Source organism: Streptomyces sp. NPDC054866, from assembly GCF_053610745.1.
Map to the genome: position 1 here is coordinate 621482 of NZ_JBSGZA010000001.1, position 112098 is coordinate 733579.

Genomic DNA, 112098 nt, shown 5'->3' on the forward strand with positions numbered 1-112098 from the left:
GCTTCGGGCGTTACGGCAATCGTGGGCGCACCCAGAGCTCTTGGGCACAAGTCGGCCATCTCGGCTCTCGTCATCGATGAGCAGGGACGCACAGCGGCGGTCTGCGACAAGCAGCACCTCGAAGCCCACGAAAGGGAAGTCTTCGAGCCGGGAACGGCGGGGTGCTGCACCATAGTGGTGGATGGCTGGTGCCTGGCCCTCGGTATCTGCTACGACGCGAGCTTCCCGGAGCATGCTCGTGCGGCCGCGCTCGCGGGGGCGGACGCCTATCTCTGTGGTGGCGCGTTCGTCCAGGGTGACTCCGACCACCGCCGCTCGGTCTACTTCCCGGCACGAGCCCTGGAGAACACCTTCTACGTCTTGTTCGCCAACTTCTCGGGGCAGCAGGGTCCCTGGGAATTCTGTGGGGGAAGCGCGATCTACGGCCCCAACGGCCGTCTCCTCGCGGAGGCGGGCAGCCAGGGGTCCACGCTTGCCATTGCAGATCTCGACGATGCAGATCTGGATGCCGTACGTAAGCAGCTGACGATGTTGCAAGACGTCGCCGAGGCGTCTGGAAAGGATCTCAGCGGGTCGAGTAAACGTGACCAGGGTCCTCGTTCGACGGCATGCGTGATGTGACGCGGGCATGGAGCGAATCCACACCGTGGGTGACATGGAGCCGGACGACGAGATGTCTTGAGCAGTGGCCGGAGATGCCCGCGACGGTGATCGCCGAGAGGATCGGATGGGACCGGGGCCTGACCGTTCTGGAAGAGTGGATCCGTGAACTGCGGCCGGCCTGGCTGTCAGGGTCGGTCATGAGTGGATGTGGAGTCACCTCATCGTCCACTCGTGCAGGGCAGGTCTAGTGCCGGTTCGGAGGAAGATTTCCGGAAGTGGTCGGGTCATGCGGTTGTGCTGGGGGCAGTGGGACGGCTGCGTAGCACCGTTCCGGACGGGGGTCTGACTCATGACATCTTTGACCGAAGTGTCTTGTCACAGGCGTGTCGGCTGCCGTTGCGGGATGGTGCCTGCTGTCACCGAGCCACAGGGTGTGTCCCAATAGGGGCCTTGCCGTCCAGTCGGCGCCATCACGGTTCAGACCACCCGGCCAGCCCGGTGCCAGCCACCCAGCAATCACGACGCGGGAGGCGGACCATCATGACGACCAGACAGCGCGGGACTTTGTCCACCAGTGCGGATCCCGCCCGCTCGGGGCGAGGCCGACTTGGGGGTGGATACGCACGGCGAGGTCCACGTCGCCGCGCTGGTCGGCCCGTTGGGCCAGGTCCTGGGCACCAAGTCCTTTCCGGCCACGGCGGTCGGATACTGTCGGCTCCTCGCCTGGGCCCGCAAGCGGGGGACGGTGCGCCGGGCTGGTGTGGAGGGCACCGGTACTTTCGGAGCGGGCCTGTCGCGCTATCTGCTGGCGCAGCAGGTCGTGGTGTTCGAGGTGAACCGGCCCGGCCGTACGGCCCGCCGTCTGCTGGGGAAGTCGGATCCGCTCGACGCGCAGGCCGCAGATTGCCAAGGACTCCGCGGTCAGGGCCCGCACCCGGACGATCAACCAGCTCAAGGCCGTCCTGGTCGTAGCCGACCCGGACCTGCGGGAACGACTGTCCAGCCTGGGCAACCGGGAGCTGTTCCGCACCTGCGCCCGCCTGAGCCTGGATCAGGGGGATGCCGGGGACGGCGTGGCCCAGGCCACCCGGATCAGCTTGAGCATGCTGGCCCAGCGCATCGAACACCTCACCGGGCAGATCGATGACCTCAATCAGCGCCTGACCCGGCTCGTCGAAGGTCACGCCCCGCAGCTGCTCGCACCGGTGGGTGTCGGCCCGGACAGCGCCGTCACGCTCCTGATGACCATGGGGGACAATCCCGAGCGCGTGCAAACCGAGGCATCGTTTGCAGCCCTGTGCGGAGTCAGCCCCGTCGAGTACTCCTCGGGCCGCCGGAGCTCGCGCCGGCTCAACCACGGCGGCGACCGGAAGGCGAACGCCGCCCTGCACCGCATCGTGTTCACTAGGCTGCGCCACGACCCGCGCACGCAGGCGTACTACGAACGCCGCACCCGGGAGGGCAAGACCCGGCGTGAAATCATCAGGTGCCTCAAGGGGTATGCCGCCCGCGAGGTATTCAACCTGGTCAAAACGGTATCCAGCGACCCCCTGTTATAGGGGCGTCCGTGACAGATGAGAGGCTCAGGCGAGTGAGTGAGACACCGAAGAGCACCCTGCAATACCGCTTTGACGGGCCGGAAGACGCCCCGGTCCTCATCCTGGGCCCCTCCCTCGGTACCACATGGCACATGTGGGACCGGCAGGTGCCCGAGCTGGTCAAGCAGTGGCGCGTGTTCCGGTTCGACATGCCCGGACACGGGGGCGCCCCCGCGCACCCCTGTGGCTCGGTCGGCGAGCTCTCTCAGCGGCTTCTCGCCACGCTCGACGAAGTCGGCGTGCAGCGCTTCGGCTACGCGGGCTGCGCGTTCGGCGGCGCGATCGGTGCCGAGCTCGCCCTGCGGCACCCGCAGCGCGTCGCCTCCCTGGCGCTGATCTCCGCGTCGCCGCGCTTCGGCAGCGCCGACGAGTTCCGTCAGCGCGGGGTGATAGTGCGGAGCAATGGCCTCGACCCCATCGCCCGTACCTCCCCCGAGCGCTGGTTCACGCCCGGCTTCGCCGCCGCGCAGCCCGCGATCACCGACTGGGCCGTACAGATGGTGCGTACGACCGACCCGGGCTGCTACATCGCCGCCTGCGAGGCACTCGCCGCCTTCGACGTGCGTGCCGAGCTGGGGCGAATAGGGGTGCCCACGCTCGTTCTGGTCGGGTCCGAGGACCAGGTCACCGGGCAGGGCGAGGCCCGCACCCTCGTCGCCGGCATCCCGGACTCCCGCCTCGCCGTGGTGCCGGGGGCCTCCCACCTCGCTCCCGTCGAGCAGCCCGCCGCCGTCACCGACCTTCTCGTACGTCACTTCTCCACCGCTTGGCCGCTCGCGCACGACGCCACCGGGTCGCACGCGGCGATCAGCGCCCCGCCGGTCAAGCCGATCCTCGCCCCGTCGTCGCCCGTCTTCCCCGTGGCCGAGATCGGGCCCATGGAGCAGCCCGAGGCCGTGGGCGGCGGACGCCCCGACCCGTACGAAGCGGGGATCAAGGTCCGCCGCGAGGTGCTCGGCGACGCGCACGTCGACCGCACGCTCGCCGAGGCCGACGACTTCTCCACGGACTACCAGGAGCTCATCACGCGCTACGCGTGGGGCGAGGTCTGGAACCGGCCCGGCCTCGACCGGCGCTCCCGCAGCTGCGTCACCCTCACCGCGCTCGTCGCGGGCGGCCACCTCGACGAGCTGGCCTTCCACACCCGCGCGGCCCTGCGCAACGGCCTCACCCCGCAGGAGATCAAGGAAGTGCTGCTCCAGGCGGCCGTCTACTGCGGCGTGCCCGCGGCGAACTCCGCCTTCAAGGTCGCCCAGGCCGTGATCCGTGAGGAAACCACCCCCGAGGCGTAACGCGTAGCAGGATGGGGACATGACGACTGCCGCGAAGCGCATCAAGCTCACGAAGAAGACGCACGCCTGTGTCCGCCTGGAGCGGGACGGCCGGAGTCTCGTCATCGACCCGGGTGGCTTCAGCGAGGAGGACGCGGCGCTCGGCGCCGACGCGATCCTCGTCACGCACGAGCACCCCGACCACTTCAACGAGGACCGGCTGCGCGCGGGCCTCGACGCCAATCCCGCCGCGGAGATCTGGACCCTGCGCTCCGTCGCGGAGAAGATCTCGGCGGCCTTCCCGGGGCGGGTGCACACCGTCGGGCACGGCGACACCTTCGAGGCCGCCGGGTTCGCCGTGCAGGTGCACGGCGAGCTGCACGCCGTGATCCATCCGGACATCCCGCGGATCACCAATGTCGGATATCTGGTGGACGGCTCGGTCTTCCACCCGGGAGACGCGCTGACCGTGCCCGAGCAGCCGGTGGACACGCTGATGCTGCCGGTGATGGCGCCCTGGAACAAGATCTCCGAGGTCATCGACTACGTACGCGAGGTCAAGCCCCAGCGTGCCTACGACATCCACGACGCGCTGCTCACGGACCTGGCCCGGCCGATCTACGACGCGCAGATCGGATCGCTCGGCGGCGCCGAGCACCTGCGGCTCACGCCGGGGGAGTCCGCGGAGCTGTGACCGGGCGGGCCGGGGACTGTCAGTGGCGCCCGGTAGGTTGTGAAGCATGCGCATTGCCACCTGGAACGTGAACTCGATCACCGCTCGGCTGCCCAGGCTGCTCGCCTGGCTGGAGAGCAGCGGTACGGATGTGCTGTGCATCCAGGAGACCAAGACCACCGCGGAGCAGTTCCCCGCCGCCGAGCTGCGCGAGCTCGGCTACGAGTCGGTGGTGAACGCGACCGGCAGGTGGAACGGCGTCGCGCTGGTCTCCCGCGTGGGCCTGGACGACGTGACGACCGGGCTGCCCGGCGGTCCTGACTACGACGGGATCCAGGAGCCGCGCGCCATCTCCGCCACCTGCGGCCCCGCCCGGGTCTGGTCGGTGTATGTGCCGAACGGCCGCGAGGTGGACCACGCGCACTACGCGTACAAGTTGCAGTGGTTCGAGGCGCTGAAGGCCGCGGTCGCCGCCGATGCGGCGGGCGACCGTCCGTTCGCGGTCCTCGGGGACTTCAACGTCGCCCCGACCGACGCGGACGTCTGGGACCCCGCCCTGTTCGAGGGCGCCACGCACGTGACCCCCGCCGAGCGTGCGGCGCTCGCCGCGCTGCGGGAGGCGGGCCTCTCGGACGTCGTGCCGCGGCCCTTGAAGTACGACCACCCGTTCACGTACTGGGACTACCGCCAGCTCGGCTTCCCCAAGAACAAGGGGATGCGCATCGACCTGGTGTACGGGAACAAGGCGTTCACGAAGGCCGTGACGGACTCGTACGTGGACCGTGAGGAGCGCAAGGGCAAGGGCGCCTCCGATCACGCACCGGTCGTGGTGGACCTCGACGTGTGACGTGATGCGGTGAGCAGCGAGCGGTGAGCGGTGCAGCCGGGAGAGTTCCCTCCCGGCTGCACCGGCGGAACCGGCCGCACCCGCCGCCCGTCCCCTACGGCTCAAGCACCCGCAGATCCACCGACTCCGCGATCGCGGCGAGCCCCGCGTCCCCGGGATGCAGATGGTCTCCGCTGTCATACGCGGCCAGCATCCGCGCCGGATTCACCGGGTCCCGCAGCACCGCGTCGAAGTCGAGGACGGCGTCGAAGTCGTCGCCGCCCCGCAGATAGGCGTTTACCTTCATCCGCTCCGCGTCCGCCGCCGCCGTGCACAGCGACTCGCCCTGGCAGGGCGCGATCGTCGCGGCCACCACGCGCAGACCCCGCGCATGCGCGCGCTCGGCGATCTCCCGCATCCCGGCGACGACTTGATCCGCCGACGCGCCCCACCGCACGTCATTGACACCCTCGAAGACGACGACCGTACGGGCCGACGTCTGGGCGAACACGTCACGGTCCAGGCGGTGCAGCGCGCTCACGCCACCCGTGTCGGTGGAGACACCGTCGCCGGGGTAGCGGTCCGTGATCACGCGATTCGCCGAGATCCCCTGGTTCAGTACTCCAAAGCGCGGCACCTCATCCTGCTGGAGCAGCCGCGTCGCAAGGACATTGGGCCAGCGGTGGTTCGCGTCCTGCGTCGACTTCACGCCGTCCGTGATGGAGTCACCGAGCAGCACCACGGAGCCGGGTCCACCGCCCACGTCGACCCCCGTGAGCAGCGGCCACGTAGAGATCATCGACGTGTACGCCGCCGGGGAGCCGTCGGCCGCGTGGTCGCCGGGGCCGCTCACGTACGAGCGCTGGATGGCCTGGCTGTGGACGGGCGCGGTCGTCACCGTTTCCGGGAGGTGAAAGCTCACCAGGAGGTTGGTGTCCTCGGGCATGTCGAAGTCGAGGGGATCGCTGAACGCCTGTGCCCCCGCGGGGATTTGGGTGCCCGCCTCGCCCCGGAACGAGAGCCGCTCCGGCTCGCCCCGCGCCCCGGCACCGGCCTCCTGCACCGCCACCGTCGCGCTCCCGATCCGTACCGGCGCCGAGGCGAAGGTGTTGTCGAGCCGGATCCGCACCCGAGGCCCGCCCGTGCTGGTGTGGACGACGAGCCGCACGGTCCGGTCGGCCCACGGACCCACCGCCGTGTACCCGGCCGTCGACGTCGACCAGCTGCCGGTCCACCCCTTGGCCGGCTGCCGCACGGAGAGCGAGAAGACGTGCAGATCCGGCGCGCCCGGGTCCTTCGGCAGGGTCACCGAAGCGACCTCGCGCCCGCGCGCCAGCGGCACGGTCACGACGTACAGCCGTGCCTTCTCGGCGAGTTGGCCGCCCGGAGTGTTCACGTGCGGCAGCGCGACCGCCTTCGTGGCGAGCGGGCCCGAGCGCCAGTCCGGTGCCGTCAGGCGGTACGTCCCCTTCGAACCGTCCCGGTAGCGCACCGTGCCCGTGCCGCTCGCCTCGCCGCCCGTGCCCGCGACCAGGAACGCCAGGGCGTCCCCGCGCCCACGCACCCGTACGGACTGCCCGTCGGCGCGGACGTTGTCCGCCTCGCCCGCGGCCGTGCGGGGCAGGGTGAGCCGCGCCCCGTCCACCGCGAGCGAGCGGCCGGGGGTCCAGCCCGCCGCGTCGAGGTCCCGCGCCGACAGCGAGCCGCCCGAGCCGTCGAAGTCCGCGTCGCCGGGACGGGCGTCGTCACTGACCCCCCTGTTGTCGAAGAGCCGCTCCAAGGGGAGCGGCTCGGGTCTGTGCGGGGCGGCTTGCGCCGTCGCCACGGGGACGACGCCGGTGAGTACCGCGAGTACGGCTGCCGCACCCCATGAACGCCGGCCTGGACGTTGGAGCATGAAGACCCCCATGGCTGTAGCTGACGCGACGACAGGTGCGCCATGAAGCTAAGGAGGTCAGGGAGAAGCGTCAATGAGGTGCGCGTGAACACGACCCGAACTCGCCGGGATGCCACGTACCGGCAGTTCGCCGACGCGTCGGAGGCACTCGCATGATTCCGTGATCAACTGACGCAAGTTACATTCATTGGACCGGCGAGCAGAGGCACCCTCACGGAGAGGCCGATCATGAACATCTCCTTCTTCGGCAGGTGGCGCAGGCAGCAGTCCGCCGAACGGGGCCCAGGACTCGCCTCGGCGTTCGACGAGGATCCGGCCGGTGTGGCCGAACTGCTCTCCGAATGCGAGCTGCTGCGCTCCCAGGCGGCCACCGCAGGGCTCGAACTCGACGACTCCCCGGCCTCGTTGACCGCGCTCGACCAGCTCCTGCCGCGCTGGCGCGACGACCCCGAACTGCTGCCGTGGCTCGGCAACGACGCGGGTCTGTACCTCGGTTCGGTCATCGTCCGCAGGGTGCCCGGCGCCACCTGGCACGTCTGGCCCGGCGGCAGCCCCGTCGTGCGGCTCTCCTCGGGGCGTGAGATCCAGGTGGTGGAGGCGGGGCTCGACTGGGCGGTGACGGGTGCTCCCGAGCTGTCCCAGGTCTACGCGGAGGCGTCGGAGTCGTAGTCGCGGGATGACGTAAGTGCAAATACGGTTAATGCCCATAAGTGCGTGTCGTCCAGTAAGTCCCGTTTTCGCGTAGATAGTTTGCGCGGACCGACACCGCCGAGAGTGGGCAGGGCAGGGCATGGCCGTCGATCCGCTGATCGAGCTGCGTGATGTGAACAAGTACTACGGGGAGCTGCATGTCCTCCAGGACATCAACCTCACCGTCGGCAAGGGGGAGGTGGTCGTGGTCATCGGCCCGTCAGGGTCGGGGAAATCAACACTCTGCAGGACGATCAACCGTCTGGAGACGATCCAGTCGGGAGACATCGCCCTGGACGGACAGCCACTTCCGGAAGAGGGCAAGGCGCTGGCCTCGCTCCGTGCCGACGTAGGCATGGTGTTCCAGTCCTTCAACCTCTTCGCACACAAGACCGTGCTGCAGAACGTCTCCCTCGCGCCGGTCAAGGTGCGGGGCAGGAAGAAGGACGACGCCACGCGGCGCTCCCGCGAGCTCCTGGAACGGGTGGGCCTCTCGACGCAGGCCGACAAGTACCCGGCACAGCTGTCGGGCGGCCAGCAGCAGCGCGTGGCCATCGCACGCGCGCTCGCCATGGAGCCCAAGGTGATGCTCTTCGACGAGCCGACATCGGCCCTCGACCCCGAGATGATCAATGAAGTGCTCGAGGTCATGCAGGGACTCGCCCGCGACGGCATGACCATGGTCGTCGTCACCCACGAGATGGGCTTCGCCCGTTCGGCCGCCAACCGCGTCGTCTTCATGGACGCCGGCCGCATCGTCGAGGACCGGGCCCCCGAGGACTTCTTCAGCAACCCGGAGAGCGACCGCGCCAAGGACTTCCTCTCCAAGATCCTCAAGCACTGACGGGGGCCAGGCATGATGCGTACGACACGTCTGCTCGCGGCGCTCGTCCTCGCCGCCTGCGCCGCGACCGCCTGCGGCAAGGAGGGCAGCCCCCCGGTGAAGGGGCCGCAGCCCGACGAACTGCCCAAGTACCAGGTGGCCACGGGGTTCACGCTGCCGGACTCCGGCACCTGGAAGAAGGCCAAGAGGCGCGGCCACCTCGTCGTCGGGGCCAAGGAGGACCAGCCCTTCCTCGGCGAGAAGAACCCCGCCACCGGGGCGTACACGGGATTCGACATCGAGATCGCCAAGATGGTCTCGGCCTCGCTCGGCTTCGACCCGAAGTCGATCCGCTTCAGGACCATCGCGTCGGCGAACCGCGAGACCGCCCTGCAGAACGGGCAGATCGACTACTACGTCGGCACCTACACCATCAACGACCTCCGCAAGAAGCTCGTCGGCTTCGCCGGCCCCTACTACATGGCAGGACAGGGGCTCCTCGTGCGCACCGACGAGGACGACATCAACGGACCGCGGGACCTGGCCGGCAAGCGGGTCTGCTCGGCCGCCGGGTCGACCCCCTACCAGCGCATCCAGAAGGACTACCCGAAGGCGACGCTCGTCGCGTACGACACCTACTCGGTCTGCGTCGACAACCTGCTGACCTATCAGGTCGACGCCGTCACCACCGACGACGCCATCCTGATCGGCTACGCGGCCAAGGTGCCCGACGAGCTCAAGGTGGTCGGCAAGCCGTTCTCCGAGGAGCCCTACGGCATCGGCGTCCCCAAGGGCGACAACGCCCTGCGGTTCGCCGTCGACGACGCCCTCGTCGCCCGGGAGAAGAACGGCGACTGGAAGAAGGCCTACGACGCCACCCTCGGCCTCTCCGGGGTCCCGGCGCCGAAGCCGCCCGCCATCGACCGCTACCCGGCGAGCTGAGGAGGCGTCGTGGACGTACTGACAGACAACTTCTCCACCTTCGGCGAAGGGTTCATCGGCACCGTCGAACTCACCGTCTACGCCTCCCTCCTGGCCCTCGTGCTCGGCTTCATCATGGCGTCCTTCCGGGTGGCACCGGTCGGCTCCTTCCGGGTGTTCGGCACGGCATGGGTGACGGTCCTGCGCAACACCCCGCTCACGCTGCTCTTCTTCGCGGTGCTGCTCGGACTCCCGCGCTTCGGACTCGTCCTGCCCTTCAAGGTGTTCGCCGTCCTCGCACTCGGCTGCTACACCTCCGCCTTCATCTGTGAGGCACTGCGCTCGGGCATCAACACCGTCCCCAAGGGCCAGGGCGAGGCCGCCCGCAGCCTGGGGATGACCTTCGGGCAGACACTGTCCATGGTCGTGCTCCCGCAGGCCTTCCGGTCCGTCATCTCGCCGGTCGGCTCCAACCTCATCGCACTGGCCAAGAACTCGGCGATCGCGGGCGCGTTCAGCGTCACCGAGCTGCTCGGCACGTACAAGACGCTCAGTGAGCTCGGCTACAACATCATCTGGACGTTCGTCTGGATCGCCGTCGGCTACCTGATCATCACCCTCGCCATCAGCGCCATCTTCAATGTCCTCGAAAAGCGCTGGGGAGTCGCCCGATGAAAGCCCTCTCCCACGATTCCACCGCCCTCTACGACGTACCGGGCCCGAAGACCGAGCGCAGACACAAGCTCTACGGGCTGCTGTCCACCGTGGTCCTGCTCGCCCTGCTCGGCTGGATCCTCTACCTGCTCTTCGACACCGACCAGTTCACCGAGACGAAGTGGATGCCCTTCGAGTACAAGGGCATCCAGGAACTCCTCCTGAGGGGCCTGGGCAACACCCTCAAGGCCTTCGCGATCTCCGCGGTGCTCGCGCTCGCGCTCGGCGGACTGCTCGCCATGGGGCGGCTCTCCGAGCACCGGCCGGTGCGCTGGCTCGCCACGCTCTTCGTGGAGTTCTTCCGCGCGATGCCGGTCCTGGTGATGATCTTCTTCGTCTTCGTGGCGCTGAAGGTCCAGCCGCTGCCGGCCCTGGTCACCGGGCTCACGCTCTACAACGGCTCGGTGCTCGCCGAGGTCTTCCGATCGGGCGTCAACTCCGTGGAGCGCGGGCAGCGGGAGTCGGCGTACGCGCTCGGCATGCGCAAGACACAGGTCATGAGCTACGTCCTGGTGCCGCAGGCCCTGCGCGCCATGCTGCCCGCCATCATCAGCCAGTTGGTGGTGGCGCTGAAGGACACCTCGCTCGGCTTCTTGATCACCTATGAGGAGTTCCTCCACGCCGGGAAGCTGATCGCGTCGAACCTCGACTACGATCTACCTTTCATCCCCGTGGTTCTGGTGATCTCGCCGATCTACATCGGGATGTGCATGCTGCTCTCGTGGTTCGCCCAGTGGGTGTCCAAGCGACAGCGGCGCAATCCCAAGACCGAGGCCGCGGAAGTGGCACCGGCCGAACCAGGGACGCTGCTGCCGGGTGTGCAGTAGCTACAGGGGCCAGGGCCCGACCCGGCAGCAGCCGGTGATCACTGTTCGCGCAGCGGGACCGACACGTACGACGGGTCGGACGCGGGCGAGGAGAAGGTCAGCTGTGCGCCGGACGGGTTGTGCTCGATGTAGAGCGGGTCGACCGTGTCGACCACCAGGGCGAGCTTGTGTCCTGCCGGGACGTCGTAGGCCGTGGAGAACAACTCCAGGTCCACGCCGAACGGTTGGCCGGGGGTCTTGCCGTGGAAGGTGTACGGCGCGTTGCTGACCAGCTTGCCGAGGCCGAGCGGGCCCACGTCGTAGAGGTACGCGACGAGGGTGCCGCTCTCCTTGGTGCTGGTGAGCGTGGTGTGCAGCTTCGCCGTCCCGCGCACCCGCTGGGGGCTTTCGTACTTCTCGGACTGCCAGACGCCCGCGTAGCGCCGTGGGAGCAGCGGCATCGAGGCCATCGGCGGGATCTTGAGGAACTGGTCGAGGGTGTTCGAGAGCAGTACGGTGCCGCCGTTGGCGCCCGAGTCGACGTTCGTGCGGAGCGTGGTGGAGCCCGCCAGGTCGATCTTCTTCTTCGTGGCGCCGACGGACTTCCAGTCGGGATAGCCCTCGTAGCCGCCCGTGGAGCGTGACTTGAGCTGGACGGGCTGCTCGCCGTCGACGCCGTTCTTCTCGCCCTTGAGGTAGCGGTCGAACCAGCGCTGGGTCGAGGTCCAGGTGTCGTTGGGCAGCCCGAACAGGCCGGTCAGCTCTGCGGTCGCGTGGTCGCCCGGACGGAATTCGAGGCGCTTGGGGCCCGTCAACCGCTCGTAGAACTCGGCGTATTGGTTGGGCGGGAAGATCGTGTCGCCCCAGGCGTTGCCCAGCATGACGGCCGCGCCGTTCTTGTTGATCTGATCGATGTACGTCGCGGGGGAGCGCTTCTTGCCCCACGCGATCATCTCGTCCTCCTTGTCCAGGTTGGACGCGAGGAAGTCCTTGAGGGTCTGCTGGAGTTCGGGGCTCGGGCGGCCCGTGAGGATTCCGGCGCCGCCGAGCAGCCCGGCGGCCTGGCGGTGCTGGGTGCGGCCGCTGTAGATCGAGTCGATGAGGTTGCCCCAGCCGCTGAGGGCGGCCACGGCCTTGATCCGCTTGTCGTGCCCGGCGGCGAGCAGACTGATGCCCGCGCCGTACGAGACTCCGCCCATGCCGATCTTCTCGGGGTCGGCCGGGGTGTTCTCCAGGGTCCAGTCGATGACCTTGGAGGCGTCCGCGATGTCCTCGGGGCCGCCGGTCTCGATCTCGCCGCCGGACTGCCAGAAGCCGCGCGAGTTGTAACTGACCACGACATAGCCGGAGTCGGCGAGTTTCTGGGCCTGCGCGACGTACTCGATCTGCGGCATGGCCCAGCTGGTGGGCAGCACGATCGCCGGGTACTTCGTGCCATCAGCACCCGCCTTCGCGCCCTTGGGGGTGAAGACGTTGGCCTTGAGGATCGTGCCGCCGTCGCCGGGGATGTCGACGAAGCTCACGCCGGCGGCGCTCGCCGTCTGTGGAGCGGCCGCCGGGTTTCCATCGGCCGCCTGGGCGGCCGGGGCGAGGCCGAAGGCGGCGCCGGCGACGAGAGTCGCCGACACGGCGCCCACGGTGGTCGTACGCAGAGCCTTGCGCGGTTGTCCCACGGGTCACTCCTCACTCGTTCAAGCAAAGTGACCCGACGGTAACCTCGGGGCTTTACCGGGGGTAACCCGTCGGTAAGTTACGCCCCGGTAACGATTGTTGAGCGCTTGACCGTCAGCTCAGCGCGCTCTTCGTCTGCCAGTCCGCCCAGGAGATGTTCCACTCGCCGTAGCCGTTGCCCGGGTCGGGCACGCCCTTCGAGCCGCTGCCGGAGACCTCGAAGGGGTCGCCGACCTGGACCTGGCCGTAGAGCCAGGAGGCGTCGCCGTCGCTCATGCCGATGCAGCCCGAGCTGTGATTGGTGTTGCCGAAGTACGAGGCGTTCCAGGGGGCCGCGTGCGCGTACATGCCCGACCAGGTCAGACGCATCGAGTTGTCGACCATCTTGTCGTAGGCGTCGCCGAGGCCGACCGTCTCGGAGCGCATGTTGATCGTGCCCTCCTTGGCCATCAGGACGGACGTGCCGCCCCAGGACGCCTTGTCGCCGCCGGGGGTGCCCGCCGACATCGGGACGGTCTTGACGCTCTGCCCGTCGCGGACGAGCGTCGCCTGCTTGCTGTCGAGGTCGACCTTGACCTTCTGACTCTTGCCGACCGTGAAGCCGGTCGCGTAGTCGCGGACGAACCAGCCGCCGTCGGTGCCCGAGTCGATCCCGCCGAGGCGGGCGTCGAGCTTCACCTTCGTGCCGGACTCCCAGTACTCCTTGGGGCGCCAGTCGACGCGGTCCTTGCCGTCGTAGTTCTTGATCCAGCCCCAGGACCCGGTGGTGCCGTTCGAGGTCGTCACCTTCAGGTGCTTCTCGACCTCCGCCTTGTTCTTCACCGGGTGGTCGAAGACGACCGACAGGGGCTGCGCGACGCCGACCGTCGTGCCCTTGCCGGGCGCCAGGGACAGCTTGTTCACCTGCTCCGGGGCGGCCGTCTTGAAGGAGGTCCGCGCGCTGCCGCCCTCGTCCGTCGTCGCCTCGACCTTGTACGAGGTGCCGGGCACCGCCTTGCGGTCCGAGGTCCAGGTGGTGCCGTTCGCGGCGACCTTGCCGGTGAGCTTCGCGCCCTCGGAGTCGGTGACCTCGACCTGCTTCAGCTTGCCGTCGGCCAGCTTCACCTTGACCGGGGAGCCCGCCTTGGCTTGCTTGCCCTGCAAGTTGACCGATATGTCCGGCTTGTTCGCGGCCGTGTCGGCGGACGCGGGCGTGCTGCCCGAACAGGCGGTCAGCGTGGCGGCCAGCGCCGCGAGACCCGCGGCCGTGACCGCGGCCCCGGTGTGGCGGGTGCGTATGGGGCGTCGACGACTCGGCGAGCTCAGGGGCCTCAAGGGAACGTACCTCCGTGCGAATGTGGAACTGCACGGTGAGAGGGTCATAGGTCCCGGTGGGTTGCCTCTTGCCCCGAATTTCCCGACTAGGTCACAGAGGCGGCGTATGAGTCGGGCGTGACCATCGGCGCTCGGTGATCGCGTGCCTACTTGGCGCGATGGGAGGTGCGCGGCGGCGTGATCGCCGGTGCGGGGGCCTGGGCCGCGCGCGTGACGTCACCGACGAGCTCGACGACGTCGGGACCGTACGCCTGGGAGTTGACGACCTTCAGGAGCAGGACGAAGGTGTTGGCGCCGTGCTTGCGGGCGAGGCGCTCGTGGTGCCTGGCGAGGTAGCGGGTCGCCGCCTGGTTGGTGATCGCGCGCTGGCCGCAGAAGACGAAGACGGGTCTCGCCTCCTGGCCCTGCCCCGCGGTGAGCCGCGCGAGGATCACGTACTCCGTGATGCCGCCCTCCATGCGGTACCGCTCGCTGCCGATCTGGAACGCCCCGCGGTCCGGACCCGGCTCCGGGTCGGTGTTGATACGGACGCCGGGCAGCAGGGAGTGCATGTGCGCGGCCATGCGGCGGTGGGTGGCCGGGGAGCCGACGCAGAACTCCGTGCGCTCGCCGAAGCTCTGCTGGGCGGCGTCGTGCGCGACGAGCTGGGCGTGCGCCCCGCAGTCCTTGATCAGCGCGGCCAGTTCGAGCAGCGCGAACACGTCGTGGCGTACGACGGTGAGCTCGGGGCCGCCCGCCTCGCGGTTCACCACGAGCAGCGACTCGGAGTTGTCGGGCAGCCCGAAGAAAGCCTGCTTGCGGCGGAGCTTGCGCCGCCAGAGGTAGGTACGGGCGAGCCAGCCCAGCACGGCACCGAGGCCGGCCGCGATCAGGCCGAGGACGATGTTGCGCACGTCTTCAGTCATGGGGGCGCATGCTAGCGGGCCCTAGGACCCGTGTTCGAGGCGGTCCTGACGCGGCGGGGGAAGCGAAGTTACGCTGCGCGGACGGCTGTTGACTGGAGGTACGAATGCGTCGTGCTGTCGTACGGAATCTGACGCTATTGGCGGTCGGAGGGGTGTTGGTGTCGGTCGGGGCGGCTGTGCCCCCTTCGTCTCCGCGCTCGGCTGAAACGGCCTCTTCTGATTCTGAGAAGGTCCCGGTGGCCGTCGGTTACGGAGGTGCCGTCTCCAGCGTCGACGCCGACGCGTCCGCCGCCGGGATCGAGGTCCTGAAGAAGGGCGGCAACGCGGTGGACGCGGCGGTCGCCACGGCGGCGGCGCTCGGCGTGACCGAGCCCTACTCCGCGGGTGTCGGAGGCGGCGGCTACTTCGTCCACTACGACGCGAAGTCCCGCAAGGTGAGCACGATCGACGGCCGCGAGACGGCCCCGCGGACCGCCGACTCCGGCCTCTTCCTGGAGAACGGCAAACCGATCCCCTTCGCCGACGCCGTCACCAGCGGCCTGGGCGTGGGCACGCCCGGCACCCCGGCGACCTGGCAGTCAGCGCTCGACAAGTGGGGCAGCAAGCGGCTCGGCACGCTCCTGAAACCCGCCGAGCGGCTCGCGCGCGACGGGTTCACGGTGGACGGCACCTTCCGCTCGCAGACCGAGTCGAACCAGAAGCGGTTCGCCGACTTCCCGGCCTCGGCGAAGCTGTTCCTGCCCGGCGGGGCGCTGCCCGTGGTCGGCTCGACGTTCAAGAACCCCGATCTCGCGAAGACGTACGAGGAACTGGGGCGCAAAGGCGTCGGGGCGATGTACCGGGGCGGCATCGGCGAGGACGTCGTACGGACCGTGAACAAACCGCCCGTGGACCCGGCGTCGGGGCGGGTGGCCCGGCCCGGCGACCTGTCGACGAAGGACCTGAAGGCCTACGCGGCGAAGCGGCAGACCCCGACGAAGACCTCCTACCGGGGGCTCGACGTGTACTCGATGGCGCCCTCGTCCTCCGGCGGCACGACCGTCGGTGAGGCGCTCAACATCCTTGAGCGGACCGACCTTTCGAAGGCCTCGAAGAAGAAGTACCTGCACCGGTTCATCGAGGCAAGCCGTGTCGCCTTCGCCGACCGCGGGCGGTGGGTGGGCGACCCCGCCTTTGAGGACGTACCGACGAAGGAACTGCTCTCGCAGAAGTTCGCCGACTCGCGGGAGTGCCTGATCCGCGACGACGCGGTCCTGAAGAGTCCGCTCGCGCCGGGCAACCCGCGGGACCCGGCGTCCTGCGAGTCCGGTGACAAGGCCGCACCGACCACGTACGAAGGGGAGAACACGACGCACCTCACGGCCGCCGACAAGTGGGGCAACGTCGTCGCCTACACCCTGACCATCGAGTCGACGGGCGGTAGCGGGATCACCGTGCCGGGGCGCGGGTTCCTGCTCAACAACGAACTCACCGACTTCTCCTTCGCCCCGGCCGACCCGGCCGTGCACGACCCGAACCTGCCGGGCCCCGGCAAGCGGCCCCGGTCCTCGATCGCGCCGACGATCGTCCTTGAGAAGGGGAAGCCGGTGGTGGCGCTCGGATCACCGGGCGGCGCGACGATCATTACGACCGTCCTGCAGACCCTCACGGGATTCGTCGACCGTGGCCTTCCGCTCGTCGACGCGATCGCGGCGCCGCGCGCGAGTCAACGGAACGCCGCACAGACCGAGTTGGAGCCCGGCCTGTGGGAGAGCCCGCTGCGGGCCGACCTGGAGGCGATCGGGCACTCCTTCAAGCGGAACCCGGAGATCGGCGCCGCCACCGGGGTGCAGCGGCTGCCCGGCGGGAAGTGGCTCGCGGCGGCGGAGAAGACGCGTCGCGGTGGCGGGTCGGCGATGGTGGTGCGGCCGGAGTGAGGCAGTGCCGGGCGGGCCCGCGAGGTCCCGCCCGGCGAGGCTCAGCGGGCCGCGCAGTTCTGCTCCAGCTCGTTGGCCGCCCAGCGGATGGGGCCCTCCGGGTCGTCGTGCAGGTAGCGCAGCACGGGCAACGCCTCGCGTACAGCGGCCAGTTGGGCGTCGCCTCTGCCGCCTCGGGCCTGGTGCACGTCTGCCAGGTCGGCGATCAGGAGGAGCAGCGTGCTGCGCGCGCGGTTGTCCGGGTCCGTCATCAGCTCGACCAGGAACGGGATGGCCGGGACGGCCGCGGTCGATGCCGCCTCCTTGGAGACGAGGAGGCGGTAGAGGTCGTGGACCGCGTCCATGGCCGTCTTCTTGTCGTCCGACGCCACCTTGCCGATCAGCTCGGGGACCATGTGACCGGGGCCGCGCGCGGTCCACAGCGAGCCCCAGTCGACGCTTTCCAGGCGCAGTTGGAGATCGCGGTGCGGCCACAGCTTGGCCAGGTCGAGGCGGAGAGCGGCGGTGGAGTCGGCGTCGGTGACGTGCAGGATGCCGCCCGCGCCGTCCGTATTGTCTGCGTCCAGGCCCAGGAACTTGATGCCGGTGCCGAGGCGGAGGTTCGCCACCGCGTCGGACGCCAGGTCCCAGACGCGCACCAGGCCGTCCGCCCAGGCCGCGGCGAGCGCGGGCCCGGTGGGCAGGACCGCCGCGGCGAGTGAGGCGACCGGGGTGCTCCTGCGGGCGAACGGCGCGCGCAGCGGCTTGCGACGGGTCGACCAGTAGCGGATCACGCCGTGCGCGTCGCCGCTCAGGACCAGACGGGTGCCGCTCGCGAGCTCCACGCAGGTCACCGAGGTCACCGGGGCGCGGTGCAGGGCGAGGGTGATGGTCTCCGGGTCCTCGTCGTCCGTCTCGCGGACGTGCACGCAGCCTTCGCTGTCGCCCGCCACGAGCAGCGTCGGCCCCTGGAGCGAGGCCACGGCCCTGAGTTCGCCCGGGGCCTCGACGAGCCCGGCCGCCCCTCCGGCCACGACGGGTGGCTGAGGGTACTCGCGGGTCAGGACCGTCCACCGGCCGCGTGGGTCGGCGTCCCCTGCCGAGAGCGAGACCGGCCCCAAGTCCTCCAGGGGTACGGGTACTTCGGAGGGTGGACGGATGTCCTTGTCCGTCCACTCCAGGCCCAGCGTGCGGGCGACGTCGAGCAGTGCCTCGCGGGTGCGGGCGTTGATCACGATCTTGAAGTCGGCGCCAGGGCCGCGGCCGTGACGTATGACCGCGTCCGGGGCGCCGTACGAGAGCGCGTCGGTGCCCATCTCCTGCCAGGGCAGCAGGCCCAGTTCGCGGTACGAGTCCTCTAGGCGGCGTACGACCTCGGGGTCGGCGTCCACGGTGTCGCGGCCGAAGCGGAGCGTCCAGCCGTAGTGTGCGGGCATCCGCTCGAAGGCCAGCTGCATCAGGAACTCGGAGAGCGAGCGGCTCTGCTCCACCCACTCGCCGCTGATGCTCACGAAGACGCGGGGGTCCGGGAGTTCGGCCTCGGCGGCGAGATAGCCCCACTCGTGGGCGTAGTGGTACTCGGACATGAACACGCAGACGCGCGTGTCCGCTGGGTGCGTGTCCGCTACGTGCGTGTCCGCCACGTGCGTGTCCGCGTCGAGCTCGGAGATCTTGGGCGGCCACTGCGTGTGGACCCAGTACAGGCGCGGGTTGAAGGCGAAGGAGTTGAGCGGGGAGTCCCACCATTCGTTGAGCGCCTGGGGGATCGGCAGGGCCCAGTCGATGCCGTGCCTCTTGTTCTCGCCGCCCCAGCGGGAGTGGCCGGGCTCGCCACCCGGGTCCTCGTAACCCCACTCGCGCTGCACTTCCTCCAGCAACGACCAGCGGGGGCGCTCCTGTTGGCGCTCGAGCCGGTCCGCGAACCGTCCGTAATCAATGATCTCGTGTGTCACCGGTGCATCGTACGAATGATCTACGTCTGCTGTGTCGCGGGTGGCGCCGCCCAGGACAATTACTATACCGGTACGAGAATAGGCTTTCTGGGTGCGGCGGGACTAGAGTGGCCGCATGGTGCGGACCCCCCTGACCCCTGAAGAGCGCGAGCGCGGCGAGCGGCTCGGCCGGCTCCTGCGTGCGGCGCGTGGCGAGCGGAGCATGGTGGAGGTGGCCGCGAGCGCCGGGCTCTCCGCCGAGACCCTCCGCAAGATCGAGACGGGGCGGGCCCCGACGCCCGCGTTCTTCACCGTGTCGGCGCTGGCAGCGGCGCTGGGCCTGTCGCTGGACGAGGTGGCACAGGCGTGCGCGATGGTGCCGGTCTAGCCGGTTCGGGCTGACCTCATTCACGCCCCGAGCTCTTTCACGCTCCGGGCTGGGAGCGTGCCCGCGTGGCCTGAGGCGAAGTCCAGGAACCGCCGGGCCTCGCGGCCCGTGATCGTCCGCACGGCGGAGTCGACCCGGTCCTCCGCGCCCCGCGAGATCCCCTCGTCCATGGCGGCGAGCATGCGAGCGAAATCCTCGGGGACCCCCGAGGCGACGAGCCGCGCACAGAGCTCCCCGGCAGGGACCGGCTGATGCCGCACCTCGCGCCCCGAGACCTTCGAGATCACCGCGGCGGCATCGTCGTAGCTGAGCGCCTCCGGCCCGGTGATCACATGCGCGGCGTTGTGCGGCTGTGTGTCGAGCAGTGCGTGTACGGCGACGTCCGCGATGTCCGCCGCGTCGACGAACGCCACCCGGCCCTTCCCGGTGGCCGTGAAGATCTCCCCCGTGGCGCGGATGCTCTCGGCGTGGAGATGGCCGGGGGTGATGAAGTTCTGCATGAACCAGGACGGGCGCAACACCGCCCACTCCGGGGCCAGTTGACGCAGCGCCCCGTGGACCTCGCCGACGCCGGGATCGCCTTCCGCGATGGCGGAGGAGCTCAGCAGCACGAAGCGGCCTACGCCAGAGCGCAGGGCGCGCTCCAGGAACGGCAGCATCAGGCGGGCGGGCTCGGCGTCCCCGATGGGCGGTACCAGGTAGACGGCGCCGATGCCGTCGAGCGCCGGCCCGTGGGTGGCGGGGTCGGCCCAGTCGAAGCGGACCTGCCGGGTGCCGGGGGCCGGGCGGCGGCTGCCCGCGCGGATAGGCAGGCCTCGATCGGCGAGGGTGGCGGTGATGCGGCTGCCGGTGGTTCCGGTGCCGCCGGTGACGAGGAATCCGGCGGGGTGCGTGCTCATCGGGTGCCTCCTGTGGGGGTGCTTCCCGTGCGAGGGCCGCCCACGGGGATCTCCCCGGCAAAGGCGTCAGCCGCCAGCGCGCCGTTCCAGTAATCGCGGAAGCGCGTGATCCGGCTCTCGTGGACGGTGACGACCTGGATGTACGGCATCTCGAATGGGCGCCCGGTGGCGACCGCCCTGCCGGTGCCGCGCAGCTCCGCGACGATCGTCTCGGGGTCTTCGGTGCGGTGGACAGTCAGGTCCTCGAAGCTTCGCAGGTCGATGTGGTCGGGGTAGTCGGCCATGTACTGGCGCACGGCGTCACGGCCGACGAGCCGGTGCGGGGCTCCGGGGAGCGCGAAGGGGAACTCGAAGACTCCGTCCGGTGCCCAGAGGGCGACCCAGGCGTCGATGTCCTTGGCGAGCAGGAGGTCGAGGGAGCGGGTGAACACGTCGGTCGCCGACGGATGCGCCGATGGGGCGGGGCGGGTTGTGTCGTCGTCATGGCGGCGACGCTAACCTGACCCTGGGTCCGTTTACAAGTACCGGACCCTGGGTCGACTTATGCTGGGTCTGCTCGTCCCGCTCACCGAGGAGGAACCATCACCGCCCGCAAGGAGAGAGCCGACTCCGTCCGCAACAGGGCTGCCCTGCTGGCCGCCGCCGCCCAGCTGTTCAGGGACGCCGACGACCCCGACAGCGTCAAGATGGCCGACATCGCCCAGGCCGCCGGGGCCGGTAAAGGCACGGTCTTCCGGCACTTCTCCGATCGCATCGGCCTGGTCAGGGCGCTGGTCGTCGAGGAGACGCAGCAGCTGCGCGACCAAGTCACCGATGGGCCACCGCCGTTGGGCCCGGATGCGCCGGTCGCCGAGCGGCTGCCCGCACTCATGGCCGCACTCCTCGACCTCAAGTTGAAACAGCGTGCGCTGATGCTGGCCCTGGAGCGGGCGGGTACCGGAAGTCCCTACCTCAATCCGGCCTACGACCTCTGGCACTCCGAAGTCGCCGGGATGCTGTCCGGCGTACACGGGCGCGAGGACGCCGACTACCTCGCGCACGCCCTGCTAGCCGCCGTCCGTAGTGACCTGGTCGAGCACCTGACCAGCCAGGGTGTGAGCCCCGGGCAACTGCACGCGGGGCTGCGGAAGCTCTGCGCCTCGGTTCTCGCTCACGGCGTGGGCGGTCGCGTGTGAGGCGCTGTGGTGCGGCCGGAAAACTGCGTGTAGTCGTCCCGTAACACGACTGGTGTTATCTTCCGGACCGGAACACTCCAGGCTCCATGGGGCGGTGCTGGCTCGGATGGCAGTAGGACAACTCCCGGATCAGGTACGGGAGTTCGCGAGGTATCTGAGAGACCTCCTGGCGCGGCTCGACCCGGGCGCCGGGTGGTGCGGCGTGTTCTGGTCCCGTGACCCCGAGGGGATGCGGGCCTGCCTGGATGGCTCGGAAGTACCCCCCTGGGACGTGGTGGAGGCACTGCTGCACGATCTGGCCGCTGGGTACGGCGAGCGGGCCGCCGAGCGCGAGACGGAGCGGGCGCGGGCGCTGCACGCCGCCTCGCTGGCGGCGTACGACGCGCGGCCCGGGGGGCGCGGGCTGCTCGGCGAGCGGCTCGACATGATGCTCACCGAGCAGCGGTTCGCCGTGGAACGGCAGGCGGATCTCGGCCGCTCGCTCGCCGCCGCGGCCACGCCGGACGAGGTGGAGCGGCTCAACCGCGATCTGGCCTGGGTCCGCGACGACCACGAGCGGGCGTCCGCGCGGTGCGCGGAACTCCGGGAGCGCATCGAGAGGTTGGACCGGGCGGATCGCCCACAGTGGGTCGACCTCGGGACTCCGGTGACGGACGATTTCGCGGCCGTGGTGGTGGACGACTTCGAGGACGGAGCGGCGCCCGGCGCCCCTGACGCTCGGGCGCCGGGCGGCTTGAGGGGCCGCTGGGCGGAGGTGGCGGCTTTCGGAGGTGAGGAGTTCGAGGACTCCGGCTCTGGGGCAGGCTCTGGCTCTGGCTCCGATTCCGGCTCTGGGTCAGGCTTCGGCACTGGCTCCCGCTTTGTCTCCGGCTCCGGCTCCGGCTACGACTCAGGCCCCGGCCTCGGCCCCGGCTCCGATTCAGGCTTCGGCGCTGGCTCCCGGTTCGTCTCCGACTCCGACTCGGGCCCTGGCCCTGGCTTCGACTCAGGCCCTGGCCCTGGCTTCGACTCCGACTCCGACGACTTCGGGGAGCAGGGGCAGAACGCCTTCGGGGCCCGGGCTGAGGAGGACTTCGGGCCTTCGGCAGGGGGCGGCTTCGGGGTGCGGGCTGGGGGCGGCTTTGGGCCTTCGGGCGGGGGCGGCTTCGAGGCGCGGGCTGAGGGCGGCTTCGGGCCTTCGGCCGGGGATGGCTTCGGGGCCCGGGCTGAGGACGACTTCGGGCCTTCGGTCGGGGATGGCTTCGAGGCGCGGGCTGAGGACGGCTTCGGACCTTCGGGCGGGGGCGGCTTCGAGGCGCGGGCTGAGGACGGCTTCGGGCCTTCGGCCGGGGATGGCTTCGGGGCCCGGGCTGAGGACGACTTCGGACCTTCCGCCGGGGGCGGCTTCGGGGCGCGGGATCAGGGCGGCTTCGGGCCTTCGGCCAGGGACGGCTTCCGGGCTGCCGGCGCGGACAGCTTCGGGGCCGCGACGGCGGGTGGCATCGACGCCGGTTTGCCGGATCTCGGCGCCCCCGCCCCGGAGTTCGGCGCCCGCGCCCCAGTTCACGGCGCCCCTGCCCCGGAGTTCGGCGCCCGCGCCCTCGAACACGAAGCCCCCGCCCCGGAGTTCGACCCCCGCCCCCCACATCACGGCGCCCCCACCCCAGACCACGGCGCCCCCACCCCAGACCACGGCACCCCCACCCCAGAGTTCGGCACACCCCCAGTCGACCAAGGCTCCCCGGCCCCCGACGCCCGCACCCTGTCGGTCGACCCCGCGGCGCAGCCAGGCTCGGGTCCCGAAGCGCCCCGTGTCCCGAAGCAGGGTCGCAAGTCGCGCGACGCGGCCCGCCGCACACGCCGCCCCCGCGGTGCCCGCTTCGCGGGGTTCGCCGGGGTGGACGACGAAGGGGGCGCCGAAGCAGCCGCGGCCGGTGTCGTCGCCGTACCGGAGGCAGCCGCCCAGCCGCCCGCCACGAGCAGACCGCGCGGCGCGCGATTCGCGCACGCCGCAGAGGAGCCGGGCGGTGGCGATGAAGGCGGACGCCGTGACGCCGCCGGGCCTGACCGCGATGCCGGGCGGGCCACCGCCGAAGCCGTCGCCGCGCTCATCAAGCTCCGTGGCGAGGGCCGCAGCGGCGAGGCGCACGGCGTACTCGTCGAGGCCGCGGGCTGGCCCGCGCCTCGCCTGCCCCTGTTCGCCGGTGAACTGCACCGCGCGGGCCTCGGCGCCGACTGGTCGACGCTGCTCTGGGAGGCCGCGTCCCTGCCGCCCGACCGGCTCGTCGCGCTCGCCGACGCCCTCGCCGGAGCGGGCCGCGCCGAGGACTGCCGCAAGCTGCTGCGGCAGGGTGTCTCCCGGCCCGCCCCGGAGATCGCCGAGGCCGTGCTCGCGCTGATCGACGCGGGCCGTGAGCGCGAGGCCCGCGCCCTGCTCGACGCCTACATCCGCGTACGGACCCCCGAGGACACGGCAGGCTGCGCGCACACAGATCCGTACCGCCTCATCCCGCTGCTCCTCCAGGCGGCGCAGGGGGTGTCGGACGAGCGCCACTGGGATCTCGTGCACGCGTTGCGCGTTGCCGGATTCAGTGCCTGACGCGCCCGTTTCATTTGTGCGTTCTCGTCCGCTTGGGTGCGAAACATGATCGACTCCGCCGGTTAACGGCGATGGTCTTGCCCAGCCCGTCGGGGAGGCTTACGTTTTCCTGTCTACGCATCAAGTCTACGGGCGTAGAAGCTCTCTGACGTCCCGTCGAAGGAGCAGCTCATGGCCAACGTCGTACGCGCCGCACTGGTCCAGGCAACCTGGACAGGCGACACCGAATCCATGATTGCCAAGCACGAGGAGCACGCCCGCGAGGCGGCCCGCCAGGGTGCGAAGATCATCGGCTTCCAGGAGGTGTTCAACGCCCCCTACTTCTGCCAGGTCCAGGAGCCCGAGCACTATCGGTGGGCCGAACCCGTGCCGGACGGACCCACCGTCACACGGATGAAGGAACTCGCCCGCGAGACCGGCATGGTCGTCGTCGTCCCGGTCTTCGAGGTCGAGCAGTCCGGGTTCTACTTCAACACCGCCGCCGTCATCGACTCCGACGGCACGTATCTCGGCAAGTACCGCAAGCACCACATCCCCCAGGTCAAGGGCTTCTGGGAGAAGTACTACTTCAAGCCGGGGAACGCGGGCTGGCCCGTCTTCGACACGGCCGTCGGCAAGGTCGGCGTCTACATCTGCTACGACCGCCACTTCCCGGAGGGCTGGCGCCAGCTCGGCCTGAACGGCGCCCAGATCGTCTACAACCCCTCCGCCACATCCCGCGGCCTCTCCGCCTACCTCTGGCAGCTGGAGCAGCCCGCCGCGGCCGTCGCCAACGAGTACTTCATCGCCGCGATCAACCGCGTGGGCGTCGAGGAGTACGGCGACAACGACTTCTACGGAACGTCGTACTTCGTCGACCCGCGCGGACAGTTCGTCGGCGAGACCGCGAGCGACAAGGCCGAGGAACTCGTCGTCAGGGACCTGGACTTGGGCCTGATCGAGGAAGTACGCCAGCAGTGGGCGTTCTACCGGGACCGCCGCCCCGACGCGTACGAAGGACTGGTACAGCCGTGAGTGACCTCCACACCCGCCACAAAGCCGTCCTGCCCGAGTGGCTCGCGCTCTACTACGCCGACCCGCTGGAGATCACCCACGGCGAGGGCCGCCGCGTCTGGGACGCGGACGGCAAGCAGTACCTCGACTTCTTCGGCGGCATCCTCACCACCATGACCGCCCACGCGCTGCCCGAGGTCACCAAGGCGGTCAGCGAGCAGGCCGGGCGGATCATCCACTCCTCCACGCTCTACCTCAACCGGCCGATGATCGACCTCGCGGAGCGGGTCGCGGGCCTCTCCGGAATCCCGGACGCCCGCGTCTTCTTCACCACATCAGGGACCGAGGCCAACGACACCGCCCTGCTCCTGGCCACCGCGCACCGCCGCTCGAACCAGATCCTGGCGATGCGCAACAGCTACCACGGCCGCTCCTTCACAGCCGTCGGCATCACCGGCAACAACTCCTGGTCGCCGACCAGCCTCTCGCCGCTCCAGACGCTGTACGTCCATGGCGGCGTCCGCAGCCGCGGACCGTACGCCGCGCTGAGCGACGCCGAGTTCATCGAGGCCTGCGTCGCCGATCTGAAGGACATGCTCGGGCAGGCGCGCGGGGGAGTGGCGGCACTGATCGCCGAGCCCATCCAGGGGGTCGGCGGCTTCACCTCACCACCGGACGGGCTCTACGCCGCCTTCCGCGAAGTCCTGTGGGAGCACGGCATCCTGTGGATCTCGGACGAGGTGCAGACCGGCTGGGGGCGCACCGGCGACCACTTCTGGGGCTGGCAGGCGCACGCCGCGAGCGGCCCGCCGGACATCCTGACCTTCGCCAAGGGCATCGGCAACGGCATGTCCATCGGCGGTGTCGTCGCGAACGCCGAGGTCATGAACTCCCTTGACTCCAACTCCATTTCGACGTTCGGCGGCTCTCCGGTCACGATGGCGGCAGGCCTCGCGAACCTCACGTATCTCCTGGAACACGACCTCCAGGGCAACGCGCGGCGCGTCGGCGGTCTGCTCATCGAGCGGTTGCGCGCCATCTGCGCCCAGCTGCCCGTCGTACGCGAAGTGCGCGGTCGTGGCCTCATGATCGGCATCGAGCTCGTCAACCCCGGTACGGGCGAGGCCAATCCGCAGGCGGCGGCCGCCGTGCTCGAAGCGGCCCGCGAAGGCGGACTCCTCATCGGCAAGGGCGGCGGCCACGACACCAGCGTCCTGCGCGTTGCCCCGCCGCTCTCGCTGACCGTGGCGGAGGCGGAAGAAGGGGCGACGATCCTCGAACAGGCGCTGCGGAGCGTCTAGTTCACGTACCTGCTTGTTCACCTGCCTGCGCGCACGACCGTACGAGCATGAAAGGGAGCGTCCCATCATGAGTACCCGCACCCTGATCCGCGGCGGACTCGTCATCACCGCCGCCGAAGAGACCCACGCCGACGTGCTGATAGAGGACGGCAGGATCGCCGCGCTCGCCGCCCACGGCTCGGGCGCCGCCGAGGCCTGGACCGCGGACCGCGTCATCGACGCCTCCCACAAGTACGTGATCCCAGGGGGAGTCGACGCGCATACGCACATGGACTTCCCGTTCGGCGGCACGTTCTCGTCCGACGACTTCGAGACGGGCACCCGGGCCGCTGCCTGGGGCGGCACCACCACCATCGTGGACTTCGCCGTGCAGACCAAGGGCCACGCGCTGCGCGCGGGCCTCGACGCCTGGTACGCGAAGGCGGACGGCAAGTGCGCGATCGACTACGGCTTCCACATGATCCTCTCGGACGTCAACGAGCGGACCCTGAAGGAGATGGACCACCTCATCGAGGAAGGGGTCAGCTCCTTCAAGCTCTTCACCGCGTACCCCGGAGTCTTCTTCAGCGACGACGGCCAGATCCTGCGGGCGATGCAGCGGGCCGCCACCAACGGCGGGCTGATCATGACGCACGCGGAGAACGGCCTCGCCATCGATGTCCTGGTGGAGCAGGCGCTCGCGCGCGGTGAGACGGACCCGCGCTATCACGGAGAGGTCCGCAAGTCGCTCCTGGAGGCGGAGGCGACGCACCGGGTGATCAAGCTCGCCCAGGTGGCCGGTGCGCCCGTGTACGTGGTGCACGTGTCGGCGCAGGAGGCGGTGGCCGAGCTGGCCAGGGCCCGCGACGAGGGCCTGCCGGTCTTCGGGGAGACCTGCCCGCAGTATCTGTTCCTGTCCACGGACAACCTCGCGGAGCCCGGCTTCGAGGGCTCCAAGTACGTCTGCTCGACGCCGCTGCGACCGCGCGAGCACCAGGCTGCCCTCTGGCGGGGCCTGCGTACGAACGACCTCCAAGTGGTCTCAACGGACCACTGCCCGTTCTGTTTCGTGGGCCAGAAGGAGCTGGGTCGCGGCGACTTCTCGAAGATCCCGAACGGGCTTCCGGGCGTCGAGAACCGCATGGACCTCCTCCACCAGGCGGTCGTGGACGGCCACATCACCCGCCGCCGCTGGATCGAGATCGCCTGCGCGAGCCCGGCCCGGATGTTCGGCCTGTACGGCAAGAAGGGCACCATCGCGCCGGGCGCGGACGCGGACGTCGTCATCTACGACCCGGCCGCCGAGCAGGTCATGTCGGCGGAAACGCACCACATGAACGTGGACTACTCCGCGTACGAGGGCAAGCACGTCATGGGCCAGGTGGAGACGGTCCTTTCCCGCGGTGAAGTGGTCATCGACCAGCGGAAGTTCACCGGCCACGCCGGGCACGGCTCGTACGTCCCGCGCGGCACCACCCAGTACCTCGGCTAGGAGAGGCGACGCACCATGGATTTCGGACTCGTCCTGCAGACCGATCCACCGGCCGGCCAGGTCATCAGCCTCATGAAACGCGCCGAGCGGGGCGGCTTCCGCTACGGCTGGACCTTCGACTCCGCCGTGCTGTGGCAGGAACCCTTCGTCATCTACAGCCAGATCCTGGCGAACACGGACCGGCTGATCGTCGGCCCGATGGTCACCAACCCGGGGACGCGCACGTGGGAGGTGACTGCTTCGACGTTCGCCACGCTCAACGACATGTACGGCAACCGCACGGTGTGTGGCATCGGCCGCGGCGACAGCGCGATGCGGGTGGCGGGCCGCAAGCCGAACACGCTGGCCCGGATCAGCGAGGCGATGAAGGTCATCCGCGCGCTGGCCTCGGGCGAGGAGGCGGACCTGGGCGGCACGACGATCCGCTTCCCCTGGATCGGGCCGGACGCCCAACTCCCGGTGTGGATGGCCGCGTACGGGCCCAAGGCGTTGAAGATGGCGGGCGAGGAGGCGGACGGCTTCATCCTCCAGCTGGCCGACCCGTATCTGACGGAGTCGATGGTGAAGGCGGTCCGGGGCGCCGCCGCGGCGGCGGGCCGCGACCCGGCGTCGGTCACGATCTGCGTGGCGGCCCCGGCCTACCTCACGGAGGACGACTCACCCGCCGCGCTGGCCCACGCCCGCGAGCAGTGCCGCTGGTTCGGCGGGATGGTCGGCAACCACGTGGCCGACCTGGTGTCCAAGTACGGGGAGCACTCGGACCTGGTCCCCGAGGCGCTGACGGACTACATCAAGGCCCGCGAGGGCTACGACTACTCCCACCACGGCCGCGCCGACAACCCCGACACGGCCTTCGTTCCCGACGACATCGTGGACCGCTTCTGCGTCATCGGGACCGCGGAACAACATGTCGCGAAGCTCCGGCAGTTGAAGGAACTGGGCGTCGACCAGTTCGCGGTGTACGCGATGCACGACGCCCGCGAGGAGGTCATCGACGGGTACGGGGCGGAGATCATCCCCGCCCTGCGGGACTGACATCCCTGGCATGGCACGGGCCGCACCGAGGAACTCTCGGCGCGGCCCGTGCTTTTGGGTAGTCGCCGGTTGTCGCGAGGGGTTCCGCGAGCTCTGGGTTCCGGGCGGAGCGTAAAGAATCCGCAATGTGTTTCCATAGCCAGGGGTAATTACTCTTGGTTAGTTCAATCCTGAACTCGTGGCTGGCTGACCTGCGGTTTCATGTACGATGCTCAGCGGTGCAAAGCCCTGTACATGGAATGCGCCAGGGGGTAATGCAGTGCGTGACCGGCCGCCGAAGACGTGCGATGCGCAGGTCTACATCTACATCTCGCGGTTAAGGAAATCCCTGGACTGCCAGGTATCGATAACGCGTTGGGGGCAGGGCTAAGCAATGTCTGTCGGCGATGCGTCGTACGTTTGGAAAGATTTCGAACGGCTGTCGCGAATGGGGTGCGACGCGCTATCCCTGTTTCGGGTCTTCCGGGACATCCTCACCGGCCGTCCTGAGCTGCGGCCCGCGGCGTGATCCCGTGCGTGTCCGGCCGCGGTGCGCTTCCGCTCCCGGGCCTCAACTCCCGGCACCGCGCGCGCAGATGACCGCGCCCGCCAGCCACGTCGCGGCGACCGCGTACGGAGCCTCCCGCAGCAGTACCGACACCCCGCACAGAGCCGCGACGACCGTGCACAGGCGCAACCAGGACAACCGCCGTCGGCATGCCGCACGTGTGGCGATCGACTCCTCGACGGTCTCGTCGACGATCTCCGCGATGCGGTCGTCGATCAGATCGCCGTACCGGTCGACAAACCGGTACAGCTCCGCGCGGGAAGCGGGTCCGGCCGCGGTGTTGCTTCCGTGGGGGGTGTCCGCGATCAGCGTGTTGCCCTCAACTGCCGTGTTCTGCTTCGTCATGCGGATCACTCTGGTCGATTGGGTGCGGCGCTGTCGGTCACGTGCACCCACGAACCGGGGGTGGGTTATCCCTACCCCCGACTCGTCGGTTGTCCTCGTATCGGCCCAGGTCACAGCCTCGCTACCGTCCCGGTGCAATCAGGAATCGTCAGTCGAGGAGGGCCGCATGGTTCTGGCCGACACCCACGAAGCCGGCCACCGGTCGGAGTCGGGTGACCCCGTGATCGCCGGTGAGCAACCGGTGGCACGACCGAAGGGCCCGGCCCTGCCACCGAATCCTTACCGGGCTCTGGTGTCCCCGTACTTGTGGCGTGCGGGCGTCCAGCTGGCCACCGACGCGGTGATGGGGGCGGCCGGCCTGGCCGTGCTGATCGCGCTCGGTGTCGCGGTCTGCCTGGTGCCGGCCGGTCTTGTCGGCGTACCGCTGGTGATACTCGTGGGCCGGGCGCTGCATCTGCTCGGCGCCGCCGAGCGCCAACGCTGGTCCGCCATCTGTGAGTTGGACATACCGCCGCAGCCGCGTCCCGCGCTGTCCGGACCGCTGCTCGGGTCGGCGGCGGCCCTGGCCAGGAGCCGGTCGAGTTGGCATCTGGTGGCCTACTTCGGGGTGCTTGCCCCCTGGTCGCTGGTGACCCTGCTCGGCAGCGCGCTGGTGTGGGGCGTCCCGCTCGCTTTGGTCCCTCTGCCCGCCTACTACTCCCAACTGTCCTCTGGATCCGCCTCGTTGGGCCTGATCACGGTCGGCGGCCCAGGCGCCGCGCTCCTGGTCTCCGCGGTCACGCTGTTGCTGTGGGCCACCCTCGCCCCGCTGGTGGTGCGTGGTCTGCTCGCCGCCGACGTACTGCTTGCCCGCACCCTCCTCGCGCTGCCCCGCGACGTCACACTGGCCCAGCGGGTCGAGTACTTGACGGAGAGCCGGGCCCGCGTGGTCGACGCCGCCGAGGCCGAACGCCGGCGCATCGAACGCGACCTGCACGACGGCGCCCAACAGCGCCTGGTCGCCATGGCGATGACGCTCGGCCGGGCCCGCTCCCGGCTCAAGGGTTCCGGCCAGGACGCGGCGCTCGAACTGGTGGATGAGGCCAGGGCCAGCGCCAAGGAGGCCATCAACGAACTGCGCGATCTCACCCGCGGCCTGCACCCGCCCGTCCTCACGGACCGGGGTCTGGACGCTGCCCTGTCCGCCGTGGCCGCCCGTCTTCCGATCCCGGTCGACGTCGACGTGGATGTGGCACCTCGCCCGTCGACGACCGTGGAAGGCATCGCGTACTTCGTCGTCACCGAAGCCCTCACCAACGTTGCCAAGCACGCGCGGTCCCGGAAGGCCTGGGTGCGGATCCGGCGCACGGCGGACCGTCTTGCCGTGACGATCGGCGACGACGGCGTCGGCGGGGCGAAGGTCTCGGCGGGCGGCGGACTGGCGGGCCTCGCCGACCGGGTCTCCGGCGTCGACGGCCGACTGCGCGTCACCAGCCCGCCCGGCGGACCGACCCTGATCGAAGTGGAAATGCAATGCGCGTAGTGATCGCCGAGGACTCCGCCCTGCTGCGGCAAGGCATCGTCCTGCTCCTGCGGGACGCCGGCATCGACGTCGTCGACGCCGTCGGGGGCGGGGAGGCGCTGCTGCGCTCCGTCGCCGAGCACCGGCCCGAAGTCTGCGTCGTCGACGTACGGATGCCGCCCACCTTCGTCGACGAGGGCCTGCGCGCCGCCCTCGTCATCCGCAACCGCTGGCCGGAGACCGGGGTGCTCGTGCTGTCCCAGTACGTGGAGCAGAGCTACGCCGTCGATCTCATCGAGAGCGCGACCAGCGGCGTCGGCTACCTGCTGAAGGACCGGGTCTCGGACGCGGACGAGTTCGTCGACGGCCTGCGGCGCGTTCGGGCCGGCGACACCGTCCTCGACCCGGAGGTGGTCAAGCAGATGCTCGCCCGCAGTCGCAGGCAGGACCCCATGGCCACGCTCTCGCCCCGGGAGCGCGACGTGCTGGCCGCGATGGCGGAGGGCCGGTCCAACACGGGCATCGCCGACGAGCTGTGCATCGGCTCAGCCGCCGTCGAGAAACACATCCGCAGCATCTTCGTGAAGTTCGGGCTGCACCCGGAAGACGGCGAACACCGCCGAGTACTCGCCGTTCTACGTTACTTGGGAGCTTGAAAGACATGGCAACGCGCAAGAACCGCTGGATCCTGGCCGTCGGCCTGATCATCCTCGTCGTGGTCGCCGGCACCGGCGCCTGGCTGGTCACCAGCGCCCTTCCCGCCCACAAGAAGTACTCCTCCGACCACACCGCGAACGCCGCGTCCAGCACCCTGCTGCGCGTCGGCACCCACGGCGGCGTCACCCTGCACGCAGGCGATGACTCCAACGTTCACGTCACGGCCACCGGCGACTACGCGGACACCCCGCCGAAGGTGACGGTGAAGTCCTCGGGGAAGACGACCGCGGTCACCGGCTCCTGCGGCGACGACTGCTCGCTGAACCTGGACATCACCCTGCCCGCCGCCCTCGCGGCCGAAGTCAGTTCCGGCCAGGGGCAGATCACCGGAGCCGATCTCACCGGACGCCTCGCCCTGACCACCGATGCCGGTGCCATCGATCTCACCAACCCGCGGGGTCCGCTCGTGCTGCACACCACCAGCGGCCAGATCGACGTGAAGGACGCCAAGCCCGCCGTCTTCGAGGCAAGGACCCGGCAGGGCGAGGTCCGCGCCACCTTCGCGACCGCCCCCACCACCACGGCCGTCACCACCGACCAGGGCAGCGTCGACCTGACCCTGCCGCGCCACTCCGGCTACTACATCCAGGCGCAGAGCAAGACCGGAACCCCGCACGTCACCCTGCCTTGGAACCGCGACGGCAAGCACACGGTCACCGTGCACACGAACGAAGGCGGCGTGGAGATCCACTGACCGCCTCCGCCGCCTCCGCTCGGCCAGACGCTGGTCGACCATGGTGGACAGGGGACAGGGCCGTCGGGGGGCGCGCGCTCGCTCATCGGTCAGCCCCGCCCTGTCGTGAGCCCTGTCGTGAGCAGTCCCGCCTCCAGGTCGGCGACGACCCCGTAATGATCACTGGCCCATAGGCCGTCGACCGGCTTGTCGAAGGCGAGGTCGGCACTCCGTACGCGAGCGAAGGCTTGGGGGTGCGCGTGCGGTGAGCCGACGAAGACGTAGTCGATCCTGCGGCGGTGGCCGGGCTGACGCACCAGTAGTTCGATGTCCTCGGTCGCTTGGGGGTTGTCGGTGGTCCAAGTGTGTCCGGGGCCGGAACCCGCGACTTCCCACGCGTCGTGGTAGTGGGTGCCGCGCCCCGCGAGCGATTGCCGGCCGGTCAGATAGCGGATGCCCGCGGAGTCGGGTTCCGCGTTGAAGTCACCGGCCATGATCGTGGGCAGGGCCGTGCGGTGCCGGGCGTCCAGATCGGTCAAGGCAAGGACCTGGCGCTCCCGTTGCGCTTCCGCGTCGAGCCGGAACGACATCGTGGGCGCGATGAACAGGACGTCATCGAGGCCGGGAAGCGGCACCAGGGCGGCCAGCGTGAGCCACGGGACGTCGGGTGCGTCCGCTCCGCGCTGATCCAGGACTTCGACGATGCGGTGCGGCCACCGCGTCGCGATCGCCGTCCCGCCGTACCGATCCGCGTAGGGCGGAACCGTCGCGCCGGTCTGCGACTGATGGGTGCCGTGCAGCCCCGTCCCCTCGATCAGGCCCGGCAACTGGTCCGGCAGGACCTCCTGGAAGGCGACGAGATCCGGTGCGAGCCGCCGCAGCTCGGCGTTGATCAGCGCCGCCCTCGCGACCGCGTCGCCGCGGCTGTTCCATACGTTCAATGTCACGACGCGCACCGTCGTCGTCATCAGGTTCCTCTCCGTGGGCGCCCCGGGGGTTGTCATGGCTGGGACTGTCATGGCTTCCGGACCGCGATGACGTCGAACTCCAGCGTCACCTTCGGGCTCACTAGAACCGAGGTCGCCGCATTCCAGTTCACACCCCAGTCCTTGCGGTTGATCGTGACGCTGCCCAGGAAGCCGACCCTGAGATCGCCCTGTGAGTCCAGCTCGGCAGCGGTCAACTCGACGTCGATCGTGACCGGTTTGGTCACGCCACGGATGGTCAGGTCGCCGGTGACCTTGAAGTTGGTCCCGTCGACCTGCTCCACCTCGGTCGAGCCGAAGGTGATCGCGGGGTGATTGTCCGTGTCCAGGAACGTGCTGCGCAGCTGCTCGTCGCGCTGCTTGTGGTGAGTCAGGAGACTCTTCGCCTTGATCGCAAGGTGCGCTCTGGACTTCGACGGCTGGTCGCCGGAGAGGAACGCGCTCCCCTCGTACTCCTCGAACTCCCCGCGCACCCTGGTGGACATGGCGTGCCGGGCGACGAAGCCGATCCGGGTGTGGGCGGTGTCGATGATGTAGGCGCCGGTCAGCTCGCTGAGGCTGATGGTGGTCGGCATGGTGATCACTCCTGGAGAGAGGGGGTGTGGGGTGGGTGGCGGCCCCAGCCACTGAGGCCGGGGCCGCCCGGGGGTGGTGCGTCGCGGCTATCCGAACTGGCCGACCTTGTAGTCGCCCGCGGGCCGCTGGGTGAGGACGTTCAGGCGGTTGAAGGCGTTGATGACGGCGATGATCGAGACCAGGGCGGCGAGCTGCTCCTCGTCGTAGTGCTTGGCGGCGTTCGCCCACACCTCGTCCGGGACACCGCCGGCCGTGTCCGCGATCCGGGTGCCCTCCTCCGCCAGCTCCAGGGCGGCCCGTTCGGCGTCGGTGAACACCGTGGCCTCGCGCCAGGTGGCGACCAGGTGGAGGCGCACCTGGGACTCCCCGGCGTGCGTGGCCTCCTTGGTGTGTATGTCGACGCAGAAACCGCATCCGTTGATCTGGCTGGCGCGGAGCGCGACCAGTTCCCGCGTCGCGGCCGGCAGGGCCGACTCCGCGAGCGCCCTGCCCGCGGCGGTGAGGTGCTTGACGGAACTGGCCGAGACCGGGTTGGCGAGGAAGTCGAAACGGGCTTGCATGGTGATCTCCTTGCTGCGTGGCCGGTCCGTCCCATGGACGGACCAGCTGTCGGCGGGATCGTGTTCGTCCCAGCAGCACCGACGAGACAGCCTCGCGAAATGTCAGGCGGACCTCTCGGAAGGCGAGGCGGACCTCTCTAAAGGTGGGGCGGACCTCTCGGAACGTGCCGGGGAGCGCCACGTTCCGGACTGGGTGAGAGGGCCGAGGTCACATTCCGAGGAGCTGTCTCGTCGTACGGGGAACGGCAGATGCGGCAGAAGGAGCGGCGACACCATGAGGTCCCAGTACGAACCCGGAGACAGCTGGCTCGACCCGAGCCTGAGCACGCTCATGAGCGAGCGGCGTCAGCTGATCAATCTCGCGTACCGGCTCCTCGGCTCCCTGGCCGACGCCGAGGACGTCGTGCAGGAGGCCTACGTCCGCTGGTACGTCATGTCCCCGCAGCAGCAGAAGGCCATCGAATCCCCCGGTGCCTGGCTGACGAAGGTCGCGGGCCGCATCTGCCTGGACCAACTCCGCTCGGCGCGGGCCCGGCGCGAGAGGTACGTGGGTGAATGGATCCCGGAGCCGCTGCCCGATCGCACGGAGTGGACCGACGGACGGTCGGGCGGCGCGACCGTCGATCCGGCCGACCGGGTCACTCTCGACGAGTCGGTCAACATGGCCTTCCTCGTCGTGCTCGAATCGATGACCCCGGCCGAGCGCGTCGCGTTCATCCTGCATGACGTCTTCCGCTACTCCTTCGCGGAGGTGGCCGAGATCGTCGGCCGGACCCCGGCGGCGTGCCGTCAACTGGCCTCGTCGGCGCGCCGCCGCATGCGCGTCTCGCACGAGCCCGCGACCACGGCGACCCGGCGCGCCGCCGTCGTCAGGGACTTCAAGCAGGCCTGGGAAGCCCGCGACATCGCCGCGCTCATCGGCCTCCTCGACCCCGACGCCACGGCACTCGCCGACGGCGGGGGACTGGTCAACGCCGCGCCCCACCCCATCACGGGAGGCGTGGAGATCGCGCGCTACCTGGTCGCCATCGCCGGCAAGGTGCCCGGCCAGACGATCCTGGAGCGCACGGTCAACGGTCAGCCAGGCCTGGTGGTCCAGCACGACGGCGTCACCACGGCGGTGCTGGCCTTCGACATCGCGGACGACCGGATCACGCACTTCTGGGCGGTACGCAATCCCGAGAAGCTCCGCCCCTGGACGACGGACTGACGCACGCGGCTCCGCCGGCCGGGAGCAGGATTGTCGGCGCCGCCGCTCGGGGAAACTTGCGGAGAGGCCGGCTCTGAAGGCTCTGAAGGCTCCCAAGGACCTGCCGGTATCAGCAGCAACACCAACACCAGTACCTGACCTGAGTTGACCCGCTTTGACCCGCGTCGACCCGAGTAAGGAGCCTGGGCATGGCTTTCGGACGTGTGCCGCAGACCGATCCGCCCGCCTCGTGACCGGCACCGTCCCCACGGGGCCGGCCGCCGCGGAACCCGGCGCCACATCCCAGACCGTCGCCGACGACGGCCGCGTCGAACTGCGCCCCGGCGCCTTTCCGGAGCACAGCCGCTTCGCCAACGACGACCTCAAGCCCATCCCCCTCGCCGAACGCCACTGGAGCACCTACAACTTCGCCGCCCTGTGGGTCGGCATGGCCCACAACATCCCCTCCTGGACGCTCGCTTCGGGCCTGGTCGCGCTCGGCATGGACTGGCGCCAGGCCGTCTTCACCATCGCGGCGGCCAATGTGATCGTGCTCCTCCCTATGCTTCTGACGGGCCACGCGGGCCCGAAGTACGGCATCCCGTTCCCCGTCCTGGCCCGCGCCTCCTTCGGCCTGCGCGGAGCGAACCTGCCCGCACTGATCAGGGCGGCCGTGGCCTGCGGCTGGTTCGGCATCCAGACCTGGATCGGCGGCCAGGGGATCTACGTCCTGCTCAACCAGGTCTTCGACGGGGCGTGGAGCGACGAGTCCCGGATCGGCGGTCACCCCTGGCCGCTGTGGCTCTGCTTCGTCCTCTTCTGGGCTCTCCAACTGGCCATCATCTACCGGGGTATGGAGACGCTGCGGCGCTTCGAGAACTGGGCGGCGCCCTTTGTGCTCGTCGGCGCCGTCGTGCTGCTCGTATGGATCGCCGACAAGGCGGGCGGCTTCGGTCCACTGCTCGACCAGCCGTCCACGCTGGGCTGGGGCGGCGACTTCTGGCCGGTGTTCTTCCCCGCGCTGATGGGCATGATCGGCTTCTGGTCCACGCTCTCCCTGAACATCCCCGACTTCACCCGGTTTGGGAAGGGGCAGCGGGCGCAGGTGTGGGGACAGACGCTCGGGCTTCCGACCACCATGACCGCGTTCGCACTCCTGTCCGTTCTGGTCACCTCCGGTTCGCAAGCGGTGTACGGGGAGCCGATCTGGGAGCCCGTCGACCTGGCCGCCAAGGCCGGCAACGTCTTCGGGCTTCTCTTCGCCCTGGTGACCGTCCTGGTCGCCACGGTTTCCGTGAACATCGCGGCCAATGTGGTCTCTCCCGCGTACGACCTCGCGAACCTCGCCCCGAAGTTCATCAACTTCCGTACGGGTGCGCTGATCACCGGGGTGGTGGGCGTGGTCATCTTCCCGTGGAAGCTGATCGAGACACCCGAGCTCTACATCTTCGTCTGGCTCGGCGTCGTGGGCGGGCTGCTCGGCACGGTCGCGGGAATCCTGATCGCCGACTACTGGGTGGTGCGCCGGACGGTCCTCGACCTCGCCGATCTGTACCGCCCCGAAGGGCGCTACTGGTACACCGCCGGGTGGAATCTGCGGGCCGTCGCGGCCTTCGCGGTCGGCGGTGTGCTCGCCGTGGGCGGCTCGCATTCGGCGCCGGGGAAGGGGCCGTTCCCCGAGGACGGTCTGATCCCCGTGCTGAAGCCGCTCGCGGACTACGGGTGGGCGATCGGCCTCGCTTCGGCGCTGGCCGTCTACGTGGGGCTGATGGCGGTGGGGCGGGGCGGAGGGCTCCAGGGGCTCCGGGGCTCCGGCGGCTTCGAGGGCTCCGGGGGAGGCCGCGACGGGCGGGCCTAGCGGGGCTTAGAGGTGCCTAAGCCGGGCGCACCGCCGTCACCAGCCACACCCCCGCCCGCATCCGCACGCCGTACTCCGTCGCGTGCGGCCGGAACGCCTCCTCCAGGGCGGCCCGCGTCGCAGCGGTGACCGTCCGGCCCGGAGTGCGCGACAGGACGAAGTCGACGGCGGCCGCCGGAGTCCGGCCCCAGACCGCCTCCACCGGCACGGGAGCCACCGTCACGTCCTCGAAAGCGGTGAGGACCTCATGGATGCGGGCCGGATCCGAGAGCGAGGCCATCGCGGTGCGTGCCGCGGTGGCGTCGGCCGCGGCCTCGGGCGATGCGTACTCCGGGCTCTCCTCGGGGCCTTCCTCCTGCGCGAGGAGCTTGGCGAAGAGGCTGAGCGTGCGGGATTCCTCGGTCTCCTGGTCGACGGGCTGCGGACAGACGAACACCAGCCGCCCGCCGGGGCGCAGCGCGCGGGCGATGTTCGTGAACGCGGCGGCGTGGTCGGCGAAGAACATCACCCCTCCGCGGCTGATCGCCACGTCGTACCCGGCCGTGGGGAAGGGGTGGATCTGGGCGTCTGCCTGTTCATACGCCGCGTTCGTGATGCCGTCGGACTGCGTGCTCGCACGGGCGCGGTCGAGGAGCGGCGCCGAGATGTCGACCCCTACCGCATGGCCGTGCGCGGCGCGGCGGGCCGCGATGCGGGTGGTGGCCCCCGCGCCGCAGCCGATGTCCAGGACACGGTCGTCCGCGCCGATGGCCGCGGCTTCGAAGAGGGCGTCGTTCACGCCGGACAACATCGTGTCGTACCGCTCGTGGTGGGTGGCCCAATGGGTGCCGACGGGGCCGTTCCAGGCTTTGGCCTGGGAGGAGTTGGGGGTTGTTGTCGCCTCTGTCGTCATGACGTCTCCTTGGCGTGGGGAGCGGAGTGGTGTGCCGAGTGGTGGGTCGAGTGCTGCTGGTCGGAGTGGTGTGCCGCGAGGGCGCTCTCGATGCGGTCGACCGCCGTGAACGCGCCGTACGCGATCAGGTGCACGAGGCAGTGGTCGCTGAACGGCGGCTTCTTCCAGGCCGCCACGTCCTCGTCAGTGATGCGGTACGGAGCGAGCGCGGCGAGCAGAGCGAGGCGTGCCCCTGGGCGGGACGCGCGGTCGGGCAGGGCCTCCCAGGACAGCGGCGGATGCGAGCCGTCCCACGCGGCCACCGTCGCCCGCACGAGAGTCTGATCGGCCTCGCTCAGCAGGCCCGCGCCCCTCGCCGCCGCCGCACGCAACGCGGCGTAGGCGGAACCTATGGGTGTGCCGGCGGCCCAGGAGGGACCTGGCTGCGGGTCGTCGAGCAGGGCCAGCGAGTCACCGGGGGTGAAGGAGCGGCGCACCGTCTTCTGGAGGGTGCGGCCGCCGAGTGAGCGCACCGCCCGGAAGCGCTGCGCGTTGCAGGGCAGTATGTCCTCGGTGATCAGCGACGACGCGACGCGGTTGATGAAGTGGAACGTGAGCGCGGTGCCGATGTGGGCCGGGGTGTGGGCGCGGGGGAACGGCGGTGAGGCGAGCTCGGGCGCCTGAGGCGTCCGGGTGGCCTTGCCCCAGGCGAGCAGCCGCGCCTGCGCCGGGTCCTCGGGCTGCTCGCCGCGCAGCACCCGCTCGGCGACGCGGTGGTCGCCGGTGGCGTGCAGCATCATCGTGTGCGCGTTCACGCAGAACGGGCAGCGGTTGGCGAGCGAGACGCCCACGGCGACCAGTTCGCGGTCGGTGCGGGTCGTGCCACCGCTGCCGAAGGTGTCGTCGCCACCGACCAACAGGGACTCGCGGAGCAAGGCCCAGGCGGCGGTGAACAGTTCGGGCGAGGGGGAGAGGGCGACGAGCGGCGCGGGCTCCGCGATGCCGAAGTCGTCGGCCATCTGCGCATAGGCGTCGGCGGTCCTGCCGGTCGCTGACTTCGCGTGTACGGGATCGGTGTATCGAAAAGTTGCCATGGCCCGATGGTCGCTGCGCCGGGTGCCTCGGGTCGTCGTCCGCCGGAAGGCAGTTGCGGGTACGCCGCCGGGGCCGTGCGGGTCCGCGACTACTGCACGGGGAGTAGTGCGAGAGCGGTCTGCTGGGGTGACGCGGTTGTCGGTGGCGACATCTATGGTTCTGAACACGGCGGGGGATGCGCCGCGGCGGGGGTTGCGAGGCGTGTGGGGGCGGAGATGGCGGCGGACCGGGCGGGGAGATCGGCGGGTCAGATGAGCGTGCGCGATCGGGCGCGGGGCCGGGTGCGGCAGGCGTGGGTGAGTGACGCGCTGCTTGCGGTGGTTGTGGGCCTGATCGCCGCGGGTCTTGGCGGTCTTGGCCGTCTTGGCGGTCGTGGCGGTCTCGGATGATGGCGGCGGGAGTAGCGAGGGGCGTGGGGGCGGAGATGACGGCGGACCAGACGGGGGGATCAGCGGGTCAGATGAGCGTGCGCGAGCGGGTGCGGGGCTGGGTGCGGCAGGCGTGGGTGGGTGACGCTGTGCTCGCGGTCGTGGTGGGGGCGATAGTCGCGCTCGCGGCGGGCCTGGGCGACGGGGACGCGGGGGTCTTCGACTACGCCCTGATCGGGGGCGGTTCGCTGGCTCTTGCCGTCCATCGGAGAGCGCCGCGCGCCGTACTGGCCTTCACCACGGCATGCCTGCTCGGCGAGGTGTTGTACGGGGGAGCGAGCAGTGTCGCGGCGATCCCAGTGGTCGCGGCCGTGCACACGGCAGCGCGGGCGTCCCACCGGGGCCTTGCCGCCCTTGCCGCCGGGGTGTTCCTCGCGGGCTTCGCGGTGGCGGGGGAGGCTTCGGACGACGTCGTGCAGCGGACGCTGCTGCTGGCCGGCTGGTTCCTGTGCGCCCTCGTCACGGGTCTCGCCGACAAGAACTGGCAGGCGTATCTGCGCCAGACCGAGCAGCGGGCCCTGGAGGCCGAGCGGACCCGCGAGGAGGCGGCGCTGCGCAGAGCGGGCGAGGAGCGGCTGCGGATCGCGCGCGAACTGCACGACTCGCTGACGCACAGCATCTCGATCGTCAAGCTCCAGGCGGGCGTAGCCGTCCACATCGCCCGCAAGCGGGGCGAGGACATACCGCCCGCGCTGCTCGCCATCCAGGAAGCGAGCGGTGAGGCCATGCGTGAACTGCGGTCGACACTCACCGTGTTGCGGACGGACGAGCCGACGGGGAGCCCGGCGCTGCTCGTCGAGCGCGCGCGGGCGGCCGGGCTCGCGGTGGAGCTGACGGTGCGGGGCCGGGAGCGGACCCTGGCCGGCGACCTGGAGCGGGCCGCGTATCGGATCGTGCAGGAAGGCCTCACCAACGCGGCACGCCATGCGGGCGGCTCCGCGAAGGTGACGGTCGGACTCGACTACGGGGAGCGGGTGTTGGGGGTGCGGGTGGAGGACGACGGGGTCGCCGACGCGGGGCGGCCGCCGGTGGAGGGGACCGGGCTCACAGGGATGCGGGAGCGGGTCGATTCCCTGGGCGGGACGCTGCGGGCGGGGCCGAGGGTCGAGGGGGGATTCCTGGTGCGGGCTGAACTGCCGCTGGAGTACGGGGCGTTGGCGTTGGCGGCCGAGGAGCCTGCGGGGCACGTCCGGGATTCTGCCTGGCAGGGCGGCGCGCCCCGGGGAGGCGCGGGTGGCCGCTGATGCCGGGTGGCCCAGGGAGGGCGGATGATCCGGGTGGTGCTTGTCGACGACCAGGCGTTGATGCGCGCCGGGTTCCGTGCGCTGCTCGAAGCCGAGGACGGTATCGAGGTGGTGGGGGAGGCCGCCGACGGGGAGCGTGGCGTCGCTCTCGTGCGGGAGTGCGTGCCGGACGTGGCGCTCATAGACGTACAGATGCCGGTGATGACCGGGATCGAGGCGACACGTCGGATCGCCGCCGACCCCCGCCTCAGCAGCGTACGCGTCGTGATCCTCACCAATTACGGACTCGACGAGTACGTTTTCGACGCCCTGCGTGCCGGGGCCAGCGGGTTTCTGCTCAAGGACACGGAGCCCGCCGACCTGCTGCACGGCATCGAGATCGTCGCGCGCGGGGACTCACTGCTCTCGCCCTCGGTGACCAGCAGGCTGATCGGGGAGTTCGTCTCGCGGCCACCGGACCGGGCCACCGCGCCGGGCCTTGAGAACCTCACCCGCCGGGAGCGGGAGGTGACCGCGCTGGCCGCGCGCGGACTGACGAACGAGGAGATCGCCACGCACATGGTGATCAGCCCGTTCACCGCGAAGACGCATGTGAGCCGGGCGATGACGAAGCTGGGGGCGCGCGACCGGGCCCAACTGGTCGTCTTCGCCTACGAATCGGGGCTCGTCGCGGCCCGCAACGCGACTCCCTAGGAACGGAGTGGGAGTACAAGGGGGAAATCTCTGGTCATGGCATGATCTCCGCGTGACCGTCATACCGTTCAGCCACGGCGCAAGGTTCAGACATGGACGCGGCGCCAGGGGCAGACACGTCGCTGTCCTCGCCGCCGTGGTCCTGCTTGCCTCCGGGTGCGGGCTCTCGGAGGAGTTGGAGCGGGAGAGGGATCCCGGACGTACGGCGCCTGCTGAGGGGGGTCGGTCCAGTGAGAGTGGTCGGTCCAGTGAAGGGGACGGGTGGTCCGCTTCCGCCGATCCTGTCTCGCCGACGGAGGCCCCCGTTGTGACGGGGCCCGACCCAGTACCTGACGTGCCCTCGCCCTCCTGCCCCGCGTCCGGCGTCCGCATCGAGCCGAGCATGGTCGACGCCGCCATGGGCCTGCGCGCGATGACCGTGACCCTGATCAACTGCGGCAAGGACACCTACCGCCTGAACGGCTATCCGAAGCTGCGGGTCCTCGACGAGCATCGCGAACCCCTCGACGTACAGATCCTCGAAGGGCCCGAGCCCGTCACCACGATGGACGACCCCGGCCCGCACCCCGTCTCGCTCAAGCGGGGCGAGGCGGCCCACACCGTGCTCGTCTGGCGCAACACCGTCACCGACACGACGACGACCGCCGTCAGCGGCACCTATCTGAAGGTCACCCCGGCCCCGGGCACCCGGCCCGGGACCGTGACGCCGCAGGGCCGGATCGACCTCGGCAACACCGGCCGCATCGGCACCACCGCCTGGCAGCGCAGCCCGGCGGACGACGCGAACCCGTCCAGGCCTACGGCACCCGCGCCGTCCACTCCGGCGAGCTGAACTTCGTCCGGGCGAGGTCCCGCGCCCTGGCCATCTCCTCGTCCGTGGCCTTGCCCGGCGTCAGGCCGTACCGCGTGCGGAAGGAGTCGAGCATCCGCTCGATGACGGCCTCGCGGGGGAGCCCCGTCTGGCGGCGCAGCGGGTCCACGCGCTTCTTCGCGCTCTTCGTGCCCTTGTCCGAGAGCTTCTCGCGGCCGATGCGGAGCACCTCGACCATCTTCTCCGCGTCGATGTCGTACGACATCGTCACGTGGTGCAGCACGGCGCCGTGCCCGCCCGCGACGCGCTTCTGCGCGGCGCCCGCGACCTTCCCCGCGTCGGTGGCGATGTCGTTGAGCGGTTGGTACCACGCCTTGATGCCCATGTCGCCGAGGGCGTCGAGCACCCAGTCGTCCAGATAGGCGTAGCTGTCGGCGAAGGACAGGCCCTGCACGAGGGAGTCGGGGACCGAGAGCGAGTACGTGATGGCGTTGCCCGGCTCGCAGAACATGGCGCCGCCGCCACTGATCCGGCGCACCACCTCGATGCCGTGCCGCTCGGCGCCCGCCAGGTCCACTTCGTTGCGCAGCGACTGGAAGCTGCCGATGACGACCGCCGGGGACTCCCACTCCCACACCCGCAGCGTCGGCGGGCGGCGCCCGGCGGCGACCTCCTCGGTGAGTACTTCGTCCAGGGCCATGAGCAGGGCGGGGGACTGCGGGCCCTCGTGGATCAGCTGCCAGTCGTAGTCGGTCCAGTCGGTGGCGTGCGCGAGGGCCCGGCGCACCGCGACGCCCACGCCCTCCGAAGTCAGCCCATACATCACCGTGCCCTCGGGGAGCGCCGCCTCGATGCGGGCGGCGAGGCCCGCAGCGTCGGTGTCGGCGGGGGCGCCCTCCAGGGCGTGGCTCAAGGCGTCGAACGCCTCGTCAGGCTCCAGGAAGAAGTCCCCCGCCACCCGCACGTGCCGCAGCACGCCGCCTTCGACCTCCAGGTCCACGACGACGAGCTTGCCGCCGGGGACCTTGTACTCACCGTGCACTGTGCTTCCTCCGGGCCTGTCTGAATCGCGAACACCGTCAGCCTGCGATTACATAACAGGACAACTCGACCCACCAGGGATAGATTCCCGCAGCTGACGAGGAATCCATGAGCCACGCTGAGACGACGAGCGACCGGCCCGCCGGCGGCGCGTCACCGGCCGTCAAACTGACACTCACGACGCTGACGATGATGGTCGTCGGCTCGATGGTCGGCGCGGGGGTCTTCTCGCTGCCCAGGCGGTTCGCCCAGGAGACCGGTGTCGCGGGCGCGTTGATCGCCTGGGCCATCGCCGGTACGGGCATGCTGATGCTCGCGTTCGTCTTCCAGGCCCTCGCCGTCCGCAGGCCGGATCTCGACGCCGGTGTCTACGCCTACGCGAAGGCGGGGTTCGGCGAGTACCTCGGCTTCTTCTCCGCGTTCGGGTACTGGGCCAGCGCGTGCGTCGGCAACGTCACCTACTGGGTGCTCATCATGTCGACCGTCGGCGCCATCTGGCCGAGCCTCGGCGACGGCGACACCCTGCTCGCCGTCGTCCTCTCCTCGTTCGGCCTGTGGGCGTTCTTCCTGCTGATCCGCCGCGGCGTCAAGGAAGCGGCGGCGATCAACAGGATCGTCACCGTCGCCAAGATCGTGCCCATCCTCGTCTTCGTGATCCTGGCGCTCTTCTTCTTCAAGCCGTCCGTGTTCGCGGACAACTTCGGCGGCGCCGACTACGCGGGATCGCTCTTCAACCAGGTGCGCGGCACCATGCTGGCCACCGTCTTCGTCTTCCTCGGAGTCGAGGGCGCGAGCGTCTACTCCCGGCACGCCAAGCGCCGCGAGGACGTCGGCCGTGCCACGATCCTGGGCTTCCTCAGCGTCTTCGCCGTCTTCGCCTCCGTCACCATCGTGTCGTACGGGATCATGCCGATGGCGGAGATCGCAGAGCTGCGCCAGCCCTCCATGGCGGGCGTCCTTGAGGAGGCCGTCGGCACCTGGGGCAAGGTCTTCGTCAGCGTCGGGCTCATCATCTCCGTGCTCGGCGCCTACCTCGCCTGGACGCTGATGGCAGCGGAAGTGCTCTTCGTCGCCGCGAAGGACGACGACATGCCCCGCTTCCTGAGGAAGGCCACCTCCGAGGACGTGCCCGTACCCGCGCTCCTCATGACCACAGCGTTGAGCCAGGTGGTCCTGGTCGTCACGATGTTCTCCGACGACGCGTTCAACTTCGCGCTCGACCTGACCAGCGCGCTGAGCCTCATCCCGTTCCTGCTCGCGGCCGGCTTCGCCGTCAGGATCGGCCTCGGGTACGGCAGTGAGGACGTCGCAGGGCGGAGCACCCGCAAGGAACTCGTGATCGCGGTGATCGCCACGCTGTACACGGCGTTCCTGCTGTTCGCCGCCGGGCTCAAGTTCGTCCTGGTCTCCTTCATCCTCTACGCCCCCGCGACCCTCCTCTTCATCAAGGCGCGGCGGGAACAGAACCGGCGCCTGTTCTCCCCGCGCGAGGCCGTCATCTGCGCCGTCTCGATCGCGGGCGCCGTCGTGGGCGTGATCGCTCTCGCGGCGGGCTGGATCGAACTCTGAACCAGGCCTTTGACCAGCTCCTTCGACCAGCCCCCGCACCCCTGTTGCCACCGACTGAAAGGCGCACCGTGACCAGCGTGACCAGCCACGACACCCCCGCCGCACCGACGTTCGGCGTCCACTCCGAGGTCGGCAGGCTGCGCAAGGTACTGGTCTGCGCGCCCGGACTCGCGCACCGCAGGCTGACCCCCACCAACGCCGACGACCTGCTCTTCGACGACGTCATGTGGGTGGAGAACGCCCAGCGCGACCACGCCGACTTCGTCATCAAGCTGCAGCAGCGCGGCGTCGAGGTCGTCGAGCTGCACGACCTGCTCGCCCAGACCATGGCGATCCCCGACGCCAGGACCTGGCTGCTCGACCGGAAGATCACCGCGAACGAGGTCGGCCTCGGACTCACCGACGACACCCGCGCCTTCCTGGAGACGCTGGAGCCCCGGCAGCTCACCGAGTACCTCATCGGGGGCCTTGCCACCGCGGACCTGCCGGACGAGTTCCGCTCCGGGTACCTCGCGCTCGTACGCGAATCCACCGGCGTGAGCGAGTACCTGATGCCGCCGCTGCCGAACACCCTCTACACCCGCGACACGACATGCTGGCTGTACGGAGGTGTCACGCTCAACCCGCTGTACTGGCCGGCCCGGCACGACGAGACGCTCCTGATGAAGGCCGTCTACCGGTTCCACCCCGACTTCACCGGCGCCAAGGTGTGGTGGGGCGACCCCGAACTCGACTGGGGCCAGGCGACGTTCGAGGGCGGCGACATCATGCCGGTCGGCAACGGCGTCGTCCTGATGGGCATGAGCGAGCGCACCTCACGGCAGGCCATCACCCAGGTCGCCTCCGCGCTGTTCAAGAACGGCGCCGCCGAGCAGGTCATCGTCGCCGGCATGCCCAAGCTGCGGTCCGCGATGCACCTCGACACCGTCTTCACCTTCGCCGACCGCGACATCGTCACGCTCTACCCGAAGATCATGGACGACGTGCACTCCTTCACGCTGCGCCCCAGCGACAAGGCGGTGGGCGTCGAGATCACGGACGAGGGCTCGCGTGCGTTCGTCGACGTGGTCGCCAAGTCGCTCGGCCTGCCCGAGCTGCGCGTCATCGAGACGGGCGGGGACATCTACGCGTCCGAGCGGCAGCAGTGGGACAGCGGCAACAACGCCGTCGCCCTGGAGCCGGGCGTGGTCTTCACCTACGACCGCAACACCCAGACCAACACGCTGCTGCGCAAGGCCGGGGTCGAGGTCATCACCATCGTCGGCGCCGAACTCGGGCGCGGCCGCGGCGGCGGGCACTGCATGACGTGCCCGCTCGTCCGCGACGCCGTGGAGTTCTGAGCGCCTCCGAGGGGCTAGTACCGCTGGGCCTTGACCAGTTTCGCGGAGAGCTTCGGCTCCGGGGGCTCGTGGCTGATGGCGTACCGCTGGGCCCGCTTGCCCGGTTCGAGGTTCTCCGTACCGATGTAGCGCGTCTCCACGGTCTTGCCCGAGGAGTCCACGAAATCGACCTGCACGGCGAAGTCCGCCGTCTTGTCGGTCCTGTTGGTGAAGGTCACCACGGAGGCGAGCACACCGCCGGTCTCGGAGCGCGGTTTGCCCGTCATGGAGACGTCGGACATCGCGTTGCCCCGCCCTTCGACGCCCTTCAGGGCTTTCTCGGCGGCCTGATTGGCCCGTTCCGTGTCGGCGGACACGGACGCCTCGAACTCGTCAGCGCGCTTCGACGCGGAGGCCTCCGCCTCGGAGGCTGATGCGCGGGCTGACTCGGCGGCCTCCGAGGCCTGCGACTTCAGCGGCGACGCGGTCTTCTCCGAGAAGGACGACGCGTCGGGAGCGGTCGGCCGCGCGCTGACCGTCTCGCTGCCCTCTGACGACGGGGCGTCGCTGTCGGTGCCGCACGAGACGAGGGCCGCGGCGGCCGTCACCGTGGCGGCGAGCGTGAGGGCGGCGGACACCGCGGGCCCGCGGGGCGGCATGGGGTTCATTCGGGGCGGTCCTTTCCCTGATCTCTGTCCTGATTTCCTGATCTCTGTGATGGGGGGCGGTGTCAGTAGCGCAGGGCGCAGGCGATACGGCCCCGGTCGCTGAGCGTGCCTTCGGGTACGAAGCGGACCTGCGCGCCGGTGTCCAGGGCCCGCTCGACGATGTCGTCCACGACGTCGTCCACCGCGTCGAGATCGTCGCCGTCGGCCGGTACGAGATGGCCGCCGTTGTCGCGCACGGTCGCCTGGTAGGTGTCCTCCACGGCGAGGAGGCGGACCCGGTCCGTCGTCACGTTCTGCCAGACCTCGTCGAGCCCGGCCGCGTAATGGCGCCGCCCCTGCGCCAACTCCAACTCACGTACCACGGAGTCGAGTTCGTCCTTCTCGCGGGTGGCGAGGAAGGGGCGTACCGCCTGCCAGAGTGTGTCCGCAGGGCCGTGCGCGAGGCCGCCGTGCGGCACCCGCGTGGCCTCCTTGGTGACCGTGCCGACGTCGTCGAGGAGGGAGAGCGCGGCGGCCTCCCCGGCCACGAACAGGGGGCGCGGATGGGAGTGCAGCACGCGGGCCGCGGCCTGGTCCCCCTCGCGCAGGAACTTGCGGGTGTGCTCGTCGCGGAAGGTGCTCGGCAGGTCGCCGATCCGCTCCTTGCGCTCGGCGTCGGGGTCGTCGAGGCTCCGGGTCAGGGGGAAGCCGTCCGCCGTGTGCTCGACGACCCGCTCCGGGGTGCCGCTCCACAGGGAGACGCGGTCGGCCGATACGGCGAGGACCCAGTACGGGCGCTCGGCGGTCTGGGCCGCGACGACGTTGCGGGTCAGGAAGGTGTCCGAGAGCACCACGCGCGACGGCACCGTCCTGGCGAGCGACCACACCTGGTGCTCCCCGGGGGCGGCGAAGACGGCGAGCCCGTCCTCGGCGTGCACGAGGTCGATCTCCGCCACCGCCCGGTCCAGCTGCGCGGCCACGTCGATCCGCTGCTCCCTGGCAACGGCCGGGTCGGACTTCAGGTGCTCCTTGGCCTCGGAGACGAGGTTGCGCAGCCGCACGGGATCCTGGGCGTTGTCCGGCTCCCTGCGGTGGGTCGGCAGCAGGACCGTGACGGCGGGATAGGGGCGCGGCCGGCGCAGCCCGGCCAGTACGGCCGGGTTGAGGGAGGGATGCATGGAGTGACCCTTTCGACACCTGTGGGTGGTACACCACTAAATGCACCATATGTCCGTTGGGGGGACGCGGCATTTCCCCACGGGACTGTTCGTGCAGGTGAGGCCGCTGCGGCCGGGCCCGGAGGCCAGGTCACGTGGGATTCATCTCGAATCCATGCCCCCTTCTCCCGAGCCGTACGGATTGTCAGTCGGGCGTGCTCTCATGGATGCATGATCGAAGCGATCGAAGACTTTCTTGTACGTGGCGTCCCCGACGTCGAAGAAGCCCTCCGCAAGGCTGCCGCGACCGAGGTCATGCCGCGGTTCCGGCAGCTCGCCGAGGATGATGTCGTCCAGAAGAGCGGCCCGCACGACCTCGTGACCGTGGCCGACCGCCTCGCCGAGGAGCAGCTGACGGCGGCACTGACCACGCTGCTCCCGGGCTCCGTGGTCGTGGGAGAAGAAGCGGTGCACGCGGACCCCTCGACGTACGAGGCGATACGCACCGACGCGGCGGTGTGGATCGTCGACCCGGTCGACGGCACGCGGCAGTTCGTGCACGGCGACCCCGGATTCTGCATGCTGATCGCGCTGGCGTGGCGCGGCGAGGTGCTCGCCTCCTGGACGTACGCCCCGGCGCTCGACGAGATGGCGGTCGCCGTGCGCGGCAAGGGCGCCTGGCTCGACGGGGAGCGGCTGGTGGCCGGTTCACCGGGAGAGGTCATCGAAGTGGCCACCTCGCACCCGGACTTCACCACGACCGAGCAGAAGCGCGCGCTGCACGGCCTGCGCGTGGAGGGCGTCGCGCCGCGGCCCTGCGGCTCGGCGGGACTGGAGTATCTGGCCATCGCCAGGGGGGAGTTGGACGCGGTCGCCTTCTCCTGGGAGCTCGCCTGGGACCACGCGGCGGGGCTGCTGCTCGTGGCCGAGGCCGGAGGCGGCAATCTGACCGTCGCCGGTGAGCCCTTCCGGATCGAGGGCGGGAACGCCCTGCCGTTCACGGCAGGACGGGATGCCGCCACGGTCGACCGGGTGGTGGAGTTGCTGTCGGCCGCAGCCTGATCTGCGGGGCACTGCGCGGCGGCTCCAGACTGAAGCGCACGGTGGTGACCTCGAACTCGGTGACGGTGCCGACCTCCGGCCAGTCCTCAGGGGCGAGCAGGAGGTGGCCTATGTCCACGAAGCCGACGAGCGGCAGCCCCAGGTCGACGAAGAGCCCGGTACGCCCCGGGCCCCACGGCAGCACGCTGACCGTGCCGGTGAGGCGGGTCCCTCGGGGGAGCGGGCCGCCCGTTTCCGGTGCCGTCGTGTTCCGGCTGTGGCGGGCACGCTGCCACGCCGTCTCGAACTCCGCCTCGGACACCGGCTCCCCGGTGGTGACGGGGCCGTTCGCGAGTGCGCCGTACCTCACCTCGTACAGCTGTGCTCCCAGCGGCTCGAACTTGTCGTGGACCCAGGCCAGTTCGTCGCGCGAGGCCGCCACGGAAGCCGGGCTGTGCGGGTCCGCAGCCGGGCCGTGCGGGTCGGTGAAGGACGCCTGACGTACGGGAATCCCGTCCTGCCCCGTCTCGAACCAGTCGTCGGAGTCCGCGTCAGCGCGGTGCAACCAGTACGTCACTCGTCAGAGGCTACCCGCGCCCACGGCACTGTCGGTGGCCCGGCCTATCCTGGGCGGCAGTGGCCATCGGCTGACAAAGGAGTCCGAAGGTGCCGTCGATGCTTGATGCCGTCATCGTGGGGGCGGGACCGAACGGTCTGACCGCTGCCGTCGAGCTGGCCCGCCGCGGCTTCTCGGTGGCCGTGTTCGAGGCCAGGGACACCGTCGGCGGCGGGGCGAGGACCGAGGAGCTGACGCTTCCCGGGTTCCGGCACGACCCCTGTTCCGCCGCGCACCCGCTGGGCATCAACTCGCCCGTGTTCCGCACCATGCCCCTCGACCGGTACGGCCTTGACTGGCTCCAGCCGAAGCTGCCCATGGCGCACCCCTTCACGGACGGCAGCGCCGCCGTCCTCTCCCGCTCCGTCGCCGAGACCGCCGCCTCGTTCGGGCCGCGCGACGCGGGGGCGTACAGAAGGCTCGTCGACCCCTTCGTCAGCAAGTGGGACGACCTCCTGCGGGACTTCATGGCACTGCCGTCGACCGCGCTGCCGCGCGACCCCGTGGGCCTCGCGCGCTTCGGCCTCACGGGCCTTCCCCCCTCCACCTGGCTGATGCGGCGCTTCCGCGACGACCGGGCCCGCGCCCTGTTCTCCGGGCTCGTCGCCCACGTCATCGCACCGCTCGGCGGGATCGCCACCGGCGCCGTCGGCATGGTCTTCGCGCTGGCCGCGCACGCCCGTGGCTGGCCGGTCGCCCGAGGCGGTTCGCAGTCGATCTCGGACGCGCTCACCGCGTATCTGAAGGACCTCGGCGGCGAGGTCCACACGGACTACGAGGTCAAGCGGCTCGACGACCTGCCGCCGGCGCGGGCGTACATCTTCGACACCTCGCCCACCGCCCTCGCCCGGATCGCCGGCCTGGGGCGCAGCTATGAGCGTTATCGCTACGGCGCGAGCGTCTTCAAGGTCGACTACGCCCTCGACGGGCCCGTTCCGTGGACGGCGAAGGAGGCTCGGGTGGCAGGCACCGTGCAGGTCGGGGGCAGCAGTGCCGAGATCAGTGCCGCGCTGAACGCCGCGTCGCGCGAGAACCGGGCGCCCGATCCGCCGTTCCTGATTACCGTGCAGCCCAGCCTCGTCGACCCCTCCCGCGCGCCTGCGGGAAAGCATGTCTTCTGGGCGTACGGCCATGTGCCGAACGGCTGGGACGGCGATCTGACCGAGGTGATCGAGCGCCAACTGGAGCGCTTCGCCCCGGGGTTCCGTGACCGCGTTCTCGCCCGTGCCACCGCGGGGCCGCCCGAGCTGGCCGCCCGCAATGCCAACTACGTGGGCGGTGACATCGCCTGCGGCGCTGCCAGCGGTCTCCAGCTGCTGCTGCGCCCCAAGATCTCCCTCTTTCCGTACGGCACCGCGCACCCGGCGGTGTTCATCTGCTCGTCGGCGACGCCGCCGGGGCCCGGTGTGCATGGCATGTCGGGGCACAACGCGGCGAAGGCGGTGTGGCGGGGGCTTCGCGTGCGGTGAGGGGCCTTGGGCGGCAGCGGGGGCGGGGGCTGTACCGGCCCCCCGCAGCCTTCCCTGCACGAACGAGCCTCTCCCACCCACCCGCCCGTTCACCCCGCAGCACCACCCTGACCGAACAAGCTCTCCCACCCACCCGCCCGATTGCCCCGCGGTGCCGGGGGGGGCTGCATCGGGGCGGGGGGTGGGTGGGGAATGTACGGGCGGGGGGGGGATCGGTGGGTGGCGGCGAGCCCCAGCCGTGGGGGCCCGACTCCCACGCACCTGCAGTCGGCAGCGCTCGCGAGGGGACGTGCCGGTTTGTCTGCCCGGAGCACGGTTCCCGGAGGCTCCGGTGCCGCAGTAGCCCCGCGGCCACCGGACGATAGCGAGGACGGACATACCGGCGCGGCCCCGCACCCACAGACGAACCGGAACCGCCGCCCCACGCGCCCGCACCCGGCACCTGTCGCACCCGCACACGCACCGCCACCGCCCCGGCTCCCACCTCCATGTCGGATTTTCGCCAGCCACCCCCGCCCCCCATGCCCGATCCTTGACGCATGGCAACCACCACCGTCACCGTCACCGCCCTGGCCCCGCCCGGCATGCACACCGACTCCGAGCGGTGCGTGCGTGCCGTGCAGTCGAAGGATGCTCGGTTCGATGGGTGGTTCTACACCGCCGTGCTCACCACCCGTATTTACTGTCGGCCCAGCTGCCCCGTCGTTCCCCCGAAGCCCGAGAACATGAGCTTCTACCCGAGCGCGGCAGCCTGCCAGCAGGAAGGTTTCCGGGCCTGTAAGCGGTGTCGGCCGGACAGCAGTCCGGGGTCCCCCGAGTGGAATCAGCGCGCCGACCTCGTGGCGCGCGCGATGCGGCTCATCGCGGACGGAGTCGTCGACCGCGACGGCGTACCCGGCCTCGCGAACCGCCTCGGCTACAGCACCCGCCAAGTGGAACGGCAGCTCCTCGCGGAACTCGGCGCGGGACCCCTCGCCCTGGCAAGGGCCCAGCGCGCCCAGACCGCCCGCCTCCTCATCGAGACGACCCCCCTGCCCATGGCGGAGATCGCCTTCGCCGCGGGCTTCTCCTCGATCCGCACCTTCAACGACACCGTCCGCGAAGTCTTCGCCCTGGCCCCCGGCGAACTGCGGGCCCGCGCTCCGAAGGCCCCCGCCAAGGCATCCGGCGCGCTCTCGCTCCGCCTCCCCTTCCGCGCCCCGCTCAACCCCGACAACCTCTTCGGCCACCTCATCGCCACCGCCGTACCGGGTGTCGAGGAGTGGCGCGACGGGGCGTACCGCAGAACCCTCCGCCTGCCCTACGGCCACGGAGTCGTCGCCCTCAGCCCCGCCCCGGACCACATCGCCTGTCGCCTCAGCCTCACCGACATGCGCGACCTCACCATCGCCATCAGCCGCTGCCGCCGCATGCTCGACCTGGACGCGGACCCGGTCGCGGTGGACGGCCAGCTGAGCGCCGACCCGCTGCTCGCACCCCTCGTGGCCAAGGCACCGGGGCGCCGCGTGCCGCGCACGGTCGACGAGGCGGAGTTCGCCGTACGCGCGGTCCTGGGCCAGCAGGTCTCCACGGCCGCCGCCCGCACCCACGCCGCACGCCTGGTCACCGCGCACGGCGAACCGGTCCACGACCCCGAGGGCGGCCTCACCCACCTCTTCCCGGCGCCGGAAGCCCTGGCCGCGCTCGACCCGGAGGCACTCGCGCTGCCGCGCAGCCGCCGCGCCACCCTGACCACGCTCGTACGTCACCTCGCCGACGGATCACTCCGGCTCGGCGTGGAGAGCGGCTGGGAGGAGGCCCGCGCCCGGCTCACCGAACTGCCCGGCTTCGGCCCCTGGACGGTCGAGGTCATCGCGATGCGGGCACTCGGCGACCCCGACGCCTTCCTCCCCACCGACCTCGGGATCCGCCGCGCGGCACAGGAACTCGGCCTGCCGCACACCCCGGCGGCGCTCACCGCTCGGGCCGCGGCCTGGCGCCCCTGGCGCGCGTACGCGGTCCAGTACCTGTGGGCCACCGACACCCACCCCATCAACGCCATCCCGGCCTGAGCGCCGGTCCGAGAGGACAAGCCCCATGCACCGCCAGCACACCCTCATCGACAGCCCCTACGGCCCCCTGACCCTCGTCGCCACCGACGGCGTCCTCAGCGGCCTCTACATGACGGAGCAGCGCCACCGCCCACCCGAGGAGACCTTCGGTGACCGCGACGCGAGCCCGTTCGGCGAGACGATCAGCCAGCTGGAGGCGTACTTCGCGGGGGAGTTGACGGAGTTCGACCTGCCGATGCGCCTCGACGGCACGCCCTTCCAGCGCACCGTCTGGCAGCAGCTCCAGCTGATCCCGTACGGCGAGACCCGTACGTACGGCGAGCTCGCGGCCATGCTGGGCAAGCCCAACGCCTCACGCGCGGTCGGCCTGGCCAACGGCAAGAACCCGATCGGGGTCATCGTCCCCTGCCACCGGGTGATCGGCGCGGGCGGCTCCCTGACCGGCTACGGCGGCGGACTCGACCGCAAGCAGCGGCTGTTGGCCTTCGAGGGAGCGTCCGCGCCACGCGAGGAGAGTGCCCTCTTCTGAGAACGCGAGGTGGGGGTTCGGCGGGACGCGGTGCTCAGCCGGCCCGCAGCCCGTCCTCCAGCTCCACGGTCCCCGTCCCCGCATCGAGCGCATCGAGCCCGGCCTCCACCCGCAGCCCCAGCTCATGGGGCAGGAACTCCGGAAGGTCCTCGCGGGCCACCAGGCGCCAGGAGAGCAGTTCCTCCTCCTGGAGCCTGATCGACTTCAGCTGGTCGTCGTCGAGCACCCCGCCGTCGTAGAGATAGGCGACCAGCGGAGGCCGCGCCGTGCCCCGCACCCAGTCCACCGCGAGCAGCGCCCCCAGCTCGACGTCGAGACCGATCTCCTCGGCGGTCTCGCGGCGGGCCCCTTGCCGCGGTGTCTCGCCTCCGTCCGACTCGACGGTGCCGCCGGGCAGCGCCCACCCCTCGCGGTAGTTGGGCTCGACGAGCAGCACCCGCCCCTCGGAGTCCCGGAAGAGCGCGGCGGCCCCGGCGATGATGCGGGGGAGGCCCGCGATGTACGTGGCGTAGTCCTGAAGGGTCATTTGGAAAGGGTAGACAGCTCCACGGTCCGTGCCGCGAGTTCGCTGATCCGCGCCCCGTCGAAACCGAACACCGCGCTGCGCACCCGGTCTTCGAGAGGGTCCTGCCACTGAGCGGGGATTGCCTTGGCCCCGCACAGCACTCCGGCGAAGGACCCGGCGGTCGCGCCGTTCGAGTCGGTGTCGAGGCCGCCGCGCACCGTCAGGGCGATGGTCCGGGTGAAGTCGCCGTCGCCGTAGAGGAGTCCGGCGGTCAGGACGGCCGAGTTCGGCACCACGTGGATCCAGCCGAGCCCGGAGGTCTCCGACTCGGTGGTGGCCAGCGTTTCCTCCCAGCTGAGCCCGGCCTCGTGCAGCGTGACGACCCGGCGCACCGTACGGGCGAGCCGGCAGCTCGAAGGGATGACGCCGAAGGCCGCGTCGAGCGCGGCGCGCGGTGTCGCGGCCGAGAAGGCCGCCGACACGAGCGCCGCCGCCCACATCGCTCCGTAGACGCCGTTGCCGGTGTGCGAGAGCACGGCGTCGCGGCGGGCCAGGGCGGCCGCGCGGCGCGGGGCGCCGGGGTTCGTCCAGCCGAAGATGTCTGCGCGGATGAGGGCGCCGATCCACTCCTGGCAGGAGTTCTCGTAGGTCGCGGTGAGCGGCGGCTTGAGCCCGTTCACGAGATTCCGGTACGCGGCGCGCTCCGCGGTGAACGTCTGCAGATAGGGGAGGCGCAGCAGCCACAGCTCGCCGACCTGTTCGGTGCTGAACGTGAACCCGTGCGTCTCCAGGAGGTGCATTCCGAGGATCGCGTAGTCCACGTCGTCGTCGCGGCAGCTGCCGTGCACCCTGCCGCGGACGCACTGCTGCCACTCGGGCCGCAGCTGGAACTCCTCGACCCAGGAAGGGGGTTCGGGCAGGTAATCGGTGAGCGGCAGCGCGTCGGCCTGCCGCAGGTAGCGCTCGATGCGCTCACGCGTCCAGTAGTCGCCCCGCTCGATGGGTTTGCCGAGCATGTTGCCCGCGATCCGCCCGATCCAGCCGCCGAGTACGCGGTCGGCGAGGACACGGTGGGCGAGTTCCGTATGCGCTGGGGTCATGCGTCCGGTTTACCGAATCCGGGGCGGTTGTGCGCGGTCTATGTGACCGGTTCGACGCGGAGCGTAAGACGTTGTCTGGTTCTCGTACGGGCGGCTGATCCCGGCCGCTGGTCAGGGCCGGGGCCTTTGGAGGTCGCTGATCGATCATTTCTGCGATCGGGCTGCCCCGCTATGTGGCGTTTTACGGTGACTTAAGGAGGGAGCGGGAGCCTCCGACATGCGGGCGGCCATGGGCAGGCGGCCCCTCCTCCGGTTATGGTCGCAGCGGCGCGACTGCCTTGACGCGAGCAAGGCCCGGAAAGCAAGGGGATGCAAGGTGGCGGACGCTGCTGGGACGGCGGGGCATGTGCTCATCGCCGCGGACAAGTTCAAGGGCTCACTCACGGCCGTGCAGGTCGCGGAGCGGGTGACGGCCGGGCTTCGGCGTGTCGCCCCGCAGGTGGAGGTAGAGGCCCTGCCGGTGGCCGACGGTGGCGACGGCACGGTCGCCGCGGCTGTCGCGGCCGGTTTCGAGCGCCGTGAGGTGCGGGTGACGGGGCCGCTCGGCGACGAGGTCACCGCGGCGTACGCGCTGCGGGACGGGACCGCGGTGGTGGAGATGGCGGAGGCTTCGGGCCTCCAGCTGCTGCCCGAGGGCGTCTTCGCGCCGCTCACGTCCACGACGTACGGCTCCGGGGAGCTGCTGCGCGCCGCGCTCGACGCGGGTGCGCGGACCATCGTCTTCGGCGTCGGAGGCAGCGCCACGACGGACGGCGGGGCCGGGATGCTGGCCGCGCTGGGCGCGGTCTTCCTGGACGCGGACGGGGCGCCGGTGGCGCCGGGGGGCGGGCCGCTGGCCTCGCTGGCCACGGCCGACCTGTCCGGACTCGACAAGCGGTTCGCCTCGGTCGACCTGGTCCTGGCCAGCGACGTGGACAACCCGCTGACCGGGCCGAAGGGCGCTCCGGCGGTGTATGGGCCGCAGAAGGGGGCGAGCCCGGAGGACGTCGCCGAGCTGGACGCGGCCCTCGCGCACTTCGCGCGGGTGCTGTCCGAGTCGGTGGGCTCCTCCGCTCTGGAGTACGCGGAGTCTCCGGGAGCCGGAGCGGCGGGCGGCATCGGCTACGGAGCCCTCGTCGGGCTCGGCGCGAGCTTCCGCCCCGGGATCGAGGTCATGTTGGACGTCCTCGGCTTCGCACCGGCGCTTGCGCGGGCGTCGCTGGTGATTACGGGGGAGGGCTCGCTGGACGAGCAGACCCTGCACGGCAAGGCCCCCGCGGGCGTCGCGGCGGCGGGCCGCGCGGCGGGCGTTGAGGTGGTGGCGGTCTGCGGCCGCCTGGCTCTTCCGGCGGAGGCGCTGGGTAAGGCGGGTATCCGTCGGGCGTACGCGCTTACTGACGTGGAGCCGGATGTGGCGCGGTGCATTGCTGAGGCGGGGCCGATTTTGGAGAGGGTGGCGGAGGGGATCGCCCGCGATTTCCTCAGCTGAGCGGTGCGCTGCGCGGGGCGGGGCGGGGTCGGGGGACACCGCGGGCCGGTGGGGGTTGGCCGCGCAGTTCCACGCGCCCCTTTCGGGGCCGGGTGGGCGAAGGGGATTTAGCCCGTCCGGCGTTTGAGGACGAGCTCGGCGGAGCCGGTGATTTGCGGTGCCCCTGGCCGCGGGGCGAGGCACGTCGCTCTAGCCCCGCGCCAGCCGGTACGCGTCCAAGGCCAGTGTCATTTCCATCAGGTCCCGTGGGCGCGCCAGTGAGCGTGACGTCAGTTGTTCCAGGCGCCGCAAGCGGTTGAACACCGTGTTCCGGTGGCAGTACAGGCGCCCCGCGGCCCGCCCCGCCGAGCCCTCGCACAGCAGCCACGCGTCCAGCGTCTCCAGGAGCACCGCCCGGTCCGCCGGTTCGAGGGCGAGCAGCTCTCCGAAGACGTCCGACACCAGGCGCCCCGCCAGCTCCGGCTGGCTCACCACCAGAGCCGTCGGCATCCGCTGGTCGAGCCGTACGATGCCGGTCGCGTCCGGCGGACACGTACGCAGCGCCAGTTCGGCGAGGCGCCGCGCGTGGCCCAGTTCGGAGAGTCCCGCCACCACGGGGCTGATGCCGCCCGGCCCGGGGCACCGCCCCTCCAGCGCGGCCGCCAACTCGTCCAGGCCCTCCGCCTCGCCGAGCGCCACCACCCCCACCTCCCGGTCCGTCCGCATCCGCCAGACGAAACGGAACCCGGCCCGCTGGATCTGCCGGTGGAACGCGGCACGCCCGTCCCGCCGCTCGGCGCGCAGCACCACCACGGCGTACGGCCCGCGCTCCGGCAGATCGAGCCCCGCGGCCACCTGTGACGCGAGACCGGGGGCGGACTGGCCCTCCAGGAGCGCGTCGAGCAGTGCCTGAAGCTGCTCGTCGGTGCGGCGCCGCAGCTCCATCTCCGTCGCCCGGTACGCGTCGGACGCGGCCGCCGCCTGCGCGTCGACCGCCGACCACACCATCGTCGCCGACCGCATCAGGACCGCGAGCTTCTCCGGGTCCTGCCCCACGGCGCCTTCGAGCAGCGAGTCCCAGACCAGATAGCCCGCGTTGCGGTACGAGTGCACCACCAGGTCGAGCGGCAGACCCTGCTGGGCCCGGCGCCGGCCGGCCTCCTCCGCGTACTCCAGATCGCGGCGCGGCGACGCCCGCGGCGCCGAGATCGTCTCGATGCCGATGCGCACCGCCTCCTCCGCCTCCCGCCACTGCTGGTCGTACGGCAGCACCCGCGCGTACACCGGAGAGTGCTCGAAGAGCTGGCGCAGGTGTTCGTCCACCAGCTCGGGAATGCGGGGCTTCAGCGCCACGCACGCCTCCTCGAGCACCTTCCAGTCGTGGCCCGTCCGTGGCCTGCGCCCGCTCATGGTTTTTCCCCCTGTCGCCGCCGCCCGCCGTGCCTCCGTGCTGCGGAGGATGCCACCGCTCGGCCACCCCTGGCAGGCCCCTGACACGGGGTGTTGTGCCCGTGCACAACCGGCGGCCGGTCCCGCTGGTCACCCGCAGCGATTCGGACACAGGCCGTGGACGGGCGGGCGCGGCGGTGCTGGGCTGAGCGCCACGCGGAGGACAGGGGGTCCCAGGTGGGTGGTTCCGGGCTGGTCGTACAGGATGCGTCGGTCGGGTACGGGCCGGTGCGCGCACTGCGCCAGGTGTCGCTCGAAGTACCGGACGGCGCCGTGGTCGCCGTGCTCGGCGGCAACGGCGCGGGCAAGTCGACGCTCCTGCGCGCCATTTCACGCACCCTCGCCTTTCACCGGGGGGCGCTCACCACCGGCTCCATCCACTTCGGCGGGCGGCGCATCGACGGACTGCACGCGGACCGGGTGGTCGCCGCCGGAGTGTCCCAAGTGCCGGAAGGAAGAAGGGTGTTCGCCCGGATGACCGTCGCCGACAACCTGCGGGCGGGCGCGCTCGGCTCCGCGGGAAGCAGGGCCGCGAAGGCCAGGGCCCTGGAGCGCGTCCATGAACTCTTCCCGGTGCTCGCCGAGCGCGCGGGCCAGCGGGCCGGGCTCCTCTCCGGCGGCGAGCAGCAGATGCTCGCGGTCGCCAGGGCGCTGATGGCGTCACCGAAGCTGCTGCTCCTGGACGAACCCTCCCTGGGCCTCGCCCCGTTGATGGCGGCACGCATCGCCGACACCATCCAGGAGATCAACGCCCAGGGCACCGCGGTCCTCCTCGTCGAGCAGAACGCCGCGCTCGCCCTGCGCCTCGCATCGCGTGCGTACGTCCTGGACGTGGGCGAAGTGGCACTCGCGGGTCCCGCGGACGAGCTGTCCGCGTCCGACGAGGTACGCCGCCGCTACCTCGGCGTGGTCGACGAGACCGCCGCGGCCGACGCCTCGCGCGGCGTCAGCGCGCTGCCGGTGCTGCGGCGATGGGAGGGCCGACGATGACCGACGACCACTCGGCGGCCGAGGCAACCCCGCCGCATCAAGCCGACGCGACCCCGCCGGAACTAGCCGAAGCGACCCCGCCGGAACCAGACGTACCCGCCCTGGACGTACGGGAGTTGACCGTGCGCTTCGCGGGTCTCACCGCTCTCGACGCCGTCAGTTTCACGGTCAGGCCCGGCACCGTGCACGCCGTCATCGGGCCCAACGGCGCGGGGAAGTCCACCTGCTTCAACGTCCTGTCCGGCGTGTACCGCGCCACCGGCGGCAGCGTCCGCTTCGGCGAGCACGAGCTGACGGCGATGCCTCCGCACCGCATCGCCGACCTCGGCGTCGCGCGGATCTTCCAGAACCTCGCCCTGCCGCCGCGCGCGACGGTCGCCGACAGCCTGATGCTCGGCCGCCACCGGCTCACCCGCACGGGATTCCTCGCCGCGGGACTCCGGCTCCCGTCGGCCGCGCGCGAGGAGCGAACCCACCGTGAACGGGTGCGGGAGATAGCGGCGTTCGTCGGCATCGAGCATCAACTCGACGCCCCGGCAGGCTCATTGCCGTACGGGCAGCAGAAACTCGCCGAGCTGGCCCGCGCCTTGTGCATGGAGCCCCGGCTGCTCCTGCTCGACGAACCCGTCGCGGGCATGACCGCGGACGAGCGGCAACGCACGGCCGCCGTCATCGCGGGCGTCCGCGACAGCCTCGGAATCTCGATCGTCCTGGTGGAACACGACATGGGGGTGGTGATGCGGCTCGCGGACGCGGTGACCGTACTGGACTTCGGGCGCCGGATAGCCGACGGCGCCCCGGCCGACGTACAGAACGACCCGGCGGTCGTGCGCGCGTACCTGGGGGAGGGGACCACCTCGTGAACACCTTCGTCGAGCTGCTCCTCAACGGCCTCTCGATGGGGTCCGTCTACGCCCTCATCGCCCTCGGCTTCGTCGTCATCTTCCGGGCCACCGAAGTCGTGAACTTCGCGCACGCCTCACTGCTCCTGGCCGGCGGCTACATCACCGCGACCCTCCACGACGACATCGGCTTCTGGTCGGCGCTGCTCGTCGGCATCGCGGGCGCCGCCGTCGTCGGCGCGGCCATCGAGTTCCTCGTCATGCGGCGCTATCGCGGCTCCGACCACAGCGTCCTCGCCATCGTCACGATCGGCGTCGACATCCTGCTCACCACCGAACTCACCCGCCGCCTCGGCACCGACGTTCTCTCCCTCGGCGACCCCTGGGGCGACTCGGTGCTCACCGTCGGGTCGGTCTCCATCGCCCACACGCGGATCGCCGCGTTCGTCGCCGCCGCGCTCCTCATCACCGTCTTCCTGCTCGCCTTCCGCTACACCTCCTGGGGCGTGGCGATGCGCGCCGCCGCGGAGAGCCCGGAGACCGCGGCCCTGATGGGCGTGCGCCTGGGCCGGGTCTCGCTCGGCGCCTGGGCGGTGGCCGGGGGCCTTGCCGCCGTGGCGGCGCTCTTCCTCACCGTCTTCCCGACCCCGGGGCTCGAACGGGCCACATCGCTCGCCGCGCTGAAGGCCTTCCCCGCCGCGATCCTCGGCGGCCTCGACTCCACCACGGGCGCGCTCGTCGGCGGCCTAGTGGTGGGGGTCACCGAATCCCTCGCCACCGGGTACCAGAGCGAACTCACCTTCCTGGGAAGGGGATTGGGCGACCTCGCGCCCTACCTCGTGATGACCGTCATCCTCCTCATCCGGCCCGCCGGACTCTTCGGCACGAAGGAGCTCGCCCGTGTCTGAGGTCCTGGCCCGTGGACGGGAGCTGCGCTCCCGAGGCCGTACGAGACTGACCCGCCCCCGGACGTACGTATGGATCGCGGGCGCCGTGCTCCTGCTCGCCCTGCCCTTCTACCTCGACCGGTTCTGGCTCCAGGCGGGCCTCTTCGCCATGGCCGCCGCGATCGGCGCGATCGGCATCAACCTCCTCACCGGCGCGACCGGCCAGCTCTCCATGGGCCACGCCTTCTTCCTCGCGATCGGCGCGTACGGATACTGCGTCTTCGCGGGGGAGGGGGGAGACACCGGCCTGACCGGCCTTGGCCTGCCCACCTGGATCGCGGCCGCCCTGGCCGTCGGCGTCGCGGGGATCGCGGGCGGACTCTTCAGCCCCATCGCGGGACGCCTGCGCGGCGCCTACCTCGGCATCGCGACCCTCGCGCTCATCTTCATCGGGCAGCACGTGCTCTTCAACGCCCACGACCTGACGGGCGGCTCCAACGGACGCGACGTACCGCCCCTGAGCGTCTTCGGCATCACCTTCGACGACAGCGAGATGGTCGTGGCCGCCGTGCCGTTCGGGGCGTCGGAGAAGCTCTGGTACGCGGGGCTCGTCCTCCTCCTCGGCTGCGGACTCTTCGCCCGCGGTGTGCTGCGCGGGCGCCCCGGACGCGCCATGAACGCCATCCGCGACCACCGCATCGCCGCCGGTGTCATCGGGGTGCCCGTCGCCCGCTACCGCGCGGGCGTCTTCGTCCTGTCGTCGATGTACGCGGGCCTCGCCGGGGTCCTGCTCGCCCTCGTCTTCCAGCGCACCGTGCCGGACTACTTCGGTATGACGCTGTCCCTCGAATACCTCGCCATGATCGTCATCGGCGGCCTCGGCTCGGTGGCGGGCGCGGTGGCCGGCGCCGCCGTGGTGTCCCTGCTGCCGCAGCTCCTGACCCGGTACAGCGACGCGCTGCCCCTGGTCTCGGCCCCCGGCAGTGGCGGGATCACACCGGGCGAGGCGTCCCGGTATCTGTACGGCGCCGCCGTCGTGGCGGTGGTGCTGTTCCTGCCCGGCGGCCTGGCCAGCATCGCCGCCCGGCGCTCCAGGCCGACGTCCGGCTCAACTTCAGGGGAATCAGGGGAGGAACGATGAGTTCACGCACGTCGACAAGGGCGAAAAGGGTCACCGCGACGGCTACGGCGCTCGCCGCGCTGCTCGCGGTGGCGGGATGCAGCTCCAAGGCGGGGGACGACGAGGGCGACAAGGAGGGCGCGGGCGGGATCAAGTCCGGCGTCGGCGTCTCCGCCAAGACGATCAACCTCGGTGTGCTCACCGACATGACCGGGGTCTACGCGACCCTCGGCAAGAGCGTCACCCAGGCCCAGCAGCTCTACGTCAAGCAGGTCAACGCCGACGGCGGCATCTGCGGCCGCAAGCTGAAGCTGACCGTCCGCGACCACGGCTACGACCCCCAGAAGGCGGTCGCCGCGTACACCGAGCTGGAGCCGGACGTGCTCGGCTTCGCCCAGTTCATCGGCTCCCCGTTCGTCGCCGCGGTCAAGCAGCGCGTCGACGGGAACAAGGGGCTCGTGCTGCCGCAGGCCTGGTCGGCGAATCTGCTCGGCAGCCCGTACGTCCGGGTCGTCGGCTCGACGTACGACCTGGAGACGATCAACGCGATCGACTTCCTGATGAAGGAGAAGGGCCTCAAGAAGGGCGACAAGCTCGGCCATGTCTACTTCGAGGGCGACTACGGCGAGAACGCGCTGAAGGGCTCGCAGTACATGGCGAAGAAGTCGGGCCTCACCGTCGTGGAGCAGAAGATCAAGGCGACCGACAACGATATGACGGCGCAGGTCGCGGCTCTGAAGAAGGCGGGCGTGAAGGCCGTCGTCATCAGCGCGGGCCCCCGGCAGGCGGCCTCCCTGGTGGGTGTCGCGGCGGCGGGCAAGTTCGAGGTCCCGATCATCGGCAACAACTCGGCGTTCGCACCCCAGCTCCTGGGCACGCAGGCGGGCCCGGCCCTCGCGAAGAACTACTACGTGGCCTCGCCGACCCTCCCGATCGGCGCGGACACCCCCGCGGCGAAGAAGCTGGTCGCCGACTACAAGAAGGCCTACCCGAAGGACGCCCTGGACAACGGCGTGACGGCCGGCTGGACCGCGGCGTCCGTCTTCGGCGAGGCACTGAAGAAGGCCTGCGAGAGCAAGGACCTCACCCGTGACGGCGTCGACAAGGCGCTCCTGACCATCGACTCCTACGACACGGGCTTCGGCGTCACCCAGGACTTCAGCGACCCCAAGGCGCCCTCGTCGAAGGAGAGCGTGATCCTGCGTCCCGACAAGAGCGTGACGGGCGGCATGAAGGTCGCCAGGGAGCCGGGCGCCGCGGCGGCGGCCGAGGGGTACACCCCCGGCGCCTGAGGAAGCGCCTGACAAGCGCCTGAACAGCCAGAAGGGGCCCGAACCAATTGGTTCGGGCCCCTTCTGGCAACGTACAGAAGCCGCTACGGCAGCTGCGCGGCCCGCGCCTCACGCCGGTTGTCCCGGAAGTTGTTCACCCTCCGCGCCGTGGCGAAGAGGGGAATCACCGCACCGAGAACGACCTGGAGCGCGCAGCCGGTCTGCAGGAGAAGCAGCCCGCCCGGAGCGTCGAACGCCCAGGCCGCGAGCAGCCCCATGGCCGCGACGATCCACGCCAGCATGGCCACCGCGAGCGGACCCCGCGGCTTGGGGTACTCGACGCGGCTGACCATGAGCCACGCCGTGCCGGTGATCGCCAGGAGCGTCGCCCAGAAGGGGAGCTCCAGGAGCACGATCGAGACGACCGTGAGCGCGCCGAACGGCGATGGCATGCCCTGGAAGGTGCCGTCCTTCACGGTCACGCAACTGAACCGCGCAAGCCGCAGCACCACCGCCAACAGCACCACGATCGCTCCGACCGCGGCCACTCTCTGGTGCGCGTCGTCGGCGACCATGCCGTAGACGAGCACGAAGTACGCGGGGGCCAGACCGAAGCTGATCAGGTCCGAGAGGTTGTCGAGCTCGGCACCCATCGGCGAGGACCGCAGCTTGCGCGCCACGAGCCCGTCGAAGAGGTCGAAGACGGCCGCGCAGAGCATCAGGATCACGGCGGTCGCGGCGGAGTGCCGCGCCATGCCGCTCTCGTTGCTGCCCTGGAGGTGCGGGATGAGGATGCCGGTGGTGGTGAAGTACACCGCCATGAATCCGCACGTCGCGTTACCGAGCGTGAGGGTGTCCGCTATCGAGAGGCGGAGTGAGAGAGGCATCTCCTCGTCGGCCTCGTCCTCGGCCGCCTCGGGCACCCAGCCCGCCTGTGTCTCAGGATCAACCACGGTCAATTCGAGTCACCCCAGCCACGGTCTTCTGACCGACCTCGACGTCCACTTCGACACCCTCGGGGAGATAGATGTCGACGCGGGAGCCGAAGCGGATCAGGCCGATCCGTTCGCCTTGCTCCACCTTCGTGCCCTGCGGCACGTAAGGAACGATGCGCCGCGCGACCGCGCCCGCGATCTGGATCATCTCGATGTCACCGAGCTCGGTGTCGAAGTGCCAGACAACGCGCTCGTTGTTCTCGCTCTCCTTGTTGAACGCCGGGACGAACCCGCCGGGGATGTGCTCCACGGACGTCACCGTGCCCGCGAGGGGCGCGCGGTTGACGTGGACGTTCAGCGGGCTCATGAAGATCGCGACGCGGGTGCGCCCGTCCTTCCACGGCATGATGCTCTGCACCACGCCGTCGGCCGGGGAGATGACCCGGCCCTGGGCGATGTCGCGCTCGGGGTCGCGGAAGAACCACAGCATGCCCGCCGCCAGAGCGGTAGCAGGTACAGCGACGGCCGCGGCGCCCTTGGAGCGACGCGCGCGGACGAGGCTGAGTGCCGCGGTGGCGACAGTCGGCAGGAGCCACGGCGATGCTCCGCGCGCAAGGCGTACGCCCGCGAGGCTGTCGCGTGGTGCAGAGGTTTGGCTGTGGGGCATGGATGACCTTCGTAGCGGATGATGCCGCGCATGAACGGGGGACGGCGGCTTTTTCCGGATGGTATCGGTTGCGAGCCACAACTGGGCAAGCCAGGAAGCGGAGTCGACGGCCGAAGAGTGTTGACAGGGTGTGACCTTCTTCTCGAAGAAACCGCACCAAATCGGGCATCTAGCCCTGGAGTCGATACTCTTCGAGCAGTCGGCGCCCAATGATCATTTTCTGGATCTCGGCGGTACCTTCGCCGATCAGCAGCATCGGAGCCTCACGGTACAGGCGCTCGATCTCGTACTCCTTCGAGAAGCCGTAACCGCCATGAATCCGGAACGCGTCCTCTACGACTTCTTTGCAGTATTCGGAGGCGAGGTACTTCGCCATCCCTGCTTCGAGGTCGTTTCGTTCCCCGGAGTCCTTTTTGCGTGCTGCATTCACCATCATCGCATGGGCGGCCTCGACCTTGGTAGCCATCTCGGCCAGCTTGAACTGAATCGCCTGGTGCTGAGCGATCGGCTTGCCGAAAGTGTGACGCTGCTGGGCATAAGAGACACCGAGCTCAAATGCACGCTGAGCAACACCGCAGCCACGCGCCGCGACATTCACGCGGCCGACTTCGACGCCGTCCATCATTTGGTAAAAACCGCGGCCGGTGGTCCCGCCGAGCACGCGATTGGCCGGAATTCGCAGTCCGTCCATGATGAGTTCGGTCGTGTCGACGCCCTTGTAACCCATCTTGTCGATCTTGCCGGGGATGGTGAGGCCGGGTCGGACCTCTCCGAAGCCGGGCTCCTTCTCGACGAGGAAGGTCGTCATCGACTTGTGGGGCGCCGTGCCCTCAGGGTGTCCTTCGTCACTCCGGCACAGAACGGCCACCAGAGTCGACGTCCCGCCGTTGGTCAGCCACATCTTCTGACCGTTGAGGACGTACTCGTCGCCGTCCTTGACGCCCTTGGACGTGATCGCCGACACGTCGGAGCCGAGCGCGGGCTCCGACATGGAGAACGCGCCGCGCACCTCGCCGGCCGCCATGCGCGGCAGGAAGGTGTCCTTCTGCTCCTGGGTCCCGTGCTGCTTGAGCATGTAGGCGACGATGAAGTGGGTGTTGATGATGCCGGAGACCGACATCCAGCCACGCGCTATCTCCTCGACGCACAGCGCGTACGTGAGCAGCGACTCGCCCAGACCGCCGTACTCCTCCGGGATCATGAGCCCGAAGAGGCCCAACTCCTTGAGACCGTCCACGATCTGCTGCGGGTACTCGTCACGGTGCTCCAGCTCCGTGGCGACCGGAATGATCTCCTTGTCGACGAAGTCCCGGACCGTGGACAGGATCTCCTGCTGGATGTCGGTGAGACCTGCGGTCTGCGCGAGTCGGCTCATCGCTTACTTCTCCTGGCTCTTCAGCTCCGGGCGGCCGGGCTGCTCGCCGCCGCGCTCCTTGATGTACGTCTCGGTGGGGACCATCACCTTGCGGCGGAACACGCAGACCAGCGTGCCGTCCTGCTTGTAGCCCTTGGTCTCCACGTAGACGATCCCGCGGTCCGACTTGGACTTCGACGGAGTCTTGTCCAGGACCGTGGTCTCGCCGTAGATCGTGTCGCCGTGGAAGGTCGGCGCGACGTGCTTGAGCGACTCGACCTCCAGGTTGGCGATCGCCTTGCCCGAGACGTCCGGCACGGACATGCCCAGAAGCAGCGAGTAGATGTAGTTGCCCACGACGACGTTCTTACCGAAGTCCGTCGTCTGCTCCGCATAGTTGCTGTCCATGTGGAGGGGGTGGTGGTTCATCGTCAGGAGGCAGAAGAGGTGGTCGTCGTACTCCGTGACCGTCTTTCCGGGCCAGTGCTTGTAGACGTCCCCGACGGTGAACTCTTCGTAGGTGCGGCCGAACTGCATGTCAGGCCTCCGGGGCTTCGAACTTGGAGGTACGGGTCATGCCCGCGGCGCGCCCCTTGCCCGAGATGACGAGCGCCATCTTGCGGCTCGCTTCGTCGATCATCTCGTCGCCGAGCATCGCCGAGCCCTTCTTCCCGCCCGCCTCGGAGGTGTAGAAGTCGTAGGCGTCCAGGATCAGCTCGGCGTGGTCGTAGTCCTCCTGGGAGGGCGAGAAGACCTCGTTCGCGGCGTCGACCTGGCCGGGGTGCAGGACCCACTTGCCGTCGAAGCCGAGCGCGGCGGCGCGGTTCGCGACCTCGCGGTAGCCGTCGACGTTCTTGATCTGGAGGTAAGGGCCGTCGATCGCCTGGAGGTTGTTGGCGCGGGCGGCCATCAGGATCTTCATCAGGATGAAGTGGTAGGCGTCCGCCGGGTAGCCGGGCGGCTGCTCGCCGACGACCAGGGACTTCATGTTGATGGACGCCATGAAGTCGGCCGGGCCGAAGATGATCGTCTCGACGCGCGGCGACGCCTGCGCGATCGCGTTGACGTTGTTGAGGCCCTGCGCGTTCTCGATCTGCGCCTCGATGCCGATCTTGCCGACCTCGAAGCCCATCGTCTTCTCGATCTGCGTGAGCAGGAAGTCGAGCGCGACGACCTGGTCGGCGGTCTGAACCTTCGGCAGCATGATGCAGTCGAGGTTCTGGCCCGCGCCCTCGACGACCGTGACGACGTCGCGGTACGTCCACTCGGTCGTCCAGTCGTTCACGCGCACCACACGCGTCTTGCCCGTCCAGTCGCCCTCGTTGAGGAACTTGACGATGGTGTGCCGGGCCTCCGGCTTGGCGAGCGGCGCGCAGGCGTCCTCCAGGTCGAGGAAGACCTGGTCGGCGGGGAGGCCCTGGGCCTTCTCCAGGAAGCGCGGGTTCGAACCCGGTACCGCCAGACACGAACGGCGGGGGCGCAGGCGGTTGATGGGCGCGGTCATGCGGGGACCTCCAGAGGGTCGAGCTTGTTCGCTTTCCGGATCTCGTCGACGATACGGCCGATGATCTCGGTGATGCCGAAGTCCTTGGGGGTGAAGACGGCGGCCACACCCGCCGCCTTCAGGTCCTCGGCGTCGCTGTTGGGGATGATGCCGCCCGCGATGACGGGGATGTCGGGCGCGCCCGCGTCGCGCAGGCGCACGAGCACGTCCGGCACGAGCTGCGCGTGCGAGCCGGAGAGGATCGAGAGGCCCACGGCGTGCACGTCCTCCGCGAGGGCCGCGTCGACGATCTGCTCGGGCGTGAGCCTGATGCCCTGGTAGACGACCTCGAAGCCGGCGTCACGCGCACGCACCGCGATCTGCTCGGCCCCGTTGGAGTGCCCGTCGAGGCCCGGCTTGCCGACCAGGAAGCGCAGCTTGCCGGTGCCGAGGTCGGCGGCGGTCTTGGCGACCTTGTCGCGGACGAGGGCCAGCGGCGTGCCCGCCTCCGCGGTGACGGCCACCGGAGCGCTGGAGACACCCGTGGGCGCCCGGAACTCCCCGAACACCTCCCGCAGGGCGCCGGCCCACTCCCCGGTCGTCACACCGGCGCGTGCGCACTCCAGGGTGGCCTCCATGAGGTTGCCCGTGCCGGCGGCGACCTCCTTGAGCCGGTCCAGGGCCTTGCAGGGGCGCGGGTGGTTGAACGGCGGCTGGTAGCGGGTGTCGCGCCAGGTGCCGAGCGCGCGCACGACGCGGTTCTCGACGGCCGGGTCGACCGTCATGATCGCGGTGTCCAGGTCCGCGGTGAGCGGGTTCGGCTCGGTCGACTCGTAGGCGTTGACGCCGACGATCTTCTCCTCGCCCGACTCGATGCGCGCCCTGCGCTCGGCGTGCGAGGAGACGAGCTGCGACTTCAGGTAGCCGGACTCGACGGCGGCCATCGCGCCGCCCATCTGCTCGATGCGGTCCATCTCGGCGAGCGACTCCTCGACGAGGGACTCCACCTTGGCCTCGATGACGTGGCTGCCGTCGAAGATGTCCTCGTACTCCAGGAGATCGCTCTCCAGGGCGAGCACCTGCTGGATACGCAGCGACCACTGCTGGTCCCACGGCCGCGGCAGACCCAGGGCCTCGTTCCAGGCGGGAAGCTGCACGGCACGCGCGCGTGCGTCCTTGGAGAGCGTGACGGCCAGCATCTCCAGGACGATGCGCTGCACGTTGTTCTCGGGCTGCGCCTCGGTCAGGCCCAGGGAGTTGACCTGAACGCCGTAGCGGAAGCGGCGCTGCTTGGGGTTGGTGATGCCGTACCGCTCGCGCGTGATCCGGTCCCAGATGCGGCCGAACGCCCGCATCTTGCACATCTCCTCGACGAAGCGGACACCCGCGTTCACGAAGAAGGAGATACGGGCGACGACGTCACCGAACTTCTCTTCCGGCACCTGGCCGGAGTCGCGCACGGCGTCGAGGACGGCGATGGCGGTGGACATCGCGTACGCGATCTCCTGCACCGGAGTGGCCCCGGCCTCCTGCAAGTGGTAGCTGCAGATGTTGATCGGGTTCCACTTGGGTATGTGCGCCACCGTGTACGTGATCATGTCGGTGGTGAGGCGGAGGGAGGGCACCGGCGGGAAGACGTGCGTCCCGCGCGAGAGGTACTCCTTGACGATGTCGTTCTGCGTCGTCCCCTGGAGCTGCGTGATGTCCACGCCCTGCTCCTCCGCCACCACCTGATAGAGCGCCAGAAGCCACATGGCCGTGGCGTTGATCGTCATCGAGGTGTTCATCTGGTCCAGGGGGATGTCCTGGAACAGCCGCCGCATGTCGCCCACGTGCGAGACGGGCACACCGACCCGGCCGACCTCACCGCGGGCGAGGATGTGGTCCGGGTCGTAGCCGGTCTGCGTGGGCAGGTCGAACGCGACCGAGAGGCCCGTCTGACCCTTGGCGAGGTTGCGCCGGTACAGCTCGTTGGACGCCTCGGCCGTGGAGTGACCGGCATAGGTCCGCATGAGCCACGGCCGGTCCTTCTGACGCTCTGTCATGTGCGAACCCTCAGCCCTCAGACGTTCCGGAAGCGGTTGATCGCGTCGATGTGCTTGGCCCGCATCTCGGGGTCGCGCACGCCGAGGCCCTCCTGGGGCGCGAGGGCGAGGACGCCGACCTTGCCCTGGTGGAGGTTGCGGTGCACGTCGTAGGCGGCCTGCCCGGTCTCCTCCAGGGAGTAGACGCGGGAGAGGGTGGGGTGGATCTTGCCCTTGGCGATGAGGCGGTTGGCCTCCCAGGCCTCGCGGTAGTTCGCGAAGTGCGAGCCGATGATCCGCTTCAGGGACATCCACAGGTAGCGGTTGTCGTACTCGTGGTTGTAGCCCGAGGTCGAGGCGCAGGTGACGATGGTGCCGCCCTTGCGGGTGACGTAGACCGAGGCGCCGAAGGTCTCGCGGCCCGGGTGCTCGAAGACGATGTCCACGTCCTCGCCGCCGGTGAGCTCGCGGATGCGCTTGCCGAAGCGCTTCCACTCCTTGGGGTCCTGGGTGTGCTCGTCCTTCCAGAACTTGTAGCCCTCGGCGTTGCGGTCGATGACCGCCTCCGCGCCCATGGCCTCACAGATGGCGGCCTTCTCCGGGCTGGACACGACACAGATGGGGTTGGCGCCGCCGGCCAGGGCGAACTGGGTGGCGTAGGAGCCGAGTCCGCCGCTCGCGCCCCAGATCAGGACGTTGTCGCCCTGCTTCATGCCGGCGCCGTTGCGCGAGACCAGCTGGCGGTAGGCGGTGGAGTTCACCAGGCCGGGGGATGCGGCCTCCTCCCAGCTCAGGTGGTCCGGCTTGGGCATGAGCTGGTTGGACTTGACCAGGGCGATCTCGGCGAGGCCGCCGAAGTTCGTCTCGAAGCCCCAGATGCGCTGCTCGGGGTCGAGCATCGTGTCGTTGTGGCCGTCGGAGGACTCCAGCTCGACGCTCAGGCAGTGCGCGACGACCTCGTCGCCCGGGTTCCAGGCGTTCACGCCGGGTCCGGTGCGCAGCACGACGCCCGCCAGGTCGGAGCCGATGATGTGGTACGGCAGGTCGTGGCGCTTGGTGAGCTCGCTCAGACGGCCGTAGCGCTCCAGGAAGCTGAAGGTGGACACCGGCTCGAAGATCGAGGTCCACACGGAGTTGTAGTTGACCGAGGAGGCCATCACGGCCACCAGGGCCTCGCCCGGGCCGAGTTCGGGGACCGGCACGTCGTCCAGGTGGATCGACTTGCGGGGGTCCTTGTCGCGGGTCTCGAGCCCGGCGAACATCTCCGCCTCGTCCTTGTGCACGGTGATCGCGCGGTACGAGTCGGGCAGGGGGAGTGCGGCGAAGTCGGCGGACTTGGCGTCCTGCGACTGAATCGCGTCCAGGATTTCCTTCACGGTGATGCCTCCGGCGAAGTGCGGCCCCCCTTTGAGGGGAGCACGCTCTTGAGGGTTACGTCGGGTGCTGCTGGTGCAGGTGGTGGAGGGTGTGCCGTCGGTTCGGCGAAGGTGTTGCTCGGCAGCGCTTGGTGTGGCGCGGGAGGTTGCCTGTGACGCAGGCGTCCGGGCGCACGAGCCGTGGCTTGTGGGGACAGCCGACGTACGAAGGTTCTCTGCACGCCGGCCGCCCGGACAACATCAACGTATGACACCGCGTGCCAGTCGGCAAGACACTGAGTGCCAGCAATTTTTGATAGATGATCGATCAGTGCAGGTCAGAGGGTGTGGAGGCATGGCGAAGGGGGCGCTACCCGTGGGTAGCGCCCCCTGGAAAGCCGAGGACAAAGAGGCTGAAATCGGGATCTACGACTCCCGCAACGCCTTCTCGATCGTCCGCATGATCTCGTCAAGTGGTGCGTCCGTCCGGGCCACGGTGACCAGGACGTCGCCCCCGGTGCTCACCGAGGCCGACGGAGCGGTGGTGGTGTCGCGCCCCGCCCCGATACCCGAACCGAAGGTCCTGCGGACGATGGCGAAGGCATGGTCCAACTGGGTCTCCACGTCGCCCTGGCCGCCCGCACGCAGCCACCGGCGAAGGACGTGGTTGTGCGCGGTCACCACCGCCGACGCCGCGACCTCCGCCAGGAGGGGGTCGTCGTTGCCGTCGTGGTGGGCCTGCTCGTCGAAGTGGCCCAGGAGATAGCGCGTGAAGAGCCGTTCGTAACGGGCCACCGAGGCGATCTCCCGCTCGCGCAGGGTGGGCACCTCGCGCGTCAGGCGGTAGCGCTCGACGGACACGGCGGGCGACGCCGCGTACATCTTCATGACTTCCTTGATGCCACGGCACACCGTGTCGAGCGGGTGCTCGTGCGGCGGCGCCGCGTTGAGCACCGCTTCCGCCCGGATCAAGGTGTCGTCGTGGTCCGGGAAGATCGCCTCTTCCTTGGAGCGGAAGTGGCGGAAGAAGGTCCGGCGGGCGACACCGGCCTGCGCGGCGATCTCGTCGACCGTCGTCGCCTCGTACCCCTTGGACGCGAAGAGCTCCATCGCGGCCGCCGCAAGCTCCCGGCGCATCTTGAGGCGTTGGGCGGCGGCGCGGCTGCCGGCCGCGCTCTCCGGAGCGTCGGGCGTAGCGGGCGTACGTGAGGACTTGGCGGCCTTGGGCATGACCCGAACGTACTGCATATGCGCAGCCGAGTGCTCCTGCGGGACGGGGCCGCCCGAAGGGTCGAGCAGCCCGCCCCAGTCCGTGCGCGGTCTGTCTTCAGGTGCGCCCCCGTCCGACCCCGGCTTACCGTCGGGCATATTCGCGGAAGCCGCGGCCGGTCTTGCGGCCGAGGCAGCCCGCGGCCACCAGGTGTTCGAGCAGAGGAGCGGGGGCCAGGCCCGGGTCGCGGAACTCGCGGTGCAGGACCTTCTCGATGGCGAGCGAGACGTCCAGGCCGACGACGTCCAGGAGCTCGAAGGGGCCCATGGGGTAGCCGCCGCCGAGCTTCATCGCGGCGTCGATGTCGTCGAGCGTCGCGTAGTGCTCCTGGACCATCTTGATGGCGTTGTTGAGGTAGGGGAACAGGAGCGCGTTCACGATGAAGCCCGCGCGGTCGCCGCAGTCCACCGGGTGCTTCTTGATGGTCGCGCAGACCTGGCGGACCGTCGCGTGCACGTCGTCGTCCGTGAGGACCGTGCGGACCACCTCGACCAGCTTCATCGCCGGGGCCGGGTTGAAGAAGTGCATGCCGATCACGTCGCCGGGACGCGAGGTGGCGCGGGCGCAGGCGACGACCGGCAGGGACGAGGTGGTGGTCGCCAGGATCGCGCCCGCCTTGCAGACCTTGTCGAACGCCGCGAACAGCTGCTGCTTGATCTCCAGGTCCTCGGCGACCGCCTCAAGTGCCAGATCGACGTCGGCGAACGCGTCGTACGTACCGGCGGGAACGATCCGGTCCAGGGTCTTGGCCGCGGTCTCCGCCGTCATCCGCCCCTTGTCGACAGAGCGCGAAAGCGACTTGGCGATACGGGACTTGGCCTTCTCCGCCTTCTCCTCGCTGCGCGCGGCGAGCACCACGTCGTAGCCGGCCTTGGCGAAGACCTCGGCGATGCCGGATGCCATGGTCCCCGATCCCGCGACGCCGACCGAGCGGATGGTGCGCCCGCCGCTCAGCCGCCCGTCCTCCGGCGGGGTCAGCGCGTCCCGCACGACGACCGAACTGCCGGGCTCCTCGTACGAGTAGAACCCGCGCCCCGACTTGCGTCCGGTCAGGCCCGCCTCGCTGAGCTGCTTGAGGATCGGGGCGGGGGCGTGCAGCCGGTCGTGGGACTCGGAGTACATCGCGTCGAGGACCGTGCGGGCGGTGTCGACGCCGATCAGGTCGAGCAGGGCCAGGGGGCCCATCGGGAGGCCGCAGCCAAGACGCATCGCGGCGTCGATGTCCTCGCGGGAGGCGTACTTGGCCTCGTACATCGCGGCAGCCTGGTTGAGGTAGCCGAAGAGCAGGCCGTCGGCGACGAATCCGGGCCGGTCGCCGACCGCGACGGGCTCCTTGCCGAGGGCGTACGCGAGGTCGGTGACGGAGGCGACGGCCGCGGGCGCGGTCAGCACGGACGAGACCACCTCGACGAGCTTCATCGCCGGGGCCGGGTTGAAGAAGTGCAGGCCGAGCACCCGCTCGGGGCGCTGCGATTCGGCGGCGAGACGGGTCACGGACAGCGCGTTCGTGCCGGTCGCGATGATCGTCTCGGGGCGCACGACGCCGTCGAGTTCGCGGATGATCTGCTGCTTGATCTCGTACGACTCCGGGGCGACCTCGATCACCAGGTCGGCGTCGGCCGCGGCCTGGAGGTCGGTGAAGGTGCGGACGCGGGCGAGCGCGTCACAGCGCTCGTCCTCGGTGAGCTGCTCACGGCGCACGGCCCGCGCGGTGGACGACTCGATGGCGGCGACGGCCTGGGCGCCCGCGGCCTCGCTGATGTCGATGCCGATGACCTCGCGTCCCGCGCGGGCCAGGACCTCGGCGATGCCGGTGCCCATCGTGCCGAGACCGATCACGGCGACGGTGTTCAAGGGAGTGTCCATGCGTGGACTCCAGGAAGTGAGTGACGACTGAGGGGTGCACGCGGTGCGCGGCAACGGCGGCGCGGCGTACGGGAGATGAGCTGCTGCGTGTCGTGACCGGGCGGCCAAGGGCGCACGCCCGTGAGGAGTCGACCGGCTCTGTCCCGGAGCCGCGTCGTACTGGATGGAGCTGAGGTGCTCGAAGCACCGAACCGACAGACACTCACGACGGCTGCGTCACCAGGCCGCCATGAGGAGGGGTACTGCTCACGGGGAGTGTGCCCCGCTCACTTGAGATTAACCGGCGAGTAACGAGCGCGCCAGTCCCCAGGGTTTGTGATCTGCATCGCGGATAGGCTCCCCGTCATGGACGTGGAGTTGCGCACGGTGACGGAACGCTTACGCCGCGAGGCAGGAGTCTCGGAGAGTTACGAGAGGCTGGTCGCGACCGGCGATGTGGAGGAACTGGCGGAGGTGCTCGCCGCGGCGGGTCAGCCACTGTGGGCACGGGAGCTCGCGGCGGTCCGTCTCGGCGCCGCCGGGGACAGCAGGGCCTTCGAGTCCCTGGTGCTGCTCCTGAACCACCGGGACCCCTCGCGGTGCGCGGCGGCGGCGTACGCCCTGGCCCGCCTCGGCGACCCGCGTACGGCACGGGCGGCAGCCGCCCTGGCCACCAATGAGCTGCGCGTCGCCTACGCCCTCTACCCGGTGCGTCTGCTCACCGAGCTGCGCGCGCCCGAGTCGGCGCCCGCCCTGATCACCACGCTGAAGCGCAGACTCGCCCCGCACGATCCGTACGGAAAGATCGCCCTCGCGTGCGTGGAGGGCCTGGGAGCCCTGGGGGACCCACGGGCCCGCCCCGTCCTGACACAGGCGTGCGCCTATCCACGACTGGCGGCGGCGGCGTCCGCGGCCCTGGCCCGTCTGCCGGGCTAGAGGACGGCGTACGCCTCGATCTCCATCAGGAACTGCGGCGAGACAAGACCCGCGACCTGCACCGCGGAGGACGCCGGGAGCCGCGCCGGGTCCAGGTGGGCGTCCCGGGCCGCCCGGATCGCGGGCATGTGCGCCATGTCCGTGACGTAGTACGTCAGTTTCACGATGTCGTCGAAGCCGCCGCCCGCGGCCAGCAGGCAGCGCCGCAGATTGTCGAAGACCTGGCGCGCCTGGGCGGCCGGATCGCCCTCGCCGACCAGCTCGCCGTTCTCGTCCAGGGGCAGCTGCCCGGAGATCGCGACGAAGCGGCCGGTGCCCATGACGACGTGCGTGTACGCGGTGGCGGGGAAGACGCCGTCGGGGGCGTTGATGTGGGTCAGTCGGCTCATGTGCCCATCCTGGACCATGGGTTCAGAGCAGAGTGAGCTGAGTGCCGCCGGGTGGAGCGGGCTCGGGCTCGGGGGGCTCCGGGGGGCGGATGCGGCGGGTGGCGCCCGCGCGTGTGGGGCCGATGCCGAATTCCTCGGCCAGTTCGTGTACTTGGCGGGTGATCCGGCGCTGGTACCACTTGGGTGCGTAGGCGCCTTCCGCGTACAGCCGTTCGTAGCGCCGCACGAGATACGGATGATGCTGCTCCAGCCAGGCCATGAACCACTCGCGCGCTCCCGGCCGCAGATGCAGCACGAGCGGGGTCACGGAAGTCGCCCCCGAGGCGGCTATGGCCCGTACGGTCGCCCGGAGTTGCTCCGGCCTGTCCCCGATGAACGGGATCACCGGCGCCATCAGGACCCCGCACCCGATGCCGTGACCGGTCAGCGTCCGTACGACGTCGAGCCGCCGCTCCGGAGCGGGCGTGCCCGGCTCGACGGTGCGCCACAGGTCCTGGTCGACGAAGCCGACGGACACCGAGATCCCCACGTCGGTGACGGCGGCGGCCTGCCGCAGCAGGTCGAGGTCCCGCAGGATGAGCGTGCCCTTCGTGAGGATGGAGAAGGGGTTCGCGTGATCGCGCAGGGCGGCGATGATCCCGGGCATGAGCCCGTAGCGCCCCTCGGCCCGCTGGTAGCAGTCGACGTTCGTGCCCATCGCGATGTGCTCGCCGTGCCAGCGGGGTGAGGCGAGCCGGCGGCGCACCAGGTCGGGCGCGTTGACCTTGACCACGATCTGACTGTCGAAGCCGAGCCCGGTGTCCAGGTCCAGATAGCTGTGCGTCTTGCGGGCGAAACAGTAGACGCACGCGTGCGTGCAGCCCCGGTACGGATTGACCGTCCATTCGAACGGCATGCGGGACGCTCCCGGCACCCGGTTCACGATCGTTCTGGCCCGGATCTCGTGGAATGTGATCCCTGCGAATTCAGGGGTGTCGAAGGTCCTGGTCGTGACCGCGTCCGCGCCGAACAGCGCGGCATCCGCGACACCCCGTGACGGCCCGTCGGCGAGGTTCTCCCAGCGCATGACGCCTCCTCGGTAGCACTGACCACAGAATAGAACATACGTTCCCTTGATCGTGCGAGGGGCTACGCGGCGACCCCGATTTGAGGGCCCGGTACGCAGGGTGGTTGGCTTCCGGGGATCACCCCTGAACAACCGAGTGCTGGAGGAAGTGCCATGGCGCAGGTCGAGGCGACCACGGAGCGGATCATCACGGCGCAGCCGGAGGACGTCTTCGACGCGCTCGCCGACTACGAAGGCACGCGTCCGAAGATCCTGTCGGAGCACTTCAGCGAGTTCGAGGTGCGTGAGGGCGGCGACGGCGAGGGGACGCTCGTCCACTGGAAGCTGCAGGCCACCAGCAAGCGCATCCGGGACTGCCTCCTGGAGGTCAGCGAGCCGACCGACGGGGAACTCGTCGAGAAGGACCGCAACTCCTCCATGGTCACCACCTGGACCGTGACCCCGGCGGGCGAGGGCAAGGCGCGCGTGGTCGTCTCCACCGTGTGGAACGGCGCGGGCGGCATCGGCGGCTTCTTCGAGAAGACCTTCGCGCCCAAGGGGCTCGGGCGGATCTACGACGAGGTGCTCGGCAAGCTCGCCGCAGAGGTCGAGAAGTAGGGCGACGTATGGCCGGTCCTCAACTCCGGTAGCCCATAAGGGTTGTTGTCACGCTCACCGTTTCGAGTGGTTTTCTGTTCGGGCCAGTTGTACGGCGTAGGGCTCCTACCGGCGCATACGTGTGCCGGGCCCCGTGCGGGGGCGACTCGTCGCGCTTGCTCGCAGTTGTCGCGTAATGCGAGAAATGCGGCGCAGGCGCAGACGAGGGGAGCAGGACGTGGGCGGCACGACGCTGGTGAAGGGCGCCGAGCAGGGGGACTTGGCGGTGGGCGTGGTGCCTCCGGGTGTCGCGGAGGCGCCACCGCCCGGGGAGCACGTGTCGGCGGCGGCAGGGCTCAGCCCCGGACGCGTCCGGATGGTCTTCGTCGGGCTCATGCTCGCCCTGCTGCTCGCCGCCCTCGAGCAGATGATCGTCGCCACCGCGCTCCCGAAGATCGTCGGTGAACTGCACGGCCTGGACAAGATGTCCTGGGCGATCACCGCCTATCTGCTCACGTCCACGATCGGCCTGCCCATCTACGGCAAGCTCGGGGATCTCTTCGGGCGCAAAGGCGTCTTCCAGTTCGCGATCCTCATCTTCATCGTCGGCTCCGCGCTTGCCGGTTGGTCCCGCACGATGGACCAGCTCATCGCCTTCCGCGCCCTCCAGGGCGTCGGCGCGGGCGGCCTCATGATCGGCGTACAGGCGATCATCGCGGACATTGTCCCGCCCCGGGAACGCGGCCGCTATATGGGCCTGATCGGCGCCGCGTTCGGCCTCGCGTCGGTCGCCGGGCCGCTGCTCGGCGGGTTCTTCACCGACCACGTCACCTGGCGCTGGTGCTTCTACTTCAACGTGCCCTTCGGCCTGGTCACCTTCGCCGTCGTCAGCTTCGGTCTCAAGCTGCCCAAGCCCACCGCGAAGGCCCGACTCGACGTGATCGGCGCGTTGTTGCTCGCCTCCGCCTCCACCTGCCTCGTGCTCCTGACCAGTTGGGGCGGCACCGAGTACGCGTGGGGCTCGCGCGTCATCCTGGGGCTCGCGGCCGGGGCCGTCGCCTCGGTCGTCCTCTTCGTCGTCGCCGAACACTTCGCCGCAGAACCGATCATCCCCCTGCGCCTGTTCCGTGATTCGGTCTTCAACGTCACCGGCCTCGTGGGCGTGGTCGTCGGCATCGCCCTCTTCGGAGCGGCCAGTTACCTGCCGACCTTCCTCCAGATGGTCGACGGCGCGAGCGCCACCGAGTCCGGACTGCTCATGCTGCCGATGATGGGCGGCATCGTCGGCGCCTCCATCCTCTCCGGCCAGCTCATCAGCCACACCGGCCGCTACAAGATCTATCCGGTCCTCGGCGGCATCCTGTCCGTCATCGGCATGTGGCTGCTCTCCCGGCTCGAAGCCGACACACCCCGGCTGCACTACAGCATCTGGATGGCCGTACTCGGCGCGGGAGTCGGCCTCGTCATGCCCGTGCTCATCCTCGCCGTGCAGAACGCCGTACGCCCGTCCGACCTCGGCACGGCCACCAGCGCCAACAACTACTTCCGGCAGATCGGCGGCAGCGTCGGCGCCGCGATCTTCGGCACGCTCTTCGCCGACCGGCTCGCGGACTCCCTCGCCGACCGCATCCCGGCCGGGGCCGGTCTTCCCGACCCCGAGGCCATCACCCCGCAGCTCGTCCACGCGATGCCCGCCCCGCTGCGCGAGGGCTACATCCAGGCGTACGCCGACGCGATGCCCCGCATCTTCCTCTACCTGGTGCCGGTGCTCGCCCTCGGCATGCTGATCACCTTCTTCCTCAAGGAGACTCCCCTGTTGTCCAGCGCAGCGTCCCAGGACGCCCCCACGGCCGCGCCCACGCCCATCCCCCAGGCCCGCACGTCGTACGCCGCCGGGGTGCCCGTCTGCGGCACCGTGCAGCACCCGGACGGCACCGTGGTGCCCCGCGCCGCCCTGACCCTCATCGACGTCGGGGGCCGGCAGATCGGCCGCGGCGCGAGCGGCGACGACGGGCGGTACGCGCTCGCCACGCCGGGCACCGGATCGTTCGTCCTGATCGCGGCCGCGGGCGGCCACCAGCCGCAGGCGGTCACCGTCACCGTCGGCGAGCGGCCCGTGGAGCTCGACGTGGTGCTCGGCGGCGCGGGACGCCTGGCCGGCAGCGTGGTCACCGCCGACGGGACTCCGGTCAGGGACGCCGCGGTGACCCTCACCGACGTCCGCGGGGAGGTCGTCGCCACCACCCGCAGCGGACGCGAAGGCGGCTATGTGATCACGGAGTTGGTGGCCGGCGAGTACACCCTGGCCGCCAGCGCCCCCGCCTTCCGCCCGGCTGCCCTGCCCGTCACCGTGCAGGCGGCCCGCGAGACCCGGCAGGACGTCGAGCTCGCGGGCGGAGCCGTCCTGCGCGGAACCGTGCGGGCCAGCGGCGGGCGGCCGGTGGAGGACGCCCGCGTGACGCTGCTCGACGCGGCGGGCAACGTCGTGGACACCCTCACGACCAGGGAGGACGGCACCTTCCGGTTCATCGATCTGTCGTCCGGCGAGTACACGGTCATCGCCGCGGGCTACCCACCGGTGGCGACCGTGCTCCAGGTCGCGGGCGGGGGGCGCACGGAACGGGATCTCCAGCTGGGCCACGAAGACTGAGCCCTGTCGGCCCCTGTTTCGCGGGGGGCGTAGGGAAAATACCCGCCGGAGGCGCCCCCGTGGCTCCCAATTCCCCCATTGCCCCGCATGGCAACCTGTGCCGGTCGTACGGTGGTTGGGGCGGCGCAGGCCTTCGCGGTGCCGCCGGAAGGAGCGTTGGCCATGGAATACGGCACCCCGGACGGACCGGTGGCGCAGCACGCCGTGGCCGGCCGGATCCCCCTCGCCGTGGTCGTGATCGACGCCGCGGGCCTCGTCTCGCACTGGAGCACCGGCGCGCGGAAGCTGTTCGGGTACGCGAAGGAGGTGGCCGTCGGAAGCCCGGCGGGCGACCTGCTTCCGGTGGCGGGCGCGATCCCCGAGGAACACACGAACTACGGCGAGTACGACGGCCTCGGCCCCGACCTGGAGACCTCCCTCGACGGACGCATCTCGTACCCCGCCGCCGGGCGCGCCCGCCTTTCCGTGCCCGGCGGCGAAGACCACAGGGTGGACGTCCTGTGGTGGGCGTACCCCCTCGTCGGCCCCGGACCGGAGCGGCTGCTCGTGCTCGCGGCGGACGCCGGCCGACTGGCCGAAGACGACGACCGCGAGCCGGGTCAGGTCGAGCGGATAGCACCGGGGTTCGCCCTGCACACGGACTTCCCCGGAGCCGACGAACTGGCCGGCCGGCTGCCTGAGATCCTGCCCAGCATGAGCGTGGGCGAGAGCTCCCGCATCGTGGCGCAGATCCTCGAACTGGGCTATCCCGTCCTGGAGTTCAGCAAGCACGACCGCGTGCCCGTCACCCCCGACTGGGGCGTGCCGCGGCGCGCCGAGCGCAAGGCCCGCAGGCTGCGCGCCCAGAAGGCCGCAGCGGATGGCGGCACGCCCCAGCCCGCCGCGTCCGACGAGGGCGAGGACGGCGAGGACGGCGAGGACCTTGAGTACGCGGCGGTGCGCGAGCACCTGGAGTTCCTGAACGAGGTCAGCGGGCGCATCGGCTCCTCGCTCGACCTCTCGCAGACGATCATCGAGGTCAGCCGGGCCGTCGTGCCGAGGTTCACGGACGTCGCGGGCACCTACCTGCGCGAACAGGTCGTCGCGGGCGAGGGCTTCCCCGAGGGGCCGCCGGACGAGACGACGCTGTGGCACCGGGTCGCCGTGGAGCACACGGACGAGCCCGGCCGCTGGGACGACGTCGTGCCCGTCGGCGAATCCATGCCGTTCCCGTCGCACACCCCGTTCTTCCAGTGCATGACGACCGGTGACCCCGTCCTCGTGCCGCGCATCACCGAGGAGATGGGCAACGCGATCGCCTCGCAGTTCGAGAAGCGCGACATCCGCCCGCTCATCAACCACCGCTCGATGCTCGTCGTACCCCTGAAGGCCCGCAATGTGGTGCTCGGATTCATGATCCTGCTGCGCCACCAGGAGCGGGCCGTCTTCAACGACATGGACCGCGTCACCGGCGCCGAACTCGCCGCCCGCGCGGGCCTCGTGCTCGACAACGCCCGCATGTACACCTACCAGGAGAGCGTCGCCGACACCCTCCAGGACAGCATGCTTCCGCACATCGAGCCGCGCATGACGGGCTGCGACATCGCCACGCGCTATCTGCCGGGCACGCTCCTCGGCCGGGTCGGCGGCGACTGGTTCGACTCCGTGAAACTGCCCGGATCGCGCACCGCGCTCGTCGTCGGCGACGTGATGGGCCACGGCCTCAACTCGGCCGCCATGATGGGCCAGTTGCGCACCGCCGTGCAGACCATGGCCGCCCTGGACCTGCCGCCCGCCCAGCTCCTGCGCAACCTCGACGACCTGGCACAGCGGCTCGGCGAGCACTACCTCGCTACGTGCCTGTACGCGGTCTACGACCCCATCGCGAGCGAGCTGCACCTCGCCAACGCGGGACACATCCCGCCCGTACTCGTCCGCGCCGACGACGGCCGCAGCGAACTCCTCGACCTGCCGACAGGGGCACCCATCGGTGTGGGAGGCGTGCCCTTCGAGGCGGTCACCGTGCGCGTCGCCCCCGGTGACCGGCTCCTGATGTGCACCGACGGCCTCGTCGAGGTCCGCGGCGAGGACATCGGCGTCGGCCTCGCCACGCTCACCGAGTCCGCGGCCCACCCGGCCGCCTCCATGGACGACGCCTGCGACACCATCATCCGCGCGCTCAACACCCGCGGCGGACGCAAGGACGACGTGGCCCTCCTGATGGCACGCCTGAACGGCGTCGCGGACGAGGACGTCGCGAGCTGGCGGCTCGCGCTCGACCCGAGCGAGGTCAGCAGGGCGCGCGACCTGGTCCGCGACCAGCTGCCCGCCTGGGCCCGTGACGATCTCACCGAGACCGCCGAGCTTCTGGTGAGCGAGCTGGTCACCAACGCCGTACGGCACTCGCGCGGCGGCAGCGTCGAGCTGCGCCTGGTCCGCTCCGGGGCCACGCTGATCTGCGAGGTCGAGGACGACGACCACACCCTGCCCACGCTCCTGAGCGCGGGCCCGGGCGACGAGTTCGGGCGCGGACTGCGGATCGTCAGCGTGCTCGCCAAGGAGTGGGGGACAAGCCGTACGGCCTCCGGCAAGACCGTGTGGTTCGAGCTGGGGCCGCCGCGCACCAAGTGATTGATTGCGCAGGTGACTTGTCCCTGCACCCAGGGCGCGGTAGACCGATCTTGCCGTCGGCTTCGGCGGCCGTCGTCGCATCCTGGGGAGCTGGGCATGAGCGTCACGAGTCGGTACAGAGAGGCGTGGGAGGGGTTCTGGCGGGAGGCTCCCGGCGAACCGGGGGCGGTCTTCTGGGACGCCGAACCCGCGCTCACCGTCGGGATCCATCTCTCCCTCTTCGAACCGCACTTGGCGGCCGCGGGCCTGCCCGTCGTGGACCTCGGCTGCGGCAACGGCACCCAGACCCGCTTCCTCGCCGACCGCTACCCCCGCGTCCTCGGCGCCGACCTCTCCGCAGCCGCCCTGCGGCACGCACGGAACGCCGACCCGGCGGGACAGGTGGAGTTCCGGCAGGTCGACGCCGCGGAGAAGGCGGAGGCCGAGCAGCTGCACGCGGAACTCGGCGACGTGAACGTCTACATGCGCGGAGTCCTCCACCAGTGCGATCCCGATGACCGCCAGCCGCTCGTCGACGGCATCGCGGCGCTGGTCGGCGAGCGCGGCAGAGCGTTCGTCGTCGAGCTCGCCGAGTCCGCGGGGGCGGTCCTGAAGGGCCTCGCCCAGAGCCCCGACGGCCCGCCGCCGAAGCTGGCGCCGGTGTTCGCGCACGGCATCGCACCGGGCGAGGTCGAGGACGCCGCGGTGCCGGAGTACGTCGCGGCGGCGGGCCTCACGGTGCTCGCGAGCGGTGAACTGCCGCTCATGACCACCGAGTTCATGCCGGACGGAACGCGGATCGAACTGCTGTCGAAGTGGCTGGTGGCAGGGCGGACGGGGTGAACCCGGCCGGGGGCGAGCAGGGCGGACGACCGCCGACGTGCCCGCAACCCCGGCCTGTGCAAGGATCACGGACAGGGGCTCGTACGCCGATGGAGCCGCGCCATGCCCAGCGATGCAGCCGACCGCCACAGCCCTCGCCGGGCGGGCCGGACGCGCCGGGCGGACTGGATGAACTGGGCCGACGGTGTGCCGCCCGCGGCCGGAGCCGTGGTCATGGCCACCGCCGTGCTCTCCGTCGGACTGCACCTGCTCGGCGTGGAGTGGGCCTCGCTGGCGCTGCTCGTGGTCGCGGGGCTGATCTGGGTGTTCCTCGCCACCGTCTTCGTACGGCATCTGCTGACCGAACGGGACCGCTGGCACCGCGAGATCGACACTCCGCCCGCACTGACCGCCGTCGCCGCGACGGCGGTCCTCGGCACCCGCCTCTCCCTGCTCGGACACGACACCGTGTCGGTGGCGCTGCTCTGCCTCAGCGTGCTGCTCTGGCCGGTGCTCATGTCCCACGTCATCCGCCACTGGCAGAGCAGGGTGCCGGGCGCCGCCTACCTGGTGTGCGTGGCCACCCAGGCCATCGTCGTCCTCGCCGCCACCGTGGCCACCGCCGACCAGCAGGCATGGCTGATGTGGCCCGCCCTCGTCCTCTTCGTCATCGGCCTCGTCCTGTACGGCGTGGTGCTGCTCCGCTTCGACTTCCGGCAGCTCACCACCGGCCAGGGCGACCACTGGATCATCGCTGGGGCCATGGCCATCTCCGCCCTTGCCGGATCGAAGCTGGTCGCTGCCGCGGTGCCGGACGGCGCGTTGCGCTGGGCGACCCCGGCCCACGGCGTCCTGCGGATCGTCACCCTTGTCGCGCTCGGCCTCGCCTTCGCCTGGTACGCGCTGCTCGTCGTCTGTGAACTGCGGTGGCCACGCCGCCACTACGACGTACGCCGCTGGGCCACGGTCTTCCCCCTCGGCATGACCGCCGTCGCCGCGCTCTCCGCCTCCACGGCCGCGGACGTCCCGGCGCTCTGGACCTGCGGGAAGGTGTTGCTCTGGCCGGCGCTCGCGGTCTGGGCCGTGGTCGCGGCCGGCGCGGTCCGCGGCGTCCGTGCGGCGCGCGACCGCGCCGGGTCCCCGGCCCCCGCAGGCCTCAGCCCGCCGCGGTGACGGCCCCCGGCACCACGCTCCGGGGATCTCCCTGCGCCACGTCACGCGCCGCCTCGCGGGCGGTCCTCGCGAATGTCTCGATCGCCCCCGTGCCGTGGCCTGCCCGCCACACCAGGCCGTACCCGACCGGATCGGCGTCGGCGAAGGGCACGTAGGCCACTCCGGGCCGGGAGAAGTACGTCCCCGTGTGCGCGGGAGCGAGGAAGGCGCCCTTGCCGCCCGCGGCCATCATCAGCGCCTCCTGCATGTTGGTCACGCCCGGACCGCGCCCGATCGGCCTGCCGGACGGGGTGCGCGAAGGGACGTGGTGCTCCAGCCAGTAGTCGGGCACCTCGCCCTCGATCGTCAGGAGCGGCACGTCGGCCAGGTCCTCCAGGGACACCGAGTCCCGCCCGGCCAGCGGATGCGCCGAAGCGATCGCGAGGACGCGCTCCTCCGCGAGCAGCGCGGGGCCGCCGCCCAGGTCCTCCTCGCGCACCGGGAACTCCGTGAGCTGCACGTCGAACTCGCCCTTGCGCAGCTGCCCGTACGGATCGCCGAGCGGCACCTCGCAGATCTCCACGGCGAGCCCCGGATGGCTCACGCGCAGCGCCTCCGTCGCCCGCATCACGATCTCGCCGGCCAGCGGATTGGCGAAACCGACGTGCAGCACGCTGTCGATGCCGCGCGCGGTGGCCGCGGCCCTCTCGACGGCGGCGTCGATGGCCCGGTGGTGCGGTTCCAGGTCGTCGCGGAGCTGGCGGCCGAGCGCGGTGAGGCCGACGCGACGGCTGGTGCGGATGAACAGCGGTGCGCCGACGCGGCGTTCGGTGCGCTGGATCAGCTGGCTCACCCGGGCGCGGGAGAGCCGCATGCGCTCGGCGGTCCTGCCGAAGTGCAGCTCCTCGGCAAGGAGCAGAAAGCACTCCAGTTCATCGCGTTCCATCGACGTCCCCCCAGGCAGCTCGGATCGGTAAGCCTGGTTGAACGAACGTTGCGATCTTCGCCGTTGTTCCGCCCCATGGCCTCGATCGATGGTGGGTGAGCCGGGAAATCCCCCGCACCATCAGTGAGTTGGCGGAGAACTGACATGAGTACGCAGAGAGAATCATCAGCCGGGGCGCCGATCGCCCCCGCTGTCACCTTCAAGCCCCGTGAATGGGGCGTCCTGCTCGTCCTGTGCGGCGCGATCTTCCTCGAAGGCATCGACGTCGCCATGCTGAACGTGGCCCTGCCGTCCATCCGCGCCGACCTGGGCCTTTCCACGGGCTCCCTGCAGTGGGTCATGAGCGCCTACGTCCTCGGCTACGGCGGCTTCATGCTGCTCGGCGGCCGAGCGGCCGACCTCTTCGGGCGCCGTCAGATGTTCGTCTTCTGGCTCTCCGTCTTCCTGGTCTTCTCCGGGCTCGGCGGCTTCGCCACCGAGGGCTGGACACTGATCGTCGCCCGCTTCGTCACGGGCGTCGCCGCGGCCTTCATGACCCCTGCGGGCCTCTCCATCATCACCACCGGCTTCGAGGAAGGCCCGCGCCGCAACAAGGCGCTGCTCTTCTACTCCGGCACCGCCGCGGGCGGCTTCTCCGTCGGCCTGGTCGTCGGCGGTCTGCTCACCGCGGTCGGCTGGCGCTGGGTCTTCTTCGTGCCCGTCGTGCTCTCTGCCCTGATCCTGGCCGCCGCGCTCGCCTACGTCCCGAAGTCCCCGCGCCCCGACCGCACCGGGCAGAGCGTCGACCTGGTGGGCGCCCTCACGGTCACCGCCGCCATCGTGCTGCTCGTCCTCGGCGTGGAGCGGGCCTCCCACGCGAGCGCCGCCGCCACGATCGGCACCCTCGGCGCCGGCCTCGCCCTCCTCGCCGTCTTCGTCGCCGCGGAGCGCCGCTCGGCATCGCCGCTCGTGCGCCTCGGGATCTTCCGCAGCGGCGCCCTGGTCCGCGCCAACCTCGCGGGGCTCTTCTTCGCTGGCGGCTTCTTCGGGTTCCAGTTCCTGGTCGTCCTCTACCTCCAGGAGCTGCGGGACTGGTCCACGCTCCAGACCAGCCTCGCGATGATCGTCGTCGGCGCCGACGCGGTGCTCTCGCCGACCGTCACCCCCAAGCTGGTCGAACGCTTCGGCAACGCCCGGGTGATCTTCGGCGGACTGCTGCTCGCCGCGCTCTCGTACGCCCTGTTCCTGCCGGTCGGCGCCGACTGGACGTACCTGGCGATGTTCCCCAGCCTGATCATCCTCAGCCTCGGCTTCGCCCTCACCTACGGACCGCTCACCATCGTCGCCACCGAGGGCGTCAAGGAGGAGGAGCAGGGCCTGGCCGGCGGACTGCTCTACACCGCCTTCCAGTTCGGAGCCGCCCTCGGTCTGTCCACGGTCACCGCCGTCAACGTCTGGGCCACCACGTCGAGTTCACCTTCCGCGCTCCTCGACGGCTATCGCGCGGCCCTCTGGGTCCCGTTCGCGGCTGCCCTGCTCGCCGCGCTGATCAGCGCCTTCGGACTGCGCTCGCGGCCGGGCACGGTGACGGCCTCCGGCGAACCCGCGGCCGGGCACACCCCCGAGATCCCCGCGACCCACTGATCCGCCACCCCACCCCACCCAACCCCGGCAAGGAGCACCCGGCATGCCCACCACCAAAGTCAGCGACTTCTCCGAAGTGCGGGACACGTTCTTCTCCTACGTACGCGACATCAAGTACGCCACGATGATCACCGTCGACCGCGCGAACCGCCCCCGGGCCCGCGTCCTGCTCCCCGTCTGGGAGATCGTCGACGGCCGTCCGGTCGGCTGGCTCGCCGCGTACAAGACTCCCGTCAAGACCGCTCACCTGGCCGGCAACCCGCACACCACCTACTCCTACTGGAACCCCCGCCAGAACACCGTCCACGTCGACGCCCTCTCGGTCTGGGCCGACGACGAGGCCTCCCGGCACCACGCCTGGGACCTCTACACCCGGGGCGGGCCACCCGGCGTGGGCTACGACCCGGTCCACTACTGGCGCGGCGGCCCGGACGATCCCGAGTACCACGTGATCCGCATCGAGCCCTGGCGCGTCCAGCTGGTCCGTGGATCGGATCTGCGCAGCACCCTGTGGCAACCGGCGCGCGACGCGGTGGCCGACGGATCTGGTCCAGGAGTTGGCGAACGCGTAGCGTGAGGCGGCATGAAGATCCTGATCAGCGCGGACATGGAGGGGGCCACGGGTGTCACGTGGCCGGCCGACGTGCTGCCCGGTACACCGCAGTGGGAGAGGTGCCGTTCGATGTTCACGTCGGACGTCAACGCCGCTGTGCTCGGCTTCTTCGACGGGGGCGCCGACGAGGTGCTCATCAACGAAGCGCACTGGACCATGCGCAATCTGCTCCTGGAGGACCTGGACGAGCGGGCCGAGATGCTCACCGGGCGGCACAAGTCCCTCTCCATGGTGGAGGGTGTCCAGCACGACGACGTGGACGGCATCGCCTTCATCGGCTACCACGCGGGCGCCGGCATGGAGGGGGTGCTCGCCCACACCTACCTCGCCAACTCGATCACCGGAGTGTGGGTCAACGGCGACCGGGCCAGCGAGGGACTGCTCAACTCCCATGTCGTCGCTGAGTACGGGGTGCCCGTCGTCCTGGTCACCGGTGACGACCTGGCCTGCGAGGATGCCCTCGGCTATGCGCCGGGTGCGCTGAAGGTCGCCGTCAAGGACCACGTGTCGCGGTACGCGGCGGTCTGCCGCACCCCGCGGCGGACCGCATCCGACATCCGGGCCGCGGCGAAGGAGGCGGCGCCGCTCGCGGTGCGCCGCGAGCCGGTCCAGGGCGGCCCGTTCACCGTAGAGGTCGAATTCGACGCCGAGCATCTGTCCATGGCGTCCACCGTGGTGCCGGGTGTGCGGCGCACCGGCGAGCGGAAGATCGCGTACACCAGCGACACCATGTACGAGGGCATTCGTACGTTCAAGGCGGTCACGACGATCGCATCTGCGGCTGTGGAGGAACAGTATGGCTGAGGAGCAGCCGGGGCATCAGGCCACCGGACACGTCGACGGGCAGGCGCTCGACGAGGTCGTCCGGTTCACCTCCGAACTCATCCGCATCGACACCACGAACCGGGGCAGCGGCGACTGCCGCGAGCGGCCGGCCGCCGAGTACGCCGCCGAGCGCCTCGCCGGAGCCGGGCTCGAACCGACGCTCCTGGAGCGGACACCGGGCCGTACGAACGTGGTCGCTCGCATCGAGGGCACCGACCCCTCGGCCGACGCGCTGCTCGTGCACGGCCATCTGGACGTCGTGCCCGCCGAAGCGGCCGACTGGAGCGTGGACCCCTTCTCCGGGGAGATCCGCGACGGCGTCGTGTGGGGCCGCGGCGCCATCGACATGAAGAACATGGACGCGATGATCCTCTCCGTGGTGCGCGGCTGGGCGCGCGCGGGAGTGCGGCCCCGGCGGGACATCGTGATCGCGTTCACCGCTGACGAGGAGGCGAGCGCCGAGGACGGGTCCGGGTTCCTCGCCGATCAGCACGCGTCGCTCTTCGAGGGATGCACGGAAGGCGTCAGCGAGTCCGGCGCCTTCACCTTCCACGACGGCCGCGGCAATCAGCTCTATCCCATCGCCGCGGGGGAGCGCGGCACCGGCTGGCTCAAGCTGACCGCGCGCGGCAAGGCCGGCCACGGCTCGAAGGTGAACCACAACAACGCCGTGAGCAAGCTGGCGGCCGCGATCGCCCGCATCGGTGAGCACCGCTGGCCGGTGCGGCTCACGCCGACGGTCCGGGCCGCCCTGACCGAACTGGCCGCGCTGTACGGGGAACAGGCCGACCTGGACAGGCCCGGGTTCGACATGGACGCGCTCCTGGAGAAGCTCGGCCCGGCCGCCGACCTCGTCGCGCCGACGGTGCGGGGCAGCGCCAACCCGACGATGCTGCAAGCCGGTTACAAGGTCAACGTGATTCCGGGGGAGGCCGTCGCCTACGTGGACGGCCGGTATCTGCCGGGTGGCGAGGAAGAGTTCGCCGCCACCCTTGACCAGCTCACCGGAGTGGACGTCGACTGGGAGTTCCACCACCGTGAGGTGGCGCTGCAGGCGCCGGTCCGCTCGTCGACGTACGCGAAGATGCGGGCAGCCGTCGAGGAGTTCGCACCCGAGGGACGGGTCGTGCCGTACTGCATGTCCGGCGGCACGGACGCCAAGCAGTTCTCGCGACTCGGCATCACCGGCTACGGCTTCTCGCCGCTGAGGACACCGGAGGGCTTCGACTACCAAGCGCTCTTCCACGGAGTCGACGAGTGCGTTCCGGTCGACGCGCTGCACTTCGGCGTCCGTGTGCTCGACCGCTATCTGAGAACGGCCTAGGGAACACAACCGATCATGGGGGAAGAGAAGGACATGATGGAGACCCAGGCTTACGGATCATGGCCGTCGCCCATCGACGCGGCGCTCGCCGCCGCCCACGACGGCTCACCGGGCCACGTGGGCTTCGTCGGGGACGAGGCGTGGTGGACCGAGCCGAGGCCCGCCGAAGGCGGCAGGCGCGCCCTGGTGCGGCGGCGTCCGGACGGCACGGAGGAGTCCGTGCTGCCCGAGCCGTGGAACGTGCGCAGCCGGGTCATGGAGTACGGGGGGCGTTCCTGGGCCGGGGCCGAGGGCGGTGACGGGCCGCTGGTCGTGTTCGCCCAATTCGCGGACCAGCGCCTGTACGCGTACGAGCCCGACGCCCCCGGAGCCGTGCCGCGCCCGCTGACCCCGCTCTCCGACGTGGGCGGCGGCCTGCGGTACATCGACCCGTGCGTGCACCTGGACCGGGGCGAGGTCTGGTGCGTCCTGGAGGAGTTCACGGGGGAGGGGCCGAGCGATGTGCGCAGAGTCGCCGTCGCCGTGCCGCTCGACGGCTCGGCGGCCGGCGACCGTGCGGCGGTGCGCGAACTCTCCGACGACCGGCACCGGTTCATCACCGGGCCCCGCCTCTCACCGGACGGCGCCCGCGCGGCGTGGATCGCCTGGGACCACCCCCGGATGCCGTGGGACGGCACGGAACTCCTGGTCGCCGAGGTGCGTGCGGACGGCACGTTCGGCGCGCCCCGCGTGTTCGCGGGCGGCCCGGAGGAGTCCATCGCGCAGGTGGAGTGGGCCCCCGACGGGCGGCTGCTGTTCGCGAGCGACCGCACGGGGTGGTGGAACCTCTACCGCGGTGACGCGTCCGACGGCGGGAGTTTCTCCTCGGGGCTGCCGGTCTGTCCGCGCGAGGAGGAGTTCGGCGGCCCCCTGTGGCAGGTCGGCTCCGGCTGGTTCGCGCCCCTGGACAGCGGCCTCGTCGCCGTCGTGCACGGCAAGGGTGCCACCGCGCTCGGCGTGCTCGACCCGGAGACCGGCGAAGTCGTCGACGCGGCGGGCCCCTGGACGGAGTGGGCGGCGACCGTCGCGGTGAACGGCACCCGCGCTGTCGGCGTCGCGGCGAGCCCCCGCAGCGCGTACGAGGTCGTGGAGCTGGACACCAGCACCGGCCGCGCCCGCGTGATCGGCGCCGCGCACGACGACCCCGTGGACACCGCGTACTACCCCGAGCCGCGCATCCGCACCTTCAGCGGCCCGGCGGGCCGCGAGATCCACGCGCACGTCTACCCCCCGCACAACCCGGCGTGCATGGCCCCCGACGAAGAACTCCCGCCGTACGTGGTGTGGGTGCACGGCGGCCCCACAAGCCGCTCCCCGCTCGTGCTCGACCTGGAGATCGCCTACTTCACCTCACGAGGCATCGGCGTCGCCGAGGTCAACTACGGCGGCTCGACCGGCTACGGCCGCGCGTACCGCAACCGCCTGCGCGAACAGTGGGGCATCGTCGACGTCGAGGACTGCGCGGCCGTCGCCCTGGCGCTGGCCGACGAGGGCACCGCCGACCGCGACCGCCTCGCGATCCGCGGCGGCAGCGCGGGCGGCTGGACCACGGCCGCCTCGCTGACCACGACGGACGTGTACGCCTGCGGCACGATCATCTACCCCGTGCTCGACCTCACGGAGTGGGCGGCGGGCGGCACCCACGACTTCGAGTCGCGGTATCTGGACTCGATGATCGGGCCCTTCGACGAGGTGCCCACGCGGTACGTGGAGCGTTCCCCCGCCGAGCACGCCGACCGGGTCAGTGTGCCCTTCCTGCTGCTCCAGGGGCTCGACGACGTGATCTGTCCGCCCGAACAGGCCGAGCGGTTCGTCTCCGAACTGGAGGGGCGTGGCGTGCCGTACGCCTACATCGCCTTCGAGGGAGAGGGGCACGGATTCCGCCGCGCTGACACGCTGATCCGGGCCCTGGAGGCGGAACTCGCGCTGTACGCCCAGGTGTTCCGGCTGAAACTGTCCGGCGCCGCGCCCACCCTGGAGCTCGCCAAGTGATACCCCTGACGCGTCCCGCGCGGCTCACTCCCGGCGCGCGGGTCGCGGTCGTCGCGCCCAGCGGTCCCCTTCCGGAGGAGCGGCTCCAGACGGGGCTCGACATCCTGCGCGGCTGGGATCTGGAACCGGTCGTCATGCCCCATGTCCTGGATGTGGACGGGCAGTTCGGCTACCTCGCGGGCACGGACGCCGACCGCGCCCGTGACCTCCAGGAGGCGTGGTGCGACCCCTCCGTCTCCGGGGTGCTCTGCGCGCGCGGCGGCTACGGCGCTCTGCGCATGGTGGAGTCGCTGGACTGGGCGGCGATGCGGGCGGCAGGCCCCAAGGTCTTCGTCGGCTACAGCGACATCACCACGCTGCACGAGGCGTTCGCGGCGCGGATGGGGCTTGCGACGCTGCACGGCCCGATGGTCGCGGCCCTCGACTTCCTCAAGAGTGCCCGTGCGCAGGAGCACTTGAGGGCCACGCTCTTCGAACCGGAGCAGGTTCAGGTGATCGCCTCGGGCGGGACCGTGCTCGTGCCCGGCCGCGCGCGGGGCGTCACGCTCGGCGGCTGCCTCTCCCTGCTCGCATCGGACATCGGCGCCCCTGAGGTGCGCGCGTCGGCGCGGGGTGGGCTGCTCTTCCTTGAGGACATAGGCGAGGAGGCGTACCGCATCGACCGCTACCTCACCCAACTCGCCCGCGCGGGCTGGCTGGAGGGGGTGCGCGGGGTCGCGCTCGGCTCGTGGGTGGACTGCGATCCGTACGACACGGTGCGGGCGCTGCTGCTCGACCGTCTCGGCGGGCTCGGGGTGCCGATCGTCGAGGAGTTCGGGTTCGGGCACTGCGACGGGGCGTTGACGATTCCGTTCGGGGTGGCGGGTGAACTGGACGCGGATGCGGGGACGTTGACCCTTGACGTGCCCGCGTTGACGTGAGTCTGCTCTCTCGCGCCCCGCGCTGAATCTCCGTCAATTCCCGGCGAGAAACTCCTGTCACGAACGTTGACCCGCACCTGACACGTGTCACAGCATGACTCTGGCCGGTTACTTACCGGTCGGTAGTCGGCTGTCGGCTGTCCTCAGCGTGGAGGTCTCGTGTCTCGTCGTACCGCACCCTGTCGTGTCCGCTCCCGCTCCCTTTCGCGTTCCCTTTCCCGCGCTCGTGCGCCGCTCGCCCTCGCCGTCGGTGCCGCGCTGGCCGCGCCCCTGGCGCTCGCGGCACCCGCGCCCGCGAGCGCCACCGGCCAATTCACCGTCACGCCGCTGAAGTTCACGGTCGACGCGGGCCGCAGGAGCTGCACCATCGACGCCGACCTCTACCGCCCCGCCGGAGTGGACGCCGCGCACCCCGCTCCCGCCGTCCTCACCACCAACGGCTTCGGCGGCAGCAAGTCGGACGGCGGAACGGCGGCCACCGGCAAGGCCTTCGCCGAGCGCGGCTACGTCGGGCTCGTCTACTCCGGGCTCGGCTTCGGCAAGTCCGGCTGCCTGATCTCCCTCGACGATCCGAAGATCGACGGCAAGGCGGCATCAGGGCTCGTCGACTTCCTCGCGGGCAAGCGCGCGGCCGACGACGGCACGACGGTCGACTACGTCACCAAGGACTCCGGGGTCGATCCGCGCGTCGGCATGATCGGCGGTTCCTACGGCGGGGCGATCCAAATGGCGACGGCCGCCGTGGACCGCAGGGTCGACGCCCTCGTACCGATGATCACCTGGAACGACCTGGGCTACTCGCTCGACCCGAACAACGCGTCCGACCGCAGCGTGCCCGGCGCCTCCAAGTGGCAGTGGATGAACGGCTTCTACCTCATCGGTGAGGGCCAGCCGCTCCTCGAACCGAGCCTTGACCCCTCCCGCATCAACTCCCTCCGCTGCCTGCACTTCGTCACGAAGGCCTGCGAGACGATCCGTACGCTCAACTCGGGCCGCTACCCCGCCGACAAGACCGAGGCTCTCCAGGAGTACGCCCGCAGCGTCTCGCCCGTCTCCTACCTGCCGCAGGTCAAGGCGCCGACCCTGCTGATCCAGGGCCAGGCCGACAGCCTCTTCAACCTCAACGAGGCGCAGGCGACGTACGAGACGCTCAAGGCGCAGGGCACCACTACGAAGATGATCTGGCAGTCCGCAGGGCACAGCGGTGGCATCTCCGACCCGGCGTCGGGCGAACTCAACCTCTCCGAGGGCAACTTGGAGACCAGCTACGTCGGCAAACGCGTCCTGTCCTGGTTCGACCGCTACCTCCAGCAGAAGAAGGGCGTCGACACCGGGCCCGCCTTCGCCTACTACCGGGACTGGGTCCCGAGCGACAGCGGGCCGAACGGTTCCTACGCGACCGCGTCGAAGGTGCCCGCCCTGAGCCAGAAGCTGTACCTGTCGGGTGATGGCAAGCTCGTCGATGCCCGCAAGAAGGTCGCGCGCGGCAGCCGCGAGTACCGCAACTGGCTCATCCCCACCAGCCACTCCGAGAGCTCCCTCGCAGGCCTCATCGGCCTGCCCGACCGCGCACCGCACGACACCAGGGGCACCTACCTGGACTGGACGACCGAGCCGCTGACCGCCGCCACGGACGTGGTGGGCTCCGCGAAGGCCACCCTCAAGGTCGTCTCGCCGAGGACCGAGCGGGTGCAGAACTCCGGCGACGCGGCCGACAAGCTGGTCCTCTTCGCCAAGCTGTACGACATCGCGCCCGACGGCAAGAAGACGCTCGTGCACCGGCTCGTGGCGCCCGTGCGCGTGCCTGACGTGACGAAGCCGTTCACCGTGTCGCTGCCGGGGATCGTGCACCGGTACGAGGCGGGGCACAAGCTGCAGTTCGTGGTGGCGGCGAGCGACGACGCGTACGGGGGCAACAGGGGAGTGAAGCCGGTGACCGTCACGAGCGCGCCAGAGGACACCGGAACGGTCGAGCTGCCCGTGGTGGGCTGAGCGTACGACTACGCCCGGAGCTCACCCGTACGGCCCACACCCCCACCCCGGAGGGGCATCCACCGCGCGCAAACCCGGTCCAGCTGCCCATGCTGGTCACCGGGGGAGGCCGGTCGAAGCTCCGAGGGAAGGTCCACGTATGAGTCCCAGCAGCTCCACGGGTGGCTCCAAGGGCGGCTCGGGCGGCGGCGGTGGCGGTGGCGTCATGACGCCGGGCAGGATCGCCGTCCTCGTGGTCGCCGTCCTCACCCTGGTCTTCATCTTCGAGAACACCCACCACACCAAGATCAGACTCCTGATCCCCGAGGTGACCATGCCGCTGTGGGTGGCGCTCCTCGGCACCGGCCTGATCGGCGCGCTGTGCGGGGCGTACTTCATGCGGCGGCGCAAGTGAGGATCCGGCTGAGGCGTGCGGGAGTCGTCGCGGGCGTCGCGGTCACGGTGGGCGCCATGACCGCCACGGTCGCGGCGGCTGCCGGGCCGCCGATGCCGGACTTCCGGGGAAAGGGCCTGGTCCGGGTCTTCTCGAACCTCGACTACCGCACCCGCGTGGACGTGAACGACGTCAGCGGTCACCGCCGGCACGTGCTGTGGCCGCTCAGCTGGAAGGTGTGCACGCAGTCCCCGGCCCCCGGCAGGGAGCTGAACGGGCAGCCGGTCGCCATCGGCGTCGTGAAGAAGGCGGAGCGCTGCCCCGCCTAGGGCGCGGCTAGCGTGGCCGGATGTCCGAGAGAAGCGACAGCACCGTATGTCTGGCCGAGGGACCCCGCGTAGGCATACGTCCCTACACCTACGCCGACGGCCCCGAGTTCACCGCACGCGCGCGGGAGAGCCGGGAGCTGCACCGGCCCTGGCTGTTCCCGCCCACCACGGACGAGGCGTACGCCACGTACGCGGGCGCGCTCATCGAGGACCGGAGCAGGGCCGGGTTCCTGGTCTGCGAGCGGGGCCGGGAGCACGCGCCCGGTGGCGCCATCGCGGGGTTCATCAACATCAACAACATCGTCGCGGGTGGCTTCCGGTGCGGGGCGCTGGGATACGGCGCCTTCGCGCACGCCGCCGGTCGCGGGCTGATGGCCGAGGGGCTCGGACTCGTCGTGCGGTACGCCTTCGACGTACTGGAACTGCACCGCCTGGAGATCAACGTCCAGCCCCGCAACACCGCCTCGATCGCCCTCGCCCGCAGCCGCGGTTTCCGTCTTGAGGGCTTCTCGCCGGACTTCCTGTACGTCGACGGCGCCTGGCGCGATCACCAGCGGTGGGCGCTGACGGCCACGGGTTAGGCGCGCGGTGCGCCTTTGCTTAATCCTGACTGGGATAGCCCCTGGTCGGGACGGCGCCGACCGTGTTCCATGGTGATCGTGACGACCACCGTGCGACGTGACGTACTGACGCTGCCCGCCGCCCCGTTGGGCCCCGAGAACCCGCTGCCGCCGCTGCGGCCGCTCCGTGAAGTGCACACGTTGGACGAGCGCGGCAGAGAGGGACTGCCGCGTGACATGGCACGGCAGCTCGGGTACGAGCCGCTGCGCGGCATCCTGCCGACGCGGGTGCTCGACGGGTACGGGCGCGAGCGGACCGACACGACGGTCGACACGCTGGTCATCGAGAACGACCGCCTTCGCGCCACCGTCCTGCCGGGTTTCGGCGGTCGCGTCCACTCCCTCTTCCATAAACCGACCGGCCGTGAACTCCTTTACCGCAACCCGGTGTTGCAGCCCGCCGCCTTCGCGCTGAACGGCGCATGGTTCTCCGGCGGCATCGAGTGGAACATCGGCGCCACCGGCCATACGACCCTGTCCTGCGCCCCCGTGCACGCCGCGCGCGTGACGGCGCCCGACGGTGGCGAGATGCTGCGGCTCTGGGAGTGGGAGCGGCTGCGGGACGTGCCGTTCCAGGTGGACCTGTGGCTGCCCGAAGGGTCCGACTTCCTCCACGTCGGCGTGCGGATCCGCAATCCGCACGAGAAGGCCGTGCCGGTCTACTGGTGGTCCAACATCGCGGTGCCCGAGGAGTGCCGCGTCCTCGCGCCGGCCGACGAGGCCTGGCACTTCGGCTACTCGGGCGCGCTGCGCAAGGTGCCCGTGCCGGAGACCGACGGAGTGGACCGGACCTATCCGCCGCGCAGCGAGTACGCCGCCGATTACTTCTACGACGTACCTGACCGGACGCGCCGCTGGATAGCCGCGCTCGACGACGAAGGGCACGGCCTCGTCCAGACGTCCACCGACCTGCTGCGCGGCCGCAAGCTCTTCGTGTGGGGCTCCGGTGCGGGCGGGCGGCGCTGGCAGGAGTGGCTGACGGAGCCGGGCACCGGAGGGTACGCGGAGATCCAGGCGGGCCTCGCGCGGACCCAGCTGGAGCATGTACGCCTGGACGCCGAGGGCGAGTTCGCCTGGCTGGAGTCGTACGGACCGCTGTCGGCGGACCCCGGTCCGGTGCACGGCTCCGACTGGCGCGCCGCGCGCGAGGAGGCGGGGGCGCGGCTCGCGGACGCGCTGCCGCGCGGCGCGGTGGAGGAGGCGTACGACGCGTGGCGGCCGTGCGCGGACACCGAGCCCGGTGAGGTGCTTGCCACCGGGTACGGTTGGGGCGCGCTCGAAGTCCTGCGCGGCGACTACAAGTTGCCGGGCACGCCGTTCGCCGAGTCCACGCTCGGCCCCGAACAGGAGCCGTGGCTTGAGCTGTTGCACTCCGGCGCCGTTCCCGAGCCGCGTCGCGTCGCGCCGCCGGGTCCGACCCTGGTCGCCCCACACTGGCGGGACATGCTGGAGACGGCGCCCGCGCGGCCGGTCGCGGAGTACCACCTGGGCGTGGCGCAGTGGCACGCGGGCGACCTGGCCCAGGCCGTACGGAGCTGGGAGCGCGGCCTCGAACTCGCCCCGTCACGCTGGCCGTTGCTGCGGTGCCTCGCGGTCGCCGACCAGGATTCGGGCCACATCGAGCGCGCCGCCGACCGGTACGCGGAAGCCTTCGACGACCTGTGCCAGGAGCGGCGCGACGACGGCGCCCTGTGGACGGCCGCGAGCGCCGCACTCGGCCGGGAGGCGATAGGTGCCCTGCTCGCGGCCGGGCGCACGGCGGTGGCGCGCGGCGTGTGGGACCGCCTGCACCCCTCCACGCGGGCGGAGGGCCGCTTCCGCCTCGTCGAGATCCAACTGCTCCTGGCGGAGGGGGAGAAGGCCGCCGTGCGGGCGATTTTCGACGAGGGCTTCGAGGTGGCCGACCTGCGCGAGGGCGCCGAGGTGCTCGGCGAGCTGTGGCGCGCGGTGACGGACGACCCGCTGCCCGCCCGGTACGACTTCCGGATGCGGGCAGCCCCGGCGGAGTGAAGCCCTGCGTTACGCCAACTCGCCGTTCCTGGCCACGACCTGACCGCCGTGCACCACCATGTCCCGCTGCGGCATGTCCACCAGGGCCTGCTGGACGTTCTCGCCGCGTACGAGGATGAAGTCGGCGGGCGAGCCGGGCTTCAGGTCCGCGTGGTCAAGGCCCATCACGTCGGCGCCGCCGTGCGCACCCAAGCGGTAGCAGTCGGCCAGCTCTTCGTCGAGGCGGACGTCGGTGACCCAGCCGAGGATGTGCGTACGGTGCAGCATGTCGGCGTTGCCGAACGGGCTCCACGCGTCGCGCACCCCGTCCGAGCCGAGCCCGACCCGCACGCCGTGCTCGCGCAGCTTCGCGATCGGCAGGACCAGTGACTCGTTCGGCGCCACGGTCGTCAGGGCGATGTCCTGCTCGCCCAAGTCGGCCGCCATTCTGCCCAGTTCGGTGTCGGACAGGTTCGGCAGGCAGAAGACGTGGCTGACCGTGACCTTGCCGCGCAGCGAGAGCGCCCGGGTGCGGTCGATGATGGCCCGCAGTACCTTCGTACCCTTCTCGTCGCGGTCGTGGAGGTGGATGTCGACGCCGACCCCGTGGCGGTCCGCGAGGCCGAAGACCAGGTCGAGCTGTTCGTCCATGGCGTTGTCGAAGCTGATCGGGTCTATGCCGCCGACCAGGTCGATGGCGCCGGAGCGTGCCGCTTCCTCCAGGAGCTCCGCCGTGCCGGGGGTCCGGACCACGCCGTGCTGCGGGAACGCCACGATCTGCACGTCGAGGGCGTCCCGCAGCCGCTCGCGGGCCGCGTTCACGCCCTCGACACCGGCGAGGTCGTAGGCCGGTGCCACGTCCACGTGGGCGCGCATCGCGCGGGTGCCTCGGGACACGGCGTGCGCCATCAGGCCGTACGCCCGCTCGCCGACCGGCCGGGCCTGGCTCTTGAACAGCTCCACGTCCTGGGCGCAGTAGTCGGCGATGCCGCTCGCCGGCTTCCGCGTCACCCAGTCGCCGCCCCACGTCGTCTTGTCCGGGTGGATGTGGGCGTCCACGAGCGAGGGCAGGGCGACCCGGCCGCCGCCGTCGATCACCTTGGCACCCTTGGGCGCCCGCCCGTCCGTGATCCGGCCGTCGACGACCGTGAGGTCCACGGGGGTCTTCGCGCCGAAGGGGCGGACGTTGCGGAACACCACGGCCTTGGGGCGGTGGCCGTCCGCGTGGGTCGCTGCCGCGGCCGGGGCGGCGGCCGACACGGCGGCTCCGGTGCCCGCGAACGCGGCGGCGGCGCCGAGCACGCCGCGACGGGAGAGAGGCGTCATGGGGATCTCCTTCAAGAGGGGAGTTACCGGGGACTCGGGGGAGTTCAGAGCGCGATGCCCGAACGGACCACGCGTGCGGGCGTCTTGAGAACCGTCACGTCGGACAGCGGGTCGCCGTCCACGACGAGCACGTCACCGGCGAAGCCGCGCGCCAGGCGGCCCGCCGTGCGGTCGAGGCCAAGCAGCTTCGCGGCTCCGGTGGTGGCCGTACGGATCGCGTCGAGCGCGGAGAGCCCGGCAGCGCGCATCAGCTCCACCTCGCGGCCGATGGGCTTGATCTTCCCGCCGGAGGAGTCCGTGCCCGCCGCGAGCGGCACACCCAGCTCGTGCGCGGCGAGCACGGCCCGCTTCAGAACCGGCAGGTACTGACGCCCGCGCTCGGCGAGCACCGGGTCCGACGACTCGGCGAGCCCGGCGATCGCGGTGAGCGTCGGCGTGAAGTACGTGCCCTTGCGCCGCATCTCGTGCAGCGTGCGCTCGCCGACGAACGCGCCGTGCTCCAGGGAGCGGATGCCCGCCATGACGGCGTCGTGGCAGCCCTTCTCGCTGTAGCTGTGGCAGAGCACGCCCTTGCCGCCGCGCCGGGCCGCCGCGACCACTGCGGACAGCTGATCGCGGTCGTACACCTGGGCCAGCGGGTCCTGCTCGGGCAGCCCGGCGCGCTCGTTGACCCGGGTCTTGATGACGTCGGCGCCACGGGCGAGGTTGACCTCGACGACGCGGCGCAGCGCCTCGGGCGAGCGCACGCCGTCACGGAGCCCGGCCAGCGGGGTCAGGTCGGGGTCGGCGAGGATCGTGTCGCCCAGGTCGGGCGTGACGAAGACACCGGCGGCGCGCAGCCGGGGCGCCTGCTCCGGCGCCTGGCGGGCCAACTCCCGTACGGCGATGTCCTGGTAGAAGTTGGTCGAGCCGCTGCGGGCGCTCGTCGCCCCGTGCCGCACCGCGTCGCGGGCCTCGGCCGCGGTGTTGAGGTGGATGTGCGCGTCGACGAGACCCGGCAGGATCCAGCGCCCGTGCGCGTCGAGCACCTCGGCCCCTTCGGGCACGTCGGTCCGTCCGCGCCTGCCCGCCGAGCGCACGACACCGTCCACGATGACGACCACCGCGTCCTCGGTCACCTCACCGGTCGCGGGGTCGAGGAGCGTGCCGCCCTCGATGACCAGATTCCCGCCGGTCGGCCGCGGCCCCTCGCTCGCTGCCGTGGCGTCCGCGCTGGGCGCGGCGGCGGTCAGCACGGCGGCGGTCCCGGCGAGCGCGGCGGCACCCGCGAGGACGCCACGGCGGGTGAGCCGGGAGGAGGGCGGAGGGGTGGACTCGACGCACATGGGGCTGCTCCAGGACGAGTTACGGAGGGGACGCGTCCGCAGTTTGTATACCAAGCTGGAGTGCCTCGCAAGGGAGGGAGTGGAAATGGGCAGGATGATGCCCGGATGAGCCCAGAGATACAGGGAGGAGGGATCCCTTTGGTATACAGGGCCCTCAGGAGGAAGGCTCTCCCTCGAAGAGCGACCGCAGCGCCACCGTCTGGCTGTCCCGCACGTGCAGCAGCGTGCTCGCCGCCGCCGTCTCCTCGTCGCCCGAGGCGATCTGGCGGTAGATCAGGTCGTGCTGGGCCCGCATGTGGTCCGGCTCGGCGCGCATGCCGAACAGGAGCTGGAGCTGCCAGCTCAGCTGCTCCATCGTGCGCGCGAGGAGCGGATTGCCGGAGAGGGTCACGATGCCCTCGTGGAAGGCCGTGTGCGCGGCGACCTCGCGCGGTCCGTCGTCCACGTCCGACGCCTGCTCGGCCTGGTGGAGCGTGGCCCGCAGCGCGGCGAGGCCCGACGGCTCGTCCGGTGCGCTGTCCGCCACCCGGCGCGCGGCGAGCCGGGACGCCTGGACGGCGAGCGGCTCCCACACCTCGTACAAGTGCCGCACATCCGCACGCTCCAGGCGGCGCACCCGCACCCCGCTGTGCGGCAGGAGTTCGAGCAGGCCCTCGGCGACCAGCGCGCGCATCGCCTCCCGCACGGGGACGCGCGACATCCGCAGCTCCTCGGCGACCTCACGCTCCACGAGACGCGAGCCGAGCGGATAGCGGCGGTCCACGATGCGCTGCCGGACGGCCTCGCGCGCCTGGGCGCTCAAGGAAACCCGTTCCGTACCGTCCGCCGTACTGCCCGCCACGTGCACCGTCCTCCGTTTCGGCCTGCCTGCCGTGGAGGATACGGGCAGACCGGTCAGGTCGCGGGGCGCCGGTCCGCGTACTCGAAGACCGTGCCGTCCGGGTGCACCGCGATGAGGTTGCGGCCCACCGGCGTCGGGACGGGGCCCGCGATGACGCGGGCGCCGGACGCGTTCAGGACGGTGTACGCCTCGTCGACGTCCGGTACCGCGATCGTCGCCGAGACCTTCCGGAGGATCTCCAGCTCACGCTCGGGCCCGCTCATCAACAGAAAGCAGCCGACCGCCGCGACCGAGACGCCCTCCCGCTCGAAACGCTGCGCGGTACCGCCCGCGAGGCGTTCGTAGAAGGCGACCGAGGACTCCAGGTCCTCGACGCAGATACGCAGCGTGGCTCCCAGGATCTCCATACGGCCGAGCCTAGTTGGCCCGGCCGCCACACGAGATCGTTTCGGAGGACTTCCGGCGGTTCCACCCCGTGGCGGCCACCACATCGGCCGCGATGTCCGCGACCCGCCGCCCGTCCGTCACCACACGGTGGGTGCCATCGGCCGCGCGCTCCTCCAGGCGCAGAGCCATCAACGCGCTGCGGTGCAGTTGCTGTTCGAGCTCAGAGCCCAGTTCACGCGCCCTCAGCCGCTCCTCGACCGTGGCGTCCGACGCCGTCAGAAGCACGCGGATGATGCGAGGGCCGCGCAGGGCACTGGCGAAGAGCCACTCCTCGCTCCCGAGGACGCTCGCCGTGTTCGTGTAGACGAGGCGGTGGCAGCCGAGGTCCGTGTAGTTCGCCCAGAGCGCCGCGAGGTTGCGCTCGGTGATCCCGGAGCGGTCGGGGTCGCCATCCGGCGCCGGATGGACGGCGTCAAGGACATCGCCCTCGATGTACGCGTGCCCCACGTCCGCCGCCCGCAGCTGCGCCGCGACCTCCCAGCCGACCGAGGACTTGCCCGCCCCGGAACGGCCGCCGATGAGCAGGGCCTCCGTCGTTCGCTCTCGCATGAGCCGAGCGTGGCAGGCTGCGGCGCTCTCACGCGACCCGGTATTCCTCGACCTCCTCCGTGCGGCGCAGCTCCAGGCCGTGGCCGACTCCGCCGTCTGGGCGGACCGTGCCGCCTGTCGGGTCGAGGGCGCCGTCGAAGAACATCGACTCGATCCGTACGTGGTCGTGGAGCCACTCGATGTGCCGGAGATTCGGTACGCACGCGGCGACCGCCGCATGCGCGTGCGGGGCGCAGCGGGCCGAGACCTCGATTCCGTGCGCCTGCGCGAGGGCCGCGGCCCGCAGCCACTCGGTCAGGCCGCCGCAGCGCGTGGCGTCCAGCTGGAGGCAGTCCACGGAGGGGATCAACCGGGCGAAGTACGCGAGGTCGTAGCCGTACGCGCCGGCCACCACGTCGCAGACCAGCGCGTCCCGCACCAGCGCGAGCCCCCGCAGATCGTCCGAAGGCACCGGCTCCTCGAACCAGCCCACACCGTGCTCGGCGAGCACCCGGCCCACCCGGATCGCCTGCTTGCGGGTGTAGCCGCCGCTCGCGTCGACGTACAACTCGGCCTGCGCGCCGATGACATCACGCGCGGTGCGCACCCGCAGCACGTCGCGGGCCGCCGCCCGCCCCCAGGCCTCGCCGACCTTGATCTTGACGCGGGGTATGCCCTGGCCGTGCACCCAGCCGTTCAGCTGGGCCGCCAGATGCGTGTCGTGGTACGTCGTGAAGCCGCCGCTCCCGTAGACGGGGACCTCGTCGCGGGCAGCGCCCAGGAGACGTACGAGCGGGACCTCCAGGAGGCGCGCCTTCAGGTCCCACAGGGCGATGTCGATCGCCGAGACCGCGCTCGACGCGGCTCCGGGGCGGCCGGTGTTGCGGACGGCCTTCGTCATCGCCGCGTGCGCCGCGGGGATGTCGAGCGCGTCGAGGCCCGTGACGGCCGGGGAGAGCTGCTCGGCCACCAGGGGGACGATGGACGCGGGACCGTAGGTCCAGCCCGTGCCCGTCGCGTCGCCCGCGGTGATCTCGACGATCACGATGGTCGTGCTCTCCCACGCGAAGGTGCCGTCCGCCTCGGGGGCGTCCGCGGGGACCGAGTAGGCGGACATGGCGGGGCTTTCGATGGGCACTGCGTCCTTCATCGGGACCGTCCTGGATCACATGCGGGGTGGGGGGCGCGGGGGCGGTGCGGGGTCGGCTCAGGACCCCCCACACCTGCGGCGGCGCTCGGTACGGGTATCCCGAAGCCCGACGGGCAAACCGGCCTTGCGCCGGTTCCGGCCCCGCGTACCCCCGGGGTTTGACGGCGGTTCGCAGGGGCAACCCGAAGGGCCCGCGTGCCAGGCTCGTCGAGAGGCCACGCACGCCAGGAACCGGCGGCCGCCGCGACCGGCAGGCCGCCGGGCCCGAAAGCTCTCAGGCCAAGGAGAACCCGCCATGATCACCAGCGAACTCGCCCCGCTCGCCCGGCAGTTGCGGGTCGACTCCGTCCGGGCGGCGGCCGCCGCGGGATCCGGGCACCCCACCTCCTCGATGTCCGCGGCCGATCTGATGGCGGTGCTCCTGGCGCGCCATCTGCACTACGACTTCGACCGGCCCGACCACCCCGGCAACGACCGTTTCATCCTCTCCAAGGGGCACGCCTCGCCTCTCCTGTACGCGGCGTACAAGGCGGCGGGCGTCGTCTCCGACGAAGAGCTGCTGACCTTCCGCGCGCGGGGCAGCCGCCTCGAAGGGCACCCGACACCGCGCCGCGTCCCCTGGGCCGAGGTCGCCACCGGGTCCCTCGGGCAGGGGCTCCCCGTGGGCGTCGGCATGGCACTCTCGGGCAAGCGGCTCGACCGGATTCCCTACCGGGTGTGGGTGCTGTGCGGCGACAGCGAGATGGCGGAGGGCTCGGTGTGGGAGGCCGTCGAGCACGCCGGGTACGAACACCTGGACAATCTGACCGCCGTCGTCGACGTCAACCGCCTCGGGCAGCGTGGCCCCACCCGGCACGCCTGGGACCTCGACGCCTACGCCCGCCGCTTCGCCGCCTTCGGCTGGCACGTCGTCGAGGTCGACGGCCACGACCTGGAGGACGTCGACCGCGCCTTCCAGGAGGCCCGCTCCACCGCCCGGCAGCCCACGGTCGTCCTCGCCCGCACCGTCAAGGGCAAGGGCGTCGCCGCCGCCGAGGACCGCGAGGGCCTGCACGGCAAGCCGCTGGCGGAGGCGGAGGCGGCGATCGAGGAGCTGGGCGGCGTCCACGACGTACGCGTCGAGGTGCGCAGGCCCCCGGCCGCTCGGGCGCTGCACGCGACGCGCAGCGGTCATCTGGAGCTGCCGCGCCACGAGGTGGGCGACTCCGTCGCCACCCGCACCGCCTTCGGCCAGGCGCTGACCGCGCTCGGCACCGCACGCGGCGACATCGTGGCCCTGGACGGGGAGGTCGGCGACTCCACGCGGACCGAGTACTTCGCCAAGGAACACCCCGACCGCTTCTTCGAGTGCTACATCGCCGAGCAGCAACTCGTCGCCGCCGCCGTGGGGTTGGCGGCCCGCGGCTGGATCCCGTACGCGTCGACGTTCGCCGCGTTCCTCACCCGCGCCCACGACTTCGTCCGCATGGCGGCCGTCAGCGGCTCCGGCATCAACCTCGTCGGCTCGCACGCGGGCGTGGCCATCGGTCAGGACGGCCCATCCCAGATGGGCCTCGAAGACCTGGCGATGTTCCGCGCCGTGCACGGTTCGACGGTCCTGTATCCGTGCGACGCCCACCAGACGGGCAAGCTCGTCGCCCAGATGGCCGGCCTGGACGGCGTGCGGTATCTGCGTACGTCTCGTGGGGACACGCCCGTCATCTACGGGCCCGGTGAGGAGTTCCCCATCGGCGGCTCCAAGATCCTGCGCTCCTCCGACGCCGACCGGCTCACGCTGGTCGCGGCGGGTGTGACCGTGCACGAGGCGCTGACCGCGGCCGAGTTCCTGGACAGCGAGGGCATCCAGGTACGGGTCATCGACCTGTACTCCGTCAAGCCCGTCGACCGCGCCACCCTGCGCGAGGCCGCCGAACGCACCGGCTGCCTGCTCACCGTCGAGGACCACCGGCCGGAGGGCGGCATCGGAGACGCCGTCGCGGACGCCTTCGCCGACGGGGGTCCGGTGCCGCGCCTGGTGCGGCTCGCGGTGAGCACGATGCCGGGCTCGGCGTCCCCCGACGAACAGCTGCACGACGCCGGTATCGACGCCGAGTCCATCGCGGCGGCGGCGCGGCTGCTCGTGGAGCAGGGGGTCGTGCGGTGAGGCCGGTCAGCGCCTTCCGGGGTCCGCCGACCGCGCCCTCCAGCGCCTCCCGGGCTCCGCCGAGCGAGCCCTGAACCAGGCGTTGGCCGTGGGCCGGAACATCAGGACCATCGCCCCGAGCACCGCGCTCAGATGCAGCACGCGGCTCGCGCCGAACAGGACGTCCACCGCTTTCAGATCCCGGAAGGCGTCCCCCAGGGTGTGGCCGCCGGCCAGCCATCGGAGGGGTTCGCTCACCAGGGACAGCGTGCCGAGGACGCCGAGCCCCACGGCGAGCGTCAGGCGGGCCCAGTTCCTGCCCCGGCGCAGCTGGACGGCGACCAGGACGGCCGCGGAGAACACGGTCATCCGCAGCAGCACGCCGCCCGCCACCTCCCCGGCGGACGTGTCGCCGCCGGACAGCAGCCCCCCGACCACGAGCACCGTCTCGAAGAAGCCCGCCACGACCGCGGTGATCCAGAGCGCGAACGCGGCCCGGACGTGCGGGGGAGCGGAGGCCTCACCGCCGCTCGGGCGGGAGGGCCGGTGCCCCGGATGTCTCTGCGTTCCGTACGTCATGGTGTGCCTCGCTCACTCCGGTCCACCCTGAACCGTCTGCCTGAATCCTTCCGGCGCGGGCGGCCCGTGGCACGCCCGCCGGCCCCCGTCCTCAGGTGTTGTCAGCACCCCTGTGCAGCATGAAAGGAACCCCACATGACCAGTGCACGAACCCTGCGGGCGGGGCGCCGCACCGTACAGCTGCACCGGCCCGACAAGGTCCTCTTCCCGGCGGGCGGCGGAGCGGGCCATGCGGAAGGAGCGGGCCACACGAAAGGGGACCTCGCCGACTACTACCGGGCCGTCGCCCCGTTCATGCTGCCCCATCTGCGCGGCCGCCCCCTGATGCTGGAGCGGCACCCGGACGGGGTCGACGGACCCCGCTTCATGCAGAAGGACACCCCTGACCACTACCCGGACTGGATCACCCGCGTCGAGGTCGCCAAGGAGGGCGGCACCGTCACCCACACGGTGTGCGACGACACCGCCACGCTCCTCTACCTCGCCGACCAGGCCTGCCTCACGCTGCACCGCTGGACGTCCCGCGTCGGCGGCGCCGGCGGTGTCACCCATCCCGACCGGCTCGTCTTCGACCTCGACCCGGCCAAGGACGACTTCGGCCCCGTCCGCGAGGCGGCGCGTCTCCTGGGTGAACTGCTCGACCACGTCGGACTGCCGTCCGCCCTGATGACCACGGGCTCGCGCGGACTGCACGTCATCGTGCCCCTCAACGGCCGCCACGACTTCGACGACGTACGCGCCTTCGCCAAGGACGTCGCCGAAACCCTCGCCCAGGCGCATCCCGAGCAGTTCACGACGGCCGCCCGCAAGAAGGACCGCGGCGACCGGCTCTATCTGGACGTGCAGCGCAACGCGTACGCGCAGACCGCCGTCGCCCCTTTCTCGGTCCGCGCCAAGCCCGGCGCTCCGGTCGCCGTGCCCGTCGCCTGGGATGACCTCGACGATCCGGCGCTCGGCGCCCGCCGCTGGACCATCGAGGACGCCGTCGAGCAGGCCCGCACCGATCCCTGGGCGGGACTCCTGCGCTCGGGGCGCGCCCTGGGACCGGCCCGCCGCAAGCTGCACGCCCTGCGCGGCTGAGGTTTGGCCGCGGGGCGCGGGGTCACCCGGACTCCGCGCGCGGAGTGAGGAGCGAGACCAGTGAGCACGTACATCTGAAGCCCCAGCAGCGCGATCTGCTCGCGCACCACAACGTCCTGTCCGAGGCGGGCATCCTGGGAGGCCAACCAGCTTGCCGGGTGGCCGAACTGCGCGTGGACCAGCCCCAGGCAGGCCGAGCCCGCGGGCTGAGGCCCGCGGGCTCGGGGACTTCCGGGTCTACCAGCGGTACCAGCGGGACCTCGTCCCGGTGGCCGTCGTGCTGCGCATCAGGAATCCGACCAGCCAGATGACGAGCACGGCGATGGCGATCCACCAGAGGATCTTCACGGCGAACCCCGCGCCGAAGAGGAGCAGGGCCAGCAGAAGGACAAGCAGGATGGGAACCATAGTGTCTTACCTCCTGCCGTCCGGGTACCCCCAACTGGCCGCGCTACGCAGCGAATTGAGCGATGCCGGTCACTTTTGACAGAGCATCTCTCCCGGTCACTTCCGGCAGAGGATCTCGCCGTGCAGCACGGCGAACCAGCCGTCCTCCCGCTCTCCCCACGCCCGCCAGCCGTCCGCGAAGGCCCGCAGTTCGCCGGCGTCGGCGTGCCCGCCCTCCACGGCCAGCCCCGCGTAGCCGGAGGCGACCGTGCGGTCCGCCCAGAGCCCGCTCCACCAGGTGCGCTCCTGAGGCGAGCTGTAGCACCAGGTGCTCGCGCCTGCGGTGATGTCCTCGAAACCGGCGGCCAGGGCCCAGGACTTGAGGCGGCTTCCCGCGTCCGGCTCGCCGCCGTTGGCGCGGGCCACCCGCCGGTACAGGTCCAGCCAGCCGTCCATGACGGGGGACTTCGGGTACCAGGTCATCGCCGAGTAGTCCGCGTCGCGGGCGGCGACGATGCCGCCGGGCGCGCAGACGCGCCGCATCTCGCTCAGGGCGCGCACCGGGTCGCCGACGTGCTGGAGCACCTGATGCGCGTGGACGACGCAGAAGGAGTCGTCCGGGTAGTCCAGGGCGTGCACGTCGGCGACGGCGAACTCCACGTTGTCCAGGCCGCGTTCGGCCGCCGTCGCGCGGGCCCGGTCCAGGATGCCGGGCGCGTGGTCGACACCCGTGACGTGTCCGTCGGGGACGAGTGCGGCCAGGTCGGCGGTGATGGTGCCGGGGCCGCAGCCGATGTCCAGGATCCGCATGTGCGGCTTCACCGCGTCGACGAGGTAGGCGGCCGAGTTGGCGGCGGTCCGCCAGGTGTGGGAGCGCAGGACGGACTCGTGGTGTCCGTGCGTGTAGACGGCGGTCTCCTCCGGCATGACGGGAACTCCTTCACGTTCGCTGCCGCTCGCTGCGGCGGATCGAACGGTACGCCGCCATGTCGAATAATGAGACCCGCATATCACTATGTGGTCAGCGGCTCGGCGGGAGCGGCCGGTACACGGTCAGCGCCTCGGGCAGCTTGTCGATGAGCAACTCGCCCTGAGCGACGGTCACTTCACCGTCGTACGCCACCACGGTCCCCGGCTCCAGAGCGTCCACCCGCAGCCGGGGAAGCCGCACCGCGGCCTGCGCCGGCGAGCGCATCAGCGGACCCGCGAGCGCCGCCGCGAGCAGCCGCGAGCCGGGCCTGCGGCCGCCGTGCACGATGCGTACGTCGAGCAGTCCGTCGGCCAGGTCGAGCCTGCGGCCGGGGGTGAACCCGAGCCGGTGGTAGGTGCAGTTGCCCGCGAAGAGCAGCCACAACGCCCGTTGCCTGCCCCGGAATTCGGCGCTCAGTGGCTGCCGGTCGGAGCGCAGCAGTCGGACCGCGGCCAGGACCGCGGCGGCCCGGCCGCCGATGCGGTGGGCCCAGCGGTCGCGCAGCCGCACGAGCTCGGGGTAGACGCCGAGGCTGAAGGTGTTGAGGAAGTACCCCTGCGGACCGCTCTCGGAGCTGAAGCGCCCGACGTCCACGGCGACCGCGTCACCCGCCTCGACGGCCCGGCAGAGGTCGCGCGGCTCCTCGACCCCGATGTCGTACGCGAAGTGGTTGAGCGTGCCGCCCGGAAGTACCGCGAGCGGCATCCGGTGGCGCAGGGCGACGGCGACCGCGGCGTTGGCGGTGCCGTCCCCGCCGCACACGCCGAGCACCCGTGCCCGTCCGGCGGCCTTCTCCAACTCCGCGTCCAGGTCCCCCGGTTCGCACTCCACGACCTCGGCGAGCGGCAGGGCCTCGAGCAGCGCCTCCGTACGTCCGGGGGTGCGGGCGGCGGAGTTGACCACCAGGACCAGACCCTTGCCGCCGGGCAGGGCGGGGGCGTCGACGCGCGGCCTGCCCGGCGGCGGCAGCAGGTTCCGGGTCGGCACCATGCCGCGCACGGCGAAGGCCGCGCCCGCGCCGAGCGCGGCCCCCGCGAGGACGTCGCTCGGGAAGTGCACACCGGTGTAGACGCGGGACAGCGCGACGGCGCCCGCGACCGGCGCGACGCCCGCACCCCAGCCACGCGACTCAAGGGCGACCCCGGTGGCGAACGCGGCGGCCGAAGCGGAGTGCCCCGAGGGGAAGGACGTGGTGATCGGCTGCCGCTTCAGCTGCCTCATCAGCGGCACCCCGTCGAGCAGCGGCCTTGCCCGGCGCACCGAGCGCTTGCCGAGGGTGTTGATGGTGGCGGAGGCCAGCGAGAGCGACGCGGTCCCGCGCAACGCGGCACGCCGCGCGCGCGGCGTACGGGTCGCCGCGATCCCGGCGGCCACGCCGAACCACAGAAGACCGTGGTTCGCGCTGCGGCTCAGCCGGGGCAGGAGGCGGTCGGCGCCCGGCCAGTGCCGGGTGGCGACGGCGTTGAAGGTCTGATGGTCCAGGGCGATGAGGCGCGTTCGCAGAGGCATGGGGCGCGGGTACCCCGCAGGGCGGTTTCCTCTCCCCTGCCTGTCCCGGCTGAAACGGAAGGGCCGATCCCGCCCGAAACGGAAGGGTCGACCCCCGGCTGAAACGGAAGGGCCGAAACGCATTTGCAGCAATGCGCACCTCCCACGGAGAATCCCCCGCATGGGACATCTGGAAGCCGCGCACATCGAGTACTACCTGCCGGACGGCCGAGCCCTGCTCGGTGATGTCTCCTTCCGTGTCGGCGAGGGCGCCATCGTCGCCCTCGTCGGGGCGAACGGCGCGGGCAAGACCACTTTGCTCCGCCTGATCTCGGGCGAGATCCAGCCCCACGGCGGCACCGTCACCGTCAGCGGAGGCCTCGGCGTCATGCCGCAGTTCGTGGGCTCTGTGCGCGACGAGACGACCGTGCGCGACCTGCTCGTCTCCGTATCGAACGCCCGTATCCGCGAGACCGCGAAGGCCGTGGACGTCGCCGAGCACCTGATCATGACCGTCGACGACGAGGCCGCCCAGCTCCAGTACGCCCAAGCCCTCTCGGACTGGGCCGAGGCGCACGGCTACGAGGCCGAGACGCTCTGGGACATGTGCACCACGGCCGCGCTCGGCATCCCGTACGACAAGGCGCAGTTCCGCGAGGTCCGCACGCTCTCCGGCGGCGAGCAGAAGCGCCTCGTGCTCGAAGCCCTGCTGCGCGGCGGCGACGAGGTGCTGCTCCTGGACGAGCCGGACAACTACCTCGACGTACCGGGCAAGCGCTGGCTGGAGGAGCGGCTCAAGGAGACGCGCAAGACCGTCCTCTTCGTGTCGCACGACCGCGAGCTCCTCGCCCGCGCCGCCGAGAAGATCGTCAGCGTCGAGCCGGGGCCCGCGGGCGCCGACGCCTGGGTGCACGGCGGCGGCTTCGCCACCTTCCACGAGGCGCGGCGCGAGCGGTTCGCGCGCTTCGAGGAGCTGCGCAGGCGCTGGGACGAGAAGCACGCCCAGCTGAAGAAGCTGGTGCTCAGCCTGCGGCAGGCAGCGTCGATCAGCCACGAGCTCGCCTCGCGGTACGCCGCCGCGCAGACCAGGCTGCGCAAGTTCGAGGAGGCGGGGCCGCCGCCCGAGCCGCCCCGCGAGCAGGACATCACCATGCGGCTACAGGGCGGGCGGACCGGCATCCGGGCCATCACCTGCAAGGACCTCGAACTGACCGGCCTGATGAAACCCTTCGACCTGGAGGTCTTCTACGGCGAGCGGGTCGCCGTCCTCGGCTCGAACGGCTCGGGCAAGTCGCACTTCCTGCGCCTCCTCGCCGGCGGCGACGTCGCGCACACCGGCGACTGGAAGCTCGGCGCGCGCGTCGTGGCGGGCCACTTCGCGCAGACCCACGCCCACCCGGAGCTCTTCGGCCGCACGCTCCTTGACATCCTGTGGCGCGAGCACGCCCAGGCCAAGGGCCCCGCGATGTCGCGCCTGCGCCGTTACGAACTCACCGGGCAGGCCGAGCAGCGCTTCGAGCGGCTCTCGGGCGGCCAGCAGGCGCGCTTCCAGATCCTGCTCCTGGAGCTTGAGGGCTCCACCGCCCTGCTGCTCGACGAGCCCACCGACAACCTCGACCTGGAATCGGCGGAGGC

Annotated in this window: 102 protein-coding genes and 1 pseudogene (2 of these 103 only partly in view); 61 read left to right on the forward strand and 42 right to left on the reverse strand. The window is 70.8% G+C overall.

What is annotated here, in order from left to right; translation table 11 throughout:
- The 6 genes from ACWGI2_RS02605 to ACWGI2_RS02630 form a co-directional block, all read left to right on the forward strand.
- Positions 1-621, forward strand: partial view of a carbon-nitrogen hydrolase family protein gene (locus tag ACWGI2_RS02605; RefSeq protein WP_453394306.1) — the 3' portion only. 261 nt of this gene lie to the left of the window's left edge; 621 of the gene's 882 nt are visible here — the last part of the coding sequence; its start codon lies beyond the left edge, outside the window; it ends in the stop codon at positions 619-621.
- Between the two features lie 595 nt (positions 622-1216).
- A complete protein-coding gene (locus ACWGI2_RS02610) occupies positions 1217-1750 on the forward strand; it encodes an IS110 family transposase (RefSeq protein ID WP_453693299.1) in 534 nt (177 codons plus the stop codon).
- On the forward strand, positions 1677-2162 hold the full coding sequence (locus ACWGI2_RS02615) for a transposase (RefSeq protein ID WP_453693301.1): 486 nt from the start codon (positions 1677-1679) through the stop codon (positions 2160-2162). Before ACWGI2_RS02610 ends, ACWGI2_RS02615 begins: the two co-directional genes overlap by 74 nt.
- Positions 2163-2194: 32 nt before the next feature.
- A complete protein-coding gene (gene pcaDC, locus ACWGI2_RS02620; protein ID WP_453693303.1) occupies positions 2195-3493 on the forward strand; it encodes a bifunctional 3-oxoadipate enol-lactonase/4-carboxymuconolactone decarboxylase PcaDC in 1299 nt (432 codons plus the stop codon).
- A 40-nt stretch (positions 3494-3533) separates the two neighbouring features.
- Positions 3534-4166 carry an MBL fold metallo-hydrolase gene (locus tag ACWGI2_RS02625; RefSeq protein ID WP_453694633.1) on the forward strand — a complete coding sequence of 211 codons (633 nt, stop codon included), beginning with the start codon at positions 3534-3536 and terminating at the stop codon, positions 4164-4166.
- A gap of 46 nt (positions 4167-4212) precedes the next feature.
- Positions 4213-4992 (forward strand): exodeoxyribonuclease III, encoded by a 780-nt coding sequence (locus ACWGI2_RS02630; RefSeq protein WP_453693305.1) that lies wholly within the window; start codon positions 4213-4215, stop codon positions 4990-4992.
- 94 nt (positions 4993-5086) lie between these two features.
- On the opposite strand, the gene ACWGI2_RS02635 is transcribed toward ACWGI2_RS02630, so the two are convergent.
- A complete protein-coding gene (locus tag ACWGI2_RS02635; protein ID WP_453693307.1) occupies positions 5087-6868 on the reverse strand; it encodes an SGNH/GDSL hydrolase family protein in 1782 nt (593 codons plus the stop codon).
- Between the two features lie 228 nt (positions 6869-7096).
- Between ACWGI2_RS02635 and ACWGI2_RS02640 the strand changes: the two genes are divergently transcribed.
- The 5 genes from ACWGI2_RS02640 (at position 7097) to ACWGI2_RS02660 (ending at position 10843) form a co-directional block, all read left to right on the forward strand.
- On the forward strand, positions 7097-7537 hold the full coding sequence (locus ACWGI2_RS02640) for a DUF6278 family protein (RefSeq protein ID WP_453394310.1): 441 nt from the start codon (positions 7097-7099) through the stop codon (positions 7535-7537).
- Positions 7538-7658: 121 nt separating this feature from the next.
- Positions 7659-8402 carry an amino acid ABC transporter ATP-binding protein gene (locus ACWGI2_RS02645; protein ID WP_453394311.1) on the forward strand — a complete coding sequence of 248 codons (744 nt, stop codon included), beginning with the start codon at positions 7659-7661 and terminating at the stop codon, positions 8400-8402.
- Between the two features lie 15 nt (positions 8403-8417).
- Positions 8418-9323 carry a glutamate ABC transporter substrate-binding protein gene (locus tag ACWGI2_RS02650; protein WP_453694634.1) on the forward strand — a complete coding sequence of 302 codons (906 nt, stop codon included), beginning with the start codon at positions 8418-8420 and terminating at the stop codon, positions 9321-9323.
- Between the two features lie 9 nt (positions 9324-9332).
- A complete protein-coding gene (locus tag ACWGI2_RS02655) occupies positions 9333-9977 on the forward strand; it encodes an amino acid ABC transporter permease (RefSeq protein WP_453394312.1) in 645 nt (214 codons plus the stop codon).
- Positions 9974-10843 (forward strand): amino acid ABC transporter permease, encoded by an 870-nt coding sequence (locus ACWGI2_RS02660; protein WP_453394313.1) that lies wholly within the window; start codon positions 9974-9976, stop codon positions 10841-10843. Before ACWGI2_RS02655 ends, ACWGI2_RS02660 begins: the two co-directional genes overlap by 4 nt.
- A 38-nt stretch (positions 10844-10881) precedes the next feature.
- Here ACWGI2_RS02660 and ACWGI2_RS02665 read toward each other — a convergent pair whose 3' ends face one another.
- The 3 genes from ACWGI2_RS02665 to ACWGI2_RS02675 form a co-directional block, all read right to left on the reverse strand.
- A complete protein-coding gene (locus ACWGI2_RS02665; RefSeq protein WP_453693309.1) occupies positions 10882-12495 on the reverse strand; it encodes a CocE/NonD family hydrolase in 1614 nt (537 codons plus the stop codon).
- A 112-nt stretch (positions 12496-12607) separates the two neighbouring features.
- On the reverse strand, positions 12608-13855 hold the full coding sequence (locus ACWGI2_RS02670) for an Ig-like domain-containing protein (protein ID WP_453693311.1): 1248 nt from the start codon (positions 13853-13855) through the stop codon (positions 12608-12610).
- Between the two features lie 98 nt (positions 13856-13953).
- Positions 13954-14712 (reverse strand): hypothetical protein, encoded by a 759-nt coding sequence (locus ACWGI2_RS02675; protein WP_453693313.1) that lies wholly within the window; start codon positions 14710-14712, stop codon positions 13954-13956.
- 104 nt (positions 14713-14816) lie between these two features.
- Between ACWGI2_RS02675 and ggt the strand changes: the two genes are divergently transcribed.
- Positions 14817-16628 carry a gamma-glutamyltransferase gene (gene ggt / locus ACWGI2_RS02680; RefSeq protein WP_453693315.1) on the forward strand — a complete coding sequence of 604 codons (1812 nt, stop codon included), beginning with the start codon at positions 14817-14819 and terminating at the stop codon, positions 16626-16628.
- A gap of 41 nt (positions 16629-16669) precedes the next feature.
- Here ggt and ACWGI2_RS02685 read toward each other — a convergent pair whose 3' ends face one another.
- On the reverse strand, positions 16670-18559 hold the full coding sequence (locus tag ACWGI2_RS02685; protein WP_453693317.1) for a WD40 repeat domain-containing protein: 1890 nt from the start codon (positions 18557-18559) through the stop codon (positions 16670-16672).
- 115 nt (positions 18560-18674) lie between these two features.
- On the opposite strand from ACWGI2_RS02685, the gene ACWGI2_RS02690 reads away from it, so the two are divergent.
- A complete protein-coding gene (locus tag ACWGI2_RS02690) occupies positions 18675-18926 on the forward strand; it encodes a helix-turn-helix domain-containing protein (RefSeq protein ID WP_453394319.1) in 252 nt (83 codons plus the stop codon).
- Between the two features lie 20 nt (positions 18927-18946).
- On the opposite strand, the gene ACWGI2_RS02695 is transcribed toward ACWGI2_RS02690, so the two are convergent.
- Entirely contained in the window at positions 18947-19825 is an 879-nt protein-coding gene (locus ACWGI2_RS02695; RefSeq protein ID WP_453693319.1) for an NmrA family NAD(P)-binding protein, read from the reverse strand.
- Entirely contained in the window at positions 19822-20256 is a 435-nt protein-coding gene (locus tag ACWGI2_RS02700; protein ID WP_453693321.1) for a nuclear transport factor 2 family protein, read from the reverse strand. Before ACWGI2_RS02700 ends, ACWGI2_RS02695 begins: the two co-directional genes overlap by 4 nt.
- A 201-nt stretch (positions 20257-20457) precedes the next feature.
- Here ACWGI2_RS02700 and ACWGI2_RS02705 point away from each other — a divergent pair, with 201 nt between their 5' ends.
- From ACWGI2_RS02705 to ACWGI2_RS02730, 6 genes are all read left to right on the forward strand, one after another.
- On the forward strand, positions 20458-21000 hold the full coding sequence (locus tag ACWGI2_RS02705) for a TetR/AcrR family transcriptional regulator (protein ID WP_453694635.1): 543 nt from the start codon (positions 20458-20460) through the stop codon (positions 20998-21000).
- Positions 21001-21106: 106 nt separating this feature from the next.
- Positions 21107-23578 carry a hypothetical protein gene (locus ACWGI2_RS02710; RefSeq protein WP_453693323.1) on the forward strand — a complete coding sequence of 824 codons (2472 nt, stop codon included), beginning with the start codon at positions 21107-21109 and terminating at the stop codon, positions 23576-23578.
- Positions 23579-23749: 171 nt separating this feature from the next.
- A complete protein-coding gene (locus ACWGI2_RS02715; RefSeq protein ID WP_453693325.1) occupies positions 23750-24592 on the forward strand; it encodes a nitrilase-related carbon-nitrogen hydrolase in 843 nt (280 codons plus the stop codon).
- Positions 24589-25872 (forward strand): aspartate aminotransferase family protein, encoded by a 1284-nt coding sequence (locus ACWGI2_RS02720; protein ID WP_453693327.1) that lies wholly within the window; start codon positions 24589-24591, stop codon positions 25870-25872. The genes ACWGI2_RS02715 and ACWGI2_RS02720 overlap by 4 nt, the downstream gene beginning before the upstream one ends.
- Before the next feature lie 67 nt (positions 25873-25939).
- Complete coding sequence (gene hydA / locus ACWGI2_RS02725) at positions 25940-27343, forward strand: dihydropyrimidinase (RefSeq protein WP_453394325.1); 1404 nt, start codon at positions 25940-25942, stop codon at positions 27341-27343.
- A gap of 15 nt (positions 27344-27358) precedes the next feature.
- The gene (locus ACWGI2_RS02730; RefSeq protein WP_453693329.1) at positions 27359-28378 is read left to right on the forward strand and encodes a TIGR03842 family LLM class F420-dependent oxidoreductase; all 1020 of its coding nucleotides are present in this window, start codon (positions 27359-27361) and stop codon (positions 28376-28378) included.
- Positions 28379-28928: 550 nt separating this feature from the next.
- Here the strand turns inward: ACWGI2_RS02730 and ACWGI2_RS02735 are convergent.
- On the reverse strand, positions 28929-29270 hold the full coding sequence (locus ACWGI2_RS02735) for a hypothetical protein (RefSeq protein ID WP_453693331.1): 342 nt from the start codon (positions 29268-29270) through the stop codon (positions 28929-28931).
- 166 nt (positions 29271-29436) lie between these two features.
- On the opposite strand from ACWGI2_RS02735, the gene ACWGI2_RS02740 reads away from it, so the two are divergent.
- From ACWGI2_RS02740 to ACWGI2_RS02750, 3 genes are read left to right on the forward strand one after another with little or no spacing between them, the layout of a single operon-like run.
- Entirely contained in the window at positions 29437-30792 is a 1356-nt protein-coding gene (locus ACWGI2_RS02740; protein WP_453693333.1) for a sensor histidine kinase, read from the forward strand.
- Complete coding sequence (locus tag ACWGI2_RS02745; protein ID WP_453693335.1) at positions 30783-31427, forward strand: response regulator transcription factor; 645 nt, start codon at positions 30783-30785, stop codon at positions 31425-31427. Before ACWGI2_RS02740 ends, ACWGI2_RS02745 begins: the two co-directional genes overlap by 10 nt.
- Before the next feature lie 5 nt (positions 31428-31432).
- A complete protein-coding gene (locus tag ACWGI2_RS02750; RefSeq protein WP_453693337.1) occupies positions 31433-32182 on the forward strand; it encodes a DUF4097 family beta strand repeat-containing protein in 750 nt (249 codons plus the stop codon).
- 89 nt (positions 32183-32271) lie between these two features.
- Here ACWGI2_RS02750 and ACWGI2_RS02755 read toward each other — a convergent pair whose 3' ends face one another.
- The 3 genes from ACWGI2_RS02755 to ACWGI2_RS02765 all read right to left on the reverse strand — a co-directional run bounded on the left by ACWGI2_RS02755 (position 32272) and on the right by ACWGI2_RS02765 (position 34283).
- Positions 32272-33165 (reverse strand): endonuclease/exonuclease/phosphatase family protein, encoded by an 894-nt coding sequence (locus ACWGI2_RS02755; protein WP_453693339.1) that lies wholly within the window; start codon positions 33163-33165, stop codon positions 32272-32274.
- Between the two features lie 11 nt (positions 33166-33176).
- Positions 33177-33722 (reverse strand): YceI family protein, encoded by a 546-nt coding sequence (locus ACWGI2_RS02760; protein WP_453693341.1) that lies wholly within the window; start codon positions 33720-33722, stop codon positions 33177-33179.
- 87 nt (positions 33723-33809) lie between these two features.
- Positions 33810-34283, reverse strand: a complete 474-nt coding sequence (locus ACWGI2_RS02765) for a carboxymuconolactone decarboxylase family protein (protein ID WP_453394330.1) — start codon at positions 34281-34283, stop codon at positions 33810-33812.
- 274 nt (positions 34284-34557) lie between these two features.
- Here ACWGI2_RS02765 and sigJ point away from each other — a divergent pair, with 274 nt between their 5' ends.
- Both sigJ and ACWGI2_RS02775 read left to right on the forward strand, forming a co-directional pair.
- Complete coding sequence (sigJ, locus tag ACWGI2_RS02770) at positions 34558-35493, forward strand: RNA polymerase sigma factor SigJ (RefSeq protein ID WP_453693343.1); 936 nt, start codon at positions 34558-34560, stop codon at positions 35491-35493.
- A gap of 229 nt (positions 35494-35722) precedes the next feature.
- On the forward strand, positions 35723-37330 hold the full coding sequence (locus tag ACWGI2_RS02775; RefSeq protein WP_453693345.1) for an NCS1 family nucleobase:cation symporter-1: 1608 nt from the start codon (positions 35723-35725) through the stop codon (positions 37328-37330).
- A 16-nt stretch (positions 37331-37346) separates the two neighbouring features.
- Here the strand turns inward: ACWGI2_RS02775 and ACWGI2_RS02780 are convergent, their stop codons facing one another.
- Positions 37347-38222, reverse strand: coding sequence for a class I SAM-dependent methyltransferase (locus ACWGI2_RS02780; RefSeq protein WP_453693347.1), 876 nt, complete (start codon positions 38220-38222; stop codon positions 37347-37349).
- The gene (locus tag ACWGI2_RS02785) at positions 38219-39295 is read right to left on the reverse strand and encodes a carboxymuconolactone decarboxylase family protein (RefSeq protein ID WP_453693349.1); all 1077 of its coding nucleotides are present in this window, start codon (positions 39293-39295) and stop codon (positions 38219-38221) included. Before ACWGI2_RS02785 ends, ACWGI2_RS02780 begins: the two co-directional genes overlap by 4 nt.
- A 252-nt stretch (positions 39296-39547) precedes the next feature.
- Between ACWGI2_RS02785 and ACWGI2_RS02790 the strand changes: the two genes are divergently transcribed.
- From ACWGI2_RS02790 to ACWGI2_RS02805, 4 genes are all read left to right on the forward strand, one after another.
- Positions 39548-39685, forward strand: a complete 138-nt coding sequence (locus ACWGI2_RS02790) for a hypothetical protein (protein ID WP_453693351.1) — start codon at positions 39548-39550, stop codon at positions 39683-39685.
- 71 nt (positions 39686-39756) lie between these two features.
- Complete coding sequence (locus ACWGI2_RS02795; RefSeq protein ID WP_453693353.1) at positions 39757-40968, forward strand: sensor histidine kinase; 1212 nt, start codon at positions 39757-39759, stop codon at positions 40966-40968.
- Positions 40969-40992: 24 nt separating this feature from the next.
- Entirely contained in the window at positions 40993-41661 is a 669-nt protein-coding gene (locus tag ACWGI2_RS02800; RefSeq protein WP_453693355.1) for a response regulator, read from the forward strand.
- Between the two features lie 334 nt (positions 41662-41995).
- On the forward strand, positions 41996-42493 hold the full coding sequence (locus ACWGI2_RS02805; protein WP_453693357.1) for a DUF4232 domain-containing protein: 498 nt from the start codon (positions 41996-41998) through the stop codon (positions 42491-42493).
- Here the strand turns inward: ACWGI2_RS02805 and ACWGI2_RS02810 are convergent.
- Positions 42459-43514 carry a lipoate--protein ligase family protein gene (locus ACWGI2_RS02810; protein WP_453693359.1) on the reverse strand — a complete coding sequence of 352 codons (1056 nt, stop codon included), beginning with the start codon at positions 43512-43514 and terminating at the stop codon, positions 42459-42461. The two genes, ACWGI2_RS02805 and ACWGI2_RS02810, sit on opposite strands and share 35 nt — an antisense overlap.
- A gap of 107 nt (positions 43515-43621) precedes the next feature.
- On the opposite strand from ACWGI2_RS02810, the gene ACWGI2_RS02815 reads away from it, so the two are divergent.
- Both ACWGI2_RS02815 and ACWGI2_RS02820 read left to right on the forward strand, forming a co-directional pair.
- Entirely contained in the window at positions 43622-45082 is a 1461-nt protein-coding gene (locus ACWGI2_RS02815; protein WP_453693361.1) for a basic amino acid/polyamine antiporter, read from the forward strand.
- A gap of 77 nt (positions 45083-45159) precedes the next feature.
- Positions 45160-46422, forward strand: coding sequence for an arginine deiminase (locus ACWGI2_RS02820; RefSeq protein ID WP_453394341.1), 1263 nt, complete (start codon positions 45160-45162; stop codon positions 46420-46422).
- Between the two features lie 14 nt (positions 46423-46436).
- On the opposite strand, the gene ACWGI2_RS02825 is transcribed toward ACWGI2_RS02820, so the two are convergent.
- Together ACWGI2_RS02825 and ACWGI2_RS02830 are read right to left on the reverse strand one after the other, a co-directional pair.
- Positions 46437-47069, reverse strand: a complete 633-nt coding sequence (locus ACWGI2_RS02825; protein ID WP_453693363.1) for a hypothetical protein — start codon at positions 47067-47069, stop codon at positions 46437-46439.
- A gap of 62 nt (positions 47070-47131) precedes the next feature.
- Positions 47132-48226, reverse strand: a complete 1095-nt coding sequence (locus tag ACWGI2_RS02830) for a baeRF3 domain-containing protein (RefSeq protein WP_453693365.1) — start codon at positions 48224-48226, stop codon at positions 47132-47134.
- Positions 48227-48436: 210 nt separating this feature from the next.
- Between ACWGI2_RS02830 and ACWGI2_RS02835 the strand changes: the two genes are divergently transcribed.
- Complete coding sequence (locus tag ACWGI2_RS02835) at positions 48437-49267, forward strand: inositol monophosphatase family protein (protein WP_453693367.1); 831 nt, start codon at positions 48437-48439, stop codon at positions 49265-49267.
- Here the strand turns inward: ACWGI2_RS02835 and ACWGI2_RS02840 are convergent.
- Complete coding sequence (locus tag ACWGI2_RS02840; protein ID WP_453693369.1) at positions 49203-49823, reverse strand: hypothetical protein; 621 nt, start codon at positions 49821-49823, stop codon at positions 49203-49205. The two genes, ACWGI2_RS02835 and ACWGI2_RS02840, sit on opposite strands and share 65 nt — an antisense overlap.
- Before the next feature lie 98 nt (positions 49824-49921).
- Between ACWGI2_RS02840 and ACWGI2_RS02845 the strand changes: the two genes are divergently transcribed.
- The 3 genes from ACWGI2_RS02845 to ACWGI2_RS02855 all read left to right on the forward strand — a co-directional run bounded on the left by ACWGI2_RS02845 (position 49922) and on the right by ACWGI2_RS02855 (position 53911).
- The gene (locus ACWGI2_RS02845) at positions 49922-51331 is read left to right on the forward strand and encodes a phytoene desaturase family protein (protein ID WP_453694636.1); all 1410 of its coding nucleotides are present in this window, start codon (positions 49922-49924) and stop codon (positions 51329-51331) included.
- Positions 51332-51915: 584 nt separating this feature from the next.
- Complete coding sequence (locus tag ACWGI2_RS02850; protein WP_453694637.1) at positions 51916-53382, forward strand: AlkA N-terminal domain-containing protein; 1467 nt, start codon at positions 51916-51918, stop codon at positions 53380-53382.
- 25 nt (positions 53383-53407) lie between these two features.
- On the forward strand, positions 53408-53911 hold the full coding sequence (locus tag ACWGI2_RS02855) for a methylated-DNA--[protein]-cysteine S-methyltransferase (protein ID WP_453693371.1): 504 nt from the start codon (positions 53408-53410) through the stop codon (positions 53909-53911).
- A 34-nt stretch (positions 53912-53945) separates the two neighbouring features.
- Here the strand turns inward: ACWGI2_RS02855 and ACWGI2_RS02860 are convergent, their stop codons facing one another.
- Positions 53946-54437, reverse strand: coding sequence for an NUDIX domain-containing protein (locus tag ACWGI2_RS02860; protein ID WP_453693373.1), 492 nt, complete (start codon positions 54435-54437; stop codon positions 53946-53948).
- Positions 54434-55516 (reverse strand): ADP-ribosylglycohydrolase family protein, encoded by a 1083-nt coding sequence (locus tag ACWGI2_RS02865; RefSeq protein WP_453394348.1) that lies wholly within the window; start codon positions 55514-55516, stop codon positions 54434-54436. The genes ACWGI2_RS02860 and ACWGI2_RS02865 overlap by 4 nt, the downstream gene beginning before the upstream one ends.
- A 316-nt stretch (positions 55517-55832) precedes the next feature.
- Between ACWGI2_RS02865 and ACWGI2_RS02870 the strand changes: the two genes are divergently transcribed.
- Positions 55833-56984 (forward strand): glycerate kinase, encoded by a 1152-nt coding sequence (locus ACWGI2_RS02870; protein ID WP_453693375.1) that lies wholly within the window; start codon positions 55833-55835, stop codon positions 56982-56984.
- A gap of 189 nt (positions 56985-57173) precedes the next feature.
- On the opposite strand, the gene ACWGI2_RS02875 is transcribed toward ACWGI2_RS02870, so the two are convergent.
- Positions 57174-58373 carry a PucR family transcriptional regulator gene (locus ACWGI2_RS02875; protein WP_453693377.1) on the reverse strand — a complete coding sequence of 400 codons (1200 nt, stop codon included), beginning with the start codon at positions 58371-58373 and terminating at the stop codon, positions 57174-57176.
- Positions 58374-58589: 216 nt separating this feature from the next.
- On the opposite strand from ACWGI2_RS02875, the gene ACWGI2_RS02880 reads away from it, so the two are divergent.
- The 6 genes and pseudogenes from ACWGI2_RS02880 to ACWGI2_RS02905 all read left to right on the forward strand — a co-directional run bounded on the left by ACWGI2_RS02880 (position 58590) and on the right by ACWGI2_RS02905 (position 63543).
- On the forward strand, positions 58590-59402 hold the full coding sequence (locus tag ACWGI2_RS02880; protein WP_453693379.1) for an ABC transporter ATP-binding protein: 813 nt from the start codon (positions 58590-58592) through the stop codon (positions 59400-59402).
- Positions 59403-59509: 107 nt separating this feature from the next.
- Positions 59510-60022 (forward strand): annotated as a pseudogene (locus ACWGI2_RS02885) (ABC transporter ATP-binding protein); the annotation flags it as partial.
- A 117-nt stretch (positions 60023-60139) separates the two neighbouring features.
- Entirely contained in the window at positions 60140-60265 is a 126-nt protein-coding gene (locus ACWGI2_RS02890; protein ID WP_453694638.1) for an ABC transporter ATP-binding protein C-terminal domain-containing protein, read from the forward strand.
- Positions 60262-61152: a branched-chain amino acid ABC transporter permease gene (locus tag ACWGI2_RS02895; protein ID WP_453693381.1), complete on the forward strand. Its 891-nt coding sequence runs from the start codon at positions 60262-60264 to the stop codon at positions 61150-61152. Before ACWGI2_RS02890 ends, ACWGI2_RS02895 begins: the two co-directional genes overlap by 4 nt.
- Positions 61145-62272 (forward strand): branched-chain amino acid ABC transporter permease, encoded by a 1128-nt coding sequence (locus ACWGI2_RS02900; protein ID WP_453693383.1) that lies wholly within the window; start codon positions 61145-61147, stop codon positions 62270-62272. Before ACWGI2_RS02895 ends, ACWGI2_RS02900 begins: the two co-directional genes overlap by 8 nt.
- Positions 62269-63543, forward strand: a complete 1275-nt coding sequence (locus tag ACWGI2_RS02905) for an ABC transporter substrate-binding protein (protein ID WP_453693385.1) — start codon at positions 62269-62271, stop codon at positions 63541-63543. The genes ACWGI2_RS02900 and ACWGI2_RS02905 overlap by 4 nt, the downstream gene beginning before the upstream one ends.
- Before the next feature lie 83 nt (positions 63544-63626).
- Here the strand turns inward: ACWGI2_RS02905 and pssA are convergent, their stop codons facing one another.
- From pssA to ACWGI2_RS02950, 9 genes are all read right to left on the reverse strand, one after another.
- Entirely contained in the window at positions 63627-64481 is an 855-nt protein-coding gene (pssA, locus tag ACWGI2_RS02910) for a CDP-diacylglycerol--serine O-phosphatidyltransferase (protein WP_160508244.1), read from the reverse strand.
- Entirely contained in the window at positions 64468-65124 is a 657-nt protein-coding gene (locus ACWGI2_RS02915) for a phosphatidylserine decarboxylase (protein ID WP_453394357.1), read from the reverse strand. Before ACWGI2_RS02915 ends, pssA begins: the two co-directional genes overlap by 14 nt.
- A 169-nt stretch (positions 65125-65293) precedes the next feature.
- Positions 65294-66499 carry an acyl-CoA dehydrogenase family protein gene (locus ACWGI2_RS02920; RefSeq protein ID WP_453693387.1) on the reverse strand — a complete coding sequence of 402 codons (1206 nt, stop codon included), beginning with the start codon at positions 66497-66499 and terminating at the stop codon, positions 65294-65296.
- Between the two features lie 3 nt (positions 66500-66502).
- A complete protein-coding gene (locus tag ACWGI2_RS02925; protein ID WP_453693389.1) occupies positions 66503-67015 on the reverse strand; it encodes a MaoC family dehydratase in 513 nt (170 codons plus the stop codon).
- Between the two features lies 1 nt (position 67016).
- Positions 67017-67982 (reverse strand): HpcH/HpaI aldolase/citrate lyase family protein, encoded by a 966-nt coding sequence (locus tag ACWGI2_RS02930; RefSeq protein ID WP_160508253.1) that lies wholly within the window; start codon positions 67980-67982, stop codon positions 67017-67019.
- Positions 67979-70006 (reverse strand): protein meaA, encoded by a 2028-nt coding sequence (locus tag ACWGI2_RS02935; protein WP_453693391.1) that lies wholly within the window; start codon positions 70004-70006, stop codon positions 67979-67981. Before ACWGI2_RS02935 ends, ACWGI2_RS02930 begins: the two co-directional genes overlap by 4 nt.
- A gap of 17 nt (positions 70007-70023) precedes the next feature.
- On the reverse strand, positions 70024-71361 hold the full coding sequence (gene ccrA, locus ACWGI2_RS02940) for a crotonyl-CoA carboxylase/reductase (protein ID WP_453693393.1): 1338 nt from the start codon (positions 71359-71361) through the stop codon (positions 70024-70026).
- 405 nt (positions 71362-71766) lie between these two features.
- Positions 71767-72570 carry a TetR family transcriptional regulator gene (locus ACWGI2_RS02945; RefSeq protein ID WP_453394361.1) on the reverse strand — a complete coding sequence of 268 codons (804 nt, stop codon included), beginning with the start codon at positions 72568-72570 and terminating at the stop codon, positions 71767-71769.
- A 124-nt stretch (positions 72571-72694) separates the two neighbouring features.
- Complete coding sequence (locus ACWGI2_RS02950) at positions 72695-74476, reverse strand: 3-hydroxyacyl-CoA dehydrogenase family protein (protein ID WP_453693395.1); 1782 nt, start codon at positions 74474-74476, stop codon at positions 72695-72697.
- A 345-nt stretch (positions 74477-74821) separates the two neighbouring features.
- On the opposite strand from ACWGI2_RS02950, the gene ACWGI2_RS02955 reads away from it, so the two are divergent.
- Positions 74822-75391, forward strand: coding sequence for an adenylosuccinate lyase (locus tag ACWGI2_RS02955; protein WP_453394363.1), 570 nt, complete (start codon positions 74822-74824; stop codon positions 75389-75391).
- On the opposite strand, the gene ACWGI2_RS02960 is transcribed toward ACWGI2_RS02955, so the two are convergent.
- Positions 75388-75780, reverse strand: a complete 393-nt coding sequence (locus tag ACWGI2_RS02960; protein ID WP_453693397.1) for a RidA family protein — start codon at positions 75778-75780, stop codon at positions 75388-75390. The two genes, ACWGI2_RS02955 and ACWGI2_RS02960, sit on opposite strands and share 4 nt — an antisense overlap.
- 22 nt (positions 75781-75802) lie before the next feature.
- The gene (locus ACWGI2_RS02965; protein ID WP_453693399.1) at positions 75803-76846 is read right to left on the reverse strand and encodes an Rv2578c family radical SAM protein; all 1044 of its coding nucleotides are present in this window, start codon (positions 76844-76846) and stop codon (positions 75803-75805) included.
- Between the two features lie 153 nt (positions 76847-76999).
- On the opposite strand from ACWGI2_RS02965, the gene ACWGI2_RS02970 reads away from it, so the two are divergent.
- From ACWGI2_RS02970 to ACWGI2_RS02990, 5 genes are all read left to right on the forward strand, one after another.
- Complete coding sequence (locus tag ACWGI2_RS02970; protein ID WP_160508269.1) at positions 77000-77443, forward strand: SRPBCC family protein; 444 nt, start codon at positions 77000-77002, stop codon at positions 77441-77443.
- Positions 77444-77660: 217 nt separating this feature from the next.
- The gene (locus ACWGI2_RS02975; protein WP_453693401.1) at positions 77661-80072 is read left to right on the forward strand and encodes an MFS transporter; all 2412 of its coding nucleotides are present in this window, start codon (positions 77661-77663) and stop codon (positions 80070-80072) included.
- A 162-nt stretch (positions 80073-80234) separates the two neighbouring features.
- Positions 80235-82682, forward strand: coding sequence for a SpoIIE family protein phosphatase (locus ACWGI2_RS02980; RefSeq protein ID WP_453693403.1), 2448 nt, complete (start codon positions 80235-80237; stop codon positions 82680-82682).
- 96 nt (positions 82683-82778) lie between these two features.
- A complete protein-coding gene (locus tag ACWGI2_RS02985; RefSeq protein ID WP_453693405.1) occupies positions 82779-83504 on the forward strand; it encodes a class I SAM-dependent methyltransferase in 726 nt (241 codons plus the stop codon).
- Between the two features lie 102 nt (positions 83505-83606).
- Positions 83607-84656, forward strand: a complete 1050-nt coding sequence (locus ACWGI2_RS02990) for a tellurite resistance/C4-dicarboxylate transporter family protein (protein WP_453693407.1) — start codon at positions 83607-83609, stop codon at positions 84654-84656.
- Here the strand turns inward: ACWGI2_RS02990 and ACWGI2_RS02995 are convergent.
- Positions 84640-85581: a LysR family transcriptional regulator gene (locus ACWGI2_RS02995; protein WP_453394370.1), complete on the reverse strand. Its 942-nt coding sequence runs from the start codon at positions 85579-85581 to the stop codon at positions 84640-84642. The genes ACWGI2_RS02990 and ACWGI2_RS02995 overlap by 17 nt on opposite strands.
- A gap of 144 nt (positions 85582-85725) precedes the next feature.
- Here ACWGI2_RS02995 and ACWGI2_RS03000 point away from each other — a divergent pair, with 144 nt between their 5' ends.
- From ACWGI2_RS03000 to ACWGI2_RS03050, 11 genes are all read left to right on the forward strand, one after another.
- Positions 85726-87204, forward strand: coding sequence for an MFS transporter (locus tag ACWGI2_RS03000; protein WP_453693409.1), 1479 nt, complete (start codon positions 85726-85728; stop codon positions 87202-87204).
- A gap of 43 nt (positions 87205-87247) precedes the next feature.
- A complete protein-coding gene (locus ACWGI2_RS03005) occupies positions 87248-87781 on the forward strand; it encodes a pyridoxamine 5'-phosphate oxidase family protein (protein WP_453693411.1) in 534 nt (177 codons plus the stop codon).
- Positions 87782-87787: 6 nt separating this feature from the next.
- Complete coding sequence (locus ACWGI2_RS03010) at positions 87788-88621, forward strand: M55 family metallopeptidase (protein WP_453693413.1); 834 nt, start codon at positions 87788-87790, stop codon at positions 88619-88621.
- Complete coding sequence (locus ACWGI2_RS03015) at positions 88614-89966, forward strand: M20/M25/M40 family metallo-hydrolase (protein ID WP_453693415.1); 1353 nt, start codon at positions 88614-88616, stop codon at positions 89964-89966. Before ACWGI2_RS03010 ends, ACWGI2_RS03015 begins: the two co-directional genes overlap by 8 nt.
- A gap of 36 nt (positions 89967-90002) precedes the next feature.
- Positions 90003-91997, forward strand: a complete 1995-nt coding sequence (locus ACWGI2_RS03020; RefSeq protein ID WP_453694639.1) for an LpqB family beta-propeller domain-containing protein — start codon at positions 90003-90005, stop codon at positions 91995-91997.
- Positions 91994-92917 (forward strand): S66 peptidase family protein, encoded by a 924-nt coding sequence (locus ACWGI2_RS03025; RefSeq protein ID WP_453693417.1) that lies wholly within the window; start codon positions 91994-91996, stop codon positions 92915-92917. The genes ACWGI2_RS03020 and ACWGI2_RS03025 overlap by 4 nt, the downstream gene beginning before the upstream one ends.
- 258 nt (positions 92918-93175) lie before the next feature.
- Positions 93176-94909, forward strand: coding sequence for an alpha/beta fold hydrolase (locus ACWGI2_RS03030; RefSeq protein WP_453694640.1), 1734 nt, complete (start codon positions 93176-93178; stop codon positions 94907-94909).
- Positions 94910-95048: 139 nt separating this feature from the next.
- On the forward strand, positions 95049-95303 hold the full coding sequence (locus ACWGI2_RS03035) for a LapA family protein (protein ID WP_453394376.1): 255 nt from the start codon (positions 95049-95051) through the stop codon (positions 95301-95303).
- Positions 95304-95359: 56 nt separating this feature from the next.
- Entirely contained in the window at positions 95360-95611 is a 252-nt protein-coding gene (locus tag ACWGI2_RS03040; RefSeq protein ID WP_453693419.1) for a hypothetical protein, read from the forward strand.
- 20 nt (positions 95612-95631) lie between these two features.
- A complete protein-coding gene (locus tag ACWGI2_RS03045) occupies positions 95632-96192 on the forward strand; it encodes a GNAT family N-acetyltransferase (protein WP_453693421.1) in 561 nt (186 codons plus the stop codon).
- Positions 96193-96261: 69 nt separating this feature from the next.
- Entirely contained in the window at positions 96262-98241 is a 1980-nt protein-coding gene (locus ACWGI2_RS03050; protein WP_453693423.1) for a DUF5107 domain-containing protein, read from the forward strand.
- A 9-nt stretch (positions 98242-98250) separates the two neighbouring features.
- Here the strand turns inward: ACWGI2_RS03050 and ACWGI2_RS03055 are convergent, their stop codons facing one another.
- The 6 genes from ACWGI2_RS03055 to ACWGI2_RS03080 form a co-directional block, all read right to left on the reverse strand.
- Positions 98251-99546 (reverse strand): amidohydrolase family protein, encoded by a 1296-nt coding sequence (locus ACWGI2_RS03055; RefSeq protein ID WP_453693425.1) that lies wholly within the window; start codon positions 99544-99546, stop codon positions 98251-98253.
- Between the two features lie 44 nt (positions 99547-99590).
- Positions 99591-100871: an amidohydrolase family protein gene (locus tag ACWGI2_RS03060; RefSeq protein ID WP_453693427.1), complete on the reverse strand. Its 1281-nt coding sequence runs from the start codon at positions 100869-100871 to the stop codon at positions 99591-99593.
- Positions 100872-101025: 154 nt separating this feature from the next.
- Positions 101026-101718, reverse strand: coding sequence for a GntR family transcriptional regulator (locus tag ACWGI2_RS03065; protein ID WP_453394382.1), 693 nt, complete (start codon positions 101716-101718; stop codon positions 101026-101028).
- A 47-nt stretch (positions 101719-101765) separates the two neighbouring features.
- Positions 101766-102119 (reverse strand): VOC family protein, encoded by a 354-nt coding sequence (locus tag ACWGI2_RS03070; RefSeq protein ID WP_160508301.1) that lies wholly within the window; start codon positions 102117-102119, stop codon positions 101766-101768.
- A gap of 10 nt (positions 102120-102129) precedes the next feature.
- Positions 102130-102708 (reverse strand): hypothetical protein, encoded by a 579-nt coding sequence (locus tag ACWGI2_RS03075; RefSeq protein ID WP_453693429.1) that lies wholly within the window; start codon positions 102706-102708, stop codon positions 102130-102132.
- A 28-nt stretch (positions 102709-102736) separates the two neighbouring features.
- A complete protein-coding gene (locus tag ACWGI2_RS03080; protein WP_453394384.1) occupies positions 102737-103837 on the reverse strand; it encodes an enolase C-terminal domain-like protein in 1101 nt (366 codons plus the stop codon).
- Between the two features lie 295 nt (positions 103838-104132).
- Between ACWGI2_RS03080 and ACWGI2_RS03085 the strand changes: the two genes are divergently transcribed.
- A complete protein-coding gene (locus ACWGI2_RS03085; RefSeq protein WP_453693431.1) occupies positions 104133-105980 on the forward strand; it encodes a transketolase in 1848 nt (615 codons plus the stop codon).
- Positions 105981-105986: 6 nt separating this feature from the next.
- Here the strand turns inward: ACWGI2_RS03085 and ACWGI2_RS03090 are convergent, their stop codons facing one another.
- A complete protein-coding gene (locus ACWGI2_RS03090; protein ID WP_453693433.1) occupies positions 105987-106538 on the reverse strand; it encodes a hypothetical protein in 552 nt (183 codons plus the stop codon).
- 135 nt (positions 106539-106673) lie between these two features.
- Here ACWGI2_RS03090 and ligD point away from each other — a divergent pair, with 135 nt between their 5' ends.
- Positions 106674-107618 (forward strand): non-homologous end-joining DNA ligase, encoded by a 945-nt coding sequence (gene ligD / locus ACWGI2_RS03095; protein ID WP_453693435.1) that lies wholly within the window; start codon positions 106674-106676, stop codon positions 107616-107618.
- Positions 107619-107855: 237 nt separating this feature from the next.
- Here the strand turns inward: ligD and ACWGI2_RS03100 are convergent, their stop codons facing one another.
- From ACWGI2_RS03100 to ACWGI2_RS03110, 3 genes are all read right to left on the reverse strand, one after another.
- Complete coding sequence (locus tag ACWGI2_RS03100; protein WP_160508311.1) at positions 107856-108026, reverse strand: hydrophobic protein; 171 nt, start codon at positions 108024-108026, stop codon at positions 107856-107858.
- A 96-nt stretch (positions 108027-108122) separates the two neighbouring features.
- Complete coding sequence (locus ACWGI2_RS03105; protein ID WP_453693437.1) at positions 108123-108932, reverse strand: class I SAM-dependent methyltransferase; 810 nt, start codon at positions 108930-108932, stop codon at positions 108123-108125.
- Between the two features lie 94 nt (positions 108933-109026).
- Entirely contained in the window at positions 109027-110484 is a 1458-nt protein-coding gene (locus ACWGI2_RS03110) for a phosphatase PAP2 family protein (RefSeq protein WP_453693439.1), read from the reverse strand.
- A gap of 160 nt (positions 110485-110644) precedes the next feature.
- Between ACWGI2_RS03110 and ACWGI2_RS03115 the strand changes: the two genes are divergently transcribed.
- Positions 110645-112098: the 5' portion of an ABC-F family ATP-binding cassette domain-containing protein gene (locus ACWGI2_RS03115; protein ID WP_160508317.1), read on the forward strand. 166 nt of this gene lie beyond the right edge of the window; only the first 1454 of its 1620 coding nucleotides appear in the window; it begins with the start codon at positions 110645-110647; the stop codon falls past the right edge of the window.

What these genes read in the sequence shown, in the direction of transcription:
- ACWGI2_RS02855 (WP_453693371.1), top strand. Translation starts at nt 53,408, where the DNA reads ATGCACCGCCAGCACACCCTCATCGACAGCCCCTACGGCCCCCTGACC.
- ACWGI2_RS02780 (WP_453693347.1), bottom strand. Translation starts at nt 38,222, where the DNA reads ATGACGACAGAGGCGACAACAACCCCCAACTCCTCCCAGGCCAAAGCC.
- ACWGI2_RS02715 (WP_453693325.1), top strand. Translation starts at nt 23,750, where the DNA reads ATGGCCAACGTCGTACGCGCCGCACTGGTCCAGGCAACCTGGACAGGC.
- ACWGI2_RS02825 (WP_453693363.1), bottom strand. Translation starts at nt 47,069, where the DNA reads ATGAACCCCATGCCGCCCCGCGGGCCCGCGGTGTCCGCCGCCCTCACG.
- ACWGI2_RS02660 (WP_453394313.1), top strand. Translation starts at nt 9,974, where the DNA reads ATGAAAGCCCTCTCCCACGATTCCACCGCCCTCTACGACGTACCGGGC.
- ACWGI2_RS02875 (WP_453693377.1), bottom strand. Translation starts at nt 58,373, where the DNA reads ATGAGCGGGCGCAGGCCACGGACGGGCCACGACTGGAAGGTGCTCGAG.
- hydA (WP_453394325.1), top strand. Translation starts at nt 25,940, where the DNA reads ATGAGTACCCGCACCCTGATCCGCGGCGGACTCGTCATCACCGCCGCC.
- ACWGI2_RS03040 (WP_453693419.1), top strand. Translation starts at nt 95,360, where the DNA reads ATGACCGCCACGGTCGCGGCGGCTGCCGGGCCGCCGATGCCGGACTTC.
- ACWGI2_RS02640 (WP_453394310.1), top strand. Translation starts at nt 7,097, where the DNA reads ATGAACATCTCCTTCTTCGGCAGGTGGCGCAGGCAGCAGTCCGCCGAA.
- ACWGI2_RS02965 (WP_453693399.1), bottom strand. Translation starts at nt 76,846, where the DNA reads ATGCGCTGGGAGAACCTCGCCGACGGGCCGTCACGGGGTGTCGCGGAT.
- ACWGI2_RS03035 (WP_453394376.1), top strand. Translation starts at nt 95,049, where the DNA reads ATGAGTCCCAGCAGCTCCACGGGTGGCTCCAAGGGCGGCTCGGGCGGC.
- ACWGI2_RS02745 (WP_453693335.1), top strand. Translation starts at nt 30,783, where the DNA reads ATGCGCGTAGTGATCGCCGAGGACTCCGCCCTGCTGCGGCAAGGCATC.
- ACWGI2_RS03090 (WP_453693433.1), bottom strand. Translation starts at nt 106,538, where the DNA reads ATGACGTACGGAACGCAGAGACATCCGGGGCACCGGCCCTCCCGCCCG.
- ACWGI2_RS02695 (WP_453693319.1), bottom strand. Translation starts at nt 19,825, where the DNA reads ATGAGCACGCACCCCGCCGGATTCCTCGTCACCGGCGGCACCGGAACC.
- ACWGI2_RS02630 (WP_453693305.1), top strand. Translation starts at nt 4,213, where the DNA reads ATGCGCATTGCCACCTGGAACGTGAACTCGATCACCGCTCGGCTGCCC.
- ACWGI2_RS02955 (WP_453394363.1), top strand. Translation starts at nt 74,822, where the DNA reads ATGGACGTGGAGTTGCGCACGGTGACGGAACGCTTACGCCGCGAGGCA.
- sigJ (WP_453693343.1), top strand. Translation starts at nt 34,558, where the DNA reads ATGAGGTCCCAGTACGAACCCGGAGACAGCTGGCTCGACCCGAGCCTG.
- ACWGI2_RS03015 (WP_453693415.1), top strand. Translation starts at nt 88,614, where the DNA reads ATGGCTGAGGAGCAGCCGGGGCATCAGGCCACCGGACACGTCGACGGG.
- ACWGI2_RS02635 (WP_453693307.1), bottom strand. Translation starts at nt 6,868, where the DNA reads ATGCTCCAACGTCCAGGCCGGCGTTCATGGGGTGCGGCAGCCGTACTC.
- ACWGI2_RS02970 (WP_160508269.1), top strand. Translation starts at nt 77,000, where the DNA reads ATGGCGCAGGTCGAGGCGACCACGGAGCGGATCATCACGGCGCAGCCG.
- ACWGI2_RS02670 (WP_453693311.1), bottom strand. Translation starts at nt 13,855, where the DNA reads ATGACCCTCTCACCGTGCAGTTCCACATTCGCACGGAGGTACGTTCCC.
- ACWGI2_RS02755 (WP_453693339.1), bottom strand. Translation starts at nt 33,165, where the DNA reads ATGACAACCCCCGGGGCGCCCACGGAGAGGAACCTGATGACGACGACG.
- ACWGI2_RS02960 (WP_453693397.1), bottom strand. Translation starts at nt 75,780, where the DNA reads ATGAGCCGACTGACCCACATCAACGCCCCCGACGGCGTCTTCCCCGCC.
- ACWGI2_RS03010 (WP_453693413.1), top strand. Translation starts at nt 87,788, where the DNA reads ATGAAGATCCTGATCAGCGCGGACATGGAGGGGGCCACGGGTGTCACG.
- ACWGI2_RS02710 (WP_453693323.1), top strand. Translation starts at nt 21,107, where the DNA reads ATGGCAGTAGGACAACTCCCGGATCAGGTACGGGAGTTCGCGAGGTAT.
- ACWGI2_RS02980 (WP_453693403.1), top strand. Translation starts at nt 80,235, where the DNA reads ATGGAATACGGCACCCCGGACGGACCGGTGGCGCAGCACGCCGTGGCC.
- ACWGI2_RS02920 (WP_453693387.1), bottom strand. Translation starts at nt 66,499, where the DNA reads ATGAGCCGACTCGCGCAGACCGCAGGTCTCACCGACATCCAGCAGGAG.
- ACWGI2_RS02985 (WP_453693405.1), top strand. Translation starts at nt 82,779, where the DNA reads ATGAGCGTCACGAGTCGGTACAGAGAGGCGTGGGAGGGGTTCTGGCGG.
- ACWGI2_RS03110 (WP_453693439.1), bottom strand. Translation starts at nt 110,484, where the DNA reads ATGCCTCTGCGAACGCGCCTCATCGCCCTGGACCATCAGACCTTCAAC.
- ACWGI2_RS03000 (WP_453693409.1), top strand. Translation starts at nt 85,726, where the DNA reads ATGAGTACGCAGAGAGAATCATCAGCCGGGGCGCCGATCGCCCCCGCT.
- ACWGI2_RS02935 (WP_453693391.1), bottom strand. Translation starts at nt 70,006, where the DNA reads ATGACAGAGCGTCAGAAGGACCGGCCGTGGCTCATGCGGACCTATGCC.
- ACWGI2_RS03045 (WP_453693421.1), top strand. Translation starts at nt 95,632, where the DNA reads ATGTCCGAGAGAAGCGACAGCACCGTATGTCTGGCCGAGGGACCCCGC.
- ACWGI2_RS02800 (WP_453693355.1), top strand. Translation starts at nt 40,993, where the DNA reads ATGATCCGGGTGGTGCTTGTCGACGACCAGGCGTTGATGCGCGCCGGG.
- ACWGI2_RS02850 (WP_453694637.1), top strand. Translation starts at nt 51,916, where the DNA reads ATGCACACCGACTCCGAGCGGTGCGTGCGTGCCGTGCAGTCGAAGGAT.
- ACWGI2_RS03020 (WP_453694639.1), top strand. Translation starts at nt 90,003, where the DNA reads ATGGAGACCCAGGCTTACGGATCATGGCCGTCGCCCATCGACGCGGCG.
- ACWGI2_RS03080 (WP_453394384.1), bottom strand. Translation starts at nt 103,837, where the DNA reads ATGAAGGACGCAGTGCCCATCGAAAGCCCCGCCATGTCCGCCTACTCG.
- ACWGI2_RS02835 (WP_453693367.1), top strand. Translation starts at nt 48,437, where the DNA reads ATGATCGAAGCGATCGAAGACTTTCTTGTACGTGGCGTCCCCGACGTC.
- ACWGI2_RS03005 (WP_453693411.1), top strand. Translation starts at nt 87,248, where the DNA reads ATGCCCACCACCAAAGTCAGCGACTTCTCCGAAGTGCGGGACACGTTC.
- ACWGI2_RS02740 (WP_453693333.1), top strand. Translation starts at nt 29,437, where the DNA reads ATGGTTCTGGCCGACACCCACGAAGCCGGCCACCGGTCGGAGTCGGGT.
- ACWGI2_RS02735 (WP_453693331.1), bottom strand. Translation starts at nt 29,270, where the DNA reads ATGACGAAGCAGAACACGGCAGTTGAGGGCAACACGCTGATCGCGGAC.
- ACWGI2_RS02930 (WP_160508253.1), bottom strand. Translation starts at nt 67,982, where the DNA reads ATGACCGCGCCCATCAACCGCCTGCGCCCCCGCCGTTCGTGTCTGGCG.
- ACWGI2_RS03085 (WP_453693431.1), top strand. Translation starts at nt 104,133, where the DNA reads ATGATCACCAGCGAACTCGCCCCGCTCGCCCGGCAGTTGCGGGTCGAC.
- ACWGI2_RS02690 (WP_453394319.1), top strand. Translation starts at nt 18,675, where the DNA reads ATGGTGCGGACCCCCCTGACCCCTGAAGAGCGCGAGCGCGGCGAGCGG.
- ACWGI2_RS03100 (WP_160508311.1), bottom strand. Translation starts at nt 108,026, where the DNA reads ATGGTTCCCATCCTGCTTGTCCTTCTGCTGGCCCTGCTCCTCTTCGGC.
- ACWGI2_RS02990 (WP_453693407.1), top strand. Translation starts at nt 83,607, where the DNA reads ATGCCCAGCGATGCAGCCGACCGCCACAGCCCTCGCCGGGCGGGCCGG.
- ACWGI2_RS02950 (WP_453693395.1), bottom strand. Translation starts at nt 74,476, where the DNA reads ATGGACACTCCCTTGAACACCGTCGCCGTGATCGGTCTCGGCACGATG.
- ACWGI2_RS02995 (WP_453394370.1), bottom strand. Translation starts at nt 85,581, where the DNA reads ATGGAACGCGATGAACTGGAGTGCTTTCTGCTCCTTGCCGAGGAGCTG.
- ACWGI2_RS03050 (WP_453693423.1), top strand. Translation starts at nt 96,262, where the DNA reads ATGGTGATCGTGACGACCACCGTGCGACGTGACGTACTGACGCTGCCC.
- ACWGI2_RS03070 (WP_160508301.1), bottom strand. Translation starts at nt 102,119, where the DNA reads ATGGAGATCCTGGGAGCCACGCTGCGTATCTGCGTCGAGGACCTGGAG.
- ACWGI2_RS02845 (WP_453694636.1), top strand. Translation starts at nt 49,922, where the DNA reads ATGCTTGATGCCGTCATCGTGGGGGCGGGACCGAACGGTCTGACCGCT.
- ggt (WP_453693315.1), top strand. Translation starts at nt 14,817, where the DNA reads ATGCGTCGTGCTGTCGTACGGAATCTGACGCTATTGGCGGTCGGAGGG.
- ACWGI2_RS03060 (WP_453693427.1), bottom strand. Translation starts at nt 100,871, where the DNA reads ATGTGCGTCGAGTCCACCCCTCCGCCCTCCTCCCGGCTCACCCGCCGT.
- ACWGI2_RS02650 (WP_453694634.1), top strand. Translation starts at nt 8,418, where the DNA reads ATGCGTACGACACGTCTGCTCGCGGCGCTCGTCCTCGCCGCCTGCGCC.
- ACWGI2_RS02675 (WP_453693313.1), bottom strand. Translation starts at nt 14,712, where the DNA reads ATGACTGAAGACGTGCGCAACATCGTCCTCGGCCTGATCGCGGCCGGC.
- ACWGI2_RS02795 (WP_453693353.1), top strand. Translation starts at nt 39,757, where the DNA reads ATGAGCGTGCGCGAGCGGGTGCGGGGCTGGGTGCGGCAGGCGTGGGTG.
- ACWGI2_RS02760 (WP_453693341.1), bottom strand. Translation starts at nt 33,722, where the DNA reads ATGCCGACCACCATCAGCCTCAGCGAGCTGACCGGCGCCTACATCATC.
- ACWGI2_RS03075 (WP_453693429.1), bottom strand. Translation starts at nt 102,708, where the DNA reads ATGCGAGAGCGAACGACGGAGGCCCTGCTCATCGGCGGCCGTTCCGGG.
- ACWGI2_RS02830 (WP_453693365.1), bottom strand. Translation starts at nt 48,226, where the DNA reads ATGCATCCCTCCCTCAACCCGGCCGTACTGGCCGGGCTGCGCCGGCCG.
- ACWGI2_RS02790 (WP_453693351.1), top strand. Translation starts at nt 39,548, where the DNA reads ATGAGCGTGCGCGATCGGGCGCGGGGCCGGGTGCGGCAGGCGTGGGTG.
- ACWGI2_RS02860 (WP_453693373.1), bottom strand. Translation starts at nt 54,437, where the DNA reads ATGACCCTTCAGGACTACGCCACGTACATCGCGGGCCTCCCCCGCATC.
- ACWGI2_RS02730 (WP_453693329.1), top strand. Translation starts at nt 27,359, where the DNA reads ATGGATTTCGGACTCGTCCTGCAGACCGATCCACCGGCCGGCCAGGTC.
- ACWGI2_RS02645 (WP_453394311.1), top strand. Translation starts at nt 7,659, where the DNA reads ATGGCCGTCGATCCGCTGATCGAGCTGCGTGATGTGAACAAGTACTAC.
- ACWGI2_RS03055 (WP_453693425.1), bottom strand. Translation starts at nt 99,546, where the DNA reads ATGACGCCTCTCTCCCGTCGCGGCGTGCTCGGCGCCGCCGCCGCGTTC.
- ligD (WP_453693435.1), top strand. Translation starts at nt 106,674, where the DNA reads ATGACCAGTGCACGAACCCTGCGGGCGGGGCGCCGCACCGTACAGCTG.
- ACWGI2_RS02765 (WP_453394330.1), bottom strand. Translation starts at nt 34,283, where the DNA reads ATGCAAGCCCGTTTCGACTTCCTCGCCAACCCGGTCTCGGCCAGTTCC.
- ACWGI2_RS02865 (WP_453394348.1), bottom strand. Translation starts at nt 55,516, where the DNA reads ATGACCCCAGCGCATACGGAACTCGCCCACCGTGTCCTCGCCGACCGC.
- ACWGI2_RS02815 (WP_453693361.1), top strand. Translation starts at nt 43,622, where the DNA reads ATGAGCCACGCTGAGACGACGAGCGACCGGCCCGCCGGCGGCGCGTCA.
- ACWGI2_RS03105 (WP_453693437.1), bottom strand. Translation starts at nt 108,932, where the DNA reads ATGCCGGAGGAGACCGCCGTCTACACGCACGGACACCACGAGTCCGTC.
- ACWGI2_RS02915 (WP_453394357.1), bottom strand. Translation starts at nt 65,124, where the DNA reads ATGCCCCACAGCCAAACCTCTGCACCACGCGACAGCCTCGCGGGCGTA.
- ACWGI2_RS02905 (WP_453693385.1), top strand. Translation starts at nt 62,269, where the DNA reads ATGAGTTCACGCACGTCGACAAGGGCGAAAAGGGTCACCGCGACGGCT.
- ACWGI2_RS02785 (WP_453693349.1), bottom strand. Translation starts at nt 39,295, where the DNA reads ATGGCAACTTTTCGATACACCGATCCCGTACACGCGAAGTCAGCGACC.
- ACWGI2_RS02925 (WP_453693389.1), bottom strand. Translation starts at nt 67,015, where the DNA reads ATGCAGTTCGGCCGCACCTACGAAGAGTTCACCGTCGGGGACGTCTAC.
- ACWGI2_RS02890 (WP_453694638.1), top strand. Translation starts at nt 60,140, where the DNA reads ATGCGGCTCGCGGACGCGGTGACCGTACTGGACTTCGGGCGCCGGATA.
- ACWGI2_RS02750 (WP_453693337.1), top strand. Translation starts at nt 31,433, where the DNA reads ATGGCAACGCGCAAGAACCGCTGGATCCTGGCCGTCGGCCTGATCATC.
- ACWGI2_RS02945 (WP_453394361.1), bottom strand. Translation starts at nt 72,570, where the DNA reads ATGCCCAAGGCCGCCAAGTCCTCACGTACGCCCGCTACGCCCGACGCT.